99 protein-coding genes and 3 pseudogenes (2 of these 102 running past the window's edge) are annotated in these 115,343 nt (G+C 53.3%); 39 read left to right on the top strand and 63 right to left on the bottom strand.

The features are described from left to right. The 6 genes and pseudogenes from HV350_RS08640 to HV350_RS08615 form a co-directional block, all read right to left on the bottom strand. Window positions 1-1,023 carry the 5' portion of a multidrug ABC transporter permease/ATP-binding protein gene (locus HV350_RS08640; protein ID WP_047416264.1) on the bottom strand. 621 nt of this gene lie to the left of the window's left edge, so the window shows 1,023 of its 1,644 coding nt (coding positions 1-1,023); the start codon lies at window positions 1,021-1,023; its stop codon lies beyond the left edge, outside the window. Between the two features lie 35 nt (window positions 1,024-1,058). Next, window positions 1,059-1,749 (bottom strand): annotated as a pseudogene (alkB, locus tag HV350_RS08635) (DNA oxidative demethylase AlkB). Next, window positions 1,749-2,813, bottom strand: a complete 1,065-nt coding sequence (gene ada, locus HV350_RS08630) for a bifunctional DNA-binding transcriptional regulator/O6-methylguanine-DNA methyltransferase Ada (RefSeq protein ID WP_151222484.1) — start codon at window positions 2,811-2,813, stop codon at window positions 1,749-1,751. Before ada ends, alkB begins: the two are co-directional and overlap by 1 nt. Before the next feature lie 79 nt (window positions 2,814-2,892). Further along, window positions 2,893-3,945 carry an FAD:protein FMN transferase ApbE gene (gene apbE, locus HV350_RS08625; protein ID WP_016153786.1) on the bottom strand — a complete coding sequence of 351 codons (1,053 nt, stop codon included), beginning with the start codon at window positions 3,943-3,945 and terminating at the stop codon, window positions 2,893-2,895. A 115-nt stretch (window positions 3,946-4,060) separates the two neighbouring features. Continuing rightward, the gene (locus tag HV350_RS08620) at window positions 4,061-5,161 is read right to left on the bottom strand and encodes a porin OmpC (protein ID WP_016153787.1); all 1,101 of its coding nucleotides are present in this window, start codon (window positions 5,159-5,161) and stop codon (window positions 4,061-4,063) included. A 610-nt stretch (window positions 5,162-5,771) separates the two neighbouring features. Further along, complete coding sequence (locus tag HV350_RS08615; RefSeq protein ID WP_011191341.1) at window positions 5,772-7,046, bottom strand: IS4-like element ISApu2 family transposase; 1,275 nt, start codon at window positions 7,044-7,046, stop codon at window positions 5,772-5,774. 252 nt (window positions 7,047-7,298) lie between these two features. Here HV350_RS08615 and rcsD point away from each other — a divergent pair, with 252 nt between their 5' ends. Then, window positions 7,299-9,968 (top strand): phosphotransferase RcsD, encoded by a 2,670-nt coding sequence (gene rcsD, locus HV350_RS08610; RefSeq protein WP_181630254.1) that lies wholly within the window; start codon window positions 7,299-7,301, stop codon window positions 9,966-9,968. A gap of 16 nt (window positions 9,969-9,984) precedes the next feature. Continuing rightward, the gene (rcsB, locus tag HV350_RS08605; protein WP_003027592.1) at window positions 9,985-10,635 is read left to right on the top strand and encodes a response regulator transcription factor RcsB; all 651 of its coding nucleotides are present in this window, start codon (window positions 9,985-9,987) and stop codon (window positions 10,633-10,635) included. A gap of 111 nt (window positions 10,636-10,746) precedes the next feature. Here the strand turns inward: rcsB and rcsC are convergent, their stop codons facing one another. Further along, window positions 10,747-13,593, bottom strand: coding sequence for a two-component system sensor histidine kinase RcsC (gene rcsC / locus HV350_RS08600; protein ID WP_181630252.1), 2,847 nt, complete (start codon window positions 13,591-13,593; stop codon window positions 10,747-10,749). 168 nt (window positions 13,594-13,761) lie between these two features. On the opposite strand from rcsC, the gene atoS reads away from it, so the two are divergent. The 6 genes from atoS (at window position 13,762) to HV350_RS08570 (ending at window position 21,028) form a co-directional block, all read left to right on the top strand. After that, window positions 13,762-15,600, top strand: coding sequence for a two-component system sensor histidine kinase AtoS (gene atoS, locus HV350_RS08595; protein ID WP_181630250.1), 1,839 nt, complete (start codon window positions 13,762-13,764; stop codon window positions 15,598-15,600). Continuing rightward, a complete protein-coding gene (gene atoC / locus HV350_RS08590) occupies window positions 15,597-16,982 on the top strand; it encodes an acetoacetate metabolism transcriptional regulator AtoC (protein ID WP_019077262.1) in 1,386 nt (461 codons plus the stop codon). The genes atoS and atoC overlap by 4 nt, the downstream gene beginning before the upstream one ends. Window positions 16,983-17,181: 199 nt before the next feature. Continuing rightward, on the top strand, window positions 17,182-17,841 hold the full coding sequence (gene atoD / locus HV350_RS08585) for an acetate CoA-transferase subunit alpha (protein ID WP_181630248.1): 660 nt from the start codon (window positions 17,182-17,184) through the stop codon (window positions 17,839-17,841). Window positions 17,842-17,843: 2 nt separating this feature from the next. Then, window positions 17,844-18,494 (top strand): 3-oxoacid CoA-transferase subunit B, encoded by a 651-nt coding sequence (locus tag HV350_RS08580; RefSeq protein WP_016157021.1) that lies wholly within the window; start codon window positions 17,844-17,846, stop codon window positions 18,492-18,494. Further along, the gene (locus tag HV350_RS08575; protein ID WP_016153794.1) at window positions 18,491-19,813 is read left to right on the top strand and encodes a TIGR00366 family protein; all 1,323 of its coding nucleotides are present in this window, start codon (window positions 18,491-18,493) and stop codon (window positions 19,811-19,813) included. The genes HV350_RS08580 and HV350_RS08575 overlap by 4 nt, the downstream gene beginning before the upstream one ends. Window positions 19,814-19,843: 30 nt before the next feature. Further along, window positions 19,844-21,028 (top strand): acetyl-CoA C-acetyltransferase, encoded by a 1,185-nt coding sequence (locus HV350_RS08570; protein ID WP_075847746.1) that lies wholly within the window; start codon window positions 19,844-19,846, stop codon window positions 21,026-21,028. 43 nt (window positions 21,029-21,071) lie between these two features. Here the strand turns inward: HV350_RS08570 and gyrA are convergent, their stop codons facing one another. Beyond that, window positions 21,072-23,708 (bottom strand): DNA topoisomerase (ATP-hydrolyzing) subunit A, encoded by a 2,637-nt coding sequence (gene gyrA, locus HV350_RS08565; protein ID WP_016153796.1) that lies wholly within the window; start codon window positions 23,706-23,708, stop codon window positions 21,072-21,074. Window positions 23,709-23,866: 158 nt separating this feature from the next. Here gyrA and ubiG point away from each other — a divergent pair, with 158 nt between their 5' ends. The 4 genes from ubiG (at window position 23,867) to yfaE (ending at window position 28,821) form a co-directional block, all read left to right on the top strand. Continuing rightward, a complete protein-coding gene (gene ubiG / locus HV350_RS08560) occupies window positions 23,867-24,595 on the top strand; it encodes a bifunctional 2-polyprenyl-6-hydroxyphenol methylase/3-demethylubiquinol 3-O-methyltransferase UbiG (RefSeq protein ID WP_016157023.1) in 729 nt (242 codons plus the stop codon). 443 nt (window positions 24,596-25,038) lie between these two features. After that, window positions 25,039-27,324: a class 1a ribonucleoside-diphosphate reductase subunit alpha gene (gene nrdA, locus HV350_RS08555; RefSeq protein WP_016153798.1), complete on the top strand. Its 2,286-nt coding sequence runs from the start codon at window positions 25,039-25,041 to the stop codon at window positions 27,322-27,324. Window positions 27,325-27,436: 112 nt separating this feature from the next. Then, window positions 27,437-28,567, top strand: a complete 1,131-nt coding sequence (nrdB, locus tag HV350_RS08550; RefSeq protein WP_181630246.1) for a class Ia ribonucleoside-diphosphate reductase subunit beta — start codon at window positions 27,437-27,439, stop codon at window positions 28,565-28,567. After that, a complete protein-coding gene (gene yfaE / locus HV350_RS08545; protein WP_016153800.1) occupies window positions 28,567-28,821 on the top strand; it encodes a ferredoxin-like diferric-tyrosyl radical cofactor maintenance protein YfaE in 255 nt (84 codons plus the stop codon). Before nrdB ends, yfaE begins: the two co-directional genes overlap by 1 nt. Window positions 28,822-28,993: 172 nt before the next feature. On the opposite strand, the gene glpQ is transcribed toward yfaE, so the two are convergent. Beyond that, window positions 28,994-30,061 (bottom strand): glycerophosphodiester phosphodiesterase, encoded by a 1,068-nt coding sequence (gene glpQ / locus HV350_RS08540; RefSeq protein ID WP_016157024.1) that lies wholly within the window; start codon window positions 30,059-30,061, stop codon window positions 28,994-28,996. Between the two features lie 3 nt (window positions 30,062-30,064). Continuing rightward, on the bottom strand, window positions 30,065-31,423 hold the full coding sequence (gene glpT / locus HV350_RS08535; RefSeq protein ID WP_016153802.1) for a glycerol-3-phosphate transporter: 1,359 nt from the start codon (window positions 31,421-31,423) through the stop codon (window positions 30,065-30,067). Window positions 31,424-31,693: 270 nt separating this feature from the next. Here glpT and glpA point away from each other — a divergent pair, with 270 nt between their 5' ends. From glpA to glpC, 3 genes are read left to right on the top strand one after another with little or no spacing between them, the layout of a single operon-like run. Further along, the gene (gene glpA, locus HV350_RS08530) at window positions 31,694-33,322 is read left to right on the top strand and encodes an anaerobic glycerol-3-phosphate dehydrogenase subunit A (RefSeq protein ID WP_016157025.1); all 1,629 of its coding nucleotides are present in this window, start codon (window positions 31,694-31,696) and stop codon (window positions 33,320-33,322) included. After that, the gene (gene glpB / locus HV350_RS08525; protein ID WP_181630244.1) at window positions 33,312-34,571 is read left to right on the top strand and encodes a glycerol-3-phosphate dehydrogenase subunit GlpB; all 1,260 of its coding nucleotides are present in this window, start codon (window positions 33,312-33,314) and stop codon (window positions 34,569-34,571) included. Before glpA ends, glpB begins: the two co-directional genes overlap by 11 nt. Then, the gene (glpC, locus tag HV350_RS08520; protein WP_016153805.1) at window positions 34,568-35,758 is read left to right on the top strand and encodes an anaerobic glycerol-3-phosphate dehydrogenase subunit GlpC; all 1,191 of its coding nucleotides are present in this window, start codon (window positions 34,568-34,570) and stop codon (window positions 35,756-35,758) included. Before glpB ends, glpC begins: the two co-directional genes overlap by 4 nt. 39 nt (window positions 35,759-35,797) lie before the next feature. Here the strand turns inward: glpC and yfaU are convergent, their stop codons facing one another. The 6 genes from yfaU to HV350_RS08490 all read right to left on the bottom strand — a co-directional run bounded on the left by yfaU (window position 35,798) and on the right by HV350_RS08490 (window position 42,017). Then, the gene (yfaU, locus tag HV350_RS08515; RefSeq protein WP_049281473.1) at window positions 35,798-36,601 is read right to left on the bottom strand and encodes a 2-keto-3-deoxy-L-rhamnonate aldolase; all 804 of its coding nucleotides are present in this window, start codon (window positions 36,599-36,601) and stop codon (window positions 35,798-35,800) included. Window positions 36,602-36,626: 25 nt separating this feature from the next. Beyond that, window positions 36,627-37,916 (bottom strand): MFS transporter, encoded by a 1,290-nt coding sequence (locus HV350_RS08510; RefSeq protein WP_047359210.1) that lies wholly within the window; start codon window positions 37,914-37,916, stop codon window positions 36,627-36,629. Between the two features lie 56 nt (window positions 37,917-37,972). Beyond that, window positions 37,973-39,178, bottom strand: a complete 1,206-nt coding sequence (gene rhmD, locus HV350_RS08505; protein WP_181630242.1) for an L-rhamnonate dehydratase — start codon at window positions 39,176-39,178, stop codon at window positions 37,973-37,975. Window positions 39,179-39,191: 13 nt separating this feature from the next. After that, window positions 39,192-39,974, bottom strand: a complete 783-nt coding sequence (locus HV350_RS08500; RefSeq protein ID WP_016153810.1) for an IclR family transcriptional regulator — start codon at window positions 39,972-39,974, stop codon at window positions 39,192-39,194. A gap of 218 nt (window positions 39,975-40,192) precedes the next feature. Next, a complete protein-coding gene (locus HV350_RS08495) occupies window positions 40,193-41,395 on the bottom strand; it encodes a nicotinamide mononucleotide deamidase-related protein YfaY (protein ID WP_181630240.1) in 1,203 nt (400 codons plus the stop codon). A gap of 79 nt (window positions 41,396-41,474) precedes the next feature. Then, window positions 41,475-42,017, bottom strand: coding sequence for a YfaZ family outer membrane protein (locus HV350_RS08490; protein WP_016153812.1), 543 nt, complete (start codon window positions 42,015-42,017; stop codon window positions 41,475-41,477). Window positions 42,018-42,335: 318 nt separating this feature from the next. Between HV350_RS08490 and nudI the strand changes: the two genes are divergently transcribed. The 8 genes from nudI to arnF all read left to right on the top strand — a co-directional run bounded on the left by nudI (window position 42,336) and on the right by arnF (window position 50,427). Then, window positions 42,336-42,761: a nucleoside triphosphatase NudI gene (gene nudI, locus HV350_RS08485; RefSeq protein ID WP_016153813.1), complete on the top strand. Its 426-nt coding sequence runs from the start codon at window positions 42,336-42,338 to the stop codon at window positions 42,759-42,761. A 289-nt stretch (window positions 42,762-43,050) separates the two neighbouring features. Continuing rightward, entirely contained in the window at window positions 43,051-44,190 is a 1,140-nt protein-coding gene (gene arnB, locus HV350_RS08480) for a UDP-4-amino-4-deoxy-L-arabinose aminotransferase (RefSeq protein WP_181630642.1), read from the top strand. Window positions 44,191-44,192: 2 nt separating this feature from the next. Further along, window positions 44,193-45,176, top strand: coding sequence for an undecaprenyl-phosphate 4-deoxy-4-formamido-L-arabinose transferase (gene arnC, locus HV350_RS08475; protein WP_049268972.1), 984 nt, complete (start codon window positions 44,193-44,195; stop codon window positions 45,174-45,176). Beyond that, complete coding sequence (arnA, locus tag HV350_RS08470; protein WP_181630238.1) at window positions 45,173-47,155, top strand: bifunctional UDP-4-amino-4-deoxy-L-arabinose formyltransferase/UDP-glucuronic acid oxidase ArnA; 1,983 nt, start codon at window positions 45,173-45,175, stop codon at window positions 47,153-47,155. Before arnC ends, arnA begins: the two co-directional genes overlap by 4 nt. Continuing rightward, on the top strand, window positions 47,152-48,054 hold the full coding sequence (gene arnD / locus HV350_RS08465) for a 4-deoxy-4-formamido-L-arabinose-phosphoundecaprenol deformylase (protein WP_181630237.1): 903 nt from the start codon (window positions 47,152-47,154) through the stop codon (window positions 48,052-48,054). Before arnA ends, arnD begins: the two co-directional genes overlap by 4 nt. Further along, window positions 48,051-49,709 (top strand): lipid IV(A) 4-amino-4-deoxy-L-arabinosyltransferase, encoded by a 1,659-nt coding sequence (arnT, locus tag HV350_RS08460; RefSeq protein ID WP_181630236.1) that lies wholly within the window; start codon window positions 48,051-48,053, stop codon window positions 49,707-49,709. The genes arnD and arnT overlap by 4 nt, the downstream gene beginning before the upstream one ends. Continuing rightward, window positions 49,706-50,041 carry a 4-amino-4-deoxy-L-arabinose-phosphoundecaprenol flippase subunit ArnE gene (gene arnE / locus HV350_RS08455; RefSeq protein WP_016153819.1) on the top strand — a complete coding sequence of 112 codons (336 nt, stop codon included), beginning with the start codon at window positions 49,706-49,708 and terminating at the stop codon, window positions 50,039-50,041. The genes arnT and arnE overlap by 4 nt, the downstream gene beginning before the upstream one ends. Beyond that, window positions 50,041-50,427 carry a 4-amino-4-deoxy-L-arabinose-phosphoundecaprenol flippase subunit ArnF gene (arnF, locus tag HV350_RS08450; RefSeq protein ID WP_049281482.1) on the top strand — a complete coding sequence of 129 codons (387 nt, stop codon included), beginning with the start codon at window positions 50,041-50,043 and terminating at the stop codon, window positions 50,425-50,427. The genes arnE and arnF overlap by 1 nt, the downstream gene beginning before the upstream one ends. 2 nt (window positions 50,428-50,429) lie before the next feature. Here the strand turns inward: arnF and pmrD are convergent, their stop codons facing one another. The 9 genes and pseudogenes from pmrD to HV350_RS08405 all read right to left on the bottom strand — a co-directional run bounded on the left by pmrD (window position 50,430) and on the right by HV350_RS08405 (window position 58,787). Further along, window positions 50,430-50,693: a signal transduction protein PmrD gene (gene pmrD / locus HV350_RS08445; protein WP_181630235.1), complete on the bottom strand. Its 264-nt coding sequence runs from the start codon at window positions 50,691-50,693 to the stop codon at window positions 50,430-50,432. 95 nt (window positions 50,694-50,788) lie between these two features. After that, entirely contained in the window at window positions 50,789-52,213 is a 1,425-nt protein-coding gene (gene menE, locus HV350_RS08440; protein WP_181630233.1) for an o-succinylbenzoate--CoA ligase, read from the bottom strand. Continuing rightward, entirely contained in the window at window positions 52,210-53,172 is a 963-nt protein-coding gene (gene menC / locus HV350_RS08435; protein ID WP_181630231.1) for an o-succinylbenzoate synthase, read from the bottom strand. The genes menE and menC overlap by 4 nt, the downstream gene beginning before the upstream one ends. After that, window positions 53,172-54,029 carry a 1,4-dihydroxy-2-naphthoyl-CoA synthase gene (menB, locus tag HV350_RS08430; protein WP_003027671.1) on the bottom strand — a complete coding sequence of 286 codons (858 nt, stop codon included), beginning with the start codon at window positions 54,027-54,029 and terminating at the stop codon, window positions 53,172-53,174. Before menB ends, menC begins: the two co-directional genes overlap by 1 nt. A 14-nt stretch (window positions 54,030-54,043) precedes the next feature. Next, on the bottom strand, window positions 54,044-54,802 hold the full coding sequence (gene menH / locus HV350_RS08425) for a 2-succinyl-6-hydroxy-2,4-cyclohexadiene-1-carboxylate synthase (protein WP_101700092.1): 759 nt from the start codon (window positions 54,800-54,802) through the stop codon (window positions 54,044-54,046). Continuing rightward, entirely contained in the window at window positions 54,799-56,469 is a 1,671-nt protein-coding gene (menD, locus tag HV350_RS08420; RefSeq protein ID WP_049042370.1) for a 2-succinyl-5-enolpyruvyl-6-hydroxy-3-cyclohexene-1-carboxylic-acid synthase, read from the bottom strand. The genes menH and menD overlap by 4 nt, the downstream gene beginning before the upstream one ends. Before the next feature lie 84 nt (window positions 56,470-56,553). Further along, window positions 56,554-57,852 carry an isochorismate synthase MenF gene (gene menF, locus HV350_RS08415; RefSeq protein ID WP_181630229.1) on the bottom strand — a complete coding sequence of 433 codons (1,299 nt, stop codon included), beginning with the start codon at window positions 57,850-57,852 and terminating at the stop codon, window positions 56,554-56,556. Window positions 57,853-57,956: 104 nt separating this feature from the next. Next, complete coding sequence (elaB, locus tag HV350_RS08410; RefSeq protein WP_003027683.1) at window positions 57,957-58,262, bottom strand: stress response protein ElaB; 306 nt, start codon at window positions 58,260-58,262, stop codon at window positions 57,957-57,959. A gap of 63 nt (window positions 58,263-58,325) precedes the next feature. Continuing rightward, window positions 58,326-58,787, bottom strand: a pseudogene (locus HV350_RS08405) (GNAT family N-acetyltransferase). A 67-nt stretch (window positions 58,788-58,854) separates the two neighbouring features. Between HV350_RS08405 and rbn the strand changes: the two are divergent. Further along, entirely contained in the window at window positions 58,855-59,772 is a 918-nt protein-coding gene (rbn, locus tag HV350_RS08400; RefSeq protein WP_016157040.1) for a ribonuclease BN, read from the top strand. A gap of 64 nt (window positions 59,773-59,836) precedes the next feature. Next, window positions 59,837-60,841, top strand: a complete 1,005-nt coding sequence (locus HV350_RS08395; RefSeq protein WP_016157041.1) for a chemotaxis protein — start codon at window positions 59,837-59,839, stop codon at window positions 60,839-60,841. A 93-nt stretch (window positions 60,842-60,934) separates the two neighbouring features. On the opposite strand, the gene nuoN is transcribed toward HV350_RS08395, so the two are convergent. The 14 genes from nuoN to lrhA form a co-directional block, all read right to left on the bottom strand. Further along, the gene (gene nuoN / locus HV350_RS08390) at window positions 60,935-62,392 is read right to left on the bottom strand and encodes an NADH-quinone oxidoreductase subunit NuoN (RefSeq protein ID WP_016153830.1); all 1,458 of its coding nucleotides are present in this window, start codon (window positions 62,390-62,392) and stop codon (window positions 60,935-60,937) included. A 6-nt stretch (window positions 62,393-62,398) separates the two neighbouring features. Next, the gene (gene nuoM / locus HV350_RS08385; RefSeq protein ID WP_016153831.1) at window positions 62,399-63,928 is read right to left on the bottom strand and encodes an NADH-quinone oxidoreductase subunit M; all 1,530 of its coding nucleotides are present in this window, start codon (window positions 63,926-63,928) and stop codon (window positions 62,399-62,401) included. Window positions 63,929-64,004: 76 nt separating this feature from the next. Continuing rightward, entirely contained in the window at window positions 64,005-65,846 is a 1,842-nt protein-coding gene (gene nuoL / locus HV350_RS08380; RefSeq protein ID WP_016153832.1) for an NADH-quinone oxidoreductase subunit L, read from the bottom strand. Further along, entirely contained in the window at window positions 65,843-66,145 is a 303-nt protein-coding gene (nuoK, locus tag HV350_RS08375) for an NADH-quinone oxidoreductase subunit NuoK (protein WP_006683663.1), read from the bottom strand. The genes nuoL and nuoK overlap by 4 nt, the downstream gene beginning before the upstream one ends. Further along, window positions 66,142-66,696 carry an NADH-quinone oxidoreductase subunit J gene (gene nuoJ, locus HV350_RS08370; RefSeq protein ID WP_016153833.1) on the bottom strand — a complete coding sequence of 185 codons (555 nt, stop codon included), beginning with the start codon at window positions 66,694-66,696 and terminating at the stop codon, window positions 66,142-66,144. Before nuoJ ends, nuoK begins: the two co-directional genes overlap by 4 nt. 11 nt (window positions 66,697-66,707) lie before the next feature. Next, complete coding sequence (nuoI, locus tag HV350_RS08365; protein ID WP_003028062.1) at window positions 66,708-67,250, bottom strand: NADH-quinone oxidoreductase subunit NuoI; 543 nt, start codon at window positions 67,248-67,250, stop codon at window positions 66,708-66,710. 14 nt (window positions 67,251-67,264) lie between these two features. Continuing rightward, window positions 67,265-68,242, bottom strand: coding sequence for an NADH-quinone oxidoreductase subunit NuoH (gene nuoH, locus HV350_RS08360; RefSeq protein WP_016153834.1), 978 nt, complete (start codon window positions 68,240-68,242; stop codon window positions 67,265-67,267). Next, window positions 68,239-70,965 carry an NADH-quinone oxidoreductase subunit NuoG gene (gene nuoG, locus HV350_RS08355; RefSeq protein ID WP_181630227.1) on the bottom strand — a complete coding sequence of 909 codons (2,727 nt, stop codon included), beginning with the start codon at window positions 70,963-70,965 and terminating at the stop codon, window positions 68,239-68,241. The genes nuoH and nuoG overlap by 4 nt, the downstream gene beginning before the upstream one ends. Window positions 70,966-71,045: 80 nt before the next feature. Then, complete coding sequence (gene nuoF / locus HV350_RS08350) at window positions 71,046-72,383, bottom strand: NADH-quinone oxidoreductase subunit NuoF (RefSeq protein ID WP_016153836.1); 1,338 nt, start codon at window positions 72,381-72,383, stop codon at window positions 71,046-71,048. After that, window positions 72,380-72,880: an NADH-quinone oxidoreductase subunit NuoE gene (gene nuoE / locus HV350_RS08345; protein ID WP_003028069.1), complete on the bottom strand. Its 501-nt coding sequence runs from the start codon at window positions 72,878-72,880 to the stop codon at window positions 72,380-72,382. Before nuoE ends, nuoF begins: the two co-directional genes overlap by 4 nt. 2 nt (window positions 72,881-72,882) lie before the next feature. Continuing rightward, window positions 72,883-74,685: an NADH-quinone oxidoreductase subunit C/D gene (gene nuoC, locus HV350_RS08340; RefSeq protein WP_016153837.1), complete on the bottom strand. Its 1,803-nt coding sequence runs from the start codon at window positions 74,683-74,685 to the stop codon at window positions 72,883-72,885. A gap of 85 nt (window positions 74,686-74,770) precedes the next feature. Further along, a complete protein-coding gene (gene nuoB, locus HV350_RS08335) occupies window positions 74,771-75,433 on the bottom strand; it encodes an NADH-quinone oxidoreductase subunit NuoB (protein WP_003028075.1) in 663 nt (220 codons plus the stop codon). A 15-nt stretch (window positions 75,434-75,448) separates the two neighbouring features. Further along, on the bottom strand, window positions 75,449-75,892 hold the full coding sequence (nuoA, locus tag HV350_RS08330) for an NADH-quinone oxidoreductase subunit NuoA (RefSeq protein ID WP_003028077.1): 444 nt from the start codon (window positions 75,890-75,892) through the stop codon (window positions 75,449-75,451). Window positions 75,893-76,519: 627 nt separating this feature from the next. Then, a complete protein-coding gene (gene lrhA / locus HV350_RS08325; protein ID WP_016153838.1) occupies window positions 76,520-77,458 on the bottom strand; it encodes a transcriptional regulator LrhA in 939 nt (312 codons plus the stop codon). A gap of 928 nt (window positions 77,459-78,386) precedes the next feature. Between lrhA and alaA the strand changes: the two genes are divergently transcribed. Then, window positions 78,387-79,604, top strand: a complete 1,218-nt coding sequence (gene alaA / locus HV350_RS08320; RefSeq protein ID WP_005129483.1) for an alanine transaminase AlaA — start codon at window positions 78,387-78,389, stop codon at window positions 79,602-79,604. Window positions 79,605-79,699: 95 nt separating this feature from the next. Then, window positions 79,700-80,299, top strand: a complete 600-nt coding sequence (gene yfbR / locus HV350_RS08315; protein ID WP_003028083.1) for a 5'-deoxynucleotidase — start codon at window positions 79,700-79,702, stop codon at window positions 80,297-80,299. 52 nt (window positions 80,300-80,351) lie between these two features. Here yfbR and HV350_RS08310 read toward each other — a convergent pair whose 3' ends face one another. The 4 genes from HV350_RS08310 to yfbV all read right to left on the bottom strand — a co-directional run bounded on the left by HV350_RS08310 (window position 80,352) and on the right by yfbV (window position 83,965). Continuing rightward, window positions 80,352-82,184 carry an SLC13 family permease gene (locus HV350_RS08310; RefSeq protein ID WP_016153839.1) on the bottom strand — a complete coding sequence of 611 codons (1,833 nt, stop codon included), beginning with the start codon at window positions 82,182-82,184 and terminating at the stop codon, window positions 80,352-80,354. A gap of 77 nt (window positions 82,185-82,261) precedes the next feature. After that, the gene (locus HV350_RS08305; RefSeq protein WP_085951065.1) at window positions 82,262-82,939 is read right to left on the bottom strand and encodes a sugar phosphatase; all 678 of its coding nucleotides are present in this window, start codon (window positions 82,937-82,939) and stop codon (window positions 82,262-82,264) included. Beyond that, the gene (locus HV350_RS08300) at window positions 82,932-83,426 is read right to left on the bottom strand and encodes a YfbU family protein (RefSeq protein WP_016153841.1); all 495 of its coding nucleotides are present in this window, start codon (window positions 83,424-83,426) and stop codon (window positions 82,932-82,934) included. Before HV350_RS08300 ends, HV350_RS08305 begins: the two co-directional genes overlap by 8 nt. An 83-nt stretch (window positions 83,427-83,509) precedes the next feature. After that, entirely contained in the window at window positions 83,510-83,965 is a 456-nt protein-coding gene (gene yfbV / locus HV350_RS08295) for a terminus macrodomain insulation protein YfbV (protein ID WP_016153842.1), read from the bottom strand. Window positions 83,966-84,304: 339 nt separating this feature from the next. On the opposite strand from yfbV, the gene ackA reads away from it, so the two are divergent. The 3 genes from ackA (at window position 84,305) to yfcC (ending at window position 89,448) form a co-directional block, all read left to right on the top strand. Beyond that, on the top strand, window positions 84,305-85,507 hold the full coding sequence (gene ackA, locus HV350_RS08290; RefSeq protein ID WP_016153843.1) for an acetate kinase: 1,203 nt from the start codon (window positions 84,305-84,307) through the stop codon (window positions 85,505-85,507). Between the two features lie 75 nt (window positions 85,508-85,582). Then, window positions 85,583-87,727: a phosphate acetyltransferase gene (gene pta / locus HV350_RS08285; protein WP_181630225.1), complete on the top strand. Its 2,145-nt coding sequence runs from the start codon at window positions 85,583-85,585 to the stop codon at window positions 87,725-87,727. Between the two features lie 200 nt (window positions 87,728-87,927). Beyond that, on the top strand, window positions 87,928-89,448 hold the full coding sequence (gene yfcC / locus HV350_RS08280; protein ID WP_016157044.1) for a putative basic amino acid antiporter YfcC: 1,521 nt from the start codon (window positions 87,928-87,930) through the stop codon (window positions 89,446-89,448). 56 nt (window positions 89,449-89,504) lie between these two features. Here the strand turns inward: yfcC and yfcD are convergent, their stop codons facing one another. Genes yfcD through yfcF form a run of 3 tightly spaced genes read right to left on the bottom strand, consistent with a single transcriptional unit; the run spans window position 89,505 to window position 91,367 of the window. Beyond that, the gene (yfcD, locus tag HV350_RS08275; RefSeq protein ID WP_006683645.1) at window positions 89,505-90,059 is read right to left on the bottom strand and encodes an NUDIX hydrolase YfcD; all 555 of its coding nucleotides are present in this window, start codon (window positions 90,057-90,059) and stop codon (window positions 89,505-89,507) included. A gap of 56 nt (window positions 90,060-90,115) precedes the next feature. Then, entirely contained in the window at window positions 90,116-90,667 is a 552-nt protein-coding gene (gene yfcE / locus HV350_RS08270; RefSeq protein WP_016153846.1) for a phosphodiesterase, read from the bottom strand. Window positions 90,668-90,722: 55 nt separating this feature from the next. Then, the gene (gene yfcF / locus HV350_RS08265; RefSeq protein ID WP_016153847.1) at window positions 90,723-91,367 is read right to left on the bottom strand and encodes a glutathione transferase; all 645 of its coding nucleotides are present in this window, start codon (window positions 91,365-91,367) and stop codon (window positions 90,723-90,725) included. Window positions 91,368-91,501: 134 nt separating this feature from the next. Here yfcF and yfcG point away from each other — a divergent pair, with 134 nt between their 5' ends. The 4 genes from yfcG to HV350_RS08245 all read left to right on the top strand — a co-directional run bounded on the left by yfcG (window position 91,502) and on the right by HV350_RS08245 (window position 94,069). After that, window positions 91,502-92,137, top strand: a complete 636-nt coding sequence (gene yfcG, locus HV350_RS08260) for a GSH-dependent disulfide bond oxidoreductase (protein WP_181630224.1) — start codon at window positions 91,502-91,504, stop codon at window positions 92,135-92,137. 54 nt (window positions 92,138-92,191) lie between these two features. Continuing rightward, window positions 92,192-92,554, top strand: coding sequence for a dihydroneopterin triphosphate 2'-epimerase (gene folX / locus HV350_RS08255; RefSeq protein ID WP_181630222.1), 363 nt, complete (start codon window positions 92,192-92,194; stop codon window positions 92,552-92,554). 19 nt (window positions 92,555-92,573) lie between these two features. Next, entirely contained in the window at window positions 92,574-93,467 is an 894-nt protein-coding gene (locus HV350_RS08250) for a TIGR01777 family oxidoreductase (RefSeq protein WP_016153850.1), read from the top strand. A gap of 71 nt (window positions 93,468-93,538) precedes the next feature. After that, window positions 93,539-94,069 (top strand): GNAT family N-acetyltransferase, encoded by a 531-nt coding sequence (locus tag HV350_RS08245; protein ID WP_072050783.1) that lies wholly within the window; start codon window positions 93,539-93,541, stop codon window positions 94,067-94,069. Between the two features lie 18 nt (window positions 94,070-94,087). On the opposite strand, the gene hisP is transcribed toward HV350_RS08245, so the two are convergent. The 15 genes from hisP to pdxB form a co-directional block, all read right to left on the bottom strand. Then, window positions 94,088-94,861, bottom strand: coding sequence for a histidine ABC transporter ATP-binding protein HisP (hisP, locus tag HV350_RS08240; RefSeq protein ID WP_043017062.1), 774 nt, complete (start codon window positions 94,859-94,861; stop codon window positions 94,088-94,090). A gap of 13 nt (window positions 94,862-94,874) precedes the next feature. Beyond that, on the bottom strand, window positions 94,875-95,582 hold the full coding sequence (gene hisM / locus HV350_RS08235; protein ID WP_003028116.1) for a histidine ABC transporter permease HisM: 708 nt from the start codon (window positions 95,580-95,582) through the stop codon (window positions 94,875-94,877). Next, on the bottom strand, window positions 95,579-96,265 hold the full coding sequence (locus HV350_RS08230; RefSeq protein ID WP_016153853.1) for a histidine ABC transporter permease HisQ: 687 nt from the start codon (window positions 96,263-96,265) through the stop codon (window positions 95,579-95,581). The genes hisM and HV350_RS08230 overlap by 4 nt, the downstream gene beginning before the upstream one ends. Before the next feature lie 186 nt (window positions 96,266-96,451). Continuing rightward, window positions 96,452-97,234 carry a histidine ABC transporter substrate-binding protein HisJ gene (hisJ, locus tag HV350_RS08225; protein ID WP_003028120.1) on the bottom strand — a complete coding sequence of 261 codons (783 nt, stop codon included), beginning with the start codon at window positions 97,232-97,234 and terminating at the stop codon, window positions 96,452-96,454. A gap of 247 nt (window positions 97,235-97,481) precedes the next feature. Beyond that, complete coding sequence (argT, locus tag HV350_RS08220) at window positions 97,482-98,264, bottom strand: lysine/arginine/ornithine ABC transporter substrate-binding protein ArgT (protein ID WP_006683634.1); 783 nt, start codon at window positions 98,262-98,264, stop codon at window positions 97,482-97,484. A gap of 288 nt (window positions 98,265-98,552) precedes the next feature. Continuing rightward, on the bottom strand, window positions 98,553-99,122 hold the full coding sequence (locus HV350_RS08215) for a UbiX family flavin prenyltransferase (RefSeq protein ID WP_019077299.1): 570 nt from the start codon (window positions 99,120-99,122) through the stop codon (window positions 98,553-98,555). A gap of 95 nt (window positions 99,123-99,217) precedes the next feature. Then, entirely contained in the window at window positions 99,218-100,735 is a 1,518-nt protein-coding gene (gene purF / locus HV350_RS08210; protein ID WP_005129677.1) for an amidophosphoribosyltransferase, read from the bottom strand. 33 nt (window positions 100,736-100,768) lie between these two features. Next, the gene (gene cvpA / locus HV350_RS08205; protein ID WP_005129678.1) at window positions 100,769-101,257 is read right to left on the bottom strand and encodes a colicin V production protein; all 489 of its coding nucleotides are present in this window, start codon (window positions 101,255-101,257) and stop codon (window positions 100,769-100,771) included. A gap of 221 nt (window positions 101,258-101,478) precedes the next feature. After that, complete coding sequence (dedD, locus tag HV350_RS08200) at window positions 101,479-102,141, bottom strand: cell division protein DedD (RefSeq protein WP_181630220.1); 663 nt, start codon at window positions 102,139-102,141, stop codon at window positions 101,479-101,481. After that, window positions 102,131-103,399, bottom strand: a complete 1,269-nt coding sequence (folC, locus tag HV350_RS08195; RefSeq protein ID WP_047500877.1) for a bifunctional tetrahydrofolate synthase/dihydrofolate synthase — start codon at window positions 103,397-103,399, stop codon at window positions 102,131-102,133. Before folC ends, dedD begins: the two co-directional genes overlap by 11 nt. Window positions 103,400-103,591: 192 nt before the next feature. Beyond that, window positions 103,592-104,506 carry an acetyl-CoA carboxylase, carboxyltransferase subunit beta gene (gene accD, locus HV350_RS08190; RefSeq protein ID WP_016153859.1) on the bottom strand — a complete coding sequence of 305 codons (915 nt, stop codon included), beginning with the start codon at window positions 104,504-104,506 and terminating at the stop codon, window positions 103,592-103,594. 149 nt (window positions 104,507-104,655) lie between these two features. Continuing rightward, window positions 104,656-105,315, bottom strand: coding sequence for a DedA family protein (locus HV350_RS08185; protein WP_016153860.1), 660 nt, complete (start codon window positions 105,313-105,315; stop codon window positions 104,656-104,658). A gap of 24 nt (window positions 105,316-105,339) precedes the next feature. Further along, entirely contained in the window at window positions 105,340-106,152 is an 813-nt protein-coding gene (gene truA / locus HV350_RS08180; RefSeq protein ID WP_181630218.1) for a tRNA pseudouridine(38-40) synthase TruA, read from the bottom strand. Further along, on the bottom strand, window positions 106,152-107,165 hold the full coding sequence (locus HV350_RS08175; protein ID WP_131405184.1) for an aspartate-semialdehyde dehydrogenase: 1,014 nt from the start codon (window positions 107,163-107,165) through the stop codon (window positions 106,152-106,154). The genes truA and HV350_RS08175 overlap by 1 nt, the downstream gene beginning before the upstream one ends. Window positions 107,166-107,232: 67 nt before the next feature. Continuing rightward, on the bottom strand, window positions 107,233-108,369 hold the full coding sequence (pdxB, locus tag HV350_RS08170; RefSeq protein WP_016153863.1) for a 4-phosphoerythronate dehydrogenase PdxB: 1,137 nt from the start codon (window positions 108,367-108,369) through the stop codon (window positions 107,233-107,235). 108 nt (window positions 108,370-108,477) lie between these two features. Between pdxB and flk the strand changes: the two genes are divergently transcribed. After that, window positions 108,478-109,479 carry a flagella biosynthesis regulator Flk gene (flk, locus tag HV350_RS08165; RefSeq protein ID WP_016153864.1) on the top strand — a complete coding sequence of 334 codons (1,002 nt, stop codon included), beginning with the start codon at window positions 108,478-108,480 and terminating at the stop codon, window positions 109,477-109,479. Here the strand turns inward: flk and HV350_RS08160 are convergent. After that, window positions 109,476-110,654 (bottom strand): MFS transporter, encoded by a 1,179-nt coding sequence (locus HV350_RS08160; RefSeq protein ID WP_016153865.1) that lies wholly within the window; start codon window positions 110,652-110,654, stop codon window positions 109,476-109,478. The genes flk and HV350_RS08160 overlap by 4 nt on opposite strands. A 439-nt stretch (window positions 110,655-111,093) precedes the next feature. On the opposite strand from HV350_RS08160, the gene HV350_RS08155 reads away from it, so the two are divergent. From HV350_RS08155 to HV350_RS08150, 3 genes and pseudogenes are all read left to right on the top strand, one after another. Next, window positions 111,094-111,306 carry a helix-turn-helix domain-containing protein gene (locus tag HV350_RS08155; protein WP_225622955.1) on the top strand — a complete coding sequence of 71 codons (213 nt, stop codon included), beginning with the start codon at window positions 111,094-111,096 and terminating at the stop codon, window positions 111,304-111,306. 155 nt (window positions 111,307-111,461) lie between these two features. Further along, window positions 111,462-111,557 (top strand): annotated as a pseudogene (locus HV350_RS26825) (hypothetical protein); the annotation flags it as partial. Between the two features lie 24 nt (window positions 111,558-111,581). After that, the gene (locus HV350_RS08150) at window positions 111,582-112,106 is read left to right on the top strand and encodes a YbjP/YqhG family protein (RefSeq protein WP_019077303.1); all 525 of its coding nucleotides are present in this window, start codon (window positions 111,582-111,584) and stop codon (window positions 112,104-112,106) included. Between the two features lie 53 nt (window positions 112,107-112,159). On the opposite strand, the gene fabB is transcribed toward HV350_RS08150, so the two are convergent. Next, window positions 112,160-113,380 (bottom strand): beta-ketoacyl-ACP synthase I, encoded by a 1,221-nt coding sequence (gene fabB, locus HV350_RS08145; protein ID WP_016157055.1) that lies wholly within the window; start codon window positions 113,378-113,380, stop codon window positions 112,160-112,162. A 159-nt stretch (window positions 113,381-113,539) separates the two neighbouring features. Here fabB and mnmC point away from each other — a divergent pair, with 159 nt between their 5' ends. Further along, on the top strand, window positions 113,540-115,343 hold the 5' portion of the coding sequence (gene mnmC / locus HV350_RS08140; RefSeq protein WP_181630216.1) for a bifunctional tRNA (5-methylaminomethyl-2-thiouridine)(34)-methyltransferase MnmD/FAD-dependent 5-carboxymethylaminomethyl-2-thiouridine(34) oxidoreductase MnmC. The gene runs 197 nt beyond the window's last position; only the first 1,804 of its 2,001 coding nucleotides appear in the window; the start codon lies at window positions 113,540-113,542; its stop codon lies off the right edge, out of view.

Raw genomic sequence — 115,343 nt, 5'->3', positions numbered from 1 at the left:
CGGCCCTACGGAAAAGGCATTATCCTGATAGTGGAAAACCACGTTACGCAGTTCCAGCGTTTGCCAGTTTGGAAAAGCGGTTGGGCGCGGGAATTCGGCCTTAAAAGGTGCCAGTGCGAATTTATTCAGCTTGTTGAAAGCCACCTGCGCAGTGAGCAGGGTTGGTAGCGCGCCAACGGCAGAGAGCAGCGGCGTACGCAGGAATAACAGCGTCAGTGAGTAAGTCGCCGCCACGGCGGTATCCGCCCAGCCCAGACTATTCGCCATCCAGAACACCAGGCCAATGGCGCCCAGCATCATAATGTTTGACCAGTTGACCGCGCTCAGGTGGAAGGTATCGGCGCGAATAATATGGTGACGGTACTCTTTGGCATCCGGGACGTACATCTGATTAAAGATATGCTCGGCGCGCTCGCGGTTGAGCGTCAGCTCTTTGCGCCCTTCCAGCACCGTCTGATAATCGTTGTACAACTTGTCTTCGGTTTCGCGCAGGGTAGCCATGTGCTTATACACCCGCGCCACCAGCACAAATCCCCCCCAGATGGTGATTGCCATCCAGATAGCCGTCACCAGCAGCATTTTGGTCGACAGCATCGCCAGATACGCCGCCGACCCGATGGTCAGGATAATCCCCTGCACCAGCTCAGGCAGACGAACAAATGCGATGGTGATGTTGCGAATATCGCTGGTTAAACCGGCCAGCAACGAGGCGCTGCCAAGCAGTTCAATACGCTCGACGTGGGTATCCAGAATACGTTTGATAAATTCGCTACGCAGGCGGTACACAAAGTGGTGGCCGAGCGTGGTCAACGCCAGCTGAGAGCCGAGAGTGACAACCATCAATAGCAGCAACAGGCCAAGAAACTCCGGCAGCACCATCAGCGTGGTGTCGACCGTTTCAATCAGACGCTGGTTGATAAACGCAATCAGCCCAATCCCCAACGCAGCGCTGGCGAGGCTGAGCGCCATGACGCTGATAAATGGCCAGCGATACTGCCGCCAGACAAGAAGTAAAAGTTCCATGCGAACAACCCGGACAAGTAATAACAGCCCGCAGTTTAAACATCTCTTCGCTGACAGCAATAATAATTCTTATTTTTATTCTTTTTTACCCGCCTGACGAAACGTCAGATTGTAGCGACAGTCTCCGGTCAACGGATGATACCCCGTCTTAAGCGGCTGGATCCCATGATAAAACAGCCGCGAAGTACCGCCCCACACCACCACATCGCCATGTTCCAGCAGCAAACGCTTTAAGGGGTCATTACGGCGCAAGCCGCCAAATTGAAAGATGGCCGGCAATCCTAGCGACACCGAGACAATCGGCGCCCGCAGGTCGGGTTCGTCTTTATCCTGATGTAAGGACAGTTTTGCCCCTGGCGTGTAGCGGTTAATCAGACAAGCATCGGGTTGAAAATCAGCATAGCCCGCCGCCGTCGCTGCCTGTTGGCACAGGTCAGCGAATGCATCCGGCAGCGGCGGCCAGTGCGCGCCGGTTAGCGGATCAAAAGGAGAATAAAGGTAACCATGTTGATCCGTCGTCCAGCCCAGACGACCGCAGTTGGTCATTGCCACCGACATCGTGTAGCCGCCGGGCGTCACCATCTGGCGAAACGGCGACTGTCTGGCGATAGCCGCTATCGCCTGCAGCAGAGACGGTGCGCAGTCAAAAGCGAAGCGTCGCAGAATAACCGCGCCTGACGCCAGCGGCTCCTGCCAGGGTTTCGCATCCGCAAAGAGATCGAGCATTATGTTTCCTCGCCAGTCGTTTCACGTTGCAGTAACTGTGCTTTGCGCGCAATGCCCCACCGGTAGCCAGAAAGCGCGCCATCGCCGCGGATCACCCGGTGACACGGGATGACGATTGCCAGTTTATTCGCCCCACAGGCGCTGGCCACCGCACGCACCGCCTTCGGTTTGCCAATGGCGCTGGCCAGTTGCTGGTAGCTCATCGTTTCGCCGCACGGAATTGCGCGCAACGCCTGCCACACCTGCTGCTGAAATGCGGTTCCCCGGATATCCAGCGGCAGCGATAACGGCGCGTCACGCGCATTGATTGCGGCGATCACTTCGCGCACGCGCTGCTGAAAATCGGTATCTGCTGGCACATCCTGAGCGGCGGGAAACAGCTCATGCAGATCCGCAACCAACGTAGCGTCATCATCACCAAGTAAGATCGCGCAGATACCGCGTTCGCTTTCCGCCACCAGACAGCGACCCAGAGAGCAATCTGCCAGGGTATAGCGTACAGAAACGTTGTCACCACCTTTACGAAATTGCTTTGCGGTCATGCCTAACGTCTGATCCGCTTTTCGGTAGTAGCTGCTGCTATCGGGAAATCCGGCGTTGAGAATTGCCTGCGTTACCGGAACGCCTTTCGCCAGCGCATCGCGCAGACGGCGGGCGCGCCAGGACTGCTGCCACGCTTTGGGGGTCATGCCCGTTGTGGCTTTGAACAGGCGATGTAAGTGATACGGGCTCATCGCCACCTGCTGCGCCAGCTCGTCCAACGTGAGGGGAGATTCCTGCTCCAGCAACTGGCAGGCGTGGGCTATTTTCTCCAGCCGATGCTGGTGGGCGCTGTCTTTATCCGGCTGACAACGTTTACAGGGACGAAAACCGGCGGCCAGCGCCTGCCGGGCATCGGCAAAGAAAGTGACATTTTTGCGCAGCGCATGTTTCGCCCGACAGGACGGACGGCAGAAAATGCCGGTAGTCTGGACGGCGAAAACAAACTGACCGTCAGCGTCAGCGTCACGATCCACAACGGACTGCCAGCGGTCATCATCAGTTATGTGTAAACGATTTTTCATTATGGACTCCTTTGTTAAGCATAGCGCTTAGCCTCAGAGTGTCCCCATAGCCGGATACAAAAACCCGCAATCTTGCTTTTTAATTTTTTTCGCTGAGCAGGAAGCTTTTAAACTGCGGCGACATCCAGGTTTTAAACCCCTCGCCCTCTTTTATAATCATATAGACCGCGAGTCCTTCACGACGCACAACCTCTTTGGCCTTTTCCGGGCCGAGAACCATCAAACCGGTATCCCAACCGTCAGCCTCCAGCGCCGTTGGTGCGATTACCGTTACAGATACCAGGTTGTGTTCAATCGGACGACCAGTTTGCGGATCAATAACATGGGAAAGGCGCTTACCGTCCAGCTCATAATAGTTACGGTAGCTGCCGGAGGTGCTAATGCCATGCCCGTTAATGTCGACAATCGCCTGCACCGCGTTTTCGCGATCGGTCGGTTTCTGAATCGCGACTCGCCACGAAAGCCCGTCTGCATTCATACCGCGGCTGTTCAATGCTCCACCAACGGATACCAGATAACGGGCGATCCCTTCCTGCTCCATTAATCGTGCCAGATGATCGGCGGCATAACCTTCGCCAACGGTCGAGAGATCCACGTACAGCTCGGGCAAATCTTTTTGCAGGTAGTTCCGATGCGCCTCATTAACAACCTTCAGATGTGAAAGCCCGGTTTGCGCTTTTGCGGCGTCAATTTGCGCCTGCGTAGGAATATGCACCGGTTGCTGATCCGGGCCAAAGCCCCACAGATTGACCAACGGACCCACGGTAATATCCATGGCCCCACCGGTTTTTGCGCCAATGCGTAACGCCGAAGTCACGATATCGGCCATAGCATCATTAACCGGCCATGGCGACAGGCTTTTCGACAGGTTAAAGCGCATTAACGCAGAATCATTTTTATAGGTAGAGAGAAGCTGATCGTCGGCATCCAACTGAGCCTGGATCTTCGCCTGCAGTTCCCCGGCGCGTTTGGCATCTACGCCCACCGCACTGACCCGCCAGAAAGTGCCCATGGTTTTACCTTCCAGAACGGTGGCAGGTTGTGTGGTCTGGGCAGGTTTCGGGGCTTCATCGCACCCGACAAAAAAGATCGTCACAGCCAGTAGTGCTGCGCGATAGAAATTCACTTCCATACGTAATTATCCTCATGCGAACGGGCGCAAGAGTACACCAAAAATCGTTGTTTGTACGACGAAAAAACGGCATTAAAAAAGGCCCCGCAGGGCCTTTTAACGACATGAGCGCAGATTAGAACTGGTAAACCAGACCCAGCGCTACGATATCATCGGTAGAGATGCGAGCATCACGGGTGAACTGGTTGTCATCCAGCAGGTTGATTTTGTAATCAACATAGGTAGACATGTTTTTGTTGAAGTAGTAGGTCGCGCCAACATCAACATATTTCAGGATATCCTGGTCGCCGTAACCATTGTTCAGGTCTTTACCTTTGGACTGCAGGTAAGCCACGGACGGACGCAGACCGAAGTCGAACTGGTACTGCGCAACAGCTTCAAAGTTCTGTGCTTTGTTAGCCCAGCCCAGGTTGCCCGCACGCGTTGCGTTGTAGGTCTGGGTGTACTGTGCTGCCAGGTAAACGTTATTCGCGTCGTATTTCAGACCGCCAGTGTAGGTTTCAGCACGGTCACCGGTACCGAAGTTCAGACGGTTCTGCTCGTCAGTACGTTTGGAGCTGGTGACTGCAGTACCCAGCGCGAAGCCTTCACCGATATCATAAGTGATAGATCCGCCAACGCCGTCGCCGTTCTGACTCAGCGCATCACGACCGTTGCCGGTCACACCAGTCATACCTTCGCCTTCCGGGCTACCGTTTTTACCCTGGTACTGCAGGGCAAAGTTCAGGCCATCAACCAGACCGAAGAAGTCGGTGTTACGATAGGTCGCGAAGCCGTTACCACGCTGCTGCATGAAGTTGTCAGAACCGTAGGTGTCGCCGCCGAATTCCGGCAGAACGTCGGTCCAGGACGTTACGTCGTAAACTACGCCATAGTTACGACCGTAGTCGAAAGATCCTACGTCAGCGAATTTCAGACCAGCAAACGCCACACGGGTCCAGGAGTTGTTTTCGTTTTCAGAGGAGTTACCCTGAATCTGGTATTCCCACTGGCCGTAACCGGTCAGTTGGTCGTTAACCTGGGTTTCGCCTTTGAAGCCGATACGCATATAGGTCTGATCGCCATCTTTAGTGGAGTCATCAGAGAAATAGTGCAGACCGTCTACTTTACCGTACAGGTCTAATTTGTTGCCGTCTTTGTTATAAATTTCAGCCGCATTTGCTGCGCCTGCTACCAGCAGTGCTGGTACCAGGAGGGACAGTACTTTAACTTTCATGTTATTAACCCTCTGTTATATGCCTTTATTGCTTTTTTATGCCACTGCATACTGATTAAGGTCATTAACCAGTCGGCAACTTCATTCTCCGCAAAAACACAGAATAATCCAACACGAATATGATACTAAAACTTTTAAGGTGTTTCATTTATCGGCATAGATGTTTCAAAATATTAATACGAGGGAACTTTTTTAAAATCAAAAAACAGGCAAAATAAGCACAAATAATCAAGAACTGTTTTAATTAAATTTAAAATCAATAAGTTACATTGAAAATAGTTATAGCACTGAATGACAAAACAAAATCTTCACTCGCAACTAAAATAGACCCGCTATCATCATTAACTTTATTTATTACCGTCATTCATTCATGAATGTCTGTTTACCCCTATTTCAACCGAATGCTTCGCGTTCGGTTTTTTTTTACCCTTCCTTACACAAAACTTACCGTTCTGTGCTACCGATGCAAAACTATAACAACTATTAACTATCTCATTGCGTCGTATTCAGATATAAATCTGATTAATAATTTCTTGTTATTTAATGCTAAATGTATACATTCCGTACAAATATTTGTACCCGCCTTTATCCACTGTACATGTACAGAACCTTAAGCGGCAAGCGAATTAATAATACCGTCTAACGTGTTGTTTTGCTTGGATTTTCTCTGCCTACTCTTTTTGCCGTTTTTGGATAAATACACCATTGCCCACTCCAACTTCTCTGTTATTTCCTGCCACGCACCATGGATGATGCTCGCCAATATCGGCATTAACCAAAGCGCGCTGTTTTTGGCAATCTTCAGCATCGATAACTCCGCGCTGCCAATCAGCGTCAGCGCCAGCCGACGTTTGACCAGCAAGGCCAGCAAACTAGCCCAGATCAAGCCTTCCGCTATCGCTTTTTGTCGTGTCGCGAACGCCTTCAACCGGTTATGTGATTTCAGCTCTTTGAACAACAGTTCGATCTGCCAACGGCAACGATACAATGCCATCACCTTCTCGGCTGGCCATCGCTCACGCGGAAGATTGGTCATCCATATACAGAACCGTTTTTCCTCTGCAAACCAACGTCTTATGAGTCGATATTTATACTTTCCCGAACTCACATCCAGATCCAGAACCTCGGCTCTGCAGCTTCTCCGATCGATATCCTTGAGCTTTTTTCCGAGTAACTTGGGCATTTCCCTGCCGTCCTGTCGGTAAGCTGCCTGTACTTTGGGATTGAGATTTTGACTCCCTCTGACCAGATAGCTTCCTTTGGCTTTGGTCACATCAGCAAAGTACTCGCGGCTGATGTAACCGGCATCCGCCAATAACAGTTTGTTATTTAACGAATTTGCGGCCGGAAGATGCTTGCGCTCCGATTCGGTATCCGCCGTGATACTCATCGATATCGGCGACTGGTCCAGCAAGGACATGGTCATATGACACTCTACCGCAGCGGGGCTGTGCTTATTGAATCGGCCCGGGAAATGTTCTGCCAATTGCGGATGTAACGCGAATGACGACCCGTCCTGCAGCAGTACCTGCTCAAAGCCTGCCAGTCCGTGGGCGTCCGGTAGACACTCCTTGAGGCGTAAGGCGATGGCTCGTTCAACCAGTGCGCGCATGAACAAGGGAAAACCCTGCTTGCGTAACTGGTTGTGAAAGGGTTTATACGCTATTTGGTCAGTATCATGGAGCTGCAACGCATTGAAATGGCGATGCAAACCAGCAATACCATCCACCTTGTCGCAACCAAGCCCTGAGAGCAGAGCCGGGAGTAGTCTCGCAGGCTGGATATCCCGGAGTCGCTGACAAAAACCGGTAAATTTACCGATCCGGTTGAGTTCAGAAGAGCTAAGAAGTTGCTTGAGGTACTGGGTTGCATTGATAATAGTCATGGCTTCGGGCGTGTCGGTTTTTTTTTGCGATTAAATCAGATCACAAACGAAGCCTTTTTTCTATCTATTTCAATTGGTTGTAGCTAAAGATCCTGTACATGATCCACTGTACACCTTTGCATTGTGATGGCTGCAACAGAATGGAGCGTAAAAAATGCGGGCCATCCGGCGTGGTGTAAGTGTGGCAATTCATATATTACCCTTTATACTGCCCCATCATCTTTCGCGTCGTTTAACAGGTCATAAACACGAATGAGTCAGTCTGACACAACGGCTTCTACCCGATTCTCCCTGCTACCGGGAAGTATTACCCGTTTCTTCTTATTACTGATCGTTGTGCTGTTGGTGATGATGGGCGTTATGGTCCAGAGCGCCGTCAACACCTGGTTAAAGGATAAGAGCTATCAGATTGTCGATATCACCCATGCCATTCATAAAAGGGTCGATACCTGGCGATACGTGACCTGGCAAATCTATGACAATATTGCCGCCACGGCCAGTTCACCTGGTGCAGAAGGACTGCAGGAAACGCGTCTGAAACAAGACGTCTATTATCTTGAGAAACCGCGCAGAAAGACCGAGGCGCTGATTTTCGGTTCCCATGACAGTTCTACGCTGGAGATGACCCAACGCATCTCAACCTATCTTGATACGCTGTGGGGCGCGGAAAATGTTCCGTGGTCTATGTATTACCTGAATGGTCAGGACAATAGCCTGATCCTTATCTCAACGTTGCCGCTAAAAGATCTGACTTCCGGTTTTAAAGAGTCGACGATTGGTAATATTGTCGATTCACGGCGCGCGGAAATGTTACAACAGGCCAATGCGCTGGATGAACGTGAAAGCTTCTCTTCACTGCGCCGTCTGGCGTGGCAGAACGGGCATTACTTCACGCTACGCACGACCTTTAATCAGCCTGGACATCTGGCAACGGTTGTCGCCTTTGACCTGCCGATTAATGACTTGATCCCACCCGGCATGCCGCTGGACAGCTTCCATCTGGTTCCAGATGCCACGTCAACAACCGAGCATCTGAATGAAAAAGAGTCGCCTGACAGCGTCAGCATTAATTTCAACAACAGTAAAATTGAGATCTCTTCGGCGCTAAACTCAACGGATATGCGGCTGGTGTGGCAGGTTCCGTTTGGCTCATTGCTGCTCGACACCTTACAAAGCATTCTGCTGCCGCTGTTACTCAACATTGCTTTGTTGGCCCTGGCGCTGTTTGGCTATACCACCTTTCGCCACCTCCCTGCCCGTTCCACCGAAGTGGTACCAAACCTTGCGGCAAATAATGAACTGCGTGTTCTGCGCGCCATCAATGAAGAGATTGTGTCCCTGCTGCCTCTGGGCTTGCTGGTGCACGATCAAGAAGCAAACCGCACGGTTATCAGCAATAAAATTGCCGACCACCTGTTACCGCATTTAAATTTGCAAAACATTACCAGTATGGCGGAGCAGCATCAGGGGGTGATTCAGGCCACCATCAATAATGAGCTGTATGAGATCCGGCTGTTCCGCAGCCAGATCTCATCGAGAACGCAGATCTTTATTATTCGTGACCAGGACCGCGAAGTGCTGGTTAATAAGAAGCTGAAGCAAGCGCAGCGACTGTATGAGAAAAACCAGCAGGCCCGGGCGGCCTTTATGCAGAATATCGGCAGCGCACTGAAAGACCCGGCGAAAACACTTGCCGCTAATGCTGCCGCACTGAATAGCCCGGACAGCCAGAAACTGGCCAATCAGGCAGACGTTCTGGTGCGTATGGTAGATGAAATCCAGTTGGCCAACCTGCTGGAAAGCGACGCCTGGAAAAGTGAATCGACGCTGTTTTCCGTGCAGGCGTTAATTGATGACGTGGTTCCGGAGGTTCTGCCAGCCATTAAACGTAAAGGGCTGCAGCTACTGATTAAAAATCACCTTAGCGCCCATGATGAACGCCGCGGCGACCGCGATGCCCTGCGCCGTATTTTGCTGTTGCTGATCCAATATGCGGTAACCACCACGCAAATTGGCAAAATCACGCTGGAAGTCGACCAGGATGAGTCGGAGACTGAACGCCTGACCTTCCGCATTCTGGATACCGGGCAAGGTGTCACGTTGAATGAAGTTGATAACCTGCACTTCCCGTTCATCAATGACACCCAGGGCGATCGGTATAGCAAGGCCAACCCGCTGACGTTCTGGTTATGCGATCAGCTCGCCCGCAAGCTAGGTGGACACCTGAACATTAAAGCGCGGGAAGAACTTGGAACACGTTATATAGTCCATGTTAAAATGCCGCTGCACGATCAACATGCTGAAAGTGAAGAGCGTTTGTTAGATGACGTCTGCATAATGGTTGATGTCACCTCTAATGACGTACGCAGCATCGTATTACGCCAACTGGAGAACTGGGGAGCAACCTGCATCACGCCTGATGAGCGGTTGAATAGTCAAGAATATGATCTCTTTTTAACAGATAATCCGTCTAATCTTACTGCCTCAGGCCTTCTTTTAAGCGATGATGAGTCTGGCGTGCGGAAAATTGGCCCTGGTCAGCTGCGCGTCAACTTTAATATGAGCAATGCTATGCAGGAAGCTGTCCTCGAGCTGATAGAAGAGCAGCTGGCACAAGAAGAGATCCAGGAACTCCCCCTCGGCGGAGATGAAAACGCCGAACTTCATGCCAGTGGTTACTATGCACTCTTTGTAGACACAGTACCGGATGATGTTAAGAGGTTGTATACTGAGGCAGCAACCAGCGATTTCGCTGCGTTAGCCCAAACGGCCCATCGCCTGAAAGGCGTGTTTGCCATGCTTAATCTGGTACCCGGCAAGCAGTTATGTGAAGCGCTGGAACATCTTATTCAAGAGAAAGATGCTCCAGGTATAGAAAAATACATCAGCGACATTGACGATTACGTCAAGAGCTTGCTGTAGCAAGGTAGCCCAATACATGAACACTATGAACGTAATTATTGCCGATGACCACCCGATTGTACTGTTCGGTATTCGTAAATCACTTGAGCAAATCGAGTGGGTAAACGTTGTCGGCGAATTTGAAGACTCCACTGCACTGATCAACAATTTGCCTAAGTTAGATGCTCATGTGTTGATTACCGACCTCTCCATGCCGGGAGATAAATACGGTGACGGGATCACGTTAATTAAGTATATCAAGCGCCATTTCCCGAGCCTGTCGATTATTGTTCTCACCATGAACAACAACCCGGCAATCCTGAGCGCGGTACTGGATCTCGATATTGAAGGAATTGTCCTGAAGCAAGGCGCGCCAACAGATCTGCCGAAAGCGCTTGCCGCGCTGCAGAAGGGTAAGAAATTCACCCCGGAAAGCGTTTCTCGTCTGCTGGAAAAAATCAGCGCCAGCGGTTACGGCGACAAACGTCTGTCACCGAAAGAGAGCGAAGTTCTGCGCCTGTTTGCCGAAGGTTTCCTGGTTACTGAAATCGCGAAAAAACTCAACCGCAGTATTAAAACCATCAGCAGCCAGAAAAAGTCGGCAATGATGAAACTCGGTGTGGAAAACGATATCGCCCTGTTGAATTACCTTTCTTCCGTCACGCTGAGTCCTTCAGACAAAGAGTAATTCTATTAACATCGACGTGCCTGATGGCACGGCGTTTATCAGGCCTACGAATGACACGATATTGTGCGTGTTACGTAGGCCGGATAAGGCTAACGCCCCATCCGACCTCTTTTATTCCCGCGCCTTTCTCACTCTTTCCGCATAGACCGTCAGCGTCTGCTTCAATACATCTAACGTCACCGGCTTAGACAGACAGCTATCCATACCTGACTCCAGACAACGCTGCTTCTCTTCAGCCAGCGCGTTGGCCGTCACGCCGACAACCGGCAGGGTTAATCCTAACTGGCGAATACGCTGGGTCAGGCGATAACCATCCATGTTCGGCATGTTAACGTCGCTCAGCACGATGTCGATATGGTTTTTACTCAGTACATTGAGTGCGTCCACGCCGTCATTCGCGGTTTTACACTGATATCCCAACGATCCCAACTGATCGGCCAGTAAACGCCTGTTGATAGGATGATCGTCGACCACCAGAATCATCATGTCATCGTTAGTTGCAGCAACTTTATCCGGGGCTGGCAACGCCGTTGAAAGCTCTTCACTGCTCAGCTCAAGGCTGTAGATATGCGCCAACAGCGCGGGCAGTTCGTGAGGCGATGCCACGCTGTGCACCCACTCCCCAGGCCCCCTTTCCAGCGGAATACCGATATGACGACGGCAGAAAATCACCGCGGCGCGTCCCTGCCACGCCTGGTCCAGCACATCGTCGGCAATCAGCAGGTCATCCGCATCCGGTTGCTGTCCCTCATAGCACTGCACCGTCATCCCGTTACGCGCCAGACTGGATTCAATAAACTGGTACAGCGACGCGTTACGCACCGCCAGCCAGCAACGTTTGCCGACAAGCCCTTCGATACCTTTTTTCAGCGGGTACTGCGCGCCATAAAGCGGAATACGCAGCATAAACTGGCTACCCATTCCCGGTTCAGAATCGACGGAAATATCCCCATCCATCATGCTGATCAGTTTTTCACAGATAGCCAAACCAAGCCCGGTTCCCTGGAAATTACGCTGTACGCCGGTTCCCACCTGGAAGAAAGGATCGAACAAGCGGACGACCTCTTTGGCAGGGATCCCAACCCCGGTATCACGCACGCGAATACTGAGATAGTCTTCGTTACACTGCACGTGCAGCACAATGCAGCCGGTATCGGTAAACTTGATAGCATTACTCAGTAGATTGGAAATCACCTGCTGCAAACGCATCGGATCACCATTGAGCGCCACCGGTACATTCGGGTCGATAAAGCAGTACAACCCCAGCTGTTTGCGAACCACCAGCGGCAAATAGTTAGCCGTAATATGATTCATTACTTCACGCGGTGAAAACTCGCGCGGTTCAATCTTCAGCTGTTCAGATTCAATTTTCGAGAAATCGAGAATATCGCTGATAATCTTCAACAGCAGGCTGGAAGAGTTGTTCATCGCCGTCACCAGGCGATCCACTCCGTTGGGTAACTCTTTGGTTTGCAACAAATCAAGGTTACCGATAATGCCATACAGCGGTGTACGCAGCTCGTGGCTTACCGTCGCAAGGAACATCGATTTGGACTGGCTCGCCTGCTCCGCCGCCTGCGCCATCTCCTGCAACGACTCTTCCATTTTAACGCGAGCGCTGATGTCAACCAGCACGCAAATTGCCACGTTTTTATTACGATAGCGCGAGTGCACAAAGCTGATTTGCAGATTGGTATTGTTGCTGGTCAGCACATCAACAAAATTGACCTGCTGGCCGCAGATAATTTGCGTTAACCGTTGCCGGTCTTCATGCGTCAGCATATTGAGATAGGTGTGCGCCAGCTCATTACTCAGGATGTTAATGCCATCTATCGTACGCAGAATACAAATCCCAACCGGCGCAGAAGCCACGATTTTACGGTTAAACTGCTCGTGCTCTTCCAGACGCTGGGCATCGCTTTCCGCAGGAATAAAAATGCGCCGCTCATACATGCGCGTGAGCATAAATAACGCCGCGCCAACCAGCACATTCAGCAGAATAGCGTTCAGGATCATCATGCGGATCCGCTCCAGCACCAGGTCGACCGGTACTGAATAAACAATGCTTAGCGATGACGGGGGCAGGTTTTTCTTCAGCACCAGTTCGTGAAAACCCGACGTATAGCCAAACCAGGAGCGCTCCTGCATCCAGCGAGGTTCAGCCTTAATATTCCCCTCGGGGCCGGTGAGCGAAATCAGCGCATAACCATTTTCATCAAGGATGGTCACACCCATCGGCAAACTGCCCGGCGTGAAAAAGTTCTCCATGCGGATAGGCTGTTCCACACCCAACAGCGCCTGCAGGCGATTAGCGAGATAAACCGGCGTCAGCGCATAGAAATAGCCTATCCCCGGCCGCGGCCCCTGGCTAATCCAGAACAGGTTATTACCGTTTTCGTCCTGCGGCGCATTGCGATACTTAATAATGCGCTCATGCAGCGCCTTCAACGCCCCGTCACGTTCGACAGGCATATCACGCAGACCGAAATTGGCCATGCAAAGGTTGTCGCTGCCGATCAGGAACACACGATTCAAATCATAGGCCGCGGAAAAGTTATCCCGCCAGTAGCGCATAAACCACGCCAGCGATTCCAGCGAACCTCGCCAGGCGTTGCCCATCACCGAGCAGTCGGAGTCGGCAAACAGTGGCTCGAAGTTTGGCACGGCGGTTTTATCATCCCGCGCGCGCAACGACATCACGCCGTTTTCCGCCGTTAAGCGATTCTCCGCGATATATTTCAGCTCTTTAATCACATCAGAGGTGCGCTGAATGTAACGTTGGGCCTGATCGGAACTGAGGTTAAGCTCCTGGTGAATCTCGGACTCTCTCTGGTGCAGCGCATTCACGATGTAGAAAACGGAGGCAAATGCGATTAGCCCCCAGATCAGGAGCGCCATCGCCCTGAACAGATAGCGTGAGACTTTTAGCGTTGAATGAACGGAAGCAAGGTATTTCAAAGGGGCGAAGCTCCGCCTCAGGGCATTAATAGAGTGTGGTTAAGGTAGCGGTAAATGTCCGGCGTCGCAATGCCCTCTCTTTACGGGAATATGATACACCGCTCTGAAACCATTGTCTTAACCCGTGATAATCGTCGTTTGCCTGAAAAACACTGCACGGATGTCAGAATGCGCGACCTGAGATGGCTGGCTCGTCGGTTATACCCACGACGATTACGCAACCAAATGATCATGATGGCCATCCTGATGGTCATCATTCCGACGATATCTATAGGTTATATCGTAGAAACTGAAGGCCGTTCAGCAGTCTTATCTGAAAAAGAGAAAAAACTGTCATCGGTGATAACCCTGCTAAACGATGCGCTGGGCGACCGCTTTAGTCACTACCCAAATTTGCCGCGTGAAGCACGCATTCGCGCGCTTAATCAAGAGTTGGCCCCCATCACCGAGCGCATTACGCAAGCGTTTCCCGGTATTGGCGCCGGGTATTATCACAAAGCGCTGGATGCCATTATCACCTACGCCCCCTCCGCGCTTTACCAAGGCAACGTAGGTATCACCATCACCGAGGATCATCCCGGACGCGAAGTGATGAGTAGCAACGCGCCTGTGGTCTATTCCGGGCGACAGGTTCGCGGCGACATACTCAACTCGATGATCCCAATAGCGCGCCAGGGAGAGGTTATTGGGTATATCTGGGCCAATGAGCTCACCGAAGATATCCGCCAGCAGGCCTGGAGAATGGACGTCAGGATTATTGCCGTACTGGTTGCCGGGCTCATCTGTAGTCTGCTGCTCATCGTGCACTTCTCACGCCGACTCAGTGCGAATATCGACATCATCACCGATGGGCTTTCCACGCTGGCACAAAAAACCCCTACCCGATTGCCTGAACTCCCCGGCGAGTTAGGACAAATCAGCCGTAGCGTCAATGCGCTGGCACAAACGCTACGGGAAACCAAAACCCTTAACGATCTGATCATTGAAAATGCCGCAGATGGCGTGATCGCCATCGACAGGCAAGGCGACGTTACCACCATGAACCCGGCGGCAGAACAGATAACGGGCTACACGCTGCATGAGCTGGTCGGACAGCCCTATGCGACGCTCTTTGCCAATACGCAGTTTTATAGCCCGGTACTGGACACCCTTGAGCACGGTACTGAACATGTGGCCCAGGAGATTAGCTTTCCAGGACGAGAACGCACCATTGAGATCAGTGTAACCACCAGTCGGATCCATAACGCACACGGCGAGCTGATTGGCGCGCTGGTTATTTTCTCCGATTTAACCGCCCGTAAAGAGACCCAGCGTCGGCTGGCGCAAACTGAAAGGCTTGCCACCCTGGGTGAGCTGATGGCCGGCGTCGCGCATGAAGTGCGAAACCCGCTGACCGCAATTCGTGGCTACGTCCAGATCATCCGCCAGCAAACCTCGCTGCCGGAACATCAGGAATATTTATCTGTTGTGCTGAATGAAATTGATTCCATCAATAAAGTTATTCAACAACTGTTAGATTTCTCTCGCCCACGACAAAGCCAGTGGCAACAGATTCGGCTCAATGCACTCATTGAAGAGACGCTAATCCTGGTGCAAACCGCTGGCCTGCAGGCACGGATCGCCTTTACAACGGAATTAGATCCCAGCCTGCCGCCGATCGTCGCCGATCGCGAGCTTCTCAAACAGGTGATCCTCAATATTTTAATCAATGCGGTGCAGGCGATCGCTGCGCGAGGCGAAATTCGCATCCGTACCTGGCAATACTCGGCCTCGCAACAGGCCGTGATGATTGAAGATAATGGCAACGGTATCGATCTCGCCATACAGAAGAAAATATTCGATCCCTTTTTTACGACAAAAGCATCAGGCACCGGTCTTGGACTGGTGCTGAGCCAGCGCATCATCAACGCGCATCAGGGGGATATCCACGTAACCAGCCAGCCTGGCTGCGGGGCGATATTCACTCTGATTTTACCTCTTAACCCGCAGGGAAATCCGTCAGAATGAAAACGACCTATCGTATTCTCATCGTTGATGATGAAGAAAATGTTCGCCGTATGCTTGCCACCGCATTTTCCCTGCAAGGGCATGAGACACATTGCGCCAGCGACGGGAAAGCCGCGCTGAGCCTGTTTAGCGAAACGCAGCCAGACGTGGTGCTGATGGACATTCGCATGCCGGAGATGGACGGTATCGACGCGCTGAAAGTTATGCGCACGCAGCAACCACGGATCCCCGTCATTCTGATGACCGCTTACGCTGAAGTAGAAACCGCAGTAGAAGCTTTACGTAGCGGCGCATTCGACTACGTGATTAAGCCCTTTGATCTCGACGAGCTAAGCATGGTGATTCAACGCGCATTGCAACTGCAGGAGATGAAACAGGAAATCCGCAATCTGCATAAAGCGTTGACCACCAGCTGGCAGTGGGGACACATTCTGACCACCAGCCCGCGTATGATGGATATCTGTAAAGACACGGCGAAAATCGCCCTCTCCCAGGCAAACGTGTTGATTAGCGGTGAAAGCGGCACAGGAAAAGAGCTGATCGCCCGCGCCATTCACTACAACAGCAAACGCGCCAATGGCCCTTTTATCAAAATTAACTGCGCGGCCCTGCCGGAGTCGTTGTTGGAAAGCGAGCTATTTGGTCACGAAAAAGGCGCGTTTACCGGGGCACAGACATTACGCCAGGGATTGTTCGAACGCGCTCATCAGGGAACTTTATTGCTTGATGAAATTGGCGAGATGCCGCTGGTGCTGCAGGCCAAGCTGCTGCGCATTTTGCAGGAGAGGGAGTTTGAACGCATCGGCGGGCACCAGACCATTCGCGTTGACATTCGAATCGTCGCCGCCACCAACCGCTGTCTGCAAACGATGGTGAAGGAAGGAACGTTTCGAGAAGACCTGTTTTACCGTCTCAACGTTATCCATCTGACTTTGCCGCCATTACGCGAGCGTCGTGAAGATATTGCCTTATTAGCAAACCACTTTTTACAAAAATTCAGCTCTGAAAATCAGCGGGATATTATCGAAATCGACCCGACGGCGATGTCGATCCTCACCGCCTGGCCCTGGCCCGGTAACATTCGCGAACTGTCAAACGTCATCGAACGTGCAGTCGTTATGAATACCGGTGCGGTGATCTTTGCCGACGATCTCCCCGACCCGTTGCGCAACCCGGTGAGCGCCACAACAGAAACAAAACCGACTTACTCCGGGGAACGCAATCTGAAAGAAGAGATTAAGCGTGAGGAAAAACGAATTATCCTCGAAGTCCTCGACAATCAGGACGGCAATCGCACCCGCACGGCGCTGATGCTGGGAATTAGCCGTCGCGCTTTAATGTATAAATTACAAGAGTACGGCATCGACCCATCGGGTTCCTGATACGCAAATTTGCTATGCAGAATTTTGCACACTGCGCAAAATTCTGCATAACCCCTCGTGGTCTCCTTTCACCAAGACCACAAAAATAAACCAATAAATTCAATAAACTAAACATTAATACGTTTCTTTAGTCATTCTGGCACCCTGCTTGCAATTCCCTGAGCGTACCCAAAATGGAGTATGCAAAAAGGGAAACATAATGAAAACAAAACTGATTACCTTACAAGACGCTGCGGGCTTCTTTCGTGATGGCATGACCATCATGGTCGGTGGTTTTATGGGCGTTGGCACACCACCTCGTCTGGTTGAAGCCCTGCTGGAATCCGGCGTCAGAGATCTGACGCTGATTGCTAACGATACCGCCTTTGTCGATACCGGTATCGGCCCCCTGATCGTCAATGGGCGGGTGAGCAAAGTGATTGCCTCGCACATTGGTACAAACCCGGAAACCGGTCGTCGCATGATTGCCGGCGAGATGGATGTACAGCTGGTTCCGCAAGGTACCCTGATCGAACAGATTCGCTGCGGCGGCGCGGGTCTTGGCGGCTTTCTCACCCCCACTGGCGTTGGCACCATCGTGGAAGAAGGCAAGCAAACCATGACGCTTGAGAGTAAAACCTGGCTGCTTGAACGCCCATTACGCGCCGATTTAGCGCTTATTCGCGCCCACCGCTCTGACATGCTTGGCAACCTCACCTACCAGCTCAGCGCCCGTAACTTTAACCCTCTGATTGCCCTCGCCGCTGATATCACGCTGGTCGAACCGGACGAAATGGTTGAAACAGGGGAGCTGCAGCCTGACCAGATTGTGACCCCCGGCGCCGTTATCGACCATATCGTCATTCCACAGGAGAGCTAATCATGGATGCTAAACAACGTATTGCGCGCCGGGTGGCGCAAGAACTTCGCGATGGCGATATCGTCAACTTAGGTATCGGCCTGCCAACGATGGTAGCTAACTACTTACCTGCTGATATTCACATTACGCTGCAATCTGAGAACGGTTTTCTGGGACTGGGCCCAGTCACCACCGCCCATCCTGACCTGGTGAACGCGGGCGGCCAACCGTGCGGTATTTTGCCGGGCGCGGCGATGTTTGATAGCGCCATGTCGTTCGCGTTGATTCGCGGCGGTCATGTTGATGCCTGTGTGCTTGGCGGGTTGCAGGTCGATGAGCAGGCAAACCTCGCCAACTGGGTGGTTCCCGGCAAGATGGTGCCCGGCATGGGTGGCGCAATGGATCTGGTGACCGGTGCGCGTAAAGTCATTATCGCCATGGAGCATTGCGCAAAAGACGGCTCCGCAAAAATCCTGCGTCAATGCACCATGCCGCTCACTGCACAGCATGCTGTGCATATGCTGGTCACCGAGCTGGCTGTATTCCGCTTTATAGATGGCAAGATGTGGCTGACTGAAATCGTCGAAGGATGCGACATCGCCACGCTATGTGAAAAAACCGAAGCACAGTTTGAAATTGCCGACGATCTGCGCATCCTGCGAGGTGACGCATGATTGGCCGCATCGCCCGCTTTATGACACGGGTAGTCAGCCGCTGGCTGCCCGACCCACTGATTTTCGCCATGTTATTAACGTTGCTGACCTTTGGCATCGCGCTGTGGTTAACGCCGCAGACCCCCATCAGCATGGTGAAATTCTGGGGTGACGGTTTCTGGAACCTGCTGGCGTTTGGTATGCAGATGGCGCTGATCATCGTAACCGGCCATGCGTTAGCCAGTTCCGGGCCGGTGAAAAGCCTGCTGCGTACGGCGGCATCAGCCGCCAAAACCCCCGCTCAGGGCGTCATGCTGGTGACTTTTTTTGGTTCAGTTGCCTGCGTTATTAACTGGGGATTTGGTCTGGTGGTCGGGGCGATGTTCGCCCGCGAAGTTGCTCGTCGGGTACCGGGTTCCGATTATCCGTTACTGATTGCCTGCGCTTACATCGGGTTCCTGACCTGGGGCGGCGGCTTCTCCGGCTCAATGCCTTTGCTGGCGGCAACGCCTGGCAACCCGGTCGAGCACGTAGCGGGGCTCATTCCTGTCGCGGATACCCTGTTCACCGGCTTCAATATTTTCATCACGCTCGGCCTGATTGTGGTGATGCCGTTTATCACCCGGATGATGACGCCAAAACCTTCAGATGTGGTGAGCATCGATCCGAAACTTTTACTGGAAGAAGCTGATTTTCAAAAGAAACTGCCACCAGATGCGCCGCCATCTGAAAAACTGGAAGAGAGCCGCATTCTGGCGCTGATCATCGGTGCATTAGGGATTGCCTATCTGGGTATCTACTTTGCCGAGAAAGGTTTCAACATCACCATCAACACCGTCAACCTGATGTTTATGATTGCCGGTCTGCTGCTGCACAAAACGCCGATGGCCTATATGCGTGCCGTTAGTGCTGCCGCACGGAGTACCGCCGGGATTCTGGTGCAATTCCCCTTCTATGCCGGCATTCAGTTGATGATGGAGCACTCCGGCCTCGGTGGGCTCATTACTGAATTTTTCATCAACGTTGCCAACAAAGATACCTTCCCACTGATGACTTTCTTCAGTTCAGCCCTGATTAACTTTGCCGTGCCATCCGGCGGTGGCCATTGGGTTATTCAGGGACCGTTCGTCATGCCTGCCGCTCAGGCGCTGGGTGCCGATCTTGGCAAATCAGTCATGGCCATCGCCTACGGTGAGCAGTGGATGAATATGGCACAACCGTTCTGGGCGCTACCCGCGCTGGCCATCGCCGGTCTCGGAGTACGCGACATTATGGGCTACTGCATCACCGCCCTGCTCTTCTCCGGCGTCATTTTTGTTATTGGATTGACCTTGTTCTGACGGCAACAACTTAATTAAAGGAACTGAAAAATGAAAAACTGTGTCATCGTCAGCGCGGCACGTACCGCAATCGGCAGTTTTAACGGCGCACTGGCAACTACGGGTGCCGTCGAGCTTGGATCAATCGTCATTAGAGCCGCTCTTGAACGCGCGCACCTTGACCCACAGCGCGTGGACGAGGTGATTATGGGCAACGTGCTGCAGTCAGGACTCGGGCAAAACCCAGCGCGTCAGGCATTATTAAAAAGCGGCCTGTCCGACACCGTTTGCGGCTTTACCGTCAACAAAGTGTGCGGCTCTGGCCTGAAAAGCGTGGCGCTTGCCGCCCTCGCTATCAAGGCCGGACAAGCCCAGGCGATCGTCGCGGGAGGGATGGAAAACATGAGCCTGGCCCCCTACCTGTTAGACGCAAAAGCCCGCTGGGGCTATCGCCTCGGTGACGGGCAATTGTCCGACGTGATTCTGCGCGATGGCCTGATCTGCGCCGAGCATGGTTACCACATGGGGATCACTGCAGAAAATGTTGCCAAAGAGTATGGCATCAGCCGCGAAATGCAGGATGAACTGGCTCTGCAGTCACAGCGTAAAGCCGTTGCCGCAATCGAGTCTGGCGCATTTGAGGCTGAAATCGTGCCCGTCAGCGTGTCATCACGGAAGAAAACCATCATCGTTGAGCGTGACGAATTCCCCAAAGCTGACTCGACGGCAGAAGGCCTCGCCGCATTGCGTCCAGCCTTTGATAAAGCAGGAACCGTCACCGCAGGTAACGCCTCGGGGATCAACGACGGTGCAGCGGCATTAGTGATAATGGAAGAGTCCGCAGCACTGGAGGCTGGGCTGAAGCCATTGGCGCGAATCAAAGCCTGGGCCAGTGGCGGCGTAGCTCCGGCTATGATGGGCATGGGGCCGGTTCCCGCCACGCTGAAGGCACTGCAACTGAGCGGCTTACAGCTTTCTGATATCGATCTGATCGAAGCTAACGAGGCATTTGCTGCTCAGTTTCTTGCCGTTGGTAAAACGCTGGGGTTTGATCCGCAAAAGGTTAACGTCAACGGTGGGGCAATTGCGCTGGGACACCCTATCGGCGCCAGCGGCGCACGAATACTGGTGACGCTGCTGCATGCGCTACAGGCACGGGATCAAACGCTTGGACTGGCCACGCTGTGCATCGGCGGCGGTCAGGGCATTGCGATGATAGTGGAGCGAATGAATTAAAAAAAAGGGCCGGATATTTCCGGCCCTTTTTATCACGTCTTAATTACTCTTCAGCGTCGTCCGCTGCATCGTCATCGCTTTCCGCTTCAGGCGCGATATCCTCGTCCCCTTCAGCAGCGCTACCGTCGATGGAGTCGAGCTCTTCATCATCAACCGGTTCAGCAACGCGTTGCAGACCCACAACGTTTTCATCTTCCGCAGTACGGATGAGGATAACGCCCTGGGTGTTACGTCCTACCACGCTGATTTCCGACACGCGAGTACGCACCAGCGTACCTGCATCGGTGATCATCATGATCTGGTCGGTATCTTCAACCTGCACTGCGCCGACAACGGAACCGTTGCGCTCGGTGACTTTGATGGAGATAACGCCCTGGGTCGCACGAGACTTGGTCGGATACTCTTCCGCCGCCGTACGCTTACCGTAGCCGTTCTGGGTAACGGTCAGGATAGCACCTTCACCACGCGGAACGATCAGCGATACCACGCTGTCGCTTTCCGCCAGTTTGATACCGCGTACGCCGGTCGCGGTACGTCCCATCGGACGAACAGCCCCCTCTTTGAAGCGCACCACTTTACCGGCAGCAGAGAACAGCATAACTTCGTCACTGCCAGACGTCAGGTCGACGCCAATCAGCTCATCGCCTTCGTTCAGGTTAACCGCAATGATACCGGCTGAACGCGGACGGCTGAACTCGGTCAGCGCTGTTTTCTTCACGGTACCGCTGGCGGTTGCCATGAAGACGTTGACGCCTTCTTCGTACTCACGTACTGGCAGAATTGCGGTGATACGTTCGTTAGCTTCCAGTGGCAGCAGGTTGACGATAGGACGTCCACGCGCACCACGGCTTGCTTCCGGCAACTGATAAACCTTCATCCAGTACAAACGACCGCGGCTGGAGAAGCAGAGGATCGTGTCATGGGTGTTGGCCACCAGCAGGCGGTCGATAAAGTCTTCTTCTTTAATTCGTGCTGCAGATTTGCCTTTACCTCCACGACGCTGCGCTTCGTAATCGGTTAACGGCTGATATTTCACGTAGCCTTGATGAGACAAGGTCACGACAACATCTTCCTGGCTAATCAGATCTTCGATGTTGATGTCAGCGCTGTTCGCGGTGATTTCGGTCCGACGTGCGTCGCCGAACTGTTCACGAATCAGCTCCATCTCTTCACGGATGACTTCCATCAGACGATCGGCGCTGCCCAGAATGTGCAGCAGTTCAGCGATCTGCTCCAGCAGCTCTTTGTATTCGTCGAGCAGTTTTTCGTGCTCAAGGCCGGTCAGTTTCTGCAAACGCAGATCCAGAATGGCCTGGGCCTGCTGTTCAGTCAGGTAGTACTGACCGTCACGCACGCCAAATTCCGGTTCCAGCCATTCAGGACGCGCGGCATCATCGCCGGCACGTTCCAACATGGCAGAAACGTTACCCAGCTCCCACGAACGCGCGACCAGCGCTGCTTTCGCTTCTGCCGGGGTCGGCGCACGGCGGATCAGTTCGATGATCGGATCGATGTTCGCCAGCGCAATCGCCAGTGCTTCAAGGATGTGCGCACGATCGCGGGCTTTACGCAGTTCAAAGATAGTACGGCGGGTTACGACTTCACGGCGGTGACGTACAAACGCAGCAATAATATCTTTCAGGTTCATGATTTTCGGCTGTCCATGGTGCAACGCAACCATGTTGATACCGAAAGAAACCTGCAGTTGGGTCTGGGAGTAGAGGTTATTCAGAACCACTTCCCCGACTGCGTCGCGTTTCACTTCAATCACGATGCGCATACCGTCTTTGTCAGACTCGTCACGCAGCGCGCTGATACCTTCAACGCGTTTGTCTTTTACCAGCTCGGCGATTTTCTCGATCAGGCGCGCTTTGTTCACCTGATACGGAATTTCATGGACGATGATGGTTTCACGGCCAGTTTTGGCATCCGCTTCGACTTCCGCGCGCGCGCGAATGTACACTTTGCCACGGCCGGTACGGTAGGCTTCTTCAATACCACGACGACCGTTGATGATCGCGGCGGTCGGGAAGTCCGGACCCGGAATATGTTCCATCAGCCCTTCAATGCTGATGTCTTCATCGTCAATGTATGCCAGGCAGCCGTTGATCACTTCCGTCAGGTTGTGCGGCGGAATGTTGGTCGCCATACCTACCGCGATACCGGACGAGCCGTTCACCAGCAGGTTAGGAATTTTGGTTGGCATGACGTCAGGAATTTGTTCGGTGCCGTCGTAGTTATCGACGAAATCCACCGTTTCTTTTTCCAGGTCAGCCATCAGCTCATGGGCGATTTTCGACATACGGATTTCCGTATAACGCATCGCCGCTGCGGAGTCGCCATCGACAGAACCAAAGTTACCCTGACCATCTACCAGCATGTAACGCAAGGAGAATGGCTGCGCCATACGAACAATGGTGTCGTAAACGGCGGTATCACCATGAGGGTGGTATTTACCGATTACGTCACCAACGACACGGGCAGATTTTTTATAGGCTTTATTCCAGTCGTTGCCCAATACGTTCATGGCGTAAAGTACGCGACGGTGAACCGGCTTCAGGCCATCTCGGACGTCCGGCAGCGCACGGCCAACAATGACCGACATCGCATAATCCAGATAGGAGCTCTTCAGCTCTTCCTCAATGTTGACCGGTGTAATTTCTCTCGCAAGGTCGCTCATCTAACCGCTATCCCTCTACTGTATCCCGGATTCAAAGGTCGCAAATTATAACACATCCGTGCAGATTCAGGTAAATGGATTCCCCCTGACAGAGGCTTTATTCATCCCGTCAGGCTGATATACTCATTTGCATCGCAAATTTAGGAGTAGAAGCCCCAATGAATGCCGAAAAACCTCCGGTAACTCACAACGTTGATCAGGAAGAAATTGCCAAGTTTGAAGCAGTCGCGTCACGCTGGTGGGATCTTGAGGGTGAATTTAAGCCACTGCACCGTATTAACCCACTTCGCCTGGGCTATATCACGGAGCGCTCAGGCGGCCTGTTTGGTAAAAAGGTACTCGACGTCGGCTGCGGCGGCGGCATTCTGGCGGAAAGCATGGCGCGCGAGGGCGCAACCGTCACCGGGCTGGACATGGGCTTTGAACCGTTACAGGTAGCAAAACTGCATGCGCTGGAGAGTGGCATCCAGGTGGAATACGTTCAAGAAACCGTTGAAGAACATGCGGAAAAACATGCGCATCAGTATGACGTTGTGACCTGCATGGAAATGCTGGAGCACGTACCGGACCCGCAATCGGTGGTCAGGGCCTGCGCCAGACTGGTCAAACCGGGCGGCGAAGTGTTTTTCTCCACGCTTAATCGCAACGGCAAATCCTGGCTAATGGCGGTGGTCGGCGCGGAATATATTTTGCGTATGGTGCCGAAAGGCACGCATGATGTGAAAAAATTCATTAAGCCGGCTGAACTGTTAGAGTGGGTTGACCAGACCGTGCTGAAAGAGCGTCATATGACCGGCCTGCACTACAACCCGATCACCAACAGTTTTAAACTCGGCCCCGGCGTTGATGTGAACTATATGCTACACACTACCGCGCAAGCAGATTAACCTCCTCCACCCGGCCGGATAAGGCGTGCAACGCCGCAATCCGGCACCGTACCTGATAGTGCGCAGCTTTCGGGCCTGCGCATCGCCTACCAATCCTGAGTAGGATCGTCAGGGCAATTTTTGCGCCAGGTCATAAGAACTTACCTTGCCTTAGATGAAGAAATCAGCACTCGATCAAATTTTCTATTTTTTTTCTCAATTATTGACATCCTCGCCAGGCCTTATAAGACGCGCACTTAGCGATTATTACCCTTTTGCAACCTCAATTTAACCTCAAAATCAACTCTTGTACTGAAAAGAATCCCTACTAGAATACTCACCATATAGCGTCTACTTTATCAAACAACCCCTACATATAGTATTTATCCACAGACTTAGTCACAACATGACTTTGTGGATAATATGGGGGATATTTTTTCTTTCACGGACAGGTAAAAAACCACATGAATCAGAGTCTGCTGGTGACAAAGCGTGATGGTAGTACAGAGCGCATCAATCTCGACAAAATCCACCGAGTTCTGGATTGGGCGGCAGAAGGACTGAATAACGTATCGATTTCTCAGGTCGAGTTGCGCTCCCACATTCAGTTTTATGACGGTATCAAGACATCCGATATCCATGAAACAATCATCAAAGCTGCCGCCGACCTGATCTCCCGCGAGGCACCGGATTATCAGTACCTGGCTGCTCGCCTGGCGATTTTCCATCTGCGCAAAAAAGCCTACGGCGAGTTTGAACCGCCGAAACTGTTCGACCATGTCGTGAAAATGGTTGAAATGGGCAAATACGACAATCATCTGCTGGAAGACTACACGGAAGAAGAGTTCAAGCAGATGGACTCGTTCATCGTACACGACCGCGATATGACCTTCTCCTACGCTGCGGTGAAGCAGTTAGAAGGTAAATACCTGGTACAAAACCGTGTTACCGGTGAGATTTATGAAAGCGCGCAGTTCCTCTACATTCTGGTAGCGGCGTGCCTGTTCTCTAACTATCCGCGTGAAACGCGTCTGCAATACGTAAAACGTTTCTACGACGCCGTTTCTACGTTTAAAATTTCGCTGCCGACGCCGATTATGTCCGGCGTGCGCACCCCTACCCGTCAGTTCAGCTCCTGCGTACTGATCGAGTGCGGCGACAGCCTGGACTCCATCAACGCCACCTCCAGCGCGATTGTGAAATACGTTTCCCAGCGCGCCGGCATCGGTATCAACGCCGGTCGCATCCGTGCGCTGGGTAGCCCGATCCGCGGCGGTGAAGCGTTCCACACCGGTTGTATTCCGTTCTACAAGCACTTCCAGACCGCGGTAAAATCCTGCTCCCAGGGCGGCGTACGCGGCGGTGCTGCAACGCTGTTCTACCCAATGTGGCATCTGGAAGTTGAAAGCCTGCTGGTCCTGAAAAACAACCGTGGCGTCGAAGGCAACCGCGTGCGTCACATGGACTACGGCGTACAGATCAACAAACTGATGTACACCCGTCTGCTGAAGGGCGGCGACATCACGCTGTTCAGCCCGTCCGACGTTCCAGGCCTGTATGATGCGTTCTTCGCTGACCAGGACGAATTCGAACGTCTGTACACCAAATATGAAAACGACGACAGTATCCGCAAGCAACGCGTGAAAGCCGTTGAGCTGTTCTCACTGATGATGCAGGAACGTGCCTCTACCGGGCGTATCTATATTCAGAACGTTGACCACTGCAACACCCATAGCCCGTTTGATCCAATTGTCGCTCCAGTGCGCCAGTCTAACCTGTGCCTGGAAATCGCCCTGCCGACCAAACCGCTGACCGACGTTAACGACGAAAACGGCGAAATTGCGCTGTGTACGCTGTCCGCATTTAACCTCGGTGCTATCAACAGCCTGGACGAGCTGGAAGAGCTGGCCGAATTGGCGGTGCGCGCGCTGGATGCGCTGCTCGATTATCAGGATTATCCGATTCCTGCCGCCAAACGCGGCGCGATGGGTCGCCGTACGCTGGGTATTGGCGTGATCAACTACGCCTACTGGCTGGCGAAAAACGGTAAGCGTTATTCTGACGGCAGCGCGAACAACCTGACTCACAAAACCTTTGAAGCCATTCAGTATTACCTGATGAAAGCCTCTAACGAGCTGGCGAAAGAGCAAGGCGCATGTCCGTGGTTTAACGAAACGACCTACTCCAAAGGTATTCTGCCGATCGATACCTATAAAAAAGATCTCGATGCTATTGTCAACGAGCCGCTGCATCTGGACTGGGAACAACTGCGCGAATCCATCAAAACGCACGGTCTGCGTAACTCCACGCTGTCAGCCCTGATGCCATCGGAGACCTCTTCGCAGATCTCTAACGCCACCAACGGTATTGAACCACCGCGCGGCTATGTGAGTATCAAAGCGTCGAAAGACGGTATTCTGCGCCAGGTCGTGCCGGACTACGAACACCTGCACGACGCGTACGAACTGCTGTGGGAAATGCCGAACAACGATGGCTATTTGCAGCTGGTAGGTATCATGCAGAAATTTATCGATCAGTCGATTTCCGCCAACACCAACTATGATCCGTCGCGCTTCCCATCCGGAAAAGTACCGATGCAGCAGTTGCTGAAAGACCTGCTCACCGCCTACAAATTTGGTGTCAAAACGCTGTATTATCAAAACACCCGTGACGGTGCGGAAGATTCTCAGGACGATCTGGTGCCGTCCATTCAGGACGACGGCTGCGAAAGCGGCGCATGTAAGATCTGATGAACGATGCCGGGTGGCACCAGGCTCACCCGGCCTACAGTAGCTTGGTTTGTAGGCCGGAAAGGGTGCTTGTAACGCCATCCGGCACTCATCCCACAAAGGATTCACATCAATGGCATACACCACTTTTTCACAGACGAAAAATAACCAACTTCTGGAACCGATGTTCTTCGGCCAGCCGGTGAACGTCGCCCGCTACGATCAGCAAAAATATGACATCTTCGAAAAACTGATCGAAAAGCAGCTCTCTTTCTTCTGGCGTCCGGAAGAAGTTGATGTTTCTCGCGATCGCATCGACTTCCAGGCGCTGCCGGAACATGAAAAGCATATCTTCATCAGCAATCTGAAGTATCAAACGCTGCTGGACTCCATTCAGGGACGTAGTCCGAACGTGGCGCTGCTGCCGTTAATCTCGATCCCTGAGCTGGAAACCTGGGTGGAAACATGGGCGTTTTCAGAAACGATCCACTCCCGTTCCTACACCCACATCATTCGTAACATCGTGAACGATCCGGCGGTGGTGTTTGATGACATCGTCACCAACGAGCAGATCCAGAAACGCGCGGAAGGCATTTCCAGCTATTACGACGAATTGATTGAGATGACCAGCTACTGGCATTTGCTGGGCGAAGGCACGCATAACGTTAACGGTAAAACGGTTGTCGTAAGCCTGCGTGAACTTAAGAAGAAGCTGTATCTGTGCCTGATGAGCGTGAACGCGCTGGAAGCGATCCGCTTCTACGTCAGCTTCGCCTGCTCCTTCGCCTTCGCCGAACGCGAACTGATGGAAGGCAACGCGAAAATTATTCGCCTGATCGCCCGCGATGAAGCCCTGCATTTGACCGGGACCCAGCATATGCTGAATCTGCTGCGCAGCGGCGTGGACGATCCGGAAATGGCGGAAATCGCCGAAGAGTGTAAACAAGAATGCTACGACCTGTTCGTACAGGCCGCGCTGCAGGAAAAAGAGTGGGCGGATTATCTGTTCCGTGACGGCTCAATGATTGGCCTGAACAAAGACATTCTGTGCCAGTACGTTGAGTACATCACCAACATCCGTATGCAGGCTGTCGGACTCGACTTGCCGTTCCAGACCCGCTCTAACCCAATCCCGTGGATCAACACCTGGCTGGTGTCTGATAACGTGCAGGTTGCGCCGCAGGAAGTGGAAGTCAGCTCTTACCTGGTCGGCCAGATCGATTCGGAAGTCGATACCGACGACCTGAGTAACTTCCAGCTCTGATGGGCCGCGTTACTCTGCGCATCTCTGGCACACAACTGCTGTGCCAGGATGAACACCCTTCCCTGCTTGCCGCGCTCGAATCGCACAATGTTGAAGTTGAATACCAGTGCCGCGCAGGTTATTGCGGCTCCTGCCGTACCCGTCTGGTAGCGGGACAGGTCGACTGGATTGCCGAACCTCTGGCCTTCATTCAGCCAGGTGAAATTTTGCCCTGCTGCTGTCGGGCAAAAGGCGATATTGAAATAGAGCTGTAATGCGTGGCGGGATAAAAATTACGACTAAAAAAGAGCCGCCGATGGACGGCAGCTCTTTATTTCTCCTGGAGGCAGGTATGGCCACGTTGACGGCAGACGGCCTTATCTAGCCGTTAATAACGTTTGATCCAACCAGGCCTGTGACCGGAGGTGCATCACAGACCTTGTGCCATTACTCTTTATTCAGGAATGTCACTGCTTTGTCGGGGAAGTCGGTGAACAGCCCGTCAACGCCCGCCTTGTTATACAGAATGTCATACAGCTGGTTTACGTCAGTGGTGTAATCCGGCAACTGATCGGCACGAACGGTATAAGGATGCACCACCATCTTATTCTGATGCGCGTCCTGTACCATACCCGTTAACGAGATATTGCCTTTCTTCGACTTCTCATCAATCAGCATGTGATAGTCCGGCCCAATGCCGTCCGCATACTGCGCAACCTGCTTCATGGCACCCGGTTTAAACATCCAGTCGTAGTTGTAATTAACCCAACTACCGTCCGGCTTTTTCTCCTGAGTTTCATTCCAGTCAGTGTACGCAATCAACTGTACCAGATTGAGATCCATCCCCATCTTCGGTTCCAGTTCATTCTTAATGCGCTTTAACTCTGCGACATCAAAACACTGTAGATAAACCTTGTCGTTCTTGTCGGTGTACCCGTACTTTTTCAGTACTTCCAGCGTCTTAGCCGCAATGTCCTTCCCTTCCTGATGATGGAACCACGGCGCTTTCATTTCCGGGTAAATGCCAATGTTTTTACCGGTTGAATGATTTAATCCCTGAACGAACTCAATCTCTTCTTCGAAAGTGTGCACACGGAAATCAGATTTACCCATCGGGAAACGCCCCGGGTAGGTCTGGACCTTTTTGCCATTTTCGATATCAAAGCCTTCGGTAAATTTCAGCGATTTAATCTCATCCAGCGTAAAGTCGATAGCGTAGTAGCGCCCATCTTTACGTGCACGATCCGGGAAACGCTCGGCAACATCGGTGACGCGGTCAAGGTAGTGGTCATGCAGGACAACCAGATGGTCGTCCTTGGTCATCACCAAATCCTGTTCCAGGTAATCAGCCCCCTGAGCATAAGCCATCGCTTTTGCTGGCAGCGTATGCTCCGGTAGATAACCGCTGGCGCCACGGTGCGCAATCACGATTTTTTCTGCGGCAACCGCCGCGCTGCTCACCACAATACCTGTCAGCATTAGCGCCACGCTGAGACTTTTCAATGTGGTTTTCATCTATTAGCCCCCGTTACGCTTCAGTGCGATCTCTTCGTGATGGCGTTTTTCGCCAATCATGACGACCACCAGCAGAATAACCGCCAGCACGCTACCGCCAATCATCACCATAAAGCCGCCGTCCCAACCGAAGAAGTCAACGGTATAGCCAACAATGGCGCTCGCCGCTACGGAACCGCCGAGATAACCGAACAGACCGGTAAAGCCAGCCGCCGTACCCGCCGCTTTTTTCGGTGCCAGTTCCAGCGCATGCAGACCAATCAACATTACCGGACCGTAGATCAGGAAGCCGATGATGATCATACAAGCCATATCCACGTTCGGGTTGCCTGCCGGGTTCATCCAGTAGACGATAGTCGCGATAGTCACCAGCGTCATAAAGAACACGCCGGTCGCACCACGGTTGCCACGGAAGACTTTATCCGACATCCAGCCGCACAGCAGCGTGCCCGGAATACCCGCATATTCATACAGGAAGTAGGCCCAGGATGATTTATCCAGCGCGAAATGTTTCACTTCTTTCAGATAGGTCGGGGACCAGTCCAGGATGCCGTAACGCAGCAGATAAACAAACACGTTGGCGATAGCGATGTACCACAACAGTTTGTTCGGCAGTACGTATTGCATGAAGATCTGCTTCGCAGTCAGCTCTTCTTCCGCTTTCTCGTTGTAATCGTCCGGGTAGTCGTTCTTGTACTCTTCGATAGGCGGCAGGCCACAAGACTGCGGCGTATCACGCATCAGAGCAAAAGCAAACAGCGCGACGACGATCGCACCGAAAGCAGGCATATACAGCGCCGCTTTCCAGTCATTGAACCAGGCCATACCCAGCAGGAACAACAGAGGAGGCAGACCACCGCCCACGTTGTGCGCACAGTTCCAGACGGAGACAATGCCCCCACGCTCTTTCTGCGACCACCAGTGCACCATGGTACGACCACACGGCGGCCAACCCATTCCCTGGAACCATCCGCAGAGGAACAGCAGCACAAACATAACCGCAATGCTCGAAGTCGCCCACGGCACAAAGCCCATGAACAACATGACTGCGGCGGCCAGAATCAGACCCGCTGGCAGGAAAACGCGCGGATTCGAGCGATCCGAAACGGACCCCATGATGAATTTCGAAAATCCGTAAGCAATGGAGATACCGGATAACGCAAAACCCAGATCGCCACGCGAGAAACCTTGCTCAACCAGATACGGCATCGCAAGGGCAAAGTTCTTACGTACCAGATAGTACGCGGCATAGCCAAAGAATATCCCCAGAAAGATCTGCCAACGTAATCGACGATATGTCGGGTCGATCTCCGCTGCAGGCAAACGCGCCGTGTGTGACGCTGGTTTAAAAATGCTCAACATAGTGTAGCCTCCGTGGCCGTCTTTCATTCGAAGTAAACACTGCAGTTCGTCATTACTACCCTACCGCTCCCAGTGTGGCCGCGATGTTAAGGAAAGATACATAACAAAAATGTGAAACGCTGCACATATTGTTACAGATTTATGACAAATGTTCATAAAGGCGCACGAAATCACGTTTCATTTTCGAATAATGAGCGATTATGCGCGAAATCAAACAATCCATGTTTTTTATGTGGCTAAATGATAAAAAACGAACTGTGAGGAAAAACAATGAAAATTCGCGACTCGCAAACAAGTGACGTGATTATCATTGGTGGAGGAGCAACAGGTGCAGGGATCGCACGCGATTGTGCACTGCGCGGGTTGCGCGTCATCTTAGTGGAACGCCACGATATCGCCACAGGGGCGACCGGACGTAACCACGGTCTGCTGCACAGCGGTGCACGCTACGCCGTCACCGACGCTGAATCTGCCCGGGAGTGCATCAGCGAAAACCAAATTCTCAAACGTATCGCCCGTCATTGCGTTGAGCCGACGGACGGTCTGTTTATTACCCTGCCGGAAGATGAACTCTCCTTCCAGGCAACCTTTATTCGCGCCTGTGAAGAGGCCGGTATTCGCGCAGAAGCAATTGACCCTAAGCAGGCGCGCATTATCGAACCTTCCGTCAACCCACAGCTGATTGGCGCGGTAAAAGTGCCGGACGGCACGGTTGATCCTTTCCGCTTAACCGCCGCCAACATGCTGGATGCGCGTGAGCATGGCGCAGTAATCTTAACGGCGCATGAAGTGACGGGACTGATTCGTGAAGGGGCAACGGTTTGCGGCGTGAACGTACGCAATCATCTGACGGGTGAGATGCAGTCTCTGCATGCACCGGTAGTCGTCAACGCCGCCGGGATCTGGGGCCAGCGCATTGCGGAATATGCCGACCTGAGTATCCGTATGTTCCCGGCCAAAGGTTCGCTGCTGATTATGGATCACCGCATTAACCAGCATGTCATTAACCGCTGTCGTAAGCCGTCTGACGCCGATATCCTGGTGCCCGGTGATACCATTTCGCTGATTGGCACCACCTCACAGCACATTGATTACGATGATATCGACAGCAACCGCGTCACCGCAGAAGAGGTCGATATACTGCTGCGTGAAGGCGAAAAACTGGCGCCGATTATGGCGAAAACGCGCATTTTACGCGCCTACTCCGGCGTGCGTCCTCTGGTAGCCAGCGACGACGATCCAAGTGGCCGTAACGTCAGTCGTGGGATTGTACTGTTCGATCACGCCCAGCGTGACGGACTGGACGGGTTTATCACCATTACCGGCGGCAAATTGATGACCTACCGCCTGATGGCAGAGTGGGCCACCGATGCCGTTTGCCGTAAGCTGGGCAATACCCAACCTTGCACAACGGCAGACACGGCGCTGCCTGGCTCACAAGAATCGACCGAGCATACGCTCAAACGCGTGATCTCATTGCCCGCGCCACTGCGCGGTTCAGCGGTCTACCGTCACGGCGATCGCACCCCAGCGTGGCTTAGCGAAGGTCGGCAGCACCGTAGCCTGGTCTGTGAATGCGAAGCGGTCACTGCAGGTGAAGTGCAATACGCCGTCGAGAATTTGACCGTCAACAGCCTGCTGGATTTGCGTCGCCGTACCCGTGTTGGAATGGGGACCTGCCAGGGCGAATTGTGTGCCTGCCGCGCCGCAGGTTTGCTGCAACGTTTTAATGTCACCACCGCCGCGCAATCTATCACCCAGCTTTCCGATTTCCTCAATGAACGCTGGAAAGGCGTGCAGCCTATCGCCTGGGGAGATGCGCTGCGCGAAAGCGAATTCACACGCTGGGTCTATCAGGGATTGTGCGGTCTGGAAAAGGAGCACCAGGATGAAATTTGATACCGTCATTATCGGCGGCGGCCTGGCCGGACTACTGTGCGGCCTGCAACTGCAAAAAAGCGGTTTACGCTGCACGATTGTCACTCGCGGCCAAAGCGCCCTGCATTTCTCCTCCGGCTCACTGGATTTGCTCAGCAACTTACCCGATGGCCAACCGGTGACGGATATAGAAGCAGGCCTGAATGCGCTGCGCACTCAGGCACCCGCGCACCCGTACAGCACCATCGGAACGCACAACGTCCTGGAGCTGGCCCAGCAGGCGCAAAATCTTCTCGAAGAATGCGGAACGCATTTGCAAGGCAAGGTACATCAGTCACATCAACGCATCACCCCGCTGGGAACGCTGCGCTCAACCTGGTTAAGTTCCCCGGAAGTTCCGGTCTGGCCGCTGTCCGCGCAGCGTATCTGCGTTGTAGGTATTAGCGGTTTACTGGATTTTCAGGCACATCTCGCCGCGGCGTCGCTGCGTCAACACAATCTCAGCGTCGAGACGGCAGAAATCGATCTGCCTGAGCTGGATGTCCTGCGTGATAACCCGACCGAGTTTCGCGCCGTCAATATTGCGCGCCTGCTGGATAACGAAGATAAATGGTCGCTGCTCTATGACGCTTTATTGCCAGTAGCAAAAACCTGCGACATGATAATTATGCCGGCCTGCTTCGGTCTGGCGGATGAACAGCTCTGGCAATGGCTTAACGAGCGTCTCCCCTGCTCGCTGACGCTGTTACCGACCCTCCCGCCTTCGGTACTGGGTATGCGTTTGCATAACAAATTGCAGCGCCAGTTTGTGCGCCAGGGCGGCGTCTGGATGCCGGGTGATGAAGTGAAGAAAATCACCTGTCAGGACGGCGTAGTCAGCGAAATCTGGACCCGTAATCATGCCGATATTCCTTTGCGGCCACGTTTCGCCGTGCTCGCCAGCGGCAGCTTCTTCAGCAGCGGGCTGGTCGCCACGCGTGAGGCCATCTACGAACCTATCCTGGGGCTGGATGTACAACAAACCGCCACCCGCGCCGAGTGGTATGAGCGTGACGTCTTCGACCCACAACCGTGGCAGCAGTTTGGCGTTACGACCGATGCCGGGCTGCGCCCGTCGCTGGCGGGACAAACGATAGAGAACATGTATGCCATCGGTTCCGTTCTCGGCGGATTCGACCCTATCGCCCAGGGTTGCGGAGGCGGCGTGTGCGCTGTTAGCGCCTTACACGCCGCACATCATATTGCGAAACGTGCAGGAGGCCAGCAATGAGCGACACACGTTTTGAAAGTTGTATCAAATGCACGGTGTGCACCACGGCCTGCCCGGTAAGTCGCGTCAATCCGAACTACCCTGGTCCTAAACAGGCCGGACCGGACGGTGAGCGTCTGCGCCTGAAAGATGGCGCGTTATATGACGATGCGCTGAAATACTGCATCAACTGTAAGCGTTGCGAAGTGGCCTGTCCTTCAGATGTGAAGATTGGCGATATCATCCAACGCGCGCGCGCCAAATACGACACTACGCGTCCGTCGCTGCGTAACTTCGTCTTAAGCCATACCGATTTGATGGGTAGCGTATCCACACCGTTCGCCCCGATAGTGAATACCGCCACCTCACTCAAACCGGTGCGTCAGTTGCTGGATTACGCGCTAAAAATCGACCATCGCCGTACGCTGCCGAAGTACTCTTTCGGCACCTTCCGCCGCTGGTATCGCAGCGTTGCCGCACAGCAAGCGCAATATCAGGATCAGGTTGCCTTTTTCCACGGCTGTTTTGTTAATTACAACCATCCGCAGCTCGGCAAAGATCTGATCAAAGTATTGAATGCGATGGGAACCGGGGTGCAACTGCTGAGCAAAGAGAAATGCTGCGGCGTACCGCTGATTGCCAACGGCTTTACCGATAAAGCGCGTAAGCAGGCGGTGAGCAACGTGGCCTCGCTCAGAGAAGCAATTGACGGTAAAGGCATTCCGGTGATCGCCACCTCATCAACCTGCACCTTTGCACTGCGTGATGAATATCCGGAAGTGCTGGACGTCGACAACTCAGGTCTACGCGAACACATTGAACTGGCAACCCGCTGGCTGTGGCGCAAGCTGGATGAAGGCAAAACGCTGCCGCTGAAAACGCTGCCGCTGAAAGTGGTCTACCACACGCCATGCCACATGGAGAAAATGGGCTGGACGCTCTACACGCTGGAACTGCTACGACAAATTCCAGGGCTGGAGCTAACGGTGCTGGACTCGCAATGTTGCGGGATTGCCGGGACATACGGCTTTAAAAAGGAAAACTACCCGACATCGCAGTCCATTGGCGCACCGCTGTTCCGCCAGATTGAAGACAGCGGCGCTGATATCGTCGTCACCGACTGCGAAACCTGTAAATGGCAGATTGAGATGTCTACCAGTAAGCGCTGCGAACACCCCATCACCCTGCTTGCCAAAGCGTTAGGTTAATTCTGTTGCCCGGTGGCATTGGCTACCGGGCTTTAGCACCTAATAACTACTTTTCAGCGGTTGAATTGCCGGTCCTGATTTAAACATTGCCAGCCTGCGATCCAGCGCTTCGGTATAAAGCATGGTATCCACGCCTACCGCGACAAAATTTGCTCCCCATTGCAGACATTTCTGCGCCATTGCTGGGTCAACAGCGAGGAAACCGGCTGCTTTTCCGGCTGCGCGGATACGGCGAATGCTTTGCTCAATGATCCGCTGCACCTCCGGGTGTCCGGCATTATCCGGGTAGCCTAACGACGCAGAAAGATCCGCCGGGCCAATAAAGACACCGTCAATACCGTCAACGTCCAGAATGGCATCCAGATTATCCAGTGCCGCTTTGCTTTCGACCTGTACCAGCAGGCAGAGTGATTCATTAGCCTGGGCCATATAATTGTCGATACGCCCCCAGCGCGCCGCCCGTGCCACGCTGGCGCCGACACCACGCTCGCCGAGCGGTGGATAACGAGTCGCGGAAACCACCTGAAGCGCCTGCTCTGCGCTGTCGACCATCGGGACAAGCAGCGTCTGCGCGCCAATATCCAGCACCTGCTTGATCAACGCTTTACTGCCCTCCACCGGGCGAACCACAGGCTGGCTGGCATAAGGCGCTATCGCCTGCAGCTGATGGTAAAGATCCTGCACCGTGTTCGGCGCGTGTTCTCCATCAATCAGCAGCCAGTCATAGCCCGACGTCGCGGCAATCTCCGCCATGTAAGAGGTGGTCGAACTAAGCCACAGGCCGACCTGGACTTCCCCTTTGCGTAATCCTTCTTTGAAGGGATTTGATAACAATGCGTTCATAACGATCCTTACAACGTAGATAAGATTAATGATGCGCAGCGCCTGCTTGTGAAACTGAACGGTTCACACTCAGCGTAAAGATGATTAGCGAGCCAATAATCGCGACGCCCGCGAGGACCAGCAGGCCCGCCGCATCGCTGGCAAACACCGTTTCGGCTTTGACGCGCAGAATGGGAGCAATAAAGCCGCCAACGGCACCAAACAGGTTGACGAAGCCGATCCCCGCCGCCAGAGCCGTCCCGGAAAGAAGTTGCGTTGGCATCGTCCAGAACACTGGCTGTACCGCAATGAAACCGACCGCCGCGACGCAGAGCGCCACAATCGCCAGTACCGGTGAAACCAGCCCGGAAAGGCCAATGCCGATTCCTGCCGCCAGCAGCGTCAGCGCGGCAACATTACGCCGGTCGCCAGTGCGATCGGAGTAGCGGGGAATAAGCCAGGTACCAAACAGCGCCGCCACCCACGGAATTGCCGCCACGACCGAAGCCGTAAAGCCCACTTTTGTCCCTAACAACGCAGCAACCTGAGTTGGCAGGAAGAAGATCAGGCCATACACCGCCACCTGGATCGTCAGATAGATAATCGCCAGTTGCCAGACACGGCCATTACGCAGCGCATCCGACAGGCGCGAAGTGACCTTTTTCTCCTCTTCACTCGCCAGTTGGCTAATAAGTAACGCCTTTTCCTCCGCGCTCAGGAAACGTGCCTGCTGCGGGGTATCATCCAGCCAGAAGAAGGTGAAAATGCCCGCGCCTACCGCCAGTAAACCTTCGATAACGAACATCCAGAACCACCCTGGATGCCCCATAAAGCCGTGCATCTCCAACAGCGCACCGGAAAGCGGCGATCCCAGGGTTAACGCCAGCGGCGCCCCCATGTAGAACAGCCCCATGATGCTGGCGCGGTTACGCTGGGGGAACCACTGGGACGTCAGATAGATCATACCGGGGAAGAAGCCCGCCTCTGCCGCCCCCAGCAGAGTACGGATAATCAGAAATTTCGATTCAGTATCCGCCCATGCCATCGCCGCAGAGAGGAATCCCCACAGTAACGTGGTGGTACCAATCCAGGTTCTGGCACCAAATTTACGCATCAACAGGTTGGCAGGAACCCCCAGAAAGGCGTAAACCACAAAGAAAATCCCCGCGCCCAACGCATAAGCTTCGTTGCTCAGACCGGTATCAATCTGATAGGTCTCTTTGGCAAAACCGATGTTTGAGCGGTCAAGAAACGCCAGCACATACAGCGCCAGCATAAAGGGAATCAAACGGGCGCGGTTTTTCTTCACCACACCATCAAGTAACGTGGTACTCATAGCAAGATCCTCAAAGAAATGAGGGCGTTGCCGTGGCATTGGCAACGCACTGGTCATTAGTGGCTATAAGGGCGCTTCAGATTGCAGTCGCGGTTAAGCTCGACGCCAAATCCTGGTTTGTCGAGCACCGACTTATGAATGCGGCCATTGACGGGTACCGGTTCGTCCAGAAGGATCGGATCAAACTGTGGACGCATCGTTGAACAATCCGGGCTGGTCATCAAAAACTCGCTGAACGGGGTATTGGTGAACGTGATTACCGCGTGGTGCGAGTAAACCGAGGAACCATGTGGCACCACCAGTTGTCCGCGCGATTTAGCAATAGCGGCAATTTCCATCAGCGTGGTTAACCCACCGCACCAGCCCACATCAGGCTGCATGATATCGATGCCGGTTTCTGAGAGTGTGCGGAAGGACTGCAGCGTCCCGTGGTGTTCACCGCTGGTAACCATCATCCCCGCCGGGGCGTTACGTTTCAGCTCGCGATAACCTTCATACTGCTGTGGCGGCAGACACTCTTCGATCCACTTCAGATTGGACGGTGCGCAGGCATGGGCCAGTTTGGTGGCATAGTTCACGTCCTGACTCATCCAGCAATCGAGCATCAACCAGAAATCCGGACCGCATTTCTCACGCATGTCGGCTACCATTGCCGCATCTTTGCGGATCCCTGCATCCCCGTCGTGCGGCCCCCAGTGGGTCGGCATTTTGCCGCCAATAAAGCCCATTTCTTTCGCCAGATCAGGGCGCGCTCCGGTCGCGTAGAATTGAATTTCGTCGCGTACCGCGCCACCCAATAGTTTGTAGACCGGTAAACCCACCACCTTGCCAAACAGATCCCACAGCGCCAGATCCACGCACGAGATGGTGTTCATCACCAGACCGCCGGAGCCGGAGTAGTACATCGTTGCGCCCAGCATCTGATCGTGAATGAGTTTGATATCACTGACGCATTTCCCTTCAATAAAACGATTGAGATGCTTTTCCACAATAAAGCACCCCATCTCCCCTGCTGTGGAAACAGCAAAACCGGTCTGTCCGTTTTCAGCTTCCACTTCAACAATCAGTGTTCCTAATACGTTGATGCCAAAGGACTGGCGCGATTGCTCATATTCACGATATTTGCTCATTGGCGTGGCGATATGATCGTCAATCCAGTGGTTAGCGCCCTGATCGTGATAATCGCCGCCGCCAGCGCCTTTATCCGCCGTAGCACCACCGGTAAACCAGGCACGAACGTGTTTAATTTTAGGTAGGGTCATGGTGTTCTCCTTTTTATGAAGCGAGTGAGTCGAAGGGACTTTTCCATCCCAACAGGCGTGAAATATCCCTGGCGCAAGCAATCGCTTTACCGGCCAGATAATCACGGTTCTCTTCGTTAATTTGCAGACGAGTGCCGACCACTGAAATCGCGGCGGTCAGTTCATTGTTAGCGTTAAAAACAGGCGCTGCGACGCAGCGAACATCGGGATAATCTTCGCCATTATCAAAGCTCCATCCACGCTGTCGAATACGCTCCAGCTCGTCATTCAACTGCTGTGGCCTGGTGATAGTGGTCGGCGTTGCCTGTTCCCATATCAGCTGTTCAATAATGGCTTTTCGTGCGGCTGCCGGTTGCCAGGCCAGCAGGCATTTGCCGATACCCGAGCGATAGAGCGAAAGACTTTTCCCTTCGTGGGAGCGCACGCTGATAGTGGATGACGATTCCACTTTCAGAATGTAATACGCGCTTTCGTGGTCGATGATCCCGAGATGGCAAAGTAACCCTGTCTCATCCATCAGCTGTGTCAGCCGTGGACGCGCCAGTTCACGTAAATCCATCTTGCTCAGCGCATGCCCGGACAACTCAACCAGCTTGGTCCACAGGCAGTAATTTTCCTGATGATCAATGCTGATAAAGCGCTGACGCTTCAGTTCATTAAGTAACAGGTACGCGGTGCTTTTTGGAATACCCAACGCCTCTATGATGGTGGCGGCGCTACATGGGCCGATACGCGCAATGAGATTGAGTATTTCGATCGCCCTGGTGAGCGCGGGAACTTTGCTTGATTCCAACATACTGGACTCCAGTCTGAGATACTGGAATCAGTGTGGTAGGTTAAGGGGGTTAAAATTGTGAAGCGCATCAAATCCTCTCGTTCTTCCAGCTGGCTGGAGAAAAAACGAGCATAATTGTGAACTAACGCACGGATTTTTTTACAGAGAGTACAACAGGTTGGACTGATAACGGGAAGGCCAGAATGCCTTCCCATAACAAGCGCGTGAGAGAGTGCAAGTCAGGAAGGCAGCGTCAGGGATTCAACCACTTCTATCCAACCGTGTTCGCTGGCAATATCCTGCCCGTTGAGCCAACGGCGCAGCATATTGAGCGCCATCATTGCGCACACTTCCTGACGCACCGACAAACTATAACGATTAGCGTTCAGCCGTACGCGTAAGGCATGCGTTCCATCAGGCGTTGCCAGCGCAAAGTTAATATGTTCGTTTTCGAAAGCCGATACCGCCAGCGCCAGCCCGGCATAATGGTTGCCGCGTCGTTCGGTTATCCAGTGTGCCGTTTGCGCCAGCGTTTCTTCCTGGGGCGGAACCACTTCGCTCGCCAACAGCGGAGCATTCACGCGCGAAAGCTGCAGCGCCACCAGACCACCGGTGAATTGTTCGCTTAGCGTCAGGCTGTATTGCTGTTCCTGCAACGTACGGGCGATTTGCGCGGGTAAACCTTCCGTACCTTCGAAAATCATATTCTGCCCGGCAACCCGCTTCACTTCTGGCCACAGCGCCAGCATCGCTTCCCGTTGGGAATCCGGCCCGGTCAGCTTCAGTTCGATAATCGGCATTGACGAGCGGTAGCCCATTGTCACTCCCGGAGGCAATTGCAGCGGATCCAGGCTCTGCGCCAGCTCGCTTTCAGAACGACCAAAGGTGGTTAATCGCAGGCATAGCGGGGGTTGAGACAGCGAAAAACGCTCACGCAAACGCGGCAGGATCTCATGCTCAACCATGACTTTAAATTCTGATGGCACTCCCGGGGTAAAGAACATCAGGCAGCGGTTAAGCTTCAGGGCAAACCCACACGCGGTTCCTACCGGATTATTGATGAATTCCGCACTGGCAGGTAGCTCAGCCTGTTTGCGGTTACTCGGTGCCATCACGCGTCCACGATCGCGGAAATAACGCGCCATCTCGGCGAGCCATGCTTCATGCAGCACCAGCCCTTCACCTTTTGCCGTGGCCGCAGCCAGCGCGCTCAAATCATCGCTGGTTGGTCCCAGACCGCCGTTAACGATCAGTACATCGGCATGTTCGCTACGCTCACGCAAAACGGCGACCAAATCGTCAAGATTGTCGCCTACCGTGTTGCGACGGGTTAGCGGTAACCCCTGATTAAAGAAAAAATCGGCCAGCCAGGCGGCATTCGTGTCGACGATTTGTCCATGCAACACTTCATCCCCGGTGGATAGCATCTCCACGTTTAACATCGTGTTCTCCTGCTTTTATGATGAAAACACTATAACGCATGGAGGGGGGAAGGCGCGACTGAACGCCGCGCCGGAAAAATCAGAAACTCGCGTTAACCCCAACGTACGGGCCGTCAGCAATCGCGTTATCGCGGTTACCGTCTTTGCCTGCCAGGTTCAGGTAGCGATAACCGGCTTCAATGCTCAGCGGACGCATAATGGTCAGACGCGCACCTGCATTCGCTTCTTCATAGCTGTCGATACCGCTGGAAAGAGAATCGGGAGAGTAATAATACTCACCAAACAGGCGGAGGCTGTCGCCAATCGGCCACTGCAAACCGCCACCGACCGCCGCCGCGTAACCCTCGTCACCATCATTCGGGTTAGTATAAATGCCTTTCCCACCGACCGTTGCCAGCAGCGGACCGAGAGGAATATTCAGACCCAGTCCCAGACCGGCCGCATCGCCGTCGTCATCGTTATGCATCCAGTTACCGCTGACGGCCAAACCGGTGGTCTCAGTACCCATACCGAAACCCAGGTTGGTGTAGTCTTCGCCAGCCTGGCCGCTGATGCTAATCGCGCTCGCCGACGCGGAAACAAACAGCATTCCGGCAAAACCCAACATTAAACTTTTTTTCATTTTCTATCCTTTCCAGCAAGAATCAAAACATAGCCCCAAAACTGGTGAATTGTACTGTCAGATCACGAGGAATCAATGCACTAAAAAAGCGATGCAATAACATATTGTAAGCAAATACTACTCACAAGATTTAGATAAGGTTAAATTCTTGTAGCAATTACGCCACTGATGGCAGCAGAATGCCATTTTCAACAAACATCCTGTTTTCCCTGGCAAAGCGGCGTTATTCGTCGATGAAGCGTTTTTTCTACCGTCAGCAAAAGGTAAGATGCGTGCACGATGGAATTTTCTATACCTCCCCCTACAAGGATTCGACTTATGCGCCAAAGAACAATTGTTTGCCCATTAATTCAAAACGATGGCTGTTATTTACTGTGCAAAATGGCTGACGACCGCGGTGTGTTCCCCGGTCAGTGGGCGCTTTCTGGCGGCGGCGTTGAACCGGGTGAACGTATTGAAGAAGCTTTGCGCCGTGAAGTAAGAGAAGAGCTGGGCGAACAACTGGTGTTATCAGATATTACGCCATGGACCTTCAGTGACGATGTTCGCACCAAAACGTACGCCGATGGCAGTCAGGAAGAGATTTATATGATTTATCTCATCTTCGATTGTGTGGCGGCTAATCGTGAAGTGAAGATTAACGAAGAATTCCAGGCATTCGCCTGGGTTAAAGCGGAAGATCTCGGCTCTTACGATTTAAATATCGCCACGCGTAAAACGTTAACCTTGAAAGGGTTACTGTAAATCATCATTTTAATAACGGCATATAATTAGCATTCTTAATAGCGGCATTGCGCTCATCAGTCTGCAGATAACAGCAATGTCGCCCAAACCACTCAAACCTACATGATCTTTTTTTCATTAAGATAAATAAAAAATACGCTATTCCTCTATCTGTCCCAAACCTTAAAGTCTTAAGGATAAATTAACCTTCCGTCATTACCCTTTGAAGCCTGATGAAATAATTAACGACGCCCCTGTTTATCACTAAAAATAAAACGTCGGTGGCGTTAAAGGGCTTGAAGGAATAATGATGCCTGACTTTTTGCCTTTCTCTCGCCCGGCAATGGGGGCTGAAGAACTTGCCGCTGTGAAGACGGTTCTGGACTCTGGATGGATAACCACCGGCCCGAAAAATCAACAGCTGGAAGAAGCCTTCTGCCAGCTCACGGGAAATCAACACGCCGTCGCCGTCTGCTCCGCTACGGCAGGAATGCACATCACACTGATGGCGCTGGACATCGGTGCAGGCGATGAGGTCATTACACCGTCAATGACGTGGGTTTCTACCCTCAACATGATTGTCCTGCTGGGTGCGACGCCAGTCATGATCGACGTCGACCGCGATACGCTCATGGTCACACCGGAGCAAATTGAGGCCGCCATCACCCCGCGAACCAAAGCCATTATTCCGGTACATTACGCAGGCGCCCCCGCCGACCTGGACGCGATTTATGCCATTGGCGAACGCTATGGCATTCCGATTATAGAAGATGCGGCCCATGCCGTAGGGACGTTGTATAAAGGTCGTCATGTCGGCGCGCGCGGCACGGCAATATTCTCGTTTCACGCCATCAAAAATATTACCTGCGCCGAGGGCGGGTTGATCGTTACCGACGACAGCCAGCTTGCCCAACGGCTTCGCAGCCTGAAGTTTCACGGTCTGGGCGTTGATGCCTTTGATCGACAAACCTATGGCCGGGCGCCGCAGGCCGAAGTGCTTGCGCCAGGGTACAAGTACAACCTCACGGATATCAACGCCGCCATTGCGTTGGTACAGCTAAATAAACTGGAACACCTGAACTCACGCCGGGCGCAAATTGCCCGCGAGTATCAACAGGCGCTGGCCGATACGCCATTTCAACCACTGAGTCTGCCCCAGTGGGCGCACGTTCACCCCTGGCACCTGTTCATCATTCGCGTTGACGAAGCCCGCTGCGGTCTGAGCAGAGATGCCTTAATGGAGGCGTTAAAGGCCAAAAATATCGGCACCGGTCTGCATTTTCGTGCGGCCCATACGCAAAAATATTACCGCAAACGCTTCACTACCCTTTCGCTCCCCAATACAGAATGGAATAGCGCGCGCATTTGCTCACTGCCGTTATTCCCCGACATGACCGCCGATGACACCCAGCGGGTAATTACGGCACTTCGCGAGATTGCAGGACAATAACCATGTTTGAAGCAGCACCGATCAAAAAAGTCTCGGTGGTCATTCCCGTTTTTAATGAACAGGAAAGTTTGCCGGAGTTAATCAGACGCACCAGCGCTGCCTGCGAAAAATTGGGCAAAGACTATGAAATTCTGCTAATTGATGACGGCAGCAGCGACCATTCCGCACAGCTGATGATGGATGCTTCCCAGGCACCGAACAGCCATATTGTTTCTATTTTATTGAATCGCAATTACGGGCAACACTCGGCGATTATGGCCGGTTTCAGTCATGTCACTGGCGACGTGATCATCACACTAGATGCCGATTTGCAAAACCCGCCGGAGGAGATCCCACGGCTGGTCGCCACCGCAGATGAAGGCTTCGATGTGGTCGGCACGGTACGTCAGAACCGTCAGGACAGCGTATTTCGTAAGACCGCATCGCGAATGATTAACCATCTGATTCAGCGCACCACCGGTAAAGCGATGGGCGACTACGGTTGCATGTTACGCGCTTATCGCCGCCACATCGTCGATGCCATGCTGCATTGCCAGGAGCGCAGCACCTTTATCCCGATTCTGGCCAACATTTTTGCCCGGCGCGCTACGGAAATCCCGGTACACCATGCAGAGCGTGAATTTGGTGACTCCAAATACAGCTTTATGCGTCTGATCAACCTGATGTATGACCTGGTGACCTGTCTGACCACAACGCCACTTCGTATGTTGAGCCTGTTGGGCAGCGTAATCGCCGCCACTGGCTTTATCTTGTCTATCCTGCTTGTAGTTCTGCGTCTGACGCTCGGTCCACAGTGGGCCGCGGAAGGGGTATTCATGCTGTTTGCCGTCCTGTTTACCTTTATCGGCGCACAGTTTATTGGCATGGGTTTACTCGGCGAATATATCGGTCGCATCTATAACGATGTCCGCGCCCGCCCCCGCTATTTTGTTCAACACGTTATCCGCCCACAAACCACGCAGCCAACCGAGGAAAACCGCGCATGAAAGCCATCGTATTTGCCTATCACGATATGGGATGTCAGGGTGTCCAGGCTTTGTTGGATGCCGGTTATGAAATCGCTGCCATTTTTACGCACACTGATAATCCGGGCGAAAAAGCATTTTTTGGATCGGTTTCCCGCCTTGCCGCCAGCGCCGGAATTCCGGTTTACGCCCCGGACGAGGTCAATCATCCCTTGTGGATTGAACGCATTAGCCAACTGGCGCCGGATGTTATCTTCTCGTTCTACTATCGTCATTTACTGAGTGATGAGATCCTCAGTCTTGCACCTGCGGGAGCTTTTAATCTGCACGGTTCGTTGCTGCCGAAATACCGTGGTCGCGCGCCGCTGAACTGGGTATTGGTCAATGGCGAAACCGAAACCGGCGTCACGCTTCACCGCATGGTCAAACGCGCGGATGCTGGTGCCATTATTGCCCAGCAGCGCGTCGCTATTTCGCCGGATGACGTGGCGTTAACGCTGCACCATAAATTGTGCCAGGCTGCGCGTCACCTGCTGGAACAGGCACTGCCCGCGATTAAAACCGGGGATTATGCAGAACGCCCCCAACAGGAAGCAGATGCTACCTGTTTTGGTCGCCGTACACCGGAAGATAGCTTCCTCGACTGGAACACACCTGCCGTAGAGTTGCATAACCAGGTCCGCGCCGTCAGCGATCCGTGGCCGGGCGCATTTAGCTATGTCGGTACACAAAAGTTCACCGTCTGGTCATCGCGCGTTTGCGTAAATGACTCAGCGACCCAACCGGGTACCGTCATCTCCGTTTCTCCTTTGCTGATCGCCTGTGGCGATGGCGCCCTGGAAATTATTACCGGACAAGCTGGCGATGGTATTGCAATGCAAGGCTCGCAACTGGCGCAGGTTCTGGGCCTGGTTCCAGGCTCCCGCCTGAACAGCCAGTCGGTTGCCACCAGCAAATGCCGTACCCGTGTGCTGATCCTTGGCGTTAATGGCTTCATTGGTAACCATCTGACCGAACGCCTGCTGCAAGAAGATCATTACGAAGTGTATGGGCTCGATATTGGCAGTGACGCCATTGGACGTTTTCTGCAGCATCCGCGATTCCACTTCGTCGAAGGCGACATCAGCATTCACTCCGAATGGATTGAATACCATGTTAAAAAATGCGACGTCGTGCTGCCGCTGGTGGCGATCGCAACGCCAATCGAATATACCCGCAACCCGTTGCGCGTATTTGAGCTCGATTTTGAAGAGAACCTGAAAATCATTCGCTACTGCGTGAAATACCGTAAGCGCATCATTTTCCCGTCAACGTCCGAAGTCTACGGCATGTGTACCGACAAAGTCTTCGATGAGGACAGCTCGAATCTGATCGTCGGTCCGGTGAATAAACCACGCTGGATCTACTCCGTTTCCAAGCAGTTATTGGACCGCGTAATCTGGGCGTACGGCGAAAAAGAGGGATTGCGCTTCACCCTGTTCCGCCCGTTTAACTGGATGGGGCCGCGTCTGGACAGCCTAAACGCCGCGCGTATCGGCAGCTCACGCGCCATTACCCAACTGATCCTCAATCTGGTGGAGGGTTCACCGATTAAGCTGATTGAAGGCGGCAAGCAAAAACGCTGCTTTACCGACATTCGGGATGGTATCGAAGCCCTGTATCGCATTATTGAAAACGAAGGCGGACGCTGCGACGGTGAGATTATCAACATCGGTAATCCGCAGAACGAAGCGAGTATTCAGGAACTGGCAGAAATGCTGCTTACCTGCTTTGAAAAACATCCATTGCGTAGCCACTTCCCGCCGTTTGCCGGTTTCCGTGACGTCGAAAGCAGCAGCTACTATGGTAAAGGTTATCAAGATGTTGAACATCGTAAGCCCAACATCCGCAATGCGAAACGCTGCCTGAACTGGGAGCCCACCATTGAGATGCAGGAAACGGTAGAAGAGACGCTGGACTTCTTCTTACGCAGTGTGAATATCACGGAACACACATCATGACCCAAGTCGGCTTGCGCATAGATGTCGATACTTTCAGGGGGACGCGCGAAGGCGTACCCCGCCTGCTGGAGACATTGAACCGACATAACGTGCGGGCAAGTTTTTTCTTTAGCGTTGGACCGGACAACATGGGACGCCACCTCTGGCGTCTTGTGAAACCACAATTTCTGTGGAAGATGCTGCGCTCAAACGCCGCATCACTTTACGGATGGGATATATTGCTGGCGGGAACCGCCTGGCCGGGAAAAGAGATCGGCCAGGCCAACGCGGCGATCATTGCGCAAACCGCCCTGCTTCATGAAACCGGTCTGCATGCCTGGGATCACCATGCCTGGCAGGCGCGAAGCGGAAACTGGAATGACAAACAGCTGATTGATGATATTTCACGAGGCATCACGGCCCTTGAAACTCTTATCGGACAACCCGTCACCTGCTCTGCCGTTGCCGGATGGCGTGCCGACGATCGCGTCGTCCACGCCAAAGAAACGTTCCATCTGCGTTATAACAGCGACTGTCGGGGAACGTCGTTATTCCGTCCGGTGCTGACGTCCGGGAAAACAGGTACGCCACAAATTCCCGTCACGCTACCCACCTGGGATGAAGTGGTTGGTCAGGAAGTCCAGGCGGTGGACTTCAACGCTTACATTCTCTCCCACATCCAGATGAGCAGAGGAACACCGGTGTATACCATTCATGCGGAAGTTGAAGGCATCGCCTTTCAGCAGAATTTTGACGAGCTGCTTACTCGCGCCGCAGACATGGGGATAACATTTTGCCCGCTCGGCGACCTGTTACCGGAGGATGTTAGTTCGCTGCCAACAGGGCAGATCGTGCGTGGCAAAATACCCGGCAGAGAGGGATGGGTCGGCCGCCAACAACCAGTGAGTGTGACAAGATGAAACTTACTGTCCGCTACACCCTGGCATTTATCGCTTTTATTGCGCTGTATTTTATTCTCCCCATCAACAGTCGCCTGCTGTGGCAACCTGATGAAACGCGCTATGCCGAAATCAGTCGGGAAATGCTGACCTCTGGCGACGGGATCGTTCCGCACTTTTTAGGGCTGCGGTATTTTGAAAAACCGATTGCCGGATACTGGTTAAACAGCATCGGGCAATGGCTGTTTGGCGCCAATAATTTCGGCGTCAGAGCAGGAGCCATTTTTGCCACTTTGCTGACGGCGCTAATGGTAGCCTGGCTTGCCATGCGGTTGTGGCGGGATAAGCGCACCGCCGTACTCTCTTCGGTTATCTTTTTAACGTTTTTTTCGGTTTACAGCATCGGTACCTACGCGGTACTTGATCCCATGATTGCGCTCTGGCTAATGGCGGGCATGTGCTGCTTTTGGGAGGGGATGCAAGCCACCAGCAGAACGCGCAAAATTACCGCCTTTCTGCTCTTAGGGTTAACCTGCGGCATGGGCGTGATGACCAAGGGTTTCCTGGCACTCGCCATTCCTGTGCTCAGCGTACTGCCGTGGGTTTTCGTACAAAAGCGCTGGAAAGATCTCATCATCTACGGTCTGCTGGCAGTAGTCGGTTGCATCGTGACTGTGCTGCCTTGGGGAATAGCGATTGCCCGGCGTGAGCCGGATTTCTGGCATTACTTCTTCTGGGTTGAACATATTCAACGCTTCGCGCAGGAGGATGCCCAACATAAGGCCCCCGTCTGGTACTACATTCCGGTAGTGGTGGCAGGCGCATTACCGTGGCTCGGGCTGCTCCCCGGTGCGCTGCGTACGGGCTGGCGTGAACGGGATGTTCCGCGCAGCGCACTGTACCTGCTGAGCTGGATTATCATGCCAATCCTGTTTTTCAGCATCGCGAAAGGAAAACTGCCGACCTATATTCTTTCCTGCTTCGCGCCGCTGGCAATATTGACGGCGCGTTTCGGCCTGCAGGCCGCGGAAAAAGGCGCAACCGCGCTGCGCGTGAATGGCTGGATCAACGTTCTGTTCGGTGTAACCGGCATTGTCACCACGTTTATTGTTTCTACACTGGGTCCATTAAAGACGCCGGTCTGGTCGCATATCGAAACGTATAAGGTGTTTTGTGCGTGGGGCATTTTTATCATCTGGACACTCTTTGGCTGGTATACGCTAAATAACCGCGAGAAGAACTGGACGTTCGCAGCGCTGTGTCCATTAGGCCTGGCACTGTTGTTTGGTTTCTCCATTCCTGACCGGGTGATGGAATCTAAACAGCCACAATTTTTTGTCGAGATGACCAAAGAGTCGCTGGAGTCGAGCCGTTATATTCTGACCGACAGCGTTGGCGTCGCCGCGGGGCTGGCCTGGAGCCTGAAGCGTGACGACATCATAATGTACGGACAAACGGGCGAGTTAAAATATGGCCTTAACTACCCGGATGCCCAGGGGCGTTTTGTCGGTCGGGGGAACTTTGCCGAGTGGTTAGCGCAACATCGTCAGCAAGGAAACATTACGCTCGTGCTTTCAGTCGATAAGGATGAAGATATTAATCGACTTGCTATCCCTCCCGCTGACTATATCGATAATCAGGGGCGTCTGGTCCTGATTCAGTATCGGCCGAAATGATCTGGATAGCCTTAGTTCTCGCCAGCCTGCTCAGCGTCTGCGGTCAGTTATGTCAGAAGCAGGCGTCGCGACCCGTTCCCGTTCGAGCGCGAAAACGCCACATTACGCTATGGATTGGGCTTGCTCTGGCAAGTCTCGGTCTGGCCATGCTGCTATGGCTGGCGGTGCTGCAGAACATTCCGGTCGGCATCGCCTACCCCATGCTGAGTCTTAATTTTGTATGGGTGACTCTGGCTGCCTGGAAAATCTGGCGCGAACCCGTCACCCCGCGCCACTGGCTGGGTGTGGGGTTAATCATCACCGGCATCTTTATTCTTGGGAGCGCGGTGTAATGGGCATCTTTTGGGGATTATGCAGCGTTATTATCACTTCAGCCGCCCAGTTGAGTCTCGGCTTTGCGATGGATAATCTGCCGCCAATGCTGCAGCCGCAGCAATTCATTTCCGCCGTATTCTCTCTTAGCGTCAGCGCATTTGCTCTGTATGCCGGACTGGCAGGGTATTTACTGTCGGTGATTTGCTGGCATAAAGCGCTGCACCAGCTCGCACTGAGCAAAGCGTATGCCCTGCTCAGCCTGAGCTATGTACTGGTGTGGGTTGCATCAATGATCCTGCCCGGCTGGCAGGGAATATTTTCAGCGAAAGCGCTCGCCGGAGTGCTGTGCATCATGGCAGGGCTACTGACGATTTTTTTACCTTCACACCAGCGCCAACCCTGAGATTATTTATCTTCAGACAGTCGTAACAGGCGTTCCCATTCCTCGCACGTGTACTGTCTGGCATCAATTATTTTGATTAACCGTGAGGTATCGCGATTAATGCAATACAGTGCATCTTTCAGCGGTGAAAGGAGGTCTCCGGGCTTAACCCACTCGGAAGAGTGCGCCTCAGCCAGCATTTTTAGCGAACCGCCGCCATCACAAAGTACGATATAGAGCCTGCCTGCTTTTTTGTGACAGTAAGGCTTCTTCACATGCCATTCCATAGCGCACCTTTTGTTAAAAAATTTCACAACAGGTTACACATTAGCAGATAAACAAAATGACAATAGCGACGCAATAGCGAAAGTGAGAAATGTAATTACTGTTTGCTTAATTTTAAGAATGAAGCACTTACCCAATCTGACAGCGCACGACGAGAGATTTTAATCCCTCCGGATTTTAGTTCGGGTGGCAATGTCAGCCAGCATACCGGTTGCTGAAAGCGGGCCAGCTTATCTTTCACCCATTCTGCCAGATTGGTGTCACCCGCATTGGTGTCATACTCAACGACCGCCACCGGGCGATGACCAAACTCTTTGTCTTCTATCGGCACAATGAAGGCTTGCAGAACATGCGGATGCGCAGCAATCACGCGTTCCACCTCTTCCGGCTGTATGCCTTCCCCGCCGCTAAAGAACAGATTGTCCATCCGACCGCCAATGGTTAACTTGCCGTCCTTCAACACCCCGCGATCGCGGGTGGCAAACCAGCCTTCCGCGTTTACTAAAGGAATCAGCTGCCCGTTACGCCAGTAACCTTGTGCCATGCTGGCGGCACGCAGCCAGACTTCACCACCAACGATTCTGACTTCTCTGCCTGCCAGGGGCGACCCCACATCCGCCAGGCCATCCGCTTCTTTCGCACAGACCGTAGAAGCAAACTCCGTTAAACCGTAACCGCACCAGCAGCGAATCCTTTGCTCGCGCGCCTGTTCCGTCAATTCAACAGGAATTGCCGCGCCCCCCAGGAGCACTGCTTTGAGCGTTACCGCCGTTTTGTTGACCAGCAGGCGCCACAGCTGCGTGGGCACCAGCGAAGCATGAGTGCATCCAGCCAGCATTTGCTCCAACGGCTGCTTGTCGCGCACGGTCATTCGTGCCCCGGCAAACAACCAACGCCACAAAATACCCTGGCCGGAAACATGAAACAGCGGCAGCGAGAGCAGCCAGTCATCTTCAGCGTCAAACGGCATTAATGACAGCACGCCCTGTGCGCTTGCCAGATGAGCCTGACAGGTATGCACCGCTGCCTTTGGCAATCCGGTAGAACCTGAGGTTAATGTCATCGTACTCAAACGCTGGGGTAACCACGCGGCGGCATGCTTGCCTGGCACTGCCTGCATCTGCAACGGATGGAGTCCCGTGAGAACATTAGCTGCCTCAAGATCCAGCGCAAAACGCAGCGTTAAGCCCGGGACCAGCGCGTCAAGCAGCGATTGAGGCAGCTGTGGGTTCACAGGTAAAACCCGCGCCCCACATTGCAACAATGCCAGCCAGGCCAGCAAAGCACGCGGATGATTCCAGGCGCGAAGCAGGACGCCATCGCCCTCTTCCACGCCCTGAGCGGCAAAACCGCTTGCCAGATGGTCAACGCGCGTGCAGAGCTCGCTCCAGCTTAATACTTCATCGTTGAGGCGTAGAGCAGGCACCTCTGCACGAACCTGTCGCCAGTGACGCCACGGCCAGTCATCGGGTTGTACCAGGCCCGATATGCTTACGCTATCGGGCATTTCCCGCTGGGTCATAGCAGGCGTTCCAGCGCATCAACATCGATACACGGCAATGCGCTACCCGGCCAGGTGCGTACCTGCTGGCACTGCATCAGGCTCAGGGTATCCAGCCCCGGAATGGTCTGCGGCGTCAGCCAGGCGGCAATTCGCGCCAGTTGGGTTAAGCCCAGGCTCGACTCGATCGACGAACTAATAACAGCGGTGAGACCAAGTGCATGCGCCGCTTCCACCTGTTCTCGCACTTTATCGAGACTGCCCGTCAGCGTAGGTTTGATAACCACTGCCTTGACGCCCTCTTCGGCTTCGAAGATGAAATCCGCTTCACGCAAGCTTTCATCCCAGGCAATGGCAATGCCGGTTTCACGCGCAAAAGCACGAGAGTCATCGCGGGTTTTGCATGGCTCTTCGAGAAAAGCGATGCGCCCGCGGTACTCTGGATTAACGTACTTCGCGAACTGCTGGGCTTTCAACGGCGTCCAGGCCCGGTTGGCGTCAAGTCGCAAATGCAGCTCCGGGATAGCCTCAAGCAGCAGGTTGGCGACCATACCGTCACGAACCGCTTCATACAGTCCGACCTTGATCTTCGCTACTTTTTCACCCGGCATGTCCGCCAGTTGCAGTACCAGATCATCAGGATCGCCCGTACACAGCGGCGCTGCACGGTAGTCTGCGTCTTCTGGCAATACGTCAGCCAGTTCGGCCAGCGCACAGCTTGCGCCAAAGGCGACCGAAGGCTGCTGCGGTAAGGAAGAATCTCCCTGTAGCCAGCCATTGACCCAGGCCAGCAGCTCGGTTTGCGCCTCTTCCCAGCTCTCCTGACTGAAGCCCGGCAGTGGGGAGATCTCTCCCCACCCTTCGCGCTCGCCGTCACAAAGGCGAACGTACAGCCCGTCACGCGTTTTTAACCGCCTGTCGCGCAGAATCACCCCCGCGTCCATGGGGATCTGCCAGCGGTATACCTGCGCGCTACGCATTACGGATTCCGTTTAAATTTGCTGAAATCCGGCTGACGTTTCTGGTTAAAGGCGTTACGGCCTTCCTGACCTTCTTCCGTCATGTAGAACAGCATGGTGGCGTTACCCGCCAGCTCTTGCAGACCAGCCTGACCATCGCAGTCGGCGTTCAGTGCAGCTTTCAGGCAGCGCAACGCCATCGGGCTGTTTTGCAGCATTTCACGACACCAGCGTACGGTCTCTTTTTCCAGATCGGCCAGCGGAACCACGGTGTTTACCAGGCCCATATCCAGCGCTTGCTTCGCATCGTACTGACGGCACAGGAACCAGATTTCACGCGCTTTTTTCTGACCGACAATACGCGCCATGTAAGAGGCCCCCCAACCGCCATCGAAGGAACCGACTTTCGGACCGGTCTGGCCGAAGATGGCGTTTTCAGCCGCAATGGTCAGGTCACACATCATGTGCAGCACATGGCCGCCGCCGATAGAAAAGCCTGCAACCATCGCCACTACCGGCTTCGGACAGGTACGAATCTGGCGCTGGAAGTCCAGTACGTTCAGGTGATGCACACCGGAATCATCCTGGTATCCGCCGTAGTCACCGCGCACTTTCTGATCGCCACCTGCGCAGAACGCTTTGTCGCCAGCACCGGTCAGAATAATCACGCCAATGTTGTCATCATAGCGAGCATCCGCCAGCGCCTGGATCATCTCTTTCACGGTGACCGGACGGAAGGCATTGCGTACCTGCGGACGATTAATGGTGATTTTTGCGATACCATCGGTGGATTTCTCGTAGAGAATGTCGGTGTAGCCTTCAGAGCAATCGTGCCATTCTACCGGTGCGTAAAGCATTGTTTCATCAGGATAGATCATAAAATGTCCTATAGTCAGCGATGCAGAATCTGAGCCAGACAGTCCACCACGCCAGCGGGATTGTCCCGATGAGCGTTGTGTCCGGCATTACGAATCACATGGCTTGGTACGGATATTTCCGCCGCCAGAGCGCGGAATTTATCGTCACGTTCACCACATAAATAATAAAACGGAAATGTGCGCGTAGTGAGTTGCGCACGTAAATCAGGTTGTACGGCTAGCGAGGTGGCCTCCAGCATCGCTGCCAGCGTATGCCCGTTATTCTGGCTACGCAGTGCGACCAGCGCTTCTCTTTGCGCCGCATTCAGCGAGGAAAAAACCGGCTGTTGATACCAGTCAATAAACACCTCGCACAACGGCTCAGCGCGAAAACGCGCAGCCCAGCGACCATCAGAGAGGCGACGCTGAACGCGCGCCTCCTCACTTTGCAAGCCTGGATGTCCACCTTCAACCACCAGACCGCACAGCCCTGGCATCTCCTGACAAGCCGCCATCATCGCGACTCTGCCGCCAAGAGAGTAGCCTACTAGCCAGTATTTAAGTATGTTGTAACTAAGTAACGTGTTACGCAGCAAAGCGCTTACGTCGTCGAATCCGCTCACGCTGATGTCAGCGGAGCCACCGTGTCCCGGCAGGTCGATATACAGCCGCGAATAATTCTTAAACGCTTCGCCAACCGTCTGCCATTCCCGACAATCACCGGAAAAACCGTGCAGGAAAACCAGCCAGGGAAATCCCGTCTGGCCCACTTTCGCCTGCGCGTGCAGGATCATAGATGGCTTACCTGCGCCAGCAGTTGCTGCAGGGTTTGCGCCCCATCAGTTTCGTTTACCACCAGCTCAATCACCGTTGCCGCCGGAGTACGCCAGGCATTAGTCAACGCGCTCTCCAGTTGCTCCCAGTTTTCCGGGCGCTGGTATTTAAGGTTAAACATGGCGGCAGCATGCTCAAAATGCACGTTCTGCGGCATCAGGTAGAACCGTTCGCGTTCGCTTGCTGGCGTCGGCAACAGGGAAAAAATTTGCCCGCCGTTATTATTGACCACTATCAGGACAAACGGCGCGGAAACCTGGCGCAATAACGCCAGCGCATTGAGGTCATACAGCGCAGATAAATCACCGACGATAGCCAGCGTCGATTTCGCGCTGGCGCGCTGTACGCCTGCTGCCGTTGACAGCAGGCCGTCAATGCCGCTCGCGCCACGGTTGCTATAGACCGGGTAACCCGCCGGAAGCTGCGACAGCGCATCAATCAGGCGCACCACCAAACTGTTGCCCACGAACAGTTGCCCCTGCTCCGGTAAGTATTCGCGGATACGGTGGGCTAATTGCGCTTCACCAAACGCGTCACGACGGGCTTCTACCGCCTGCCAGGCCAGTTGTGCCAGGCGTGGGATCTCCACGCACCAGGGCTGACGTTTCTCCGCCGGATGCAGCTCCAGCCAGTCGCCAACCGTCGCTACCAGTCTGCGCCCACGATGGTGAGCCGGATCGAGGCGGCCTTCGATATTATCGACAATCCAGTATTCCTGCGGATCACAGCTGGCCTGCCATTGCAGGAGCCGTTTTCCGGTCAGGCTACTGCCAAGCTGCACCACAATCTGCGCCTGCTGTAATTCAGTGACCGCTTTCGCATTTCCCAGCCACAGATCGGCGCACGGCAAAGGTTGTCCGGTTTGCGACAGAACATCGCCAATCAGCGGCCAGCCTAGCATCTGCGCCCACTGTGCAACCTTTTTGCCCTCTTCCGCGCTCATGCGGCCTGCAACAACAACGCCGCGTTTTTGTCGCCAGAAAAACCAGTCACGCTGCTTGTCGCTTTCCAGCCGACGCGCTTCACGCAACCAGGGTTTATCATCCTGCCACCAGTCGCCAAGGCGCTGCTGCCAGTCAATCCCCGTTTCATCCATGTCGCCATACAGCGGTTCTGCAAATGGGCAATTGATATGAACCGCCCCGCTATGCAGCGCAGCTAAGGCGTTATCAATGGTGGATACCAGCCAACTAGCCGGAATGTTCTGGGTCGGGCGCGGTAAAGAGAGCGTTTGCGATGGATGCGAGGCAAACATTCCGGCCTGACGAATCGCCTGGTTAGCGCCGCAGTCGATAAGCTCAGGAGGTCTGTCAGCCGTGAGTAGAATCAGCTTTTCACCGGTCAGGCCCGCTTCAATCAACGCGGGATACAAATTTGCCACCGCCGTACCGGACGTCACAATCACAGCGACAGGCTGCCGGCTGACTTTTGCCAGACCTAAGGCCAGATGCCCAAGGCCACGCTCATCAAAATGAGTATGGTGAATAAAAGCGGGGTTTTCCGCAGCCGCCAGAGTCAACGGTGTAGAACGAGAGCCAGGGGCAATGCAGACATGCCTGACGCCGTGGCGAGTGAGTGCTTCCAGAATGACCGCCGCCCAGCGTCGGTTAAATGCGCTTACTGACATGAGATTGTCCGGTATCAATATTGCGACACAGTATAAAGAATCGAATAAATGGATTTTTGATATGAGTCGGTAATATACAACTCATTACCCTTCCATCTGTAATAAAGTGCGCAGTCCTGCCGCTTTATTGTCTATTTCTTGCCATTCCTGTTCAGGATCTGAACCACGCACGATCCCTGCCCCGGCATACAGGCGTATCACATTTTCACTAATTTTCGCCGACCGTAATGACACGCAAAACTCGCTTTGGCGCAGAGAAAGGTAACCCGCAGAACCGGCATACCACTCGCGTTCAAACGGTTCATTTTGTTGGATAAATTCACGCGCCAGCTCACGCGGAATACCTGCGACTGCCGCCGTGGGCTGGAGCTGCATCAGACAAAGCGTATCATCAGCCTGATTCAGTTCCGTCCAGATACAGCGGCGCAGGTGCTGCACTTTGCGCAGTCTAAGCACCTGCGGCGGCAGCACATCAAGAGTTTGCGTACAGCCTTGCAGACGCTGGCAAATATCTTCGACCACCAGCATATTCTCGCGCTGGTTTTTATCATCTTTCATTAGCCATTCCCCCAACTGCCAGGCCCGATGATCCTCAGGGTGGTTGGCAACGGTTCCCGCCAGCGCCTCGGTGCGCAGCGCCGTGTCACGCCGCCGATACAGACGTTCAGGGGAAGAACCAAGAAACGCACACTTTGCGGAGAACGCCATAAAGAAATGGTAGCAGTTCAGGTTTAGACGACGACTGGAAGCCATCACGGCCGCGGCGTTAACCGACTGAGAAAACTGTAAATCGGTCGCCCGCGCCAGCACGACCTTATCGAGCTGTTCCCTATTGATCGTTTGCGTGGCGAGCTTTATCAGGTCTGTCCAGCCAGTTTTATCCGGCCAGTTCTGTTCTCCCGTCAAACGCAGACGCAATGCGGGCAGCGGCTTTACGTTGGCGAGCGATGAGATAAACGCCACCGCCTGCGCGGCGTCTTCACGCAGCGACACGTCGCTAAAGAGATGTAAGCGTAAGCTTGCCACTCCGGCGCAACGTCGCCACTCCAACCGTGGCAATAACAAATGGCCGCGCTGAGGCTCAAAGGCATTCAGGCCCCAGATACGCAGGTCAGGATTATCATTATGCTGATGTAAAAAATGCTGGGCTAATTCGAGCGAGGAAAATGTAGCAACAGCGCCCAGTACGGCGGCTTCTTCATCGCCATTACGCTGTTGCCAGTAAAACTGGGGCCAGACAGGTTGACTGGCCAGCCATCCTAAAGCGTCAAACGCATCATTCAGTGGGAAAGGGATATCGTAAATACGAATTCCAGGTGCTGCTGGTATCTCTTGCGACAAATGACGCATCAGACTTTCCAGCGCAGTAGTGATTGAATGCACGCGGACCTCTCCCTGTTAAAAACCTCACATTATACGGGGTACTGAGCAGAAAAAGCAGTACCCCCAGTTAGGGAGTACGTACAAATGCGCTGACGGAATGGAATTTATCGCCGTGCTAACAATAATCCCATCACTAAACCGACCGTGGCGCCAACGCCGATTCCGCGCCAGGGTTTTTCATGCACATAATCATCCGCCCGGCAAACGGCTTTCTTTGCGCGGTAATAGTAGCTGTCAGAGGCGTGGCTGACACGATTTCTCACCTCTTCTAACGCCCGCTCTGCCCGCGCTTTTAACTCAAGGTATTTTTGATCGGCTGGATCGCCGGAAGAACGCAGCACCTCCTCCAGCGTTTCACTCAATAATTCCAGATCGTCATCGATACGTGATTCATAAGAATGAAAAGACATTTTATTCTCCCTTTCTATTGACGTACCCGCTAACTATAGACAATCAGGCGTGTTTGCGCCTGTTTACGCCTGATGTGCTTCCCGCGCCATTCCGACGTGTGGAATACCGTCTTCGTCATAAATATCCGTGACCGGCACAAAGCCAAAGCGCGCATAGAATGATTGCAAATGTGCCTGCGCCCCCAGATACAGCGCCTTGTGCGGCCAATGCTACGTACAGGAGGCCAGCGTCTGAGTCATTAGCTGTTGCCCCAATTTTTCACCCCGCAGCGCTTCGCTTACAATCACCCGACCAATGACGACCGGCTCAAGCTCATCATCGCTTTTCAAAATCCTCGCATACGCCACCAGTTCATCGTTATGCCAACCCAGAATGTGCCGGTTTTCACCACTGAGGTCATCACCATCCACATCCTGATACGGACACCGTTGCTCAACAACAAATACCGCACAGCGAAGCTCAAGAATGGCGTACAGCTGCTGTGTATTGAGCTTTGCATGGTGGAGATCTTGCCAGTGAATCATAGTCTGCCCCTTTGTTGTGATAACCTGAACACCCTGCCTTATTGATGGCGAAAAGTGTAACGCGAAGATGGAATTACTATTTTTAGGCACGTCTGCGGGAGTCCCCACGCGCTCACGCAATGTAACGGCAATTTTACTGAATCTGCAACACCCGACTCAGGCGGGGCTGTGGCTTTTCGATTGTGGTGAAGGAACGCAGCATCAGATGCTGACCACGCCATTTAACCCTGGAAAACTCGAGCGTATTTTTATCAGCCATTTACACGGCGATCACCTGTTTGGTTTACCGGGGCTGCTGTGCAGTCGCTCAATGGCCGGGAACGTCCAGCCACTGACGCTTTACGGACCAAAGGGATTGCGAGAGTTTACCGAAACGGCTTTGCGTTTGAGCGGCTCCTGGACCGATTATCCGCTGGATATTGTCGAAATCACCGCGGGTGAAATTGTTGATGACGGCCTGCGTAAAGTAACGGCGTACCCGCTGGAGCATCCGCTGGAGTGCTACGGTTTTCGTGTTGAAGAGCACGACAAACCGGGGGCACTTGACGCCAGCGCCTTGAAGGCGGCTGGTGTTAAAGCGGGCCCGTGGTTCCAGGATTTGAAAGCCGGGAAAACCATCGTGCTGGAGGATGGTCGAGCGATTAACGGTGCCGATTTTCTCGGCCCTGCCACCAGAGGAAAATCTGTGGCTATTTTCGGCGACACAGGACCTTGCGCGTCCGCCATTGAACTGGCACGCGGTGTGGATGTGATGGTACATGAAACCACACTGGACTCCTCAATGGAGGAAAAAGCCAACAGCCGCGGTCACAGCTCGACCCGACAAGCCGCCCAGTTGGCGCTTGAGGCCGGAGTGGGACGCCTGATCATGACCCACGTTAGCTCACGCTACGATGAAAAAGGCTGTCAGCGGTTACTCGAAGAGTGCAAAGCGATATTTCCAGACACTGAACTGGCTCACGATTTCGCCATTTTCACCGTTTAATGCTCCATTTTTCCGCCTCAGTGCCGATAACAGTGGAAAGGCTGGCTTTCACACTGAGGACAGGATGAACAATTTCCAGAAAGATATTGATGACAGGACAAACCTAACCCTGTCTAACCGTTTTGAACTGCTGCTGTTTCGCCTTGGCAAATCCGTCGAGGAGCAGAAATCAGAACTGTTTGGCATCAACGTATTCAAACTGCGTGAAATCGTACCGATGCCGACCTTTACGCGTCCCGCAGGTATGAAAGCCCCGTTGCTGGGTATGGTTAACATTCGCGATCAGGTGATCCCGGTGATTGATCTGCCTGCCGTCGCGGGCTGTAAGCCAGAGACCGGACTCAACATCCTGTTGATCACGGAATATGCCCGCAGCGTTCAGGCGTTTGCGGTGGAGTCGGTAGAAAACATTATGCGTCTGGACTGGCAACAGGTGCATACCGCCGAGAAAGCCGTCAATGGTCGCTACATTACCAGTATCGCCTGTCTGGACGACAACAAAGAGACTAACAATCTGGCGCTGGTGCTCGATGTCGAACAGATCCTGTACGATATTGTACCGTCGAACCACGACCTGCGCGCAACAGAGCTGAAAACCAATAAGTTCAACATTACGCCGGGTGCGGTGGCGATTGTGGCTGATGATTCCAAAGTGGCTCGCGCGATGCTGGAAAAAGGGCTTAACGCCATGGAGATCCCACACTTGATGCATGTGACGGGCCAGGATGCGTGGGAAAAGATACAACAGCTATCTGAAGAAGCAGAAGCGGAAGGTAAACCAATCAGCGAGAAGATTGCGCTGGTGCTCACCGATCTGGAAATGCCGGAGATGGACGGTTTTACGCTTACCCGTAAGATAAAAACCGACGAACGCCTGAAGAAGATCCCGGTCGTTATCCACTCCTCACTTTCCGGTAGCGCCAATGAAGATCACGTACGCCGAGTGAAAGCAGATGGTTACGTGGCCAAATTCGAAGTCAATGAGCTGTCTTCAGTAATTCAGGAAGTGATGGATCGCACAGCGAAAGGCATCAGCGGCCCGCTGGTGAGCCGTCAACTTTCGGCCTGACGCCCCAGCAACTTGAAGTATGACGAGTATATACAGGTAAAAAAAAAGAGTCTGGACATTGTCCAGACTCTTTTTCGATCACAGCATGATGAATTACATCAGCGGAGCCGCTAACTGCACGATGCTGATCAACGGTTGCGGGTAGATACCCAGCACCAGTACCAGCAGAGCAGAAATCAACACCACGATACCGCCCGCGCTGTACTGCCAGTTGGACGGCGCATCGCGATTCAGTTGCTGCGGTGCGCTCAGGTACAGGCTCACGGCAACGCGCAGGTAGTAGTACAAACCAATCGCGGAACCCACCACCACGGCGGCAACCAGCCACCACAGATTAGCCTGCACACCCACCGCCAGTACGTAGAACTTACCGATAAAGCCCAGCGTCATCGGAATACCCGCCAGAGACAGCATCATCACCGTCATCACCGCCGCGAGGATTGGACGATGCCAGAACAGACCACGGTAGGAGAACAGAGAGTCTGCATCCGGACCGCGGTACGGGCTGGACATCAGGCTGACCACACCGAACGCACCGAGGCTGCTGAACAGATAACCGGCCAGGTAAACGCCAACCGCTTCCATCGACATCTCGCCGCTCTGCAGGGCAATCAGCGCCACCAGCAGGTAACCGAGGTGAGAGATAGAAGAGTAACCAAGCAGACGTTTGATGTTGGTCTGGCTCAGCGCCATCAGGTTACCGAAGATAATAGAAGCAAAGGCAATCACACCCAGCACGATCCGTACCGCTTCGCTATCACCTACCGGTGCGTACAGGAACAGACGCATCACCACGCCGAAGATAGCGATTTTGCTCGCCGTCGCCAGGAAGGTGGAAACCGGAGCCGGAGCGCCCTGGTATACGTCTGGCGTCCACAGGTGGAATGGAACCAGTGAGAGTTTAAAGCCGAGGCCAACAATCATCAGACCGAAGCCCGCCAGCAGCAGCGGTTCTTGCAGCATACCGTCGCCGAGGCTCTTACCGAGCGCGACAAACGACAGGTTGCCAGACTGCGCGTACACCAGCGCCATACCAAACAGCAGGAAGGAAGACGCTGCGGCAGACAGAATGGTGTATTTGATACTGGCTTCCAGCGAACGTTTCTGACGGAACGCATAGCCAACCAGACCAAACAGCGGCAGAGAGATAAGCTCAATACCAAGGAACAGCGCCGCCAGATGGTTAGCGTTAGCCAGCAGAATACCGCCGAGCGCGGCAATCAGCACCAGCAGATAGAACTCTTCCCGGTTGTCGTCGTAGCCTTCCAGCCACGGGTAAGCGAAGGTACAGGTGGCAAGACTCGCCAGCAGCACCAGCCCGGTGTAGAGCATGGCGAAACCGTCAACCCGCATCAGCGGGGTGACGTCCATAGCGCCCGCCTGGCCAACAAACCAGAGCGAAACCAGTGCGGCGTTAAGCCCAATGACCGACAGCGTGGCATTGAGGAAGTGATTGCGTCGCCACGCAATGGAGAGCATCACAACCACCACCGTCAAGCCGACGATCAGCAGCGGTAGCAGCGCAATCAGGTGTTGTGGAGTTATTGTCATGGCGATTTACGGCCTTGTAGTAGTAACGGAATTAACAAACCACTGCTGGATGTTGCTCATCGCAGAATGCGAGGTATCCAGAATCGGCTGCGGATAGAAGCCAAGCAGTACCAGAAGCACGACCAGCAACAGGATGATAAACAGCTCACGCAGCGACATCCCTGGCAGTTCAACACTGGCAATCTGGCTCTTCGCCTTACCAAAGTAAGCGCGATGCAGCATCGCCAGCGAGTAAACAGAAGCAAACACCAGACCAAATGTCGAGATCACGGTAATAACCGGAACCACCTGGTAGCTGCCGAACAGAATCATAAATTCGCCAACGAAGTTACCTGTACCCGGCATACCCAGCGTACACACTGCAAAGAACATTGACAGTGCAGGCAACCATTTCATTTTGCCCCACAGGCCGCCCATCATACGCATATCACGCGTGTGCAGACGTTCGTACAGCTGACCACACAGGATGAACAGACCGGCTGCGGACAGGCCGTGCGCGATCATCTGAATCACCGCACCCTGGTATGCCAGCTGGCTGCCGGTGTAGATAGCAATCAGTACGAAGCCCATGTGGGATACGGAGGTGTAAGCAATCAGACGTTTGATGTCGTACTGATTAAAGGCCATCCACGCGCCGTAGAAGATGCCGATGACGCCAAGCCACATTGCGATAGGCGCAAACTCCGCTGACGCATTCGGGAACAGCGGCAGGGAGAAGCGCAGCAGACCGTAGGCTGCGGTTTTCAGCAAGATACCTGCCAGGTCAACGGAACCTGCGGTCGGTGCCTGGGAGTGAGCATCCGGCAACCAGCCGTGCAGCGGAACCACCGGCATTTTCACCGCGAAAGCGATGAAGAAGCCCAGCATCAGCAGGTATTCCACGCCGTGGGACATCGGAGTATTCAGCAATTCTTCATAGTTGAAAGTCCACACACCGGTCGCTTTGTAGTGCACAAACACCAGCGCCAGGATGGCAATCAACATCACCAGACCACTCGCCTGGGTATAAATGAAGAACTTGGTTGCTGCCGTGATACGCGTTTTACCGTCAGAGGCTTTATGCCCCCATAGCGCGATCAGGAAGTACATCGGCACCAGCATCATTTCCCAGAAGAAGAAGAACAGGAACATGTCGATGGCAAGGAACACGCCGATTACGCCGCCTAAGATCCACATCAGGTTCAGGTGGAAAAAGCCCTGGTATTTTTCGATTTCATTCCAGGAGCAAAGTACCGCCAGAACACCGAGCAGGCCGGTCAGCACCACCATCAGCAGCGACAGACCGTCGATAGCAAGATGAATCGAGATGCCAAAGCGTGGGATCCACGGCAGGACAAACTCAGACTGCCACTGCGGAATGCCAGTGGATTGCGTCAGTGAATAGCCGCCCTGCAACCAAAGTTGCAGGCCAAGCGCCAGCGTCAGTCCCATGGTAATCAGCGCGATCCAACGCGGCACCTTCACGCCAAAGCGTTCGGTCTGCCAGCACAGGAAGCCACCGATAAAGGGAATCAATATTAGCCAGGGTAGTAACATGGCGATTTTTATTCCTTTTTAAGGCCCCTAATAGAGGCCTGATTTTCAACGAATTTGGATAAAATTCACTTTACGATCAACGCAGTACCATCAACAGAGCCAGCACAACGACGGCGCCGATGCTCATTGATGCTACATACCAACGCAGATAGCCGTTCTCGCTTAACAACAGGCCTTTACCTGCAAAGCGGGAAAGGATCGCCGGAATGTTCATCATTGCGTTCAGCGGATCGCGTTTCAGCAGCCATGCAACGCCCAGGAACGGCTTGACGAACACTTTGTCGTACAGCCAGTCGAAGCCCCAGGCGTTATACCACCAGGTACCCAGCAGACGGCCTGGCGCACTGTTGGCAATCGACGTCACCAGAGTACGTTTACCCAGCCACAGCCATGCAGCGATCAGAATGCCTGCAATCGCGACGATACCGGAGGTAATTTCCAGGGTCATCACGCGACCATGCTCAAGCTCGGTTGTCGCAGGCAGTACACCCTGCAGCGGTGGCACAATCAGTGCGCCAACGAAGGTGGACAGGATCATCAGCACAATCAGCGGCAGATGATGTGTAATCCCCTTCCCTGCGTGAGCGTGAATTTGTTCTTTACCGTGGAACACGATGAAAATCATACGGAAGGTGTACAGAGAGGTCATGAACGCACCGACCAGACCTGCAACCATCAGATTAATATGACCGTTCGCCATCGCACCGGCCAGAATCTCATCCTTACTGAAGAAGCCTGCGGTAATCAGCGGCAGAGCCGACAGCGCCGCGCCACCGATCAGGAAGCAGAGATACACCAGCGGAATAGACTTACGCAGACCGCCCATCTTGAAGATGTTCTGTTCGTGGTGACAGGCCAGGATAACCGAGCCAGATGCCAGGAACAGCAGCGCTTTAAAGAAGGCGTGCGTCATCAGGTGGAAAATCGCCGCGTCCCACGCCTGAACCCCGAGAGCCAGGAACATATAACCAATCTGGCTCATGGTGGAGTACGCGAGAACGCGTTTAATGTCGGTCTGTACCAGCGCGGCGAAACCAGCCAGTACCAGAGTGATAGCCCCGATAATCCCCACCAGATGCAGGATTTCCGGCGTCATCAGGAACAGGCCGTGAGTACGTGCAATCAGGTAGACACCGGCGGTAACCATCGTCGCGGCGTGGATCAGCGCGGAGACAGGCGTCGGACCTGCCATCGCGTCAGCAAGCCATGTCTGCAACGGCAGCTGCGCGGATTTACCCACCGCACCGCCCAGCAGCATCAGGGTTGCCCACATCAGCATGTTGTTACCATCTGCAAAGTGAGCAGGTGCCAGTTCCACCATTTCGCGGAAGTTCAGCGTGCCCAGCTCGTTGTAGAGGATAAACAATGCGAAGGCGAGGAACACGTCACCCACACGGGTCACGACGAAGGCTTTCATTGCCGCAGCGCCATTCTTCGGATCGGTGTAATAGAAACCGATCAGCAGATAGGAGCACAGGCCCACGCCTTCCCAGCCGAGGTACATCAGCAACAGGTTATCCGCCAGTACCAGAACCACCATGCTGGCGATAAACAGGTTGGTGTAGGCGAAGAAACGGGAGTATCCCTCTTCACCGCGCATATACCAGGAGGCGAACATGTGGATCAGGAAACCCACACCGGTCACCACACTGAGCATGGTCAGCGACAGGCCGTCCAGCACCAGGTTAAAACCGATATTGAAGTCACCGACAGACATCCACGTCCACAGCGGCTGGCTGTAGGCCTGTTGACCATTAGCAAAGAAGTCAACGCCAACAAACGCGGTCACCAGCGCCGCCAGGCCAATCGACCCGACACCCACGGTCGCGGACAGATTTTCTGACCAACGACCGCGAGAGAACGCCAGTAATACAAAGCCAATAAATGGCAGAATAATGGTTAAGGCAAGCATGTTCATCCACGCATCTCACTTACTGAATCGATGTTCAGGTTCTGGCGACGGCGATGAAGTTGCAGCAACAGCGCAAGTCCAATGCTCGCTTCCGCAGCCGCAAGGCTGATGGCGAGAATATACATCACCTGACCATCGGTCTGGCCCCAGTAGCTTCCGGCGACCACGAAGGCCAGCGCGGAGGCGTTAATCATGATTTCCAGCCCGATCAGCATAAACAGCAGATTGCGGCGGATAACCAGACCGGTTAAGCCCAGTACGAATAAGACAGCCGCGAGGATCAGTCCATGTTGTAAGGGGATCATGCGTGCTCCTCCGTTTTTCTTTTCGCGCGGTCATCGGTGCGATTGCTCAGCACTTCACCAGAACGCTCTTCGCGCCCTACGTGGAAGGCCACAACCAGACCTGCCAGCAGCAGCATCGAAGCCAGCTCGACCGCCAGTACATACGGTCCGAACAGGGAAATACCGACAGCTTTCGCGCTAATTGGCGTCCCGTCGATGCCCTGATCGTTAACACCCAGAATGGCATAAACAATAACCGCCAGCATGATGGCCGACAGAATCGCCGGTCCAATCCACACCTGCGGTTTCAGCCACTGGCGTTCCTGTTCAATTTCAGAACCACCGAGGTTGAGCATCATGACCACGAACACGAACAACACCATGATGGCGCCCGCGTAGACGATTATTTCCAGCGCCCCCGCGAAGTAAGCACCTAACGAGAAGAACACCCCGGAAATCGCCAGCAGCGAAATAATCAGGTACAGCAGTGCGTGTACCGGATTGGTGTGGGTGATCACCCGCAAGGTTGCGAGAATGGCTATCAGGCCACAGATATAAAAAGCGAACTCCATTGCCCCTCTCCTTACGGTAACAGGCTCTTGACGTCGATAGGCTTGGCTTCGTTCTCTGCTTCGCCCTTATCTTTGCCGTCGATTGCCATACCTGCCATCCGGTAGAAGTTATATTCCGGGTATTTACCCGGACCGGAGATCAGCAGATCCTCTTTCTCGTAAACCAGGTCCTGGCGCTTGTACTCACCCAGCTCGAAATCTGGAGTCAGCTGAATAGCCGTTGTCGGACAGGCTTCTTCGCACAGGCCGCAGAAAATGCAGCGTGAGAAGTTAATGCGGAAAAACTCCGGATACCAGCGGCCATCTTTGGTCTCTGCTTTTTGCAAAGAGATACAGCCTACCGGACACGCTACCGCACACAGGTTACAGGCAACGCAGCGCTCTTCGCCGTCCGGGTCACGGGTCAGAACGATACGACCACGAAAACGGGGCGGTAGATAGACTGGCTCTTCCGGATACATCTGCGTTTCGCGTTTCGCGAACGCATGCAGGCCGATCATCCAGATACTGCGTACCTGGGTGCCGAAACCTACGAACAATTCTTTTAAGGTCATGGTCTTTGTGTCCCTTATTGCGCCTGCCAGAGAATGACAGCCGCCGTTACCAGCAAGTTGACGAGCGTCAGCGGCAGACAGACTTTCCAGCCGAAGGACATTACCTGGTCATAACGAGGACGCGGTAACGACGCACGAATCAAAATGAACATCATCATGAAGAACGCGGTTTTCAGCGCGAACCAGACGAATGGCGGTAAGAACGGACCATGCCAGCCACCGAAGAACAGGGTAACCATCAGTGCAGAAATGGTGACGATGCCGATGTACTCACCCACGAAGAACAGACCGAATTTCATACCGGAGTATTCAATGTGGTAACCGTCGGCCAGTTCCTGCTCGGCTTCTGGCTGGTCAAACGGGTGACGGTGACACACCGCCACGCCCGCGATGGCAAAGGTGACAAAACCAAAGAACTGCGGAATAACGTTCCAGATATCAGCCTGGTTGTTGACGATGTCGGTCATGTTAAATGAACCGGCCTGCGCCACCACGCCCATCAGGGAAAGTCCGAGGAATACTTCGTAGCTCAGCGTCTGCGCAGACGCGCGCATCGCACCGAGCAGCGAGTATTTGTTGTTACTGGACCAGCCTGCGAACAGCACCGCGTATACCGCGAGGCCTGCCATCATCAGGAAGAACAGGATCCCGATGTTCAGGTCAGCAACCACCCAGTTCGGACTCACCGGCACGATGGCGAAAGCCAGCAGCAGCGAGGTGAAGGCGATCATCGGTGCCAGGGTAAAGATGACGCGATCCGAGAATTTCGGGATCCAGTCTTCTTTAAAGAACATCTTGATCATGTCCGCAACCAGCTGGAGCGAACCGCCCCAGCCAACACGGTTCGGTCCGTAACGGTTCTGGAACAGACCGAGCAGACGACGTTCGCCAAAGCTCATGAATGCCCCGCAGGTGACCACCACCAGCAGAATCACGACCGCTTTGAGAACGCTCAGCAGGATCTCAATCAGATCGGGTGTAATCCAACTCATTGTTGTGCCTCCTGCAGATCCTCAAGACGTGCACCAGCCAGAACCGGCGCGATGCCAGGCATACCCATTGGCAAACCAACCTGCCCTGCCGTTAATCCTTCAGCGATTTCAACCGGCAGCGTAACCGTGTTGCCATCGTAGCTAAAAGATACGCGCGTACCGGCATTAACACCCAACTTCGCGGCATCAGCCGGGTTGAGTTTGATGTACGGCTGCGGCATACGGGTCTGGAAGACAGGCGCACGCTGGGACATTTCGTCACTACCAAACAGATGATAGTAAGGCGCGACACGCCACTGACCATCCTGAGCCTGGAAGCTCGCCGGAACGGTTGTGAAGTAATCCAGACCATCTGCAGAAGCTTCGATCAGACGCACGCCCGGATCGCCATGACGCAGTTTACCGCCCACTTCATCCTGGAACTTGTTCCACGCCTGTGGGGAGTTCCAGCCCGGAGCCCAGGCAAACGGAATTTGCGAACGCGGCGCAGACGGCTGGTTGTTCCCTTCCATAGAGAAAGCGAACATGGTGTCTTTGTCCTGCGGCTGGCGTGGTTCGTGAACGCTGATGTTGGCGCGCATTGCGGTACGACCACTGTAGCGGTGCGGTTCACGTGCCAGTTTCTGTCCACGGATACGGAAGCTTGCATCCGGCGCGGCATCTTTAATACCCGCCAACTGCGGTAACTTCTCAACGACCGCGTCGATAACATGGTCGAGCTGCGTCCAGTCCACTTCACGACTCTGCACGGTACTGTGCAGCGAGTGCAGCCAGCGCCAGCTTTCCAGCATTACGGTGTTGCTGTCGTAGTAGGATGGGTCATAGACCTGGAAGAAACGCTGGGCGCGACCTTCGTTGTTAATTACCGTACCATCGCTTTCGGCGAAGCTAGCGGCGGAAAGCACCAGATGGGCGTTTTCCATAATAGCCGTGCGCTGATGGTCAACAACCAGTACCAGCGGCGCTTTCGCCAGCGCGGCGTTCACACGCGTTGCTGAAGCATGGCGATGCAGGTCATTTTCCAACACCACAACGGCGTCAGCACGACCGGTTTCCAGTTCGGTCAGCGCGTCGTCGAGGGAACCACCGCCAATCATACCCAGCCCCATGCTGTTAACAGAGCGAGCAATCATGGTGATTCCGACGTCTGCGCCACGGCCTTTCAGCGCCTTCGCAACGTTGGCAGCAGCCTGAATCACGTCGGCGCTACCGGCGTTGGTACCGGAAATAATCAGTGGTTTCTTCGCCCCGGCCAGAGCCTGAACGATGACGTCAATTTTGTTCTGCAGGTCACGGTCGATACCGTCAACCGCCGGTGCGTTGTTATCCAGCGCATGAGCGATCGCGAAACCTAAACGCGCCTGATCTTCAACCGGCGCACGGTAGGTCCATGCCGCGATATCATCCAGACGGGTGTTATCGACGTTGGTAACGAACAGCGGGTGCTTGGCGCGCTGGCCAATATTGAGGATTGCCGCAATCTGCCAGTCGGCCACTTTCTGCGCCGCCGCCATTTCACGCGCTTTACCTTTCACCGCCTGACGCACTGCCAGCGCAACGCGCGCGCCGGTTTGGGTGACATCTTCGCCCAGGACCAGAACCGCATCGTATGTCTCGATTTCGCGCAGTGCCGGGGTATGAATACCGCCGTCACGCAGCACGCTCAGAGCCAGTTGCAGACGTTCCTGCTCGCCCTGGGCAATACCGGTATAGAAGTTATCCGCACCGACCAGTTCACGCAGCGCGAAGTTACTTTCAACGCTGGCACGCGGTGAGCCGATACCAATCACTTTCTTCGACTGACGCAGAATATCTGCCGCGCCCTGCATCGCCTGTTCGGCGTTCAGCGTGATCAGGTCATCGCCACGACGCTGTACCGGCTGACGCGGACGGTCTTTCAGGTTCACGTAACCATAGCCAAAACGACCACGGTCGCAGAGGAAGTAGTGGTTAACGGTACCGTTGTAGCGGTTTTCGATACGACGCAGTTCACCGTAGCGCTCGCCCGGGCTGATGTTACAACCAATAGAACACTGCTGGCAGATGCTCGGCGCAAACTGCATGTCCCATTTACGGTTATAACGCTCGGAGTGCGTTTTATCGGTGAAGACGCCGGTCGGGCAAATTTCCACCAGGTTACCGGAGAATTCGCTTTCGAGCGTACCGTCTTCCGGACGACCAAAGTAGACGTTGTCATGTGCGCCATAGACGCCCAGATCCGCGCCATCGGCGTAATCTTTGTAGTAACGTACGCAGCGATAGCAGGCGATGCAGCGGTTCATTTCGTGAGAGATGAACGGCCCCAGGTCCTGGTTGCGGTGAGTACGCTTCGTGAAGCGGTAGCGACGGAAGCTATGACCGGTCATGACGGTCATATCCTGAAGGTGGCAGTTACCGCCCTCTTCACAGACCGGACAGTCGTGCGGGTGGTTAGTCATCAACCACTCCACTACGCTTTCGCGAAACTGCTTCGCTTCTTCGTCATCAATTGAAATAAAGGTGCCTTCGGTGGCCGGTGTCATACAAGACATCACCAGGCGACCACGCGTGTCTTCCGCGTTTTGATATTGCTTCACCGCACACTGGCGGCAAGCACCGACGCTTCCCAGCGCCGGGTGCCAGCAAAAGTACGGAATATCAAGGCCGAGAGACAGACAAGCTTCCAGCAGGTTGTCCGCTCCGTTGACCTCATATTCTTTGCCGTCTACATGAATCGTAGCCATAGTCAGCATGCTTCCAGTTGGCTCGGTCTAAAACCGAGCGTTAATCGAATTTCTGATCGCGATTCAGGGTTACCCTGCTATTACCAGCGCTCTTTCAGCAGGTTCGGCTGAATACCACCAATCTGATGGGTATTGCTGAAGGACTGCTTGATGCCAGCTTCGAATTCTTCGCGGAAATATTTAATGGCGCTCTGCAGCGGCTCCACCGCACCCGGTGCGTGTGCACAGAAGGTTTTACCCGGGCCGAGGAAACGACACAGTTGCTCAAGCGTCTCGATATCCCCAGGCTGGCCTTCGCCACGCTCCAGCGCGCGCAGAATTTTCACACTCCACGGCAGACCGTCACGGCACGGCGTACACCAGCCGCAGGACTCGCGGGCAAAGAACTCTTCCAGGTTACGCACCAGAGGAACCATGCCAATCTCGTGATCGACAGCCATTGCCAGCGCGGTGCCCAAACGGCTACCGGCTTTACCAATGCTTTCGAATTCCATCGGCAGATCGAGGTGCGCTTCAGTCAGGAAGTCAGTACCCGCGCCGCCCGGCTGCCAGGCTTTGAATTTCAGGCCATCGCGCATGCCGCCCGCGTAATCTTCGAGGATCTCGCGCGCGGTAGTACCGAAAGGCAGTTCCCACAGGCCAGGGTTCTTCACGCGACCGGAGAAGCCCATCAGCTTGGTGCCCGCGTCTTTACTCTGCGAAATGTTCTGGTACCACTCCACGCCGTTCGCGAGGATAGCTGGTACGTTACACAGGGTTTCGACGTTGTTAACGCAGGTCGGCTTACCCCAAGCGCCAGAGCTTGCCGGGAACGGCGGCTTAGAGCGTGGGTTAGCACGACGACCTTCAAGGGAGTTAATCAGCGCCGTCTCTTCACCGCAGATATAGCGCCCTGCCCCGGTGTGGACAAACAGTTCGAAGTCGAAACCGGTGCCCATGATGTTTTTGCCAAGCAAGCCGGCTTCGGTTGCTTCGGCAATCGCGCGACGCAGATGCACAGCCGCTTCGATATATTCACCACGCAGGAAGATGTAACCACGGTACGCTTTCAGCGCAAACGCGGAGATCAGCATGCCTTCCACCAGCAGGTGCGGCAGTTGTTCCATCAGCAGACGGTCTTTATAGGTACCCGGCTCCATTTCATCGGCGTTACACAGCAGGTAACGGATGTTCATGGATTCGTCTTTCGGCATCAGGCTCCACTTCAGACCGGTGGAAAAGCCCGCACCGCCGCGCCCTTTCAGGCCAGCGTCTTTTACCTGATTAACGATTTCGTCCGGTGACAGCCCGGTCAGGGCCTTACGTGCACCTTCGTAGCCGTTCTTGCTACGGTATTCGTCCAGCCAGACCGGCTGTTTGTCATCACGCAGACGCCAGGTCAGCGGATGCGTTTCGGGAGTACGGATAATGTCTTTCATTTATACCGCTCCAGCAGTTCGGGAATGCCTTCCGGGGTCAGGTGAGCATGAGTATCCTCATCGATCATCATGTTCGGCCCTTTATCGCAGTTCCCCAGGCAACAGGTCGGGAGCAGCGTAAAACGACCGTCAAAGGTCGTCTGCCCCGGCTTGATGTTGAGTTTTTTCTCAAGCGCAGCCTGGATCCCCTGATAGCCGTTGATATGGCACACCACGCTGTCGCAATAGCGGATCACGTGGCGACCTACCGGCTGGCGGAAGATCTGGCTATAGAACGTGGCAACACCTTCTACGTCGCTTGCCGGGATCCCCAGCACATCAGCGATCGCATAGATCGCCCCATCCGGCACCCAGCCACGCTGTTTCTGAACGATTTTCAGCGCTTCAATGGACGCCGCACGCGGGTCTTCGTAGTGGTGCTTCTCGTGCTCAATCGCTTCACGCTCAGCCGCACTCAGCTCAAAAGCCTCGGTTTGTGGTTGTTGATTCTCGTGCATAATTAGCGGTCCACATCTGACATAACAAAATCGATACTACCCAGGTGGACGATAAGGTCGGACACCAGGCTGCCACGTACCGCTACCGGGATCTGCTGCAGGTGCGCATAGCTCGGGGTACGGATACGGGTACGGTAACTCATGGTGCTGCCATCGCTGGTCAGGTAGTAACTGTTAATACCCTTGGTCGCTTCCACCATCTGGAAGGACTCGTTTGCCGGCATAACCGGTCCCCACGAAACCTGCAGGAAGTGGGTGATCAGGGTTTCGATATGTTGCAACGTGCGCTCTTTCGGCGGCGGCGTAGTCAGCGGGTGATCCGCTTTGAACGGGCCTTCCGGCATGTTGTTGAGGCACTGCTCAAGGATGCGCAGACTCTGGCGCAGCTCTTCAACTTTCAGCATCACGCGGGTATAGCAGTCGGACACGCCGCCGCCAACCGGGACTTCAAAGTCAAAGTTTTCGTAGCCAGAGTATGGACGCGCTTTACGCACGTCAAAATCAATACCGGTCGCACGCAGCGCAGCACCGGTACAACCCCAGTCCAGCGCTTCTTTCTTACCGTAAGCGGCAACGCCCTGCGAACGGCCTTTCAGGATGGTGTTACGCAGTGCGGCTTTCTCGTAGGAATCCAGACGTTTTGGCATCCAGTCGAGGAAGTCACGCAGCAGTTTGTCCCAACCGCGCGGCAGATCGTGTGCCACACCGCCGATACGGAACCAGGCCGGGTGCATACGGAAACCGGTGATCGCTTCCACTACGTCATAGATTTTCTGACGGTCGGTAAAGGCGAAGAAGACCGGCGTCATCGCGCCGACGTCCTGGATGAACGTGGAGATGTACAGCAGGTGGCTGTTGATACGGAACAGTTCAGACAACATAACGCGAATCACGTTGACGCGATCCGGCGTGGTGATGCCAGCCAGTTTCTCAACGGCCAGTACGTAAGGCATTTCGTTAACGCAGCCGCCGAGGTACTCGATACGGTCGGTGTACGGAATGTAGCTATGCCAGGACTGACGTTCACCCATCTTTTCAGCGCCACGGTGGTGGTAGCCGATGTCAGGCACGCAGTCGACGATTTCTTCGCCATCAAGCTGCAGCACAATACGGAACGCACCGTGAGAAGACGGGTGGTTAGGACCGAGGTTGAGGAACATGAAGTCCTCGTTTTCGGAACTACGCTTCATACCCCATTCTTCTGGTTTGAAGGTCAGTGATTCCATTTCCAGATCCTGTTTGGCTTTGGTCAGCTCAAACGGATCGAATTCGGTCGCACGCGCCGGGTAGTCTTTACGCAGCGGATGACCTTCCCAGGTATGCGGCATCAGCAGACGCGTCAGGTGCGGGTGACCTTCGATGTCGATGCCAAACATTTCCCAGGTTTCACGCTCATACCAGTTGGCGTTCGGGAACAGTTTGGTGAACGTCGGTACGCGCAGGTCGTTTTCAGACAATGCCACCTTGAGCATGATATCGCGATTGCGTTCAATGGAGATCAGGTGATAGAAAACGGAAAAATCCGCGGCAGGTAAGCCTTCGCGGTGCGTACGCAGACGTTCGTCCATGCCGTGTAAGTCAAACAGCATGACGTAAGGTTTCGGCAGTCTCTTTAAGAAATCGCCAACTTCCAGTAATTGTTCACGCTTGACCCAAACAACAGGTACCCCGGTGCGAGTCGCCTGAACGGTAAAGGCATCCGGCCCAAAACGGTTGCGCAGTTCGCCAATGACCGGGTCATCAAGGTGATCCCGTGTTTGCCATACAGCGTCTTGCGCGGTTAAGTCGGTCATATTGTTCACCATTGCAAATGGTCCGTGGTGGTCGGCAGTGCTTCGCGCTATTTATGTAGTGATAAGCGAAGGAAGTGCTGCTGCCGACAGGCGCAAATTAAATCTCGTCTGGTGTACGAAGATTCGTTACAGCAATACGTTCGCCGCGTTTACGCTCGCGTTCTGACTGCATATTGGCGCGATAAACGCCCTGATCGCCAACCACCCAGGAGAGCGGACGGCGTTCTTTGCCAATGGAATCTTGCAGCAGCATCAGAGCCTGCATATACGCTTCCGGACGCGGCGGGCATCCCGGGATGTACACATCGACCGGAATAAATTTATCAACGCCCTGCACCACAGAATAGATGTCGTACATACCGCCGGAGTTGGCGCATGCGCCCATGGAAATAACCCATTTCGGTTCCAGCATCTGATCGTAGAGGCGCTGAATAACCGGCGCCATTTTGGTAAAGCAGGTTCCGGCTACGACCATCAGGTCAGCCTGACGCGGCGATGCACGCAGTACTTCCGCACCAAAACGGGCCACATCGTGCACGGCGGTAAACGAGGTCACCATCTCAACGTAGCAGCAGGAAAGGCCAAAGTTATATGGCCAAATTGAGTTTTTACGGCCCCAGTTAACCATGTCATGCAGCTTGCCCATGAACACGTTTTTGTTAACTTCTTGCTCCAGGGGGTCGGTTACGATCTCCTGTTTTTGCAGGGGGTAACGGTCGTTCTCACCGTTAGGATCTATGCGGGTGAGCGTATAATCCATCTTAATGCCTCGCGGTTAGCGTTGACGATTAGCGATACTGTTCGTTTCCGGGTTCATACGCTCGCGGCGTGAACGCGCGGGCGTCCAGTCCAGCGCGCCAATACGCACCAGATAAACCAGACCTGCCAGTAACACAAAAATAAAAATTGCAGCTTCCACAAAGCCAATCCAGCCGCTTTCACGGATAGAAGTTGACCATGCGAACAGATACAGCGCTTCAACGTCGAAGATAACGAAGAACATGGCTACCAGATAAAACTTGGCAGACAGGCGCAAGCGGGCGGTGCCGACCGAGTCGATACCTGATTCAAACGGCACGTTTTTAGATCTCGCGCGCGCGCGACCACCTAAAAACCAGCCGCCGACGAGCATCAGGCAGCACAGGCCAATGGCAACAATAAGAAAGATAGCGAATGCCCAGTGATGAGCGATGATTTCAGTGGATGTTGACATACTCATTGCTTACTCATCAAAAGTAGCGCCAAATTCTCTGCTCTTTTCGGCAGATGAACGCCACATCGATTCATGGGGAGGAATAAAAAAAACCTTACAATCACTGTGAAAAACCATTTTATACAGCTAATTGATGGGGTTTTTTACTCCTTTCTATAACCTTTTGTCAACTTTAACAAAAGTTTCCTCACATTATTTTACACCGCTCCAACTTCATTAACATAAAGTGCTATTTAGACCAATTTCGATCGCATCATCGGTCATTTTTAATGTTGTTGAATCGTGTCCGTAGTGAAGTAAAAAAGATAATACTCACCTATTTTGACAGGAATTCACCCAGATGCCTCCCCCTAAATGGGAGTATTTTCTTGATCTGTGACACGCTTTTGTTAATTCACCATAAAAAACAGCAACAATTTCTCTAGTTTTTTAACATGGAAACAATTAGTAACGCTGCTGCTTATTTTTCAGCCAGGTGTCAGGCCGTTTTTTTACCTTCTGATTTTGTTAAGTTTTAGTATAGCAAATGACATAAAGCGGCAATATTTACATAAAAAAAGAGCCGCTGGATGTTTTTTCATCACCAGAGGCTCTTTTTTACACTAACATTTTAAAACGATTTTTTGTGACGGATTACTCAAAGTCGCCTTCAACAATCAGCGAGTCATCTCCCCCTTCCGGGGTAAACTGATTGTATTGCCAAGGATTTTGATACGTTTGCATCGACTTAAAGATAACTTCTGCCAACTCATTTTGCGTGGACGGATCGCAGCACAACAGATACTCAGTATCAGGCAATGGCGGTAATCCGTCGGCGGCGCCCAGTACGCGTAAATCCGGACTCATCATTTCAACAGGCCGCGCAGTGACGCCGAGCCCTGCTTTTACCGCCGCGCGAACCGCAGGTAATGTTGAAGCAACATAAGCCAGACGCCACGGGATCTGAGCAGCATTTAATGTCGCCAGCACGATATCGCGAAACGGGCTCGGATCGTCCAGCAGAACCAACGGTACCGGCTCACCTTTTTGCAGAATATATTCGGCAGCACAGTACCAATGCGTTGGCGAGGTACGCAGATTCAGACATTCAAAATCGCCAGGACGGTTGGTAGTCACAACCAAGTCCACTTCTTGCGACTTCAGCATATCCACCATGTAGGCGTTACGCTTGACCCTCACATCCAGCGCAAGCTTCGGATAAACCGAACTTATTCGGTTGAGCAGGAAAGGCAGTATGGTATCGGCTGATTCATCAGAAGCACCGATAGTTAACACTCCCTGAAGATTATTAAACATTAATGATGAGCATGCCTCATCATTAAAGCGCAGTATTTTTCTGGCGTAACCCAACAGTTGTATACCATGTTCGGTCAGTAGTTTGTTGCGTCCATGGCGCGCGAACAACTCTTTCCCCACGAGTTGCTCAAGACGCTGCATTTGCTGACTCACCGCAGACTGAGTTCGACATACCGCAGCTGCCGCAGCCGCAAAGGTATTCAGGTCGGCAACAGCAACGAAGGTTCTCAGCAGATCGAGGTCGAGGTTAATTATCGGACGATTTGCATTTATCATAGTTTTTCACTTACTCGCGGGTCATACCGGGTTAATGCTGTGCATTTGGAATCAAACAACTCCATTTGTAATGTGCCTCCCTCGCAGTTTCGCTTAGTGTAACCAAGTGAAAATAAGGATGTATTTGGTTTAACAAACGAAACAATTCTCTTTCCTGGCTATTTTAATTCCCGTGATATTCATCGGAATATAGCAACGAGAAAGAGCCGAATTTTTAGCTGCTGGATGATTCTGACTTAGGGAAAACATGTAAATTTTGTAAATTTAAAAAAAAGTTAACGAACAATAATTTACACATTAAAAACTAACTTTTCAGTGTGTTAGGAACAACCAACAAACATTTGAATTATCTTAAAATTCAGACTACTTACCATTTCATGAGACTTATCTTAACCTAAAACCACTATATTTATAAGTGTTATCGTGAATAATTCCAGGCTACCAGGTGTTATGTCAGAGCAGCGGTTTTGCTATTATTGGCCCATTCAATTTAATGTCGTTTAAATATTAAATAATAATTAATTAAGAATTCTTCAATTCATTAATTATGCTTAACAATGAATTCACACCGTATCACGTACGGATCAGGCCGATAACAGACCCCGCAGTTAAAACCTCAGTATTTTCGAATTACCTCATCCAGCTTAGCCACCCGTGACATTTCGCTTTACAGGCTTAACTTTTTTTGACCAAACAAATCACCACAACCAAACCAATAAAACAAAATATACTACCAATAAAACACATCCAGATAGATTATTATCTCATAATATTTACATTATTTAGTTGTTAACAGTTAATTATCACTTCATAGCTTTTCAAAATCTTCTACTAAAGACCCTTCAAAACTCACCGCCGTGGGAGTACATTGTGCTGGGCTGACTTCCATGGCAGGGAGTGGCATTCACAGCTAAAAAGGTCAACGTTCATGTCCCCCATTGAAAAATCCAGCAAATTAGAAAACGTCTGTTATGACATTCGCGGCCCGGTTCTGAAGGAAGCAAAGCGCCTGGAAGAAGAAGGCAATAAGGTTCTGAAACTGAACATCGGCAACCCGGCGCCATTCGGGTTTGAAGCGCCAGATGAAATACTGGTGGATGTGATCCGCAATTTGCCAACAGCGCAAGGATATTGCGACTCCAAAGGCCTTTATTCCGCCCGTAAAGCGATTATGCAGCATTACCAGGCCCGTGGTATGCGCGACGTAACCGTGGAAGATATTTATATCGGCAACGGCGTTTCTGAATTAATTGTGCAGGCTATGCAGGCATTGCTGAACAGTGGGGACGAAATGCTGGTTCCTGCTCCTGATTATCCGCTGTGGACGGCGGCGGTATCGCTCTCCGGCGGTAATGCCGTGCACTACCTGTGTGACGAATCATCAGACTGGTTCCCGGACCTGGATGATATCCGCGCCAAAATCACGCCGCGTACGCGTGGAATCGTCATCATCAACCCAAACAACCCAACCGGCGCTGTTTACTCTAAAGAGCTGCTGATGGAGATTGTTGAGATTGCTCGCCAGAACAACCTCATCATCTTTGCGGATGAGATTTACGACAAAATTCTCTACGACGACGCTGAACACCACTCCATCGCTGCAATGGCGCCGGATCTGCTGACCATCACCTTCAATGGCCTGTCAAAAACCTATCGCGTTGCCGGTTTCCGTCAGGGCTGGATGGTGCTGAACGGGCCGAAGAAACATGCTAAAGGATATATTGAAGGTCTTGAGATGCTGGCCTCTATGCGCCTGTGTGCCAACGTTCCGGCGCAACATGCCATTCAGACCGCGCTGGGCGGATACCAAAGCATCAGCGAATTTATCATGCCTGGTGGGCGTCTGTATGAACAACGCAACCGCGCCTGGGAACTGCTCAATGACATTCCTGGTGTCTCCTGCGTAAAACCGCGCGGCGCGCTGTATATGTTCCCGAAAATTGATGCTAAACGCTTCAACATTCATGACGACCAGAAGATGGTACTCGACTTCCTGCTGCAGGAAAAAGTACTGCTGGTTCAGGGAACAGCGTTCAACTGGCCGTGGCCGGATCATTTCCGCATCGTCACGCTGCCGCGTATTGACGATATTGAAATGTCGCTGAGTAAATTTGAGCGTTTCCTGTCAGGGTATCACCAGTTGTAATTAAACAAAGGCTGTCGGATGAATGACGAGTATTTGCATCTGACAGCCTTCTCTGCGCAAAATGACTCTTAGGTTGCCATCATATAAGGGTCGTTATGAAGCAGAGCCATTTTTTTGCCCACCTCTCCCGTCTGAAGCTCATTAATCGCTGGCCGCTGATGCGCAACGTGCGCACCGAAAACGTGTCTGAACACAGTCTGCAGGTTGCCATGGTTGCCCATGCGCTGGCCGCGATCAAAAACCGCAAATTTGGTGGTCAGGTTAATGCTGAGCGTATTGCTCTGTTGGCGATGTATCACGATGCGTCAGAAGTGCTGACCGGTGATCTCCCTACCCCGGTGAAATATTTCAACTCGCAGATTGCGCAGGAATATAAAGCGATAGAGAAAATTGCCCAGCAAAAGCTGGTCGATATGGTACCTGATGAACTGCGCGATATTTTTGCGCCGCTCATTGATGAACATGCCTTAAGTGAAGAAGAGAGATCGATTGTTAAACAGGCCGATGCCCTGTGCGCGTATCTGAAGTGTCTGGAGGAACTCTCTGCCGGTAACAACGAATTTCTGCTTGCCAAGACGCGTCTGGAAAAAACGCTCGAGTCGCGACGCAGCGAAGAGATGGACTACTTTATGGACGTGTTTGTCCCGAGTTTTCACCTCTCATTAGATGAAATCAGCCAGGATTCTCCGCTATAAACGCATGACCCGGTGGCGGCGAAGATATCCCCGTCGCCATCCGCCAACAACATCAAAACGGAAACAGCATCGGGATCATCACCACGCACACCGCCATCACAATGATGGTAAACGGTACGCCAATCTTCACGAAATCGCTAAAGCTGTAGTTGCCAGGTCCGAGCACCAGAGTGTTTACCGGCGAAGAGACCGGTGTCATAAAGGCTGCGGATGCCGCCATCGCAATCCCCATAGCAAAAGGATACGGTGAAACGCCCATCGACTTTGCAGCCGCCAGCGCGATTGGCGCCATCAGCACCGCCGTCGCGGTGTTGGAGATAAATAACCCGATAGTCGCACACAGCACGAACAGGCAGCCCAACATCATATACGGGCCATACCCGCCACCGACATCCATCAGCCCTTTCACCACCAAGTCGACACCGCCGGTTTTTTGTAAAGCCAGCGCGAAGGGCATCATCCCGACAATCAAAATAATGCTTGGCCAGTGAATCGCTTTATAGGCACTTTCGGCATCAATACAGCGAAATTTCCCCATCAGTAGACAAGCGATGATCGCAGCCACCGTATTGGGAATTTCATCAGTGAGCATCAGAGCAACCATCAGCACCAGACAGAAAATCGCATGCGGTGCCTGGCTGTGCGCCGGAGAAGCTTCACTGACTTCCTCGGGCATATTCAGCACGACAAAATCACGCCCTTTTTGTCCCAACAGTGTGATGAGCTTCCAGTTGCCCACCACTAATATGATATCGCCCATCAGCAATGGCTCATCCACCACCGCTCCAGCCAGAGCCGCGCCATCGCGCTTCAGCCCGACGACATTCAGCCCGTAGCGGGTACGAAAAGCGATTTCCCGTACCGTTTTGCCGATCAATTCCGATTCAGGGATCAGAGAGATCTCGGCCATCCCCACATCAAGCGCCTGCTCGGAGAAGTATTCGCCGCGCAATACCATTGGTTCCAGAAACTGTTCACTGCAAAATTCACGCAGGTCAACATCGGCCGCGGACATATCAATCAGCAATACGTCACGGGCGCGAAACTCAGAAACCCCGTTAACGTCGACTATTACGCGACGAAAGCGACGCCAGCGTTCCACGCCAATCACGTTTGCCCCGTAGCGCTCACGCAACTTCAGATCATCCAGACGCTGGCCAATCATAGGAGAACCGGGACGAATCGCCAGCCGACGCGCGCGCCCGGTCAGGCGATATTCTTTAATCAGATCGCGAAAGGTCCGGCGTTTCCAGCCGTCTCCCGGCTGCCTGGAATCTTCCCCCTTGAGCATAAAGCGCATCAGCAGCATATAAATTATGCCGAGTACCAGAACCACCAGCCCCAGCGGGGTAACGCTAAAAAAGCTGAACCCGTTGAGTCCTTCACGTAACAGTTCACTGTTGACGACCAGGTTAGGCGGCGTCGCCACCAGCGTCATCATGCCGCTTATCAGGCCGGCAAAGCTCAGAGGCATCATCAGGCGTGAAGGGGAAATTTCCATGCGCATGGAAACGCTTAAGACCACCGGGATAAAGATGGCGACCACGCCGGTCGAACTCATAAACGCCCCGAGCCCGGCAACGGTAATCATCAGCAACACCAGCATTTTGACTTCACTGCTGCCAGCCACCTTCACCAGCCAGGCACCCATTACCGTCGCCACCCCGGTACGCACCAGGCCGTCGCCGATAATGAATAATGCCGCTATCAAAATAACGTTAGGATCGCTGAATCCGGAAAAGGCTTCTGTGATGCTCAATGTTCCGCTCAGAACAAAGGCAATGATGACCAGCAAAGCGACCGCGTCCATACGCACTCTGCCAGTGACAAACAAGACGACGGCAATCGCCAGCAATGAGAGAACCCATATCAATTCACCGTTCACAACATATCCTTGTTAAATGAGAGGGATGGATCGATTCTGCCATAAAAAAGCCCCAACAATCTGGGGCTAAATCATGTTCAGGTATTTCTTACTACGACCACATTTCCGTTAGGCTGTTTGGTCACAGAAATATGTTCCAGACTGGTCAGCGAAAAATCGACCTCATCCAGACGCGGCGTGTCCACAGGCGCGTTGACCGCTATCACATGACACCCTGCCGCCAGTCCTGAAAGCACCCCAGCGGGCGCATCTTCCACCACCGCGCATTCCTGTGGCGCAAGACCCAGAAGCTGGGCGCCTAACAGATAGGCGTCAGGCTCGGGCTTGCCTCTTTTTACCCGCTCGGCGGTGACAAACACTTCAGGAGCAGGCAGCCCCGCGACACGATGACGCGCTCGTGCGACCGGCATGGATCCGGAGGTCACAATCGCCCATGGAATACCCGCTTTATTGAGGTGGTTGAGTAAATCAACCGCTCCCGGCAGCGCTGTGATCCCCGCGGTTTCCGTCGCTTCGATCTGCTCCAGGCGGGTGAATTCCGCGGCGATCTCAGCCTCAGATTTGCCCACCATAAAGTGTCGCAGGGAGGTAATGGCCTGCTTGCCATGAATAAAGCCGAGCACCTCGGCGTGATCGAGGCCAAAACGATCGGCCCAGTTGCACCACGCGCGTTCTACTGCGGGTAAGGAATCGACCAGTGTTCCATCCAGATCAAACAGAAAACCTTTGCACTGCACGCTCGCCCCCTCAGGCATTAATGATTTGGTTAATTTCATTCGCACTCAGGTGATACTGGCGCGGGCAAGAGTGCCAGACATTCAGCATACGCTGATATTTTTCCCACATCGGGGTCTGGGCGTTGAAGCCATGCGTACCCGCATCAAAGTGGGTATAACGACCTTCCACATTAACCATAAAACGTACGTACCCGAGGTAACGGGCTTCCGTTGCGGCGTCAAAGCCAAGGAAGGTCACGCGGCGCTCATCAATAGCCTGCGCGTCCTTAAGATTAGTCCAGGACACATGTAATGCGTGATACATCTCCATAATATCGATAATCGTACGACAGGTTTCTTCCGTCAGCTCACCAAACTCACGATCCAGCTCGCGCATCTGCAAGCCGTAACCGCGTTCAATAATCGTCTGCAAACGACGATAACGCTCGGCGTTAGTGGGATCGAGCATAGTCATCATTTTGTACTGATTAGACAAAATCAGACGTTGAGCGTTGGTCATTTCCATTTGGGACTCCTGTATCACTACTACTGCGATGAAAAAAAAGAAGGCATCTTGTGCCTTCTTTTATATGCGTAATCAGGGGTCAATTACAAATCATCAAGGAAAGTTTTATCCAGTTGTTTGAAGGCGCGCTTAAGCGTGTCAGCCAGCGCCTGATAATCAGGCTTTCCTTCTACCGGAGTGAGCGCCTGCCCGGCTTCTTGCAATTTACCCCGAACTTCGTAGAACCAGTTGAGTATTGAAGGCGGCAGCGGCGTTACAGAACGTTTACCCAGCCACCACATGCCCTGCATCGGCAGGCTGAGCGCAAACAGCGCAGTCGCCACGGCCGGTCCCAACTGCCCCCCTAACGCAATTTGCCAGCATAAGGTGAAGACGGCGATAGGCGGCATAAAACGGATCGCGTAACGCGTCATGCGGATCACGCGGTTCTCTACAAACACAGGCGCGAGGCGCTTTTCCATTGGCCACGTCTTCGCATAGTGCTGCCCCCGGCGAAACAAGCTAAAAAAATTGACGGAACGATTATCCGGTGTCGACATGGCGGTTACCTCAACTTCACATATAAAAATTAAAAAATTTGTGCAAAACAACAACTACAAGGGACATCGTTCAAAACATTTTGTCTTTGATACCCACATTCAGGTATCCTGTGCCGGCCTGTAAGGCCTTTAGTCCAAAATCATTGAGTCGTCAAATTGACACATAGTATGCCATTGGCTGAAAAATACGCAAAATGACATAGACTCAAAGGTATTTATTCCATCGTGCCCAAAAAGACTATGGCGCATGATGTTAATCATAAACGTCGGTGTCATCATGCGCTACGCTCTATGACTTCCTGACGTTTTTTTAGCCACGTATCATAAATAGGTACTTCCATGTCGAGTAAGTTAGTACTGGTTCTGAACTGCGGTAGCTCCTCACTGAAATTTGCCATCATCGATGCAGTAAACGGTGAAGAATACCTCTCTGGTTTAGCCGAATGTTTCCATCTCCCAGAAGCACGTATCAAGTGGAAAATGGACGGCGGTAAACAAGAAGCGGCTTTAGGTGCAGGCGCCGCTCACAGTGAAGCGCTGAATTTTATCGTTAATACCATTCTGGCACAAAAACCAGAACTGTCTGCTCAGCTGACTGCGATTGGTCACCGTGTTGTTCACGGCGGCGAGAAATACACCGGCTCTGTGGTTATCGACGATTCCGTTATTCAGGGTATCAAAGACGCAGCCTCTTTTGCACCGCTGCATAACCCTGCACACCTGATCGGTATCGCAGAAGCGCTGAAATCCTTCCCGAATCTGAAAGACAAAAACGTGGCTGTGTTCGACACCGCGTTCCATCAGACCATGCCAGAAGAGTCTTACCTCTATGCTCTGCCATACAGCCTGTACAAAGAACACGGTGTTCGTCGTTACGGCGCGCACGGTACCAGCCACTTCTTCGTGACTCAGGAAGCGGCAAAAATTCTGAACAAACCGGTTGATGAGCTGAACATCATCACTTGCCACCTGGGCAACGGCGGTTCTGTCTCTGCTATCCGTAACGGTAAATGTGTTGATACCTCCATGGGTCTGACCCCGCTGGAAGGTCTGGTGATGGGTACGCGTTCCGGTGACATCGACCCGGCGATCATCTTCCACCTGCACGACACCCTGGGCATGAGCGTTGACCAGATCAACAAAATGCTGACCAAAGAGTCCGGCCTGCTGGGTCTGACCGAAGTCACCAGCGACTGCCGTTATGTTGAAGATAACTACGCGACTAAAGAAGACGCTAAACGTGCAATGGACGTTTACTGTCACCGTCTGGCGAAATACATCGGTTCTTACACTGCGCTGATGGATGGTCGTCTGGATGCAGTTGTCTTCACCGGTGGTATTGGTGAAAACGCAGCGATGGTTCGTGAACTGTCTCTGGGCAAACTGGGCGTTCTGGGCTTTGAAGTTGACCACGAACGTAACCTGGCCGCACGTTTCGGCAAATCTGGTTTCATCAACAAAGAAGGTACCCGTCCTGCGGTGGTTATCCCAACCAACGAAGAACTGGTTATCGCGCAAGACGCGAGCCGTCTGACTGCCTGATTTCACACCGCCAGCCTAGCTGGCGGTGCTGTTTTGTAACCCGTCTACATCGACGGTAACGAAAGAGGATAAACCGTGTCCCGTATTATTATGCTGATCCCTACCGGAACCAGCGTCGGTCTGACCAGCGTCAGCCTTGGCGTGATCCGCGCAATGGAACGCAAAGGCGTTCGTCTGAGCGTCTTCAAGCCGATCTCTCAACCGCGTGCCGGTGGCGATGCGCCAGACCAGACTACCAGCATCGTCCGTGCTAACTCTTCTCTGCCAGCCGCTGAGCCGCTGAAGATGAGCCACGTTGAATCTCTGTTGTCCAGCAATCAGAAAGATGTGCTGATGGAAGAGATCATCGCGAACTACCACGCGAACACTAAAGACGCTGAAGTTGTACTGGTTGAAGGCCTGGTCCCAACCCGTAAACATCAGTTCGCGCAGTCTCTGAACTACGAAATCGCGAAAACGCTGAACGCAGAAATCGTCTTCGTAATGTCTCAGGGTACCGATACCCCGGAACAGCTGAACGAGCGTATTGAACTGACTCGCAGCAGCTTCGGCGGCGCGAAAAACACCAACATCACCGGCGTAATCGTTAACAAACTGAACGCACCGGTTGATGAGCAGGGCCGTACTCGCCCGGATCTGTCCGAGATTTTCGACGACTCTTCCAAAGCGAAAGTGATCAAAGTTGATCCGGCTAAACTGCAAGAATCCAGCCCGCTGCCGGTTCTGGGCGCGGTGCCATGGAGCTTCGATCTGATCGCAACGCGTGCAATCGATATGGCGCGTCATCTGAACGCCACTATCGTTAACGAAGGTGATATCAATACCCGTCGCGTGAAGTCTGTGACTTTCTGCGCACGCAGCATTCCGCACATGCTGGAGCACTTCCGTGCAGGTTCTCTGCTGGTGACTTCCGCCGATCGTCCTGACGTGCTGGTTGCAGCATGCCTGGCAGCCATGAACGGCGTGGAAATCGGTGCCCTGCTGCTGACTGGCGGCTACGAAATGGACGCGCGTATCACTAAACTGTGCGAACGTGCATTTGAAACCGGCCTGCCGGTATTCATGGTGAACACCAACACCTGGCAGACCTCTCTGAGCCTGCAGAGCTTCAACCTGGAAGTTCCGGTTGACGATCACGAACGTATTGAGAAAGTTCAGGAATACGTTGCTAACTACATCAACGCTGACTGGATTGAATCCCTGACCGCGACCTCTGAGCGCAGCCGTCGTCTGTCTCCGCCAGCGTTCCGTTATCAGCTGACCGAGCTGGCACGTAAAGCCGGCAAGCGCGTTGTTCTGCCGGAAGGTGACGAGCCGCGTACCGTTAAAGCGGCGGCTATCTGTGCTGAACGCGGTATCGCAACCTGCGTACTGCTGGGCAACCCGGATGAGATCACCCGCGTTGCGGCCTCTCAGGGCGTTGAGCTGGGCGCTGGCGTAGAAATCGTTGATCCAGATGTGGTTCGCGAAAGCTACGTTGCTCGCCTGGTCGAACTGCGTAAAAACAAAGGTATGACCGAAACCGTTGCCCGCGAACAGCTGGAAGACAACGTGGTTCTCGGTACCCTGATGCTGGAACAGGACGACGTTGACGGTCTGGTTTCTGGTGCAGTTCATACCACCGCGAACACCATCCGTCCGCCGCTGCAGCTGATCAAAACTGCACCGGGTAGTTCCCTGGTGTCTTCCGTGTTCTTCATGCTGCTGCCGGATCAGGTTTACGTATACGGCGACTGCGCGATCAACCCGGATCCGACTGCAGAGCAACTGGCAGAAATCGCGATTCAGTCCGCTGAATCCGCCATTGCTTTCGGTATCGAACCGCGCGTAGCAATGCTCTCCTACTCCACTGGTTCTTCTGGTGCAGGTAGCGACGTAGAAAAAGTTCGTGAAGCCACGCGTCTGGCGCAGGAAAAACGTCCTGACCTGATGATCGACGGTCCGCTGCAGTATGACGCCGCCGTTATGGCTGACGTAGCAAAATCCAAAGCGCCGAACTCTCCGGTTGCAGGTCGCGCTACCGTGTTCATCTTCCCGGATCTGAACACCGGTAACACCACCTACAAAGCGGTACAGCGTTCTGCCGACCTGATCTCCATCGGGCCAATGCTGCAGGGTATGCGCAAGCCTGTGAACGACCTGTCTCGTGGCGCGCTGGTTGACGACATCGTCTACACCATCGCTCTGACCGCGATCCAGTCTTCCCAACAGCAGCAGTAATCTGTCGAGTGTGCCGGATGTCTTATCCGGCAACACTTCTGCTTATTAAACCGGAAATAGCTTATATTTCCGGTTTTTTTATACCTGTTTTTCCCGTTGGCATATTCTGAAACATTTGCCAGGATGCGCTGCATCAATGAATAACTATTCTCCTGTTTGCATACTTATCCTCTTTTGCATTGCAACAGGGATAGTCTTTCATGTCAGCAGTAACAGAAACACAGCCAGCTAAAAAATGGGCGATGCCCGATACGTTGGTGATTATTTTTTTCGTTGCCATTTTAACCAGTCTGGCGACATGGGTTGTTCCCGTCGGGATGTTCGACAGTCAGGAAGTGCAGTATCAGGTTGATGGACAAACCAAAACCCGTAAGGTGGTCGACCCCCATTCTTTTCGAATTCTGACCAACGACGCGGGCGAAGAGCAGTATCACCGGGTGCAGTTTTTCACCACCGGTGATGAGCGCCCTGGCCTGATGAATTTTCCGTTTGAAGGGTTAACCTCCGGCTCTAAATTCGGCACTGCCGTCGGCATTATTATGTTTATGCTGGTGATTGGCGGCGCATTCGGCATCGTTATGCGTACCGGAACCATCGATAACGGCATCCTGGCGCTCATCCGCCATACGCGAGGAAACGAAGTCCTGTTTATCCCGGTGCTGTTTGTTCTCTTCTCATTAGGCGGCGCGGTGTTTGGCATGGGGGAAGAGGCGGTCGCCTTTGCCATTATTATCGCACCGTTAATGGTACGGTTAGGTTACGACAGTATCACCACCGTTCTGGTCACCTATATTGCGACTCAAATTGGATTCGCCAGCTCATGGATGAACCCGTTCTGCGTGGTCGTCGCGCAGGGGATTGCGGGCGTGCCGGTGCTCTCTGGTTCCGGTCTGCGTATCATTGTGTGGGTGGTTGCGACCCTGATAGGTCTGACCTTCACGCTGGCCTATGCGGCGCGCATCAAAAAGAATCCGCTTTTGTCCCGGGTACATGAATCCGACCGTTTCTTTCGCGAACAGCAGGACGACGTTGTGGAACGACGCTTCACGCTGGGCGACTGGCTGGTGCTGCTGGTGCTGACCGCGGTAATGATTTGGGTTGTCTGGGGCGTGATCGTCAACGCGTGGTTTATTCCTGAGATCGCCAGTCAGTTCTTCACCATGGGCCTGGTAATTGGCATCATCGGCGTGGTCTTTCGTCTCAACGGCATGACGGTCAACATCATGGCCTCCTCATTCACTGAAGGCGCGCGAATGATGATTGCCCCTGCCCTGCTGGTCGGTTTTGCCAAGGGCATATTACTGCTGGTCGGTAATGGAGAGGCGGGTGAAGCCAGCGTGTTGAACACGCTGCTGCACAGCATTGCCAACGGCATCAGCGGGCTGGATAACGCCATCGCGGCGTGGTTTATGCTGCTGTTCCAGGCGGTGTTTAATTTCTTCGTTACTTCCGGCTCTGGTCAGGCTGCATTGACCATGCCGTTATTAGCACCCTTAGGCGATCTGGTTGGCGTAAACCGTCAGGTCACCGTACTGGCCTTCCAGTTTGGCGACGGATTCAGCCATATTATCTATCCTACGTCGGCATCGCTGATGGCAACGTTAGGCGTGTGTCGGGTGGATTTTCGTAACTGGCTGAAGGTAGGCGCCACGCTGTTGGGACTGCTGTTTATTATGTCCAGCGTGGTGGTGATTGGCGCGCAGATAATGGGTTACCATTAAAAAACGATTGCCCGGCCTACACGATTTCTCGACGCTGTAGGCCGGATGAGCAGATTTTACTCAGCCTCTTCCTGCTTTTCGGCTTTCGCCCCTTCATTCTTAGCGTTGCGGGTCATCCACAGCGCCAGGGCTTTCAGTGAGTCCGGCGTAAATTCGTCGCAGCGCGCGGTAATTTCTTCCGGCGTCAGCCAGCAAACTTCACTAACCTCTTCTTCCTGAAGCGCAAACGGTCCGTGGGAAACACAGCTAAACAGCCCGCCCCATACGCGACAGTTCTGGTCTTCAAAATAAAACTGCCCATGCTCGGCAAACGGCACGCCCGCAATCCCCAGTTCCTCTTCCGCTTCACGGCGCGCTGAATCCAGTAGTTGCTCGTCAGCCTGCACAACACCGCCAGCGGTGGCATCCAGCATGCCGGGCAAAAAATCTTTTGTCTCAGTACGACGCTGAACCAGAATTTTGCCCATTCCATCATGCACGACGATATACGTTGCACGATGGCGTAAGCGTTGCGCCCGCATTTGTTCCCGGCTGGATTGTGCAATGACTTCGTTGTCTTCATTCACAATATCCACCCATTCCGTACTTGCCAAACGACGCTGTTCCACCATCAGGAAACCTTCTTTTTTCTTGCGCTCTTACGGCGCGTTTATGTTTGTGGGGTAAATTACGGATTAATCTCGACCTGTGCAATAACACTTTGATCATTGAGTGCCATTACGCTGAGAACATTATCATCCAGAATCCCGTAACTTGCCGCAAAGCCCCCTTTCGGGATGCTTACCGAGCCGGGATTGAAGTGGTAAACATCCCCTTGACGCTCAGCCACGGGCAAATGTGTATGCCCATAAACCAGCACATCTCCCACGTTGAGCGCCGGCATATTTTGCGGGCCAAAAAGATGCCCGTGCGTCAAAAAGAGTCGCTGATTTTCTGTCAGAATTTGCTGCCACGGCGCGGTCATCGGAAAATGCAGGAGCATCTGATCCACTTCGCTGTCACAATTGCCACGCACCGCGATAATCCGCGCTGCCAGCGCATTCAACCGCTCAGCAACCTGCGCAGGTGCATAGCCTTCCGGGAGCGCATTACGCGGTCCGTGGTTTAAAACATCACCCAATATCACCAGCCATTGCGCACCGCTTGCGGCAAACCGTTCAAGTACGCGTTCCGTGGCTGGCAACGAACCATGAATGTCCGATGCGAACATCAGTTTCATCACTCACTCCTCGTTGAAAAGTACCTTGTAATGATACTGGATTACGCCCCGTTTTTCAGCAGGAACGCTTCGCTGAAAGCGCGATAAAACGCTGGACTGAAGCGCGCTGCCACTGGAAGGCGGCATATTCTGCAAGCGCTTCGGGAACCTCATCGCCGTTAAGGACCAGACGATTCAGCATTAGCGCTAAATCGCAGTCGGCAATACACCATTCGCCAAATAAATTCTGCTTCCCGTGGCTCAATAAATGGCTCGCAGTGGCGAACAATTTCTCCGCACTGACTTTTCCCGCTTCGCTTAACGGACCTTTCTTCACGCCAGCAAAAACTACGTCCGTTGAGCGTTCTTCACGGATAGGCATCAGATCGCTGCGGATCCACGCCTGAACCTGGCGCGCCCGCGCGCGCTTTTGCACATCGTGTGGGTAGATACGCTCCCACTGCGGTGGTGCAAAGCTCTCTTCCAGGAACTCAGTTATCGCTGATGATTCGCTCAGCTCGAAACCGTCGATTTCAAGCACCGGCACGCGCCGCGTTAACGCATACCCTTGCCATGAAGGTTGCAAGTGTTCGCCGCTGTTGAGATCAACGGTTTTCAGCGTAAAAGGCAGTCCTTTCTCTTGCAGAGCGACATAAACAGACAGTACGTAAGGGGAGAAAAAATTGGCATCTGACCACAGCGTAATTGCAGATTTGCTCATAATGTCCTCTGAAATGTATTGGCTTGCCTTCAAAATATAGAGTCTTTCTCTCACTGTCACTTGATGAAAACTCACGCACGCCAACAGGCTCTATACTTGTTATGACCCGGTTCATGACAAAACGGACGCTGAAAATGATCGATCTCTATTACACTCCATCGCCAAACGGTCACAAAATCACGCTGTTTCTTGAAGAGGCGCAGCTGCAATACCGTCTGATTCATGTCGATATCAGCAAAGGTAGCCAGTTTCACCCTGATTTTCTGCAAATCTCACCAAACAATAAAATCCCGGCCATTATCGACAGTGCCCCGGTAGACGGCGGAAAGCCCATCAGCCTGTTTGAGTCCGGAGAAATATTACTCTATCTGGCAGAAAAGAGCGGTAAGCTGCTGAGCGGTGAGTTACGTGAACGCCACACTACGCTGCAGTGGCTGTTCTGGCAGGTCAGCGGCCTCGGACCCATGCTCGGTCAGAATCATCATTTTAGCCACTACGCACCACAAACGATTCCCTACGCCATTGAAAGATACCAGGTTGAAACCCAGCGCCTGTACAACGTGATGAATAAACGTCTGGAAACGTCCCCCTGGCTGGGAGGCGATCACTACAGCATTGCCGACATTGCCTGCTGGCCGTGGATCCACGCCCATCAGCGTCAGCGCATCGACCTCGACAACTACCCGGCGGTCAATAACTGGCATGAACGCATCCGTACGCGTCCCGCAACGGAACGCGCCATGCAACAAGCACAAAGTGAGAAGCAGTGACGCGATTCGGTTCTCGTGTATCATGCAAAGGTTCATACATGGAGGAAACCTGCAATGTCACAACCTGACGCAATTATTCGTATAAAAAACCTTCGTCTGCGCACTTTTATCGGCATCAAAGAAGAGGAGATCCTTAACCGCCAGGATATCGTCATCAACATTGCCATTCACTATCCGGCAGACAAAGCCCGTACCAGCGAAGATATCATCGACGCGCTGAATTATCGCACTATCACCAAGAGCATCATTGCCCACGTGGAGGGTAACCGCTTCTCATTGTTAGAAAAATTAACTCAAGATGTGCTCGATATCGCACGCGAACATCACTGGGTCACTTATGCTCAAGTAGAGATAGATAAACTTCACGCATTACGTTACGCCGACTCAGTCTCTATGACGCTGAGCTGGCAGCGCTAAACATAACCCGGGAGGCGACATGCAGATTCTGATTACCGGCGGTACTGGCCTGATTGGACGTCATCTGATCCCCCGCTTGCTGGAACTGGGGCATCAGATAACCGTAGTGACCCGTTCTCCAGATAAGGCGCGTCAGATTCTCGACTCCCGGGTTACGCTGTCCAAAGGGCTGGAAGAGCGGCAAAATCTCAATGACATTGATGCCGTCATTAACCTTGCCGGAGAGCCGATTGCGGACAAGCGCTGGAGTGCCCAGCAAAAGGAACGCCTGTGTCAGAGCCGCTGGGTCATCACGCAGAAGCTGGTCGATTTAATCAATGCCAGCGAGACACCGCCCGCAGTGCTAATTTCCGGTTCCGCTACCGGTTACTACGGCGATTTAGGCGAAGTGGTGGTCACAGAAGAAGAGCCGCCGCATAACGAATTTACCCATAAGCTGTGCGCCCGCTGGGAGCAAATTGCCAGCACCGCGCAAAGCGACAAAACCCGCGTGTGTATGCTGCGCACCGGCGTGGTACTGGCCTCTGCTGGCGGCATTCTGGCGAAAATGGTCCCGCCGTTTCGTCTTGGCTTAGGCGGACCAATTGGCAACGGACGCCAGTATATGGCCTGGATCCATATTGATGATATGGTCAACGGAATTCTCTGGCTGCTGGATAACGATCTGCGCGGTCCCTTCAACATGGTTTCACCGTACCCGGTGCACAATGAGCAGTTTGCCCACGCGCTGGGCCACGCCCTGAACCGCCCTGCCATTCTGCGCGTTCCCGCCACCGCAATGCGGTTGCTGATGGGCGAATCTTCAGTGCTGGTTCTCGGCGGACAGCGAGCGTTGCCAAAACGCCTGGAAGCGTCCGGTTTCGCGTTTCGCTGGTACGATTTAGAAGAAGCGCTGGCGGATGTCATCCGATAACCCCTAAGCGCTATTCACGGTCGCCATTGTGGTGGTAAGGTTATAGGCCAGATTTCTGCAATGGCGACGTTATGGCGATAATTTCGACTCCCCGACTTACCCTCTCTTTGTTTCAGTTTTCTGACTGGTCATTTTTCCAGAAGCTACGTGAATGTCCTGAAGTCATGCGCTATATGGGCAACATCGCCCCGGTGAAAGATACGCGTCTGTTATTCGCCAGACGCCTTGCCGCACAGCACACTTTTGTCATCCGCGAGCACAACAACCCGACGCCGCTCGGCGATATTGGTCTGCAAATCAGCCATCTCTACCCGCATGAAGCCGACCTCGGCTACGCCATCTTGCCACAGGCGCAGGGGAAAGGTATTGCCAGCGAAGCCGTACGCGCGGTGTGCCAGTACGCCTTCGAGCACGCGGCGGTCACGGCGATAAATGCTTACGCACTGGCGGATAATAAGGGCTCAATACGGATTCTGGAAAAAACGGGGTTCGTGCGTACGCAGGTGCTGGAAAAGGCGTATGAGATTGATGGTATCGCCTACGACGACTGGGTTTATCGTCTGGAGTGCGACGCGCTAAAATCCCAGGCCCGGAAAGCGTAGCGCCTCCGGGCAGGTGACTTACTTCAACGAACCTTTGAGGAACTGCTGCAAACGCGGGCTTTGCGGATTACCAAATACCTGCTCCGGATCGCCCTCTTCTTCAATCTTCCCCTGATGCAGGAAAATCACGTGCGTAGAGACATGACGGGCAAACCCCATTTCGTGGGTCACGACCACCATGGTTTTTCCCTCTTCGGCCAGTTGTTGCATAATGCGCAGCACTTCGCCCACCAACTCCGGGTCAAGCGCCGACGTGGGTTCATCAAACAGTAACACTTCCGGTTCCATCGCCAGCGCACGAGCAATGGAGACACGCTGCTGCTGACCACCGGACAGATGCACCGGATATTTGCCCTGAGCGCGCTCATCAATACCCACTTTCGCCAGATACTTCACCGCACGTTCGCGAGCTTCCTGCTTGCTCAGCCCCAATACCTGGATCGGCGCTTCCATCACGTTTTCCAGCACCGTCATGTGGCTCCACAGATTAAAGTGCTGAAAGACCATCGTCAGTCGCGTGCGCAGCAAGCGCAGCTGATTTTTGTCTGCAACCTTAAGCTGGCCGTCTTTGTCGCGTACCAGACCAATGTTCTGACCACTGACGACAATCGACCCGGCGCTCGGTTTCTCGAGAAAGTTAATGCAGCGCAGGAAGGTACTTTTACCGGAACCTGACGAGCCAATAATACTGATAACATCACCCGCATTGGCCTGCAGCGATACCCCTTTCAGCACTTCATGTTCGCCGTAGTGCTTATGTAAATCGATAACGTTTAATTTATTTTCAGACATCGTGTTACTCGAATCATTTAGAGGATACATGCTGCAACCAGCGTTTTTCCGCTTTACGGAACAGACTGATCAGGACATACGAAATAATCAAATACAGAACAGCGGCAATACCGAAGGCGGTAAACGGCTGATACGTTGCCGAGTTGATATCGCGGGCGATTTTCAACAAATCAGGCACCGTTGCGGTAAATGCCAGCGCCGTGGAGTGCAGCATTAAAATAACTTCATTGCTGTAAGCCGGCAGCGCAATACGCAGCGCGGAAGGCAAAATAATGCAGCGATACAGTTTAAATGACGAGAAACCGTAAGCGCGCGCGGCTTCAATCTCACCATGGGGTACGGAACGAATAGCCCCGGCGAAAATCTCCGTGGTATAGGCGCAGGTATTCAGCGTCAGCGCCAGCACGGTGCAATTTAGCCCACTGCGGAAAAACGCGTTGAGGAAGTCCGTGCCTTTGACTATCTCCAGCGTATACATCCCGGAATAAAACACCAGCAACTGGACGTACAGCGGCGTCCCACGAAAAATATAGGTGAACAGCCAGATGGGAAACTGGATAAATTTATTACTGGAAACACGACCAATTGCCAAAAACAGCGCCAGTATCCCGCCCATCACCACCGATGAAATCAGAAGCCACAGGGTGATAGCCACGCCGGTGTAGCGATACCCGTCGGTCCACAGCAGGGACTTCCAGTATTCCTGAATAATCTCAATCACAGGTCAGCCCTCTTTACACCCACGGAATAGCGGCGCTCAAGGTACAGCAGCACACCATTAGAAACAGTGGTAAACACCAGATAGATGACCCCGCACACTACGGCAAAATAGAACGGCTCCCAGGTACTTTTTCCGGCAAGCTGAGTGGCTTTCACCACGTCTTCCAGGCCGAGCAACGATACCAGCGCCGTGGCCTTAAGAATGACCTGCCAGTTGTTGCCAATTCCCGGTAAGGCATAGCGCATCATCGCCGGGAACATAATGCGGCGAAATATTTGTGAACTGGTAAAACCGAATGCCGTCGCAGCTTCAATATGTCCTTTTGGCACGGCCATAAATGCGCCACGAAATGTTTCGGTAAAATAGGCTCCGTAGATAAACCCGAGCGTAATAATACCCGCGACCATCGGATCGATATCAATCTGGCTGATACCAATTGCATCGGTAAGGGTATTCAGCGCGATTTGTAATCCGTAAAAGATGAGCAACATTAAGACCAGATCGGGCACGCCGCGGATAAGCGTTGTGTACCCTTCGAAAATAAGCGCCAGCGCCCGGCTTTGCGACAGCTTTGCTGCCGCGCCGACAAGGCCTATCAGAACCGCCAGTACCACCGAGCTAAGTGCCAGCTCCAGCGTAACAATTGCGCCCTGTAAAATAACACCTGAAAAGCCATACAACATGCTGCCTGTCCTGTCGTGTGTGGTGGAGTAATAAGCCTCTTTTGATTTCAGACAAACTGTTAAATGCGGGATGGCGGCTTTGCCTTATCCGGCCTACAAAATCACTGTAGACCGGATACGCACAGCGCCATCAGGCATAAATTCAACACGTCAAAAATCTACGGGCTTTATCAGCACCTGCGGTGATTAACCGCCATAAACATCAAAATCGAAGTACTTTTTCGCCAGCTTCTCGTAAGTACCGTCAGCTCGCATCTCGGCAAAGGCTTTGTTCAGTGCTTCGCGCAGTTCGTTATCATCTTTGCGCAGCCCCATACCGGTACCCACACCGAATAACTTCTCATCTTTTACAGATGGGCCGCCGAATTTGTAATCTTTACCGACCGGCTGTTTCAGGAAGCCTTCGCTGGCTGCGACTTCATCCTGGAAAGCAGCATCAATACGCCCGGCAGTCAGGTCAGAATAGATATTGTCTTGCCCCTGATAAGAGACAATTTCAATGCCTTTTGGCGCCCAGTGCTCGTTGCCGAAGGTTTCCTGAGTCGTGCCCTGCAGCACGCCAACACGTTTACCTTTCAGCGACTCAATGGTTGGCTGAATAGCAGAATCTTTAGCGACAACCAGACGCGAGTCGGCTGCATAAAGCTTGTCGGTAAAGGCGATTTCCTGCTGACGTTTTTCAGTGATGGAAAGCGAGGACATAATCGCATCGATTTTCTTCGCTTTTAACGAAGGGATAAGCGCGTCCAGCGGGTTTTCCACGAAGGTACATTGTGTATTGATACGTTTGCACAGCTCTTTAGCCAGATCGATATCAAAACCGACTAATTCACCCTGTGCATTTTTCGATTCGAACGGCGCATAAGTAGGATCGGTACCGATACGAATTTTTTGCGGAATGGCTGCAAATGCTGCGGTAGCACTGGAGAAAGCCAGGACCAGAGAAAGAGACAACACCAGTTTTTTCATAACTATCCTCAACAGACTGTCTTTTATAGGGGATCTTTACAGGACCAGGTGCAGTTATCGTGCCATTAATCGGGCCGACAAGGCAAAGCATTCTACCCTGTCGACGGTATTTATTTGCATGAAAAGCGCTTAAGTATGCACTCATGCTTATTAAGACAGCGACAAAAGCACCAAAACAGTGCACTGAATTTATTATGCACCGTAATGGTTACCCGCAATGGTGCAGTCCATTCCCCGCTGCGGCGTATTAATCGCCGTAGACATTGAAGTTAAAATACTTGCTCGCCATTTTGTCGTAGGTGCCGTCTTTGCGCAGTTCGCCCAGCGCTTTATCGAAAGCAGCTTTCAGCTCTGCATCATCTTTGCGCAAGCCAATCCCGGTGCCGTCACCAAAGTATTTTTTATCTTTCACCGACGGACCAGCAAAGGCGTAGTCCTTACCGGCAGGCTGCTTCAGGAAGCCTTCGCTGGCCGCGACTTCATCCTGCAACGCCGCGTCCAGACGACCCGCTGTCAGGTCAGAATAGATAAGGTCCTGGTTCGCATAGGCCACCACATCTACGCCTTTGCTGCGCCAGTTGTCATTAGCATAGGCTTCCTGAGTCGAGCCTTGCAGTACGCCAACATGTTTACCTTTGAGGGAATCAAGAGTCGGTTGAATTGGGGAACCTTTCGCGGCGATCAGACGTGAGTCTGCTGCGTAAAGCTTGTCTGAGAACGCAATCTCTTGCTGACGCTTCTCAGTAATTGAAAGCGAGGAGATGATGGCATCAATCTTTTTCGCTTTCAGCGACGGGATCAGCGCGTCAAAGTCGCTGGCTACCCAGGTACATTTGATCTGCATGCGCTTACACATCTCATTTCCCAGATCGATATCAAAGCCGACAAAGTCGCCTTTGGCATCTTTAGAGGAAAAAGGTGCGTACGTTGTATCTGTACCAATACGAACCGTCTGCGGAAGTGCTGCGTAGCTGGCCGCGGTGGCGGAGAGTCCTACCAGCAAAGACAAAGCCAGAACCGTCTTCTTCATACATAACCCTCAAGTGGCGTAATTTTATTATGTTTTACGTTGTGTTGTGTGTTTGCAGACTTTTTCATGCAGGTCTTATGCCATTTTCGCGTCGATGAGGATATTCGACGTTAAATATGTTAATAAAACGTTGCAATAATGTCCTGATTTTGAAGATAGCAGGTCTGACGGTTGAACCGCAGCGTTTCGTTGAGTTTTAACGAATTAAATGTTGAGGATATGATCGCGGTTACAAAATTGCCCTGAAACAGGGCAATGGATGTTTCTTTGCACGCTGATGGAACGGTTTTACGCCCCTTGCCAGCGGGTGAACAGATCCTGTGGAAGGGAGATATCAAACTGGTCGAGTACGCGGTTAACCGTTTGATTAATCACATCATCTAGCGTTTGTGGGCGATGATAGAATGCCGGGACTGGCGGCATAATCACCGCGCCAATTTCTGCCGCCTGCGTCATCAGCCGCAGATGCCCCAGATGCAGCGGCGTTTCACGCACGCACAGCACCAGTGGGCGGCGTTCTTTCAACACCACGTCTGCCGCACGGGTAAGCAGCCCATCGGTGTAACTGTGGACGATGCCTGAAAGCGTTTTGATTGAACAAGGTAATATTACCATTCCGGCGGTCTGAAAAGAGCCGGAAGAGATACTGGCGGCGATATCGCGCGTATCGTGATTTACATTCGCCAGTGCCTGCACGTCGCGTACAGAGAGGTCTGTTTCCAGCGCCAGCGTCTGTCGGGCAGCAGCACTCATCACCAGATGGGTTTCCACATCAGTAACGTCACGCAAAACCTGCAGCAGGCGCACGCCATAAATCGCGCCACTGGCACCGCTAATCCCTACAATGAGTCGTTTCATTTTTTCGCCCTTACTTGCTTCAGGGCTGACTTTGCAGGTTTTTATGCGCAGTTGCAAGTCAGTCCACTCTATGTGTCCTGACCTGCAACAGAACATTACCCTTCGTTATGCATCTCGAGGTTTTCCGCTTCGTTCTGACGCAAAATTGCTTTGGCATCGTCATTACGCAGGGAGTCAAGGAAATCGAGATATTGCTGGTCGACGTCTTTGGTGACGTACACGCCGTTAAACACTGAACATTCAAACTGCTGAATATCCGGGTTCTCAGCGCGGACCGCTTCAATCAGATCGTTCAGATCCTGGAAGATAAGACCGTCTGCACCGATTATCTGGCGAATCTCGTCCACTTCGCGACCATGAGCAATCAGCTCCGTCGCCGTAGGCATATCGATACCATAAACGTTCGGGAAGCGAATTTCCGGGGCCGCAGAGGCCAGATACACTTTCTTCGCTCCGGCTTCACGCGCCATCTCGATAATCTGTTCCGAGGTGGTACCGCGCACGATGGAGTCATCCACCAGCAGCACGTTTTTATCACGGAATTCCGCACGGTTGGCGTTCAGCTTACGGCGCACGGATTTACGGCGCAGCTGCTGGCCGGGCATGATAAAGGTACGTCCCACGTAGCGGTTTTTCACAAAACCCTGACGGTACGGCTTACCGAGAATACGGGCAATTTCCAGCGCGATATCGCAGGAGGTTTCCGGAATCGGGATCACCACGTCAATGTCCAGATCTTCCCACTCACGAGCAATTTTTTCGCCAAGCTTGGTACCCATATTTACACGGGCGCTGTAAACGGAAATCTTGTCGATAAAGGAGTCAGGACGTGCGAAGTAAACGTATTCAAACAGGCACGGATTGCTGACCGGGTTATCGGCACACTGGCGAGTAAACAGCTGACCTTTTTCGGTGATATACACCGCTTCGCCAGGTGCAACATCGCGCAGGAATTCAAAGCCCAGCGTATCCAGCGCCACGCTCTCGGAGGCTACCATATACTCGGTACGACCATCCCCGATATCGCGTTTACCCAGTACCAGCGGACGGATACCGTTAGGATCGCGGAAGGCAACCATACCGTGGCCGATAATCATCGCCACGCAGGCATAGGCGCCGCGGATCTGGCGGTTGGTTGCCGCAATAGCAGCAAAAATATTATCGGCTTCCAGCGGATAATGGCGGAAGTTATCCAGCTCGCTGGCGAAAATATTCAGCAAAATTTCAGAGTCTGAAGTGGTATTGATGTGGCGGCGCTTTTCTTCAAACAGCTTTTTACGCAGCTCATGCGCATTGGTCAGGTTGCCATTATGGGCAAGCGTGATGCCATACGGTGAGTTGACGTAAAAAGGTTGAGCTTCGGAGGCGCTGGAGCTGCCAGCCGTTGGGTAACGCACATGACCGATGCCCATATTGCCCTGCAAACGCTGCATATGGCGCGCTTCAAAAATATCGCTCACCATTCCGTTTGCTTTACGCAAGCGGAAGCAGTTGTTGGCATCAATGGTGATGATGCCTGCGGCATCCTGACCACGATGCTGGAGCACCGTTAACGCGTCATAAATCGACTGGTTTACCGGCATAACACCGGCGATACCGACAATACCGCACATACGTCTTTTCCTCGTTCAGCAACAACCCAAAGTTTATACTTTGGGCAAGAAACTTGACGAGCTTTGCAGATAGTCAAAGAACCATCTGATGATGAAACTGAACTGCGGGATCAGCTGCGACTTGCTCCAGTCTTCACTTTTCGACAGACCGGTAAAGGTATCGAGAAAGAACAGTATGGCGGCGACGATCAGCGCTCCTCGCAGAGCACCAAAGCAGATCCCCAACACCCTGTCGGTACCCGACAGGCCTGTTTTCTCTACCAGTTGGCCTATCACAAAGTTAACGATAGCGCCGACGATAAGTGTCGCGATAAACAGTATCGCGATAGCAATCCCATTTCGAACGAGTTCGTCTTCAAAGCCCGTAAACCAGACAGACAGGTAAGTGTAGTAATGGCTGGCGACAAAGAAAGCACAACCCCAAGTCACCAACGATAATGCTTCACGAACAAAGCCACGGATCAGGCTAACCAGACAGGAAAAACCAATCACCGCGATAATGGCGTAATCAATCCAGACCATAAGTGTCCCACGATTTAACGCCCTGTCGTCCTGTTCGGGGCGCATTCTAACAGAAAAAGAAAACGTTTGCGTAGGGATTTCCTTTCCACGCGTAAATAAAAATGGCGCTGAAAAAATCTTAAACGCCATACCGTTTTATGCCTCTTCGGGCACTGCCGGATAGCGGTAAAAACACCCTATCCGGCCTGAATTAAGAGCAGCGCCGTGAACAGCGCAATCCCTTAATTAGGGGTATACCCCATCACTACGCCACTCAGACCGGAGATCTTCTGCAGCTCGCCCAGCGAGTTCTTCAGCTTATCTTTGGAGGCGTCAGGTCCTACGAGAATACGGGTTATTTTACCCTGCACCGGCGTTGACGGGGAAGTATATACCCGGAAGCCCGCGCCACGAAGTTTACCCACGATCTCATTGACCTTATCCGCATTTTTCAGCGCACCGAGCTGTACAACGTACGCTTTGCCGGTCGGAGCTGGCGGTTCCACAGCGACCGGTTTCGGCGCTGGAGCCGGTGCTGGCGTCGGAGCGACGGCAACCGGCTGCGGCTTCGGTTTGGGTTTCGGCTGTTCAACAGGCGCGGGGACAGGATCTAACTCCGCGCTGTTTGCCGTCGTCAAACGTGACGGATCCAACGATGGCGCGGCAGCATCGCCCGCGCGCACCTCTTCTGCCGCCCCTTCCGGCGGCTGCGTCGGCAGCGCCTGCGTTGCTGCAGGCATCATGTCTGGTTCATCGCGATCGCCGGGTTTCGGCACCAGCGGGATCGCCGCAAACTCATCCTGATAATGCTTTTTCTGCCCGTCAAGCAGCCCGGGGAGCACAATCACCCCCAGCGCGACCAGCACAATTGTGCCGACTAATCGATTCTGAAACTTACTCGCCACCGCTTCTCCCCACGTCTATCACTTCCATGACATGTGCGACAGTGTGAAACGATCCACACACCAACACGGTATCTTCTGGCTTCGCCTCAGCTAGCGCCGCAGACCATGCCTGCGCCACGCTGTCATAGGCGTAGCCTTTGCCCAGATGCTCCAGCAGTTGTTCTGCAGTAGCCCCACGCGGCCCTTCCAGGGGCGCACAGTACCAGGCGTCAACCACGCTTTTTAACCAGGCTAACGTACCGGCAATATCTTTATCATGTAGCATACCGATAACCGCAAGTACACGCCCGCTTTTCACTAATTTTTTCAGACGGCCGGTCAGATACTCCGCCGCATGCGGGTTATGGGCAACATCAAAAATCACCCGCGGCGACTCGCTCACAATCTGGAAGCGCCCCGGTAAAATCGCCTGTTCAATACCGTCACGAATGGCCTGCTCGCTGACGTTAAGCCCGCTTGCGCGCAGTGCTGCCAGTGCGGTAGCGGCGTTAGGTTGTGGGACCTGCGGCAACGGCAGGTGTGCCAACGTACCGTGATCGTCCGTAAAGGACCAGTCGTTCTCCGTGACCGCATAGCGCCAGTCCACGCCGCAGCGTTGCAAAATCGCCCCGCTCTCTTGCGCAACATCGGCAATGGTGTAAGGCATTTCCGGCTCGCCAACGATAGCCGGTTTCTCTGCACGGAAAATTCCCGCCTTCTCACGACCAATGCTTTCGCGATCCGGGCCCAGCCAGTCAGTATGGTCAAGCGCAATGCTGGTAACCACCGCAACATCGGCATCCACGATATTGGTCGCGTCAAGGCGACCGCCTAACCCAACTTCCAGGATGACGACATCCAGTTGGGCCTGTTTAAACAACCAGAGCGCCGATAAGGTACCGTATTCAAAGTAGGTCAGGGAAATGTCGCCACGCGCATCTTCAATCTCAGCAAACGAGGCGGTATGCGCTGATTCCGGCAGTTCACGTCCCTGCACGCGTACGCGTTCCGTGTAGCGCACCAGATGCGGCGAACTGTAAACGCCAACTTTATAACCTGCTGCGGTCAGCACAGATTCCAGCGTACGGCAGGTTGTGCCTTTCCCGTTGGTTCCCGCCACCGTAAAAACAAATGGCGCGGGTTTCAACACACCCAGTTTGCGCGCCACCTGACTTACGCGTTCCAGGCCGAGATCGATGGTTTTACTGTGCAGGTTTTCCAGATAAGAAAGCCACGATGCCAGGGGCGACGCGGCTTGAGGAATACGTTTATTGTCCATGATGGCTGTAGATTCTTTACGTTGAGAAAAGCAAAAGGGCAGCACCAACCGGCCTGCCCTTTTTTACACGTTGTTTTTCACGTTGCAGATGCGTTGGCTGTGCTCGCTCACCCGAATCACTTACCTGTGTAAGCTCATCGGGATCAACTCTCTTATCGCCTGCCTGCAACCCGAAACCCATAGAGTAAACTATCAGGCCTCTGATTCCTGATCGGGAACCGGAGGTACCACCTCGCCTTCACGCGGCTCATCCGGATTCGGCGTAGGAAGATTCATCAGCTTCGCCAGAATGCTTGCCAGTTTCAGGCGCATTTCCGGACGGCGGACGATCATATCGATAGCGCCTTTTTCAATCAGGAACTCGCTACGCTGGAATCCCGGCGGCAGTTTCTCACGTACGGTTTGCTCGATAACACGCGGACCAGCAAAGCCGATCAGTGCTTTCGGTTCTGCAATGTTGAGATCGCCCAGCATCGCGAAGCTAGCAGAAACACCGCCCATTGTTGGATCGGTCAGTACAGAAATATACGGTAAACCGCGTTCCTGCATTTTCGCCAGCGCAGCAGAGGTTTTCGCCATCTGCATCAGAGACATCAGCGCTTCCTGCATACGCGCCCCGCCAGAAGCGGAGAAGCAGATCAGCGGACAGTTATCTTCCAGCGCCTGCTCAACGGCACGGACAAAACGCGCGCCGACCACAGAGCCCATGGAGCCGCCCATAAACGCGAACTCGAATGCAGCAGCAACGACCGGCATACCGTGCAGCGTGCCTTTCATTACCACCAGCGCATCTTTCTCGCCAGTTTCTTTCTGCGCAGAAGCCAGTCTGTCTTTGTACTTTTTGGAGTCACGAAACTTCAGCACATCTTTCGGCTCAAGCTCGCTACCCAGTTCCACAAGAGAACCTTCATCTAACAGGCTATGCAGGCGATTGCGCGCCGACATGCGCATATGATGGTCACACTTCGGACAGACCTCAAGATTACGTTCCAGCTCAGCACGGTATAAAACCTGACCGCAGCTATCACACTTGGTCCACACCCCTTCAGGAATGCTTGCCTTGCGGGTGGGAGTAATGTTGCTTTTAATTCGTTCAATCCAGCTCATTGGTGACCTTTCTGCCTGAACCCTAGTCAGCTTTGTTATAAGGGGCGCATAATGCCATTTTTGCCCCTAACAGACCATGAATGTTGCACATTAAAACATAACAGCCCGAAACTTTGGATAAAAAAGTGGTCGAACCGCTGAGTTACTTTCTATTTTGCAGCCCGTGACGCAGCGCGTTTATGGCGAATCACTTCAATTATGCCTGGCAATACGGAAAGGACGATGATCGCCACAATCAGTAATTTCAGGTTTTCCTGAACGATCGGCAGATCGCCGAACAGATAGCCTGCATAGGTGAACAGCAATACCCACAGCAGCGCGCCTGCGACGTTATACATCGCAAAATGACGGTAGGACATGTGTCCCATACCGGCAACAAACGGTGCAAATGTACGCACGATAGGTACGAAACGCGCGAGGATAATCGTTTTGCCGCCATGACGCTCGTAGAACGCATGGGTTTTATCCAGGTAACTGCGACGGAAAATTTTAGAGTTCGGGTTACTGAAGAGTTTTTCACCGAACAAACGGCCAATCGTGTAGTTCACCGCATCGCCGATAATCGCCGCCACAATCATCAACATCACCATCAGATGAACATTGAGATCGTTAGTTGGCAGCGCAGAAAGCGCGCCAGCGACAAACAGCAGCGAGTCTCCCGGCAGGAACGGCGTCACCACCAGCCCGGTTTCGCAGAACAGGATCAGAAACAGAATCGCGTATACCCAGATACCGTATTCCGCAACCAGCTCCGCCAGATGCACATCAATGTGCAGGATAAAATCGATAAGAAAGTAAATCAGGTCCATAGTTTTGCCTTTATACGACTCAAATTAGTCCGCCAGAAATAGCGGGCCCATAGGCGGTTTTGGCAGGTCGAACCGTTCCGGGTAATCTACTGCAACCAGATACAGTCCTTCCGCTTTCGCCGTTGCCGCTGCCAGCGTTCTGTCCTTCGCCGCTAGCAGTTCTGCTATCCAGCTCTCCGGCTGGTTGTTGGCGCCTACTTCCATCAGGCTGCCGACAATATTCCTGACCATATGATGTACAAAGGCATTCGCTTTAATATCCACCACCACATATGCACCAAAACGTTCAACGTTAATGTGCATCACGTTACGCCACGGTGTGCGCGACTGACACTGCACCGCCCGAAACGAGGTAAAATCATTTTCGCCAATCAAACACTGGGCCGCACGATGCATACGCTCAGCGTCCAGCGGTTCATAGTAATGGGTTACCCCTTTACCTAAAACCGCAGGGCGCAACCGATGATTGTAGATGATGTAGCGATAACGGCGAGCCGTGGCGCTAAATCGGGCATGAAAATCATCGGGTACAGCTTTCACCCAGCGCACAGCGATGTCACAAGGTAAATTCGCATTTACCCCCAGTGTCCAGGCTGCATCTTTACGCTGGGCAGTCGTTTCAAAGTGCACGACCTGCCCTGTGCCATGAACGCCCGCATCCGTGCGTCCCGCACAAAAGACAGTGATGCGTTCATTCGCCACCTGAGAGAGCGCTTTTTCCAGTTTTTCCTGAACGCTACGCACTTCGTTCTGGCGCTGCCAGCCATAATATTTGCTGCCGTCATACTCAATGCCCAGCGCAATTTTATGGGTTGACGGCTGTTGCAGGTCAGACATTAGTACAGGTACTCCTGCACCAGTTTTTCCGCAATTTTTACCGCCATCAACGCACCGCCAAAGCGTACGTTGTCTGCCACAGACCAGAACTGAACCTGTTCCGGCATCCCGTAATCGTTATGCACACAGCCAACTGAAAGGTGCGGAGTACCTGACGCATCGCCAACCTGCGTCGGGATATAGGTCTCTTCTGACAACACTACGTCTTCACCGCGTGAAAACGCATCGCGCGCTTCTTCCGCCGCCAACGGACGCAGAGCTTCAAAATTCACCATCTGTGCGTGGCCATAAAATACCGGCGACTGCACGATGCTGGCGGAGATAAGCAGCCCGTCGTCCTGCATAATTTTGCGCACTTCATCGACGATACGGCGCTCTTCGCGCACGCTACCTTCGCGATCCGGCAGCATCGGCAGCATGTTGAACGCCAGCTGACGGCCAAAGAAATCGTCATCGTCAATCGGGATGCCGTTCAGTAGTTTCGCGCTCTGTCCGGCAAGCGCATCTACGGCTTTTTTACCGTGAGCGGAAGCGGAAATAATATTGGTCACCGTAATACGTGACAGCCCGCCGTCATCAATTAGCGGCTTCAGCGCAGACAGCAGTTGGCTGGTCAGGCTGGAAGGGACCGCAATCACATTGCGGTTGCGGTAATCCGCCAGTACGAACGGGTTAACGTCCGGAACCACCAGCGGAACGTCCGGCTCAAGCGCGAACAGGCCACTGCTGTCGATAACCAGGCAACCGGCATTGGTCGCTTCTTCCACCCATGCGGCGGTGGCTTCAGCGCCCGCAACAAAAAATGCCAGTTGCGCCTGCGTCCAGTCAAAGTCTACAACGTCCTGAACAAGAACCGATTTACCGTTAAAACGCAGATGCTCACCCGCGCTTTCATTACGCGCCAGCGCATAAATTTCACCGACCGGGAACTGGCGTTCAGCCAGCGTATCGAGCAGGGCTTCGCCTACGGCGCCCGTTGCGCCCAGAATGGCAATATTCCAGCCTTCAGACATGGTGATTTACTCCAGAAATACGTAAGCGTCCCTGTCGCATTATTCGACAGGGAGCATTAAGAAGACATTAATGTGCCGGGTGATAAACAGCGTTAAAACCCAGCTTACACAGCAAGGCAGCAGCCGTTGCGTCGTCACACATCACGTATAAAGACGACCATTCACGGCGCTCAAGATAATTTTTACGCAGCTTATCAAACTCACCCGGAATTCCAGCGACTTTACGCAGCGGCGCATCATCGCGGCGCACATCATACACTAAATGCACCAGCCTTTTCAGCGTTGGCTGATCTAACGGGCCATGCAGAGTGATACGACCAAATTCCGGCGCAGGTAACAGGGTATTGAGCGCAACGTGTTGTTCGCGACCAATAAACTTGCTAAAAGCCTCAAAGACCTGCGTGGTGCCGCGCGCTTTTCCTTCCAGGGTATACCCGGCAATGTGCGCCGTGCCGATATCGGCTTTCTCCAGCAATGCCACATTGAGATCCGGCTCCCCTTCCCAGACATCCAGCACGACGCTCAGCGACTGCCCGGCATTCAATCGGTTCAGCAATGCCGTATTGTCGATGACCGGCCCGCGGCAGGCGTTGATCACAATGGTGCCCGGCTTCAGCCGGCTAATCAGCGCATCATCTGCCAGGTGCAGCGTTTTGTACGGTCCGTCTTTAAACAGCGGCGTATGGAAAGTCAACACATCGGCTTGCTCTACCAGTTCGTCCAGCGAGCGGAAATCTCCCTCGTCACCGCGATCGGCTCGCGGCGGATCGCACAGCAGCGTGCGGATCCCCAGTGCTTCCAGACGTGCCTGCAAACGTCCGCCCACATTGCCCACGCCTACGATGCCTACGGTACGATCGCGTAACGCAAACCCGTCGCGCTCCGCCAGCATCAGCAACGCTGAAAAAACATATTCTACGACCGCAATCGCGTTACAGCCGGGCGCTGCGGAAAAGCCGATCTTCGACTGCGCAAGCCAGGCTTCATCCACATGGTCCGTGCCTGCGGTTGCCGTGCCGACAAATTGAACCGGTTTTCCGCTAAGCAGTGATTCATTTACTTTCGTCACCGAGCGCACCATTAAGGCATCCGCATCATCCAGTTCGGCAACGGGAATCGGGCGACCGGGAACCGCTTTGACCTCCCCCAAACGACTGAACAGTTCGCGGGCATAGGGCATATTTTCATCAACGAGGATTTTCACGTCTTTCGCACCTGTTTGAGAACGAGAGTTAACCGGGCAAGTGTGCCATAATCTCGCCGCCAGGCATACTGCGAGACCTGGTCAGCACAGATTTAAGGAACAGAGATGATGCAGCCCATTTCAGGTACACCCGCACGCCCTCCCGGCGAAGGCCAAAATGCCCCTTCTGCTGCGGGTGAACAACCGTTATCCACACAACAACGTACCGTGCTGGAACGACTGATTACCCGTCTGATTTCACTCACCCAACAGCAAAGCGCCGAGGTGTGGGCCGGAATGAAGCACGATCTGGGCGTCAAAAGTGATACGCCGCTGCAATCACGTCACTTTCCTGCCGCGGAGCAAAACCTGAATCAGCGGCTGGGTGTTGCTCAGCAAAATCATGCTAATCGTCAGGTTCTCTCACAACTCACTGAATTACTGAGTCAGGGAAATAACCGCCAGGCGGTAAGTGATTTTATCCGTCAGCAGTATGGGCAAACGGCGCTCAGCCAGCTCACGCCTGAGCAGTTGAAGAACGTGCTCACGCTGCTGCAACAAGGGCAGCTTTCTATACCGCAACCGCAACAGCGCCCGGCCACCGATCGTCCGTTGTTACCCGCAGAGCACAATACGCTGAACCAGTTGGTTACCAAACTGGCGGCGGCTACGGGAGAGTCAGGTAAGATGATCTGGCAGTCGATGTTAGAGCTGTCTGGCGTAAAAAGCGGTGAGCTGATCCCCGCCAAACAGTTTACTCATCTGGTCACCTGGCTGCAGGCGCGCCAGACGCTCAGCCTGCAAAGCGCCCCGACGCTACAAACGCTCCAGGCAGCCCTGAAGCTGCCATTAGAGCCGAATGAGCTGACGGCAATAAAAGAGTACGCGCAGCAGACGTATCAGATCCAACCACAAACGATTCTGACCACGGTGCAGGTGCAGGACTTGCTGAATCAAATCTTCCTGCGCCGCGTAGAACGGGAACGCGAGCTAAACGATCCGCGCCATCTTCAGCCTATTTACAGCCCGTTCGCGCCGATGATTGAAACGGTAAAATCTCTGTCGGCACGACCGGGACTGCTGTTTGTCGCGTTAATGATCGCATTAGCCATTTTCTGGCTGGTCGCTTAACCCTTGCGCAGCGTAAGCAGCGTCACGACAATCCCCACCACGGCAGATATCGCTCCGGCAAGGAATACCGAGGGATAACCGTACGCGGTGGCCAGCACCCCGGCGACCGGGCCGCTTATGCCGTAGGAGATATCCTGAAACGCGGCGTAACCGCCCAGCGCCGTACCGCGAACCTGCGCGGGCACTCGCTTCACAACCTCTACGCCCAATGCCGGGAAGATAAGCGAACACCCTGCCCCGGTTAATGCCGCCCCGAGCAGCGCAATCCATGCTGATGGGGCCTGCCACAGCAGAATCAGTCCCGCGGTTTCAACCAGTAAGGAGACAACGGCTACCTTCACGCCTCCGAACCGATCCGGCATCCAGCCAAACAGAATGCGCATCAACACAAACGCCCCGCCAAACGCGGTCAGGGTGAACCCCGCCATCGTCCAGCCGTTGCTGACAAAATAGAGTGAAATAAACGTACCGATCACCGCAAAGCCAACGCCCTGCAGCGCCAGGCCCAGGCCCGGTTTCCAGATAAGCCCTACCACGCTCCATAACGAAGGGCGTTCTCCTGCATGAGCAGGCACTTTGCGAACGGTGCCGTTGAATGCCCATGCCAGCAGCGGTAATACCATTGTCGTTCCCGCCAGCGCCGCAAAGCCAAAGTGGCTATGGATCAGCAAGCCCAGCGGTGCACCGGCGGCCAGCGCACCGTAAATCGCCATCCCGTTCCACGACATCACCTTACCCGAGCGTGTTGGACCGACCAGCCCAAGCCCCCAGGTCAGCGTTCCGGTGAGCAGTTGGCTTTCGCCAAAACCGAGGATCAAACGCCCGACGATTAACAATGCAAATTTTACAGGGACAGAAACAGGCAATAACGCGGCTAACAGCCACGCCGCGCCCGCCAACCCACAGGCAAACATCCCCTGTAGCGCCGAACGTTTGGCGCCATATTGATCGGCTAAGCGCCCGGCGTAGCCGCGCGTTAATACCGTTGCCAGAAACTGTACGCCTACGGCGATACCAACCATGGTGTTGCCATAGCCCAGCTCCTGATGCACAAACAGAGGAATAACGGGCAAAGGTAGACCGACCGTCATATAGGTCAGGAAAACTGCAAAAGCGATACGAAACAGCGAAAAGTTCGCCGAAGGTGTTTTTTCTTGTTGGGTTACAGCTGTCATGCGTTACTCCAAAATGCAGAGTAAGGCGAGGAATGTCCACGCCCCCTCTACCTGACTTTCAGGATTAAGGTGCGTTGGATAACGTTAAACGCTTACGCATTATCAGATAGATAATGTTGAGTGCGAAGTCTGCCTGTGAGCCACTAAATTTGTCAACCCTGAAATCTCACCAGGTTGGTTAACGGTAAAGACGACTTTTCGTCTTTACCGTTAACCAACCTTTTGCCATTAATTTCTTTCCTCTCTGCCTGTGGAATAAAAAATTTTTCCTTTCGCGCGAAATTTCAGTTTTATTCTGGCAATATTCCAGTGACAAAAAAGAAAGTTACGTTATTTTGTTACTCTGGTTTATACCCTGAAAAAAAATATCGGCACCGATAACACATTTCCTTAGGATTACAGAATGGAACACTAAAGCCAAGACTGGCATCGTGCAGATATTGAAAGTGCACTGGAAAAAAGAATCACGCTCAGAGATCTTTCTCGTGCGGCTGGATTATCACCCGATTCACTGCGCAATGTATTTACCCGAAGCTGGCCCAGAGCGGAACAGTTCATTGCGCAGGCGCTCGAAACCTCGCCTGACGTGATTTGGCCATCACGCTATCCACGCCGGCAGCCAGAGGATAAAACAAGTAATACTGAATATTAAATAGGATACTAGCCATTTATATAACATATAAATCAATAAATATCCCAGCTTAATATATTGAGAATATTAATAGCACTATTTGCCATTTCCAATTGCGTAAATACTGTTAAAGCATCACGTAATTGCTATTACGTATGTTATTAACAGGAGTCGTTATGAGTTGGGATAAAAAGGTGGCGGTCAATTACGCCAAATCGCACGCAAGTTCATATTCACAAGGGCGCGGTGCGGAATATACCTGCAAAGCCGTCATACACCATTTACAGGAAGAAGTAATGAAAGCCTTTCCACTGATTGTTCTCATCCTGCTGATTTGTGGCTGTACCCCTTCTCACCGTGACAGCACGCAGGATGTGAAACAGTTCTATCTTTCGTGGATGAAGAACTACACTCAGGATCCGGATACGCCCCGCGAAACATCAGCATTACTGCAACGCTATGTCGCAAAAGAGGTTATCGGGCGTCTGGCGCTGATTGATACGCTTTATGAGCAGGAGATCGTGCAAGCGGACTACTTTATGTATGTGCAGGATTACGCACCGGCATGGATCCCGCTGTTGCGGGTTGGACAGGCGCAGCCATTCCTCGGCGGTGAAAAACTGAACCTGCAGTTAGGCACTGAGTCAGCCCCTATTCAACTGGAGGTCTATACCCGTTGGGAGGAAGGACGGTGGAAAATTTATCGTGTCCGGGACGCGGGTCGTCATTACGAGCAGCCCATTTACAATGCCGGAGAGATTACGCGAGCCAGAGCATGGTCCGCTGAGATCGCGCCGGAATACGAAAAAATGCCGAAGTAAACACGGTAAAAAGGGAGCCTGTTGGCTCCCTTTTTTCGTATTCAAGCTGAGACTTACGCCTTCAGCTTACGCATAACCAGCGTAGCGTTGGTGCCGCCAAAGCCGAAGCTGTTGGACATCACGGTGGTCAGCGCCTGCTCGGTCGGTTTGGTCACGATGTTCAGACCTGCCGCCTGCTCATCCAGCTCTTCAATGTTGATGCTTGGCGCGATAAAGCCATGTTCCAGCATCAGCAGAGAGTAGATAGCTTCCTGCACGCCAGCCGCGCCCAGTGAGTGACCGGTCATCGCTTTGGTTGCGGAGATTGCCGGGCTGTTGTTGCCAAACACTTCGCGGATTGCGCCCAGTTCTTTCACGTCGCCTACCGGAGTTGAGGTACCGTGAGAGTTCAGGTAGTCGATCGGCGTGTCTACACCGTGCATCGCCATCTGCATGCAACGTACTGCGCCTTCGCCAGACGGAGCAACCATGTCTGCGCCATCGGACGTTGCGCCGTAACCGACGATTTCCGCATAGATGTGCGCGCCACGTGCCAGAGCGTGCTCCAGTTCTTCAACCACGACCATACCGCCGCCGCCAGCAATAACGAAACCGTCGCGGTTTGCGTCATAGGTACGGGAAGCTTTTGACGGATCGTCGTTGTATTTGGTAGACAGCGCGCCCATTGCATCGAATTCACACGCCATTTCCCAGCACAGCTCTTCGCCGCCGCCAGCAAAAACGATATCCTGTTTGCCCAACTGAATTTGTTCTACCGCGTTACCGATGCAGTGCGCAGATGTCGCACAGGCAGAACTGATGGAGTAGTTTACGCCGTGGATTTTGAACGGCGTTGCGAGGCAGGCAGAAACGCCGGACGCCATCGCTTTGGTGACCACATACGGGCCAACCGCTTTCAGACCACGTGGGCTACGCATTGCGTCAGCGCCGAACACCTGAAAACGTGGGGAGCCGCCGCCGGAACCTGCAATCAGGCCAACGCGCGGGTTGTTCTGGTAATCTTCTGCAGCAAGGCCGGCATCAGCCACTGCCTGCTCCATTGACAGGAATGCATAGATGGATGCGTCGCTCATGAAGCGCACTACTTTGCGGTCAATGAGGCCAGTGGTATCCAGTTTTACGTTGCCCCAAACGTGGCTACGCATGCCGGAGTCCTTCAGCTCCTGAGAGAAAGTGATCCCTGAACGTCCTTCACGCAGAGATGCCAGGACTTCCTGCTGGTTATTACCGATGCTGGAAACGATGCCCAAGCCAGTAATCACTGCACGTTTCATTCAATACCTCTGTAAGTCGCACTATTTTAAAGTTTCGAGAGGCACAATAGCGTACACTTGTACGCCGAACAAGTCCGATCAGCCATTTTATGTGGAAATTTGCGCAGCCAGGCACTCATCGCTAAGATCGGGACACAGCCTGTCAGACGAGTAACTTACGTGAAACAATACGCTATACAACCTGCCAACCTTGAATTCAACGCTGAGGGTACACCTGTTTCCCGAGATTTTGACGATGTCTATTTTTCTAATGATAACGGGCTGGAAGAGACACGTTACGTCTTTCTCGGCGGTAACAATCTCGCACAACGATTCCCTGCGCATTCACGTCCTCTCTTCGTGGTGGCAGAAAGCGGGTTTGGCACCGGACTTAACTTCCTCACGCTCTGGCAGGCATTTGCCGATTTTCGCGATACCCACCCAGAAGCTACCCTGGAAAGATTACATTTCATCAGCTTTGAAAAATATCCGCTGACGCGTGAAGATCTCACCTTAGCCCACCAGCACTGGCCAGAACTTGCCCCGTGGGCCACGGCACTGCAAGAACAATGGCCGCTGCCGCTGGCGGGATGTCATCGCCTGCTGCTTGATGATGGGCGCGTCACGCTGGATCTGTGGTTTGGCGATATTAACGAACTGACCAGTACGCTGGATGACTCTCTGAATCAAAAGGTGGACGCCTGGTTCCTGGACGGTTTCGCACCGGCAAAAAACCCGGATATGTGGACGCCAACGCTGTTTAACGCGATGGCCCGACTGGCTCGTCCCGGCGGGACGCTGGCAACCTTTACCTCGGCAGGCTTTGTACGTCGGGGGTTGCAGGAAGCCGGGTTTACAATGCAAAAATGCAAAGGCTTTGGGCGCAAACGCGAAATGCTCTGTGGCGTGATGGAACAGACTCAGGCGCTCACGTCCTCGGCGCCATGGTTTGCGCGTACGGGAACAGATAAGCGCGAAGCCGCCATTATTGGTGGAGGAATTGCCAGCGCATTGCTGTCACTGGCGTTATTGCGCCGCGGCTGGCAGGTCACACTATATTGCGCCGACGATAAACCTGCCGGGGGCGCATCCGGTAATCGCCAAGGGGCGCTCTACCCCCTACTTAGCAAACATGACGCGGCCATTAATCTCTTTTTCCCCACTGCGTTTACCTTCGCCCGTCGACTGTATGACGCCCTCCCCGTTGAGTTTGCGCATGACTGGTGCGGCGTGACGCAACTCGCGTGGGATGAGAAAAGCCAGCAAAAAATCACCCAGATGCTGTCCCTTGAACTGCCCGCTGCGCTCGCCGTCGGGGTTGACGCACAACAGGTATTACAAACGACAGGGGTGGAAACCGGATGCGGCGGGATTCAGTATCCGGCCGGAGGATGGCTGTACCCGGCGCAGTTAACCGCCGCGGTACTGGACTATGCAACAACCCTGGGATTACGCACCCGCTACCACCATACGCTGACCTCACTGACTCGCCAGACAGCAAGCTGGCAATTGCAGTTTTCCAGTGGAGAAACCGCCTCTCACGCAGCAGTCGTTCTGGCTAACGGTCATCGCATTAGCGGTTTTGAGCAAACGCAGCCGCTACCGGTGTACTCCGTGGGCGGTCAGGTGAGTCATATTCCCACCACACCTGCACTTTCAGCGTTACGTCAGGTGCTGTGCTATGACGGCTACCTCACGCCGCACAACCCGCAAAATCAGCAGCACTGCATTGGCGCCAGCTATCATCGAGGGAGTGAAGAGACAGCGTATCGCGAGGACGATCAGCAACAAAACCGTCAACGCTTAATCGACTGCTTCCCGAACGCTGTGTGGGCAAAAGAGGTAGACGTTAGTGACAATGCCGCCCGCAGCGGGGTGCGCTGCGCCACGCGCGATCACATGCCAATGGTCGGCAACGTCGCGGACTATGACGCCACACTCAGCCAGTACACCACACTTGCTGCAGACAAAGAGCACGCCGTAA

The organism is Citrobacter sp. RHBSTW-01013, from assembly GCF_013781985.1.
Classification (GTDB): domain Bacteria; phylum Pseudomonadota; class Gammaproteobacteria; order Enterobacterales; family Enterobacteriaceae; genus Citrobacter; species Citrobacter braakii.
The sequence above is the reverse complement of the archived record's forward strand: the minus strand, read 5'-3'. Positions and strand labels throughout refer to the sequence as shown.

What these genes read in the sequence shown, in the direction of transcription:
- ada (WP_151222484.1), bottom strand. Translation starts at nt 2,813, where the DNA reads ATGAAAAATCGTTTACACATAACTGATGATGACCGCTGGCAGTCCGTT.
- apbE (WP_016153786.1), bottom strand. Translation starts at nt 3,945, where the DNA reads ATGGAAGTGAATTTCTATCGCGCAGCACTACTGGCTGTGACGATCTTT.
- HV350_RS08620 (WP_016153787.1), bottom strand. Translation starts at nt 5,161, where the DNA reads ATGAAAGTTAAAGTACTGTCCCTCCTGGTACCAGCACTGCTGGTAGCA.
- HV350_RS08615 (WP_011191341.1), bottom strand. Translation starts at nt 7,046, where the DNA reads ATGACTATTATCAATGCAACCCAGTACCTCAAGCAACTTCTTAGCTCT.
- rcsD (WP_181630254.1), top strand. Translation starts at nt 7,299, where the DNA reads ATGAGTCAGTCTGACACAACGGCTTCTACCCGATTCTCCCTGCTACCG.
- rcsB (WP_003027592.1), top strand. Translation starts at nt 9,985, where the DNA reads ATGAACACTATGAACGTAATTATTGCCGATGACCACCCGATTGTACTG.
- atoS (WP_181630250.1), top strand. Translation starts at nt 13,762, where the DNA reads ATGCGCGACCTGAGATGGCTGGCTCGTCGGTTATACCCACGACGATTA.
- atoC (WP_019077262.1), top strand. Translation starts at nt 15,597, where the DNA reads ATGAAAACGACCTATCGTATTCTCATCGTTGATGATGAAGAAAATGTT.
- atoD (WP_181630248.1), top strand. Translation starts at nt 17,182, where the DNA reads ATGAAAACAAAACTGATTACCTTACAAGACGCTGCGGGCTTCTTTCGT.
- HV350_RS08580 (WP_016157021.1), top strand. Translation starts at nt 17,844, where the DNA reads ATGGATGCTAAACAACGTATTGCGCGCCGGGTGGCGCAAGAACTTCGC.
- HV350_RS08575 (WP_016153794.1), top strand. Translation starts at nt 18,491, where the DNA reads ATGATTGGCCGCATCGCCCGCTTTATGACACGGGTAGTCAGCCGCTGG.
- HV350_RS08570 (WP_075847746.1), top strand. Translation starts at nt 19,844, where the DNA reads ATGAAAAACTGTGTCATCGTCAGCGCGGCACGTACCGCAATCGGCAGT.
- gyrA (WP_016153796.1), bottom strand. Translation starts at nt 23,708, where the DNA reads ATGAGCGACCTTGCGAGAGAAATTACACCGGTCAACATTGAGGAAGAG.
- ubiG (WP_016157023.1), top strand. Translation starts at nt 23,867, where the DNA reads ATGAATGCCGAAAAACCTCCGGTAACTCACAACGTTGATCAGGAAGAA.
- nrdA (WP_016153798.1), top strand. Translation starts at nt 25,039, where the DNA reads ATGAATCAGAGTCTGCTGGTGACAAAGCGTGATGGTAGTACAGAGCGC.
- nrdB (WP_181630246.1), top strand. Translation starts at nt 27,437, where the DNA reads ATGGCATACACCACTTTTTCACAGACGAAAAATAACCAACTTCTGGAA.
- yfaE (WP_016153800.1), top strand. Translation starts at nt 28,567, where the DNA reads ATGGGCCGCGTTACTCTGCGCATCTCTGGCACACAACTGCTGTGCCAG.
- glpQ (WP_016157024.1), bottom strand. Translation starts at nt 30,061, where the DNA reads ATGAAAACCACATTGAAAAGTCTCAGCGTGGCGCTAATGCTGACAGGT.
- glpT (WP_016153802.1), bottom strand. Translation starts at nt 31,423, where the DNA reads ATGTTGAGCATTTTTAAACCAGCGTCACACACGGCGCGTTTGCCTGCA.
- glpA (WP_016157025.1), top strand. Translation starts at nt 31,694, where the DNA reads ATGAAAATTCGCGACTCGCAAACAAGTGACGTGATTATCATTGGTGGA.
- glpB (WP_181630244.1), top strand. Translation starts at nt 33,312, where the DNA reads ATGAAATTTGATACCGTCATTATCGGCGGCGGCCTGGCCGGACTACTG.
- glpC (WP_016153805.1), top strand. Translation starts at nt 34,568, where the DNA reads ATGAGCGACACACGTTTTGAAAGTTGTATCAAATGCACGGTGTGCACC.
- yfaU (WP_049281473.1), bottom strand. Translation starts at nt 36,601, where the DNA reads ATGAACGCATTGTTATCAAATCCCTTCAAAGAAGGATTACGCAAAGGG.
- HV350_RS08510 (WP_047359210.1), bottom strand. Translation starts at nt 37,916, where the DNA reads ATGAGTACCACGTTACTTGATGGTGTGGTGAAGAAAAACCGCGCCCGT.
- rhmD (WP_181630242.1), bottom strand. Translation starts at nt 39,178, where the DNA reads ATGACCCTACCTAAAATTAAACACGTTCGTGCCTGGTTTACCGGTGGT.
- HV350_RS08500 (WP_016153810.1), bottom strand. Translation starts at nt 39,974, where the DNA reads ATGTTGGAATCAAGCAAAGTTCCCGCGCTCACCAGGGCGATCGAAATA.
- HV350_RS08495 (WP_181630240.1), bottom strand. Translation starts at nt 41,395, where the DNA reads ATGTTAAACGTGGAGATGCTATCCACCGGGGATGAAGTGTTGCATGGA.
- HV350_RS08490 (WP_016153812.1), bottom strand. Translation starts at nt 42,017, where the DNA reads ATGAAAAAAAGTTTAATGTTGGGTTTTGCCGGAATGCTGTTTGTTTCC.
- nudI (WP_016153813.1), top strand. Translation starts at nt 42,336, where the DNA reads ATGCGCCAAAGAACAATTGTTTGCCCATTAATTCAAAACGATGGCTGT.
- arnB (WP_181630642.1), top strand. Translation starts at nt 43,051, where the DNA reads ATGCCTGACTTTTTGCCTTTCTCTCGCCCGGCAATGGGGGCTGAAGAA.
- arnC (WP_049268972.1), top strand. Translation starts at nt 44,193, where the DNA reads ATGTTTGAAGCAGCACCGATCAAAAAAGTCTCGGTGGTCATTCCCGTT.
- arnA (WP_181630238.1), top strand. Translation starts at nt 45,173, where the DNA reads ATGAAAGCCATCGTATTTGCCTATCACGATATGGGATGTCAGGGTGTC.
- arnD (WP_181630237.1), top strand. Translation starts at nt 47,152, where the DNA reads ATGACCCAAGTCGGCTTGCGCATAGATGTCGATACTTTCAGGGGGACG.
- arnT (WP_181630236.1), top strand. Translation starts at nt 48,051, where the DNA reads ATGAAACTTACTGTCCGCTACACCCTGGCATTTATCGCTTTTATTGCG.
- arnE (WP_016153819.1), top strand. Translation starts at nt 49,706, where the DNA reads ATGATCTGGATAGCCTTAGTTCTCGCCAGCCTGCTCAGCGTCTGCGGT.
- arnF (WP_049281482.1), top strand. Translation starts at nt 50,041, where the DNA reads ATGGGCATCTTTTGGGGATTATGCAGCGTTATTATCACTTCAGCCGCC.
- pmrD (WP_181630235.1), bottom strand. Translation starts at nt 50,693, where the DNA reads ATGGAATGGCATGTGAAGAAGCCTTACTGTCACAAAAAAGCAGGCAGG.
- menE (WP_181630233.1), bottom strand. Translation starts at nt 52,213, where the DNA reads ATGACCCAGCGGGAAATGCCCGATAGCGTAAGCATATCGGGCCTGGTA.
- menC (WP_181630231.1), bottom strand. Translation starts at nt 53,172, where the DNA reads ATGCGTAGCGCGCAGGTATACCGCTGGCAGATCCCCATGGACGCGGGG.
- menB (WP_003027671.1), bottom strand. Translation starts at nt 54,029, where the DNA reads ATGATCTATCCTGATGAAACAATGCTTTACGCACCGGTAGAATGGCAC.
- menH (WP_101700092.1), bottom strand. Translation starts at nt 54,802, where the DNA reads ATGATCCTGCACGCGCAGGCGAAAGTGGGCCAGACGGGATTTCCCTGG.
- menD (WP_049042370.1), bottom strand. Translation starts at nt 56,469, where the DNA reads ATGTCAGTAAGCGCATTTAACCGACGCTGGGCGGCGGTCATTCTGGAA.
- elaB (WP_003027683.1), bottom strand. Translation starts at nt 58,262, where the DNA reads ATGTCTTTTCATTCTTATGAATCACGTATCGATGACGATCTGGAATTA.
- rbn (WP_016157040.1), top strand. Translation starts at nt 58,855, where the DNA reads ATGGAATTACTATTTTTAGGCACGTCTGCGGGAGTCCCCACGCGCTCA.
- HV350_RS08395 (WP_016157041.1), top strand. Translation starts at nt 59,837, where the DNA reads ATGAACAATTTCCAGAAAGATATTGATGACAGGACAAACCTAACCCTG.
- nuoN (WP_016153830.1), bottom strand. Translation starts at nt 62,392, where the DNA reads ATGACAATAACTCCACAACACCTGATTGCGCTGCTACCGCTGCTGATC.
- nuoM (WP_016153831.1), bottom strand. Translation starts at nt 63,928, where the DNA reads ATGTTACTACCCTGGCTAATATTGATTCCCTTTATCGGTGGCTTCCTG.
- nuoL (WP_016153832.1), bottom strand. Translation starts at nt 65,846, where the DNA reads ATGAACATGCTTGCCTTAACCATTATTCTGCCATTTATTGGCTTTGTA.
- nuoK (WP_006683663.1), bottom strand. Translation starts at nt 66,145, where the DNA reads ATGATCCCCTTACAACATGGACTGATCCTCGCGGCTGTCTTATTCGTA.
- nuoJ (WP_016153833.1), bottom strand. Translation starts at nt 66,696, where the DNA reads ATGGAGTTCGCTTTTTATATCTGTGGCCTGATAGCCATTCTCGCAACC.
- nuoI (WP_003028062.1), bottom strand. Translation starts at nt 67,250, where the DNA reads ATGACCTTAAAAGAATTGTTCGTAGGTTTCGGCACCCAGGTACGCAGT.
- nuoH (WP_016153834.1), bottom strand. Translation starts at nt 68,242, where the DNA reads ATGAGTTGGATTACACCCGATCTGATTGAGATCCTGCTGAGCGTTCTC.
- nuoG (WP_181630227.1), bottom strand. Translation starts at nt 70,965, where the DNA reads ATGGCTACGATTCATGTAGACGGCAAAGAATATGAGGTCAACGGAGCG.
- nuoF (WP_016153836.1), bottom strand. Translation starts at nt 72,383, where the DNA reads ATGAAAGACATTATCCGTACTCCCGAAACGCATCCGCTGACCTGGCGT.
- nuoE (WP_003028069.1), bottom strand. Translation starts at nt 72,880, where the DNA reads ATGCACGAGAATCAACAACCACAAACCGAGGCTTTTGAGCTGAGTGCG.
- nuoC (WP_016153837.1), bottom strand. Translation starts at nt 74,685, where the DNA reads ATGGTGAACAATATGACCGACTTAACCGCGCAAGACGCTGTATGGCAA.
- nuoB (WP_003028075.1), bottom strand. Translation starts at nt 75,433, where the DNA reads ATGGATTATACGCTCACCCGCATAGATCCTAACGGTGAGAACGACCGT.
- nuoA (WP_003028077.1), bottom strand. Translation starts at nt 75,892, where the DNA reads ATGAGTATGTCAACATCCACTGAAATCATCGCTCATCACTGGGCATTC.
- lrhA (WP_016153838.1), bottom strand. Translation starts at nt 77,458, where the DNA reads ATGATAAATGCAAATCGTCCGATAATTAACCTCGACCTCGATCTGCTG.
- alaA (WP_005129483.1), top strand. Translation starts at nt 78,387, where the DNA reads ATGTCCCCCATTGAAAAATCCAGCAAATTAGAAAACGTCTGTTATGAC.
- yfbR (WP_003028083.1), top strand. Translation starts at nt 79,700, where the DNA reads ATGAAGCAGAGCCATTTTTTTGCCCACCTCTCCCGTCTGAAGCTCATT.
- HV350_RS08305 (WP_085951065.1), bottom strand. Translation starts at nt 82,939, where the DNA reads ATGCCTGAGGGGGCGAGCGTGCAGTGCAAAGGTTTTCTGTTTGATCTG.
- HV350_RS08300 (WP_016153841.1), bottom strand. Translation starts at nt 83,426, where the DNA reads ATGGAAATGACCAACGCTCAACGTCTGATTTTGTCTAATCAGTACAAA.
- yfbV (WP_016153842.1), bottom strand. Translation starts at nt 83,965, where the DNA reads ATGTCGACACCGGATAATCGTTCCGTCAATTTTTTTAGCTTGTTTCGC.
- ackA (WP_016153843.1), top strand. Translation starts at nt 84,305, where the DNA reads ATGTCGAGTAAGTTAGTACTGGTTCTGAACTGCGGTAGCTCCTCACTG.
- yfcC (WP_016157044.1), top strand. Translation starts at nt 87,928, where the DNA reads ATGTCAGCAGTAACAGAAACACAGCCAGCTAAAAAATGGGCGATGCCC.
- yfcD (WP_006683645.1), bottom strand. Translation starts at nt 90,059, where the DNA reads ATGGTGGAACAGCGTCGTTTGGCAAGTACGGAATGGGTGGATATTGTG.
- yfcE (WP_016153846.1), bottom strand. Translation starts at nt 90,667, where the DNA reads ATGAAACTGATGTTCGCATCGGACATTCATGGTTCGTTGCCAGCCACG.
- yfcF (WP_016153847.1), bottom strand. Translation starts at nt 91,367, where the DNA reads ATGAGCAAATCTGCAATTACGCTGTGGTCAGATGCCAATTTTTTCTCC.
- yfcG (WP_181630224.1), top strand. Translation starts at nt 91,502, where the DNA reads ATGATCGATCTCTATTACACTCCATCGCCAAACGGTCACAAAATCACG.
- folX (WP_181630222.1), top strand. Translation starts at nt 92,192, where the DNA reads ATGTCACAACCTGACGCAATTATTCGTATAAAAAACCTTCGTCTGCGC.
- HV350_RS08250 (WP_016153850.1), top strand. Translation starts at nt 92,574, where the DNA reads ATGCAGATTCTGATTACCGGCGGTACTGGCCTGATTGGACGTCATCTG.
- HV350_RS08245 (WP_072050783.1), top strand. Translation starts at nt 93,539, where the DNA reads ATGGCGATAATTTCGACTCCCCGACTTACCCTCTCTTTGTTTCAGTTT.
- hisP (WP_043017062.1), bottom strand. Translation starts at nt 94,861, where the DNA reads ATGTCTGAAAATAAATTAAACGTTATCGATTTACATAAGCACTACGGC.
- HV350_RS08230 (WP_016153853.1), bottom strand. Translation starts at nt 96,265, where the DNA reads ATGTTGTATGGCTTTTCAGGTGTTATTTTACAGGGCGCAATTGTTACG.
- hisJ (WP_003028120.1), bottom strand. Translation starts at nt 97,234, where the DNA reads ATGAAAAAACTGGTGTTGTCTCTTTCTCTGGTCCTGGCTTTCTCCAGT.
- argT (WP_006683634.1), bottom strand. Translation starts at nt 98,264, where the DNA reads ATGAAGAAGACGGTTCTGGCTTTGTCTTTGCTGGTAGGACTCTCCGCC.
- HV350_RS08215 (WP_019077299.1), bottom strand. Translation starts at nt 99,122, where the DNA reads ATGAAACGACTCATTGTAGGGATTAGCGGTGCCAGTGGCGCGATTTAT.
- purF (WP_005129677.1), bottom strand. Translation starts at nt 100,735, where the DNA reads ATGTGCGGTATTGTCGGTATCGCCGGTGTTATGCCGGTAAACCAGTCG.
- cvpA (WP_005129678.1), bottom strand. Translation starts at nt 101,257, where the DNA reads ATGGTCTGGATTGATTACGCCATTATCGCGGTGATTGGTTTTTCCTGT.
- folC (WP_047500877.1), bottom strand. Translation starts at nt 103,399, where the DNA reads ATGGACAATAAACGTATTCCTCAAGCCGCGTCGCCCCTGGCATCGTGG.
- accD (WP_016153859.1), bottom strand. Translation starts at nt 104,506, where the DNA reads ATGAGCTGGATTGAACGAATTAAAAGCAACATTACTCCCACCCGCAAG.
- HV350_RS08185 (WP_016153860.1), bottom strand. Translation starts at nt 105,315, where the DNA reads ATGGACCTGATTTACTTTCTTATCGATTTTATCCTGCACATTGATGTG.
- truA (WP_181630218.1), bottom strand. Translation starts at nt 106,152, where the DNA reads ATGTCTGACCTGCAACAGCCGTCAACCCATAAAATTGCGCTGGGCATT.
- HV350_RS08175 (WP_131405184.1), bottom strand. Translation starts at nt 107,165, where the DNA reads ATGTCTGAAGGCTGGAATATTGCCATTCTGGGCGCAACGGGCGCCGTA.
- flk (WP_016153864.1), top strand. Translation starts at nt 108,478, where the DNA reads ATGCAGCCCATTTCAGGTACACCCGCACGCCCTCCCGGCGAAGGCCAA.
- HV350_RS08160 (WP_016153865.1), bottom strand. Translation starts at nt 110,654, where the DNA reads ATGACAGCTGTAACCCAACAAGAAAAAACACCTTCGGCGAACTTTTCG.
- HV350_RS08150 (WP_019077303.1), top strand. Translation starts at nt 111,582, where the DNA reads ATGAAAGCCTTTCCACTGATTGTTCTCATCCTGCTGATTTGTGGCTGT.
- fabB (WP_016157055.1), bottom strand. Translation starts at nt 113,380, where the DNA reads ATGAAACGTGCAGTGATTACTGGCTTGGGCATCGTTTCCAGCATCGGT.